The organism is Pseudoalteromonas luteoviolacea DSM 6061, from assembly GCF_001625655.1.
Lineage (GTDB): Bacteria > Pseudomonadota > Gammaproteobacteria > Enterobacterales > Alteromonadaceae > Pseudoalteromonas > Pseudoalteromonas luteoviolacea.
In genome coordinates this window covers 1-115,343 of sequence record NZ_AUYB01000158.1, presented here as the reverse complement: position 1 = coordinate 115,343, position 115,343 = coordinate 1, and the positions used below count along the sequence as shown (strand labels likewise).

The 115,343-nt window shown below is 41.2% G+C and carries 97 protein-coding genes; 53 read left to right on the top strand and 44 right to left on the bottom strand.

The window, feature by feature from the left end:
• Positions 1 to 157 precede the first annotated feature (157 nt).
• The 5 genes from N475_RS24670 to N475_RS24650 all read right to left on the bottom strand — a co-directional run bounded on the left by N475_RS24670 (position 158) and on the right by N475_RS24650 (position 7,730).
• A complete protein-coding gene (locus N475_RS24670; RefSeq protein ID WP_063357467.1) occupies positions 158 to 664 on the bottom strand; it encodes a hypothetical protein in 507 nt (168 codons plus the stop codon).
• Between the two features lie 555 nt (positions 665 to 1,219).
• The gene (locus tag N475_RS24665) at positions 1,220 to 2,086 is read right to left on the bottom strand and encodes a hypothetical protein (protein ID WP_063366129.1); all 867 of its coding nucleotides are present in this window, start codon (positions 2,084 to 2,086) and stop codon (positions 1,220 to 1,222) included.
• Positions 2,083 to 4,428 carry a fimbria/pilus outer membrane usher protein gene (locus N475_RS24660; protein WP_248846355.1) on the bottom strand — a complete coding sequence of 782 codons (2,346 nt, stop codon included), beginning with the start codon at positions 4,426 to 4,428 and terminating at the stop codon, positions 2,083 to 2,085. Before N475_RS24660 ends, N475_RS24665 begins: the two co-directional genes overlap by 4 nt.
• 122 nt (positions 4,429 to 4,550) lie before the next feature.
• A complete protein-coding gene (locus N475_RS24655; RefSeq protein WP_063357470.1) occupies positions 4,551 to 5,246 on the bottom strand; it encodes a fimbria/pilus periplasmic chaperone in 696 nt (231 codons plus the stop codon).
• Between the two features lie 735 nt (positions 5,247 to 5,981).
• Entirely contained in the window at positions 5,982 to 7,730 is a 1,749-nt protein-coding gene (locus tag N475_RS24650; RefSeq protein ID WP_063366127.1) for an amidohydrolase, read from the bottom strand.
• Positions 7,731 to 7,801: 71 nt separating this feature from the next.
• Between N475_RS24650 and N475_RS24645 the strand changes: the two genes are divergently transcribed.
• Both N475_RS24645 and N475_RS24640 read left to right on the top strand, forming a co-directional pair.
• Positions 7,802 to 8,485, top strand: a complete 684-nt coding sequence (locus tag N475_RS24645; protein ID WP_063357472.1) for a response regulator transcription factor — start codon at positions 7,802 to 7,804, stop codon at positions 8,483 to 8,485.
• Positions 8,475 to 9,632: a sensor histidine kinase gene (locus N475_RS24640; protein WP_063366126.1), complete on the top strand. Its 1,158-nt coding sequence runs from the start codon at positions 8,475 to 8,477 to the stop codon at positions 9,630 to 9,632. Before N475_RS24645 ends, N475_RS24640 begins: the two co-directional genes overlap by 11 nt.
• On the opposite strand, the gene N475_RS24635 is transcribed toward N475_RS24640, so the two are convergent.
• The gene (locus N475_RS24635) at positions 9,622 to 10,098 is read right to left on the bottom strand and encodes an OsmC family protein (protein WP_063366125.1); all 477 of its coding nucleotides are present in this window, start codon (positions 10,096 to 10,098) and stop codon (positions 9,622 to 9,624) included. The two genes, N475_RS24640 and N475_RS24635, sit on opposite strands and share 11 nt — an antisense overlap.
• 136 nt (positions 10,099 to 10,234) lie before the next feature.
• Here N475_RS24635 and N475_RS24630 point away from each other — a divergent pair, with 136 nt between their 5' ends.
• Complete coding sequence (locus N475_RS24630) at positions 10,235 to 11,152, top strand: LysR substrate-binding domain-containing protein (protein ID WP_162269637.1); 918 nt, start codon at positions 10,235 to 10,237, stop codon at positions 11,150 to 11,152.
• Here N475_RS24630 and N475_RS25280 read toward each other — a convergent pair.
• Positions 11,101 to 11,727 carry a hypothetical protein gene (locus N475_RS25280; protein WP_155730911.1) on the bottom strand — a complete coding sequence of 209 codons (627 nt, stop codon included), beginning with the start codon at positions 11,725 to 11,727 and terminating at the stop codon, positions 11,101 to 11,103. The genes N475_RS24630 and N475_RS25280 overlap by 52 nt on opposite strands.
• Positions 11,728 to 12,106: 379 nt before the next feature.
• Here N475_RS25280 and N475_RS24625 point away from each other — a divergent pair, with 379 nt between their 5' ends.
• Complete coding sequence (locus N475_RS24625; protein ID WP_155730912.1) at positions 12,107 to 13,030, top strand: hypothetical protein; 924 nt, start codon at positions 12,107 to 12,109, stop codon at positions 13,028 to 13,030.
• A gap of 97 nt (positions 13,031 to 13,127) precedes the next feature.
• Here the strand turns inward: N475_RS24625 and N475_RS24620 are convergent, their stop codons facing one another.
• Positions 13,128 to 13,424, bottom strand: a complete 297-nt coding sequence (locus tag N475_RS24620; RefSeq protein ID WP_063357477.1) for an Rdx family protein — start codon at positions 13,422 to 13,424, stop codon at positions 13,128 to 13,130.
• A gap of 40 nt (positions 13,425 to 13,464) precedes the next feature.
• Complete coding sequence (nhaR, locus tag N475_RS24615; RefSeq protein WP_063366124.1) at positions 13,465 to 14,358, bottom strand: transcriptional activator NhaR; 894 nt, start codon at positions 14,356 to 14,358, stop codon at positions 13,465 to 13,467.
• 144 nt (positions 14,359 to 14,502) lie between these two features.
• On the opposite strand from nhaR, the gene N475_RS24610 reads away from it, so the two are divergent.
• The 6 genes from N475_RS24610 to arfB all read left to right on the top strand — a co-directional run bounded on the left by N475_RS24610 (position 14,503) and on the right by arfB (position 20,381).
• On the top strand, positions 14,503 to 14,793 hold the full coding sequence (locus N475_RS24610; protein WP_063357479.1) for a hypothetical protein: 291 nt from the start codon (positions 14,503 to 14,505) through the stop codon (positions 14,791 to 14,793).
• Positions 14,794 to 15,205: 412 nt separating this feature from the next.
• Positions 15,206 to 16,474, top strand: coding sequence for an efflux RND transporter periplasmic adaptor subunit (locus tag N475_RS24605; protein WP_063366123.1), 1,269 nt, complete (start codon positions 15,206 to 15,208; stop codon positions 16,472 to 16,474).
• A gap of 10 nt (positions 16,475 to 16,484) precedes the next feature.
• Positions 16,485 to 17,174 (top strand): ABC transporter ATP-binding protein, encoded by a 690-nt coding sequence (locus N475_RS24600; RefSeq protein ID WP_063357481.1) that lies wholly within the window; start codon positions 16,485 to 16,487, stop codon positions 17,172 to 17,174.
• Positions 17,175 to 17,185: 11 nt separating this feature from the next.
• Complete coding sequence (locus tag N475_RS24595) at positions 17,186 to 18,514, top strand: ABC transporter permease (protein WP_063366122.1); 1,329 nt, start codon at positions 17,186 to 17,188, stop codon at positions 18,512 to 18,514.
• Positions 18,515 to 18,522: 8 nt separating this feature from the next.
• Entirely contained in the window at positions 18,523 to 19,728 is a 1,206-nt protein-coding gene (locus tag N475_RS24590) for an ABC transporter permease (protein ID WP_063357483.1), read from the top strand.
• Between the two features lie 239 nt (positions 19,729 to 19,967).
• Positions 19,968 to 20,381, top strand: coding sequence for an alternative ribosome rescue aminoacyl-tRNA hydrolase ArfB (arfB, locus tag N475_RS24585; protein WP_063357484.1), 414 nt, complete (start codon positions 19,968 to 19,970; stop codon positions 20,379 to 20,381).
• On the opposite strand, the gene N475_RS24580 is transcribed toward arfB, so the two are convergent.
• From N475_RS24580 to N475_RS24565, 4 genes are read right to left on the bottom strand one after another with little or no spacing between them, the layout of a single operon-like run.
• Positions 20,378 to 21,622, bottom strand: coding sequence for an ATP-binding protein (locus N475_RS24580; protein WP_063357485.1), 1,245 nt, complete (start codon positions 21,620 to 21,622; stop codon positions 20,378 to 20,380). The genes arfB and N475_RS24580 overlap by 4 nt on opposite strands.
• A gap of 7 nt (positions 21,623 to 21,629) precedes the next feature.
• Positions 21,630 to 22,319: a response regulator gene (locus N475_RS24575; protein WP_063366121.1), complete on the bottom strand. Its 690-nt coding sequence runs from the start codon at positions 22,317 to 22,319 to the stop codon at positions 21,630 to 21,632.
• Positions 22,319 to 22,723, bottom strand: a complete 405-nt coding sequence (locus tag N475_RS24570; RefSeq protein ID WP_081215950.1) for a DUF3019 domain-containing protein — start codon at positions 22,721 to 22,723, stop codon at positions 22,319 to 22,321. The genes N475_RS24575 and N475_RS24570 overlap by 1 nt, the downstream gene beginning before the upstream one ends.
• Positions 22,713 to 23,669: a MipA/OmpV family protein gene (locus N475_RS24565; RefSeq protein ID WP_063357487.1), complete on the bottom strand. Its 957-nt coding sequence runs from the start codon at positions 23,667 to 23,669 to the stop codon at positions 22,713 to 22,715. The genes N475_RS24570 and N475_RS24565 overlap by 11 nt, the downstream gene beginning before the upstream one ends.
• 155 nt (positions 23,670 to 23,824) lie before the next feature.
• Between N475_RS24565 and N475_RS24560 the strand changes: the two genes are divergently transcribed.
• Complete coding sequence (locus tag N475_RS24560; protein ID WP_063366120.1) at positions 23,825 to 25,960, top strand: beta-propeller domain-containing protein; 2,136 nt, start codon at positions 23,825 to 23,827, stop codon at positions 25,958 to 25,960.
• A gap of 87 nt (positions 25,961 to 26,047) precedes the next feature.
• On the opposite strand, the gene N475_RS24555 is transcribed toward N475_RS24560, so the two are convergent.
• From N475_RS24555 to N475_RS24530, 6 genes are all read right to left on the bottom strand, one after another.
• Positions 26,048 to 26,566: a GNAT family N-acetyltransferase gene (locus N475_RS24555; RefSeq protein WP_063357489.1), complete on the bottom strand. Its 519-nt coding sequence runs from the start codon at positions 26,564 to 26,566 to the stop codon at positions 26,048 to 26,050.
• 38 nt (positions 26,567 to 26,604) lie between these two features.
• Positions 26,605 to 27,339, bottom strand: coding sequence for a 5-oxoprolinase subunit PxpA (locus N475_RS24550; RefSeq protein WP_063357490.1), 735 nt, complete (start codon positions 27,337 to 27,339; stop codon positions 26,605 to 26,607).
• A 16-nt stretch (positions 27,340 to 27,355) separates the two neighbouring features.
• Positions 27,356 to 28,153, bottom strand: a complete 798-nt coding sequence (locus N475_RS24545; RefSeq protein WP_063357491.1) for a D-glutamate cyclase family protein — start codon at positions 28,151 to 28,153, stop codon at positions 27,356 to 27,358.
• A 50-nt stretch (positions 28,154 to 28,203) separates the two neighbouring features.
• Positions 28,204 to 29,997: a glycoside hydrolase family 3 protein gene (locus tag N475_RS24540; protein WP_193343410.1), complete on the bottom strand. Its 1,794-nt coding sequence runs from the start codon at positions 29,995 to 29,997 to the stop codon at positions 28,204 to 28,206.
• 219 nt (positions 29,998 to 30,216) lie between these two features.
• Positions 30,217 to 30,951 carry an oxygen-binding di-iron domain-containing protein gene (locus N475_RS24535; RefSeq protein ID WP_063357492.1) on the bottom strand — a complete coding sequence of 245 codons (735 nt, stop codon included), beginning with the start codon at positions 30,949 to 30,951 and terminating at the stop codon, positions 30,217 to 30,219.
• Positions 30,948 to 31,565 carry a hypothetical protein gene (locus tag N475_RS24530; RefSeq protein WP_063357493.1) on the bottom strand — a complete coding sequence of 206 codons (618 nt, stop codon included), beginning with the start codon at positions 31,563 to 31,565 and terminating at the stop codon, positions 30,948 to 30,950. The genes N475_RS24535 and N475_RS24530 overlap by 4 nt, the downstream gene beginning before the upstream one ends.
• Positions 31,566 to 31,738: 173 nt before the next feature.
• Between N475_RS24530 and N475_RS24525 the strand changes: the two genes are divergently transcribed.
• On the top strand, positions 31,739 to 34,006 hold the full coding sequence (locus N475_RS24525; protein WP_063366119.1) for a sensor domain-containing protein: 2,268 nt from the start codon (positions 31,739 to 31,741) through the stop codon (positions 34,004 to 34,006).
• Positions 34,007 to 34,018: 12 nt separating this feature from the next.
• On the opposite strand, the gene N475_RS24520 is transcribed toward N475_RS24525, so the two are convergent.
• Positions 34,019 to 34,669: a hypothetical protein gene (locus N475_RS24520; RefSeq protein ID WP_227008515.1), complete on the bottom strand. Its 651-nt coding sequence runs from the start codon at positions 34,667 to 34,669 to the stop codon at positions 34,019 to 34,021.
• 501 nt (positions 34,670 to 35,170) lie between these two features.
• Between N475_RS24520 and N475_RS24515 the strand changes: the two genes are divergently transcribed.
• From N475_RS24515 to N475_RS24480, 8 genes are all read left to right on the top strand, one after another.
• Complete coding sequence (locus tag N475_RS24515; protein WP_023398377.1) at positions 35,171 to 35,380, top strand: cold-shock protein; 210 nt, start codon at positions 35,171 to 35,173, stop codon at positions 35,378 to 35,380.
• Between the two features lie 319 nt (positions 35,381 to 35,699).
• Positions 35,700 to 36,362 (top strand): GntR family transcriptional regulator, encoded by a 663-nt coding sequence (locus N475_RS24510; RefSeq protein WP_063366117.1) that lies wholly within the window; start codon positions 35,700 to 35,702, stop codon positions 36,360 to 36,362.
• A gap of 27 nt (positions 36,363 to 36,389) precedes the next feature.
• On the top strand, positions 36,390 to 37,268 hold the full coding sequence (gene prpB / locus N475_RS24505) for a methylisocitrate lyase (RefSeq protein WP_063366116.1): 879 nt from the start codon (positions 36,390 to 36,392) through the stop codon (positions 37,266 to 37,268).
• 83 nt (positions 37,269 to 37,351) lie between these two features.
• The gene (gene prpC, locus N475_RS24500; protein WP_063366115.1) at positions 37,352 to 38,473 is read left to right on the top strand and encodes a bifunctional 2-methylcitrate synthase/citrate synthase; all 1,122 of its coding nucleotides are present in this window, start codon (positions 37,352 to 37,354) and stop codon (positions 38,471 to 38,473) included.
• Positions 38,474 to 38,574: 101 nt separating this feature from the next.
• The gene (acnD, locus tag N475_RS24495) at positions 38,575 to 41,163 is read left to right on the top strand and encodes a Fe/S-dependent 2-methylisocitrate dehydratase AcnD (RefSeq protein ID WP_063366114.1); all 2,589 of its coding nucleotides are present in this window, start codon (positions 38,575 to 38,577) and stop codon (positions 41,161 to 41,163) included.
• Positions 41,164 to 41,218: 55 nt separating this feature from the next.
• A complete protein-coding gene (gene prpF / locus N475_RS24490) occupies positions 41,219 to 42,397 on the top strand; it encodes a 2-methylaconitate cis-trans isomerase PrpF (RefSeq protein WP_063366113.1) in 1,179 nt (392 codons plus the stop codon).
• 108 nt (positions 42,398 to 42,505) lie between these two features.
• Positions 42,506 to 43,111, top strand: coding sequence for a LysE family translocator (locus N475_RS24485; protein WP_063366112.1), 606 nt, complete (start codon positions 42,506 to 42,508; stop codon positions 43,109 to 43,111).
• Positions 43,112 to 43,130: 19 nt separating this feature from the next.
• Positions 43,131 to 44,444 carry an SAM-dependent methyltransferase gene (locus N475_RS24480; RefSeq protein ID WP_063366111.1) on the top strand — a complete coding sequence of 438 codons (1,314 nt, stop codon included), beginning with the start codon at positions 43,131 to 43,133 and terminating at the stop codon, positions 44,442 to 44,444.
• Between the two features lie 16 nt (positions 44,445 to 44,460).
• On the opposite strand, the gene N475_RS24475 is transcribed toward N475_RS24480, so the two are convergent.
• Positions 44,461 to 45,231 carry a putative porin gene (locus N475_RS24475; protein WP_081232502.1) on the bottom strand — a complete coding sequence of 257 codons (771 nt, stop codon included), beginning with the start codon at positions 45,229 to 45,231 and terminating at the stop codon, positions 44,461 to 44,463.
• Between the two features lie 162 nt (positions 45,232 to 45,393).
• Between N475_RS24475 and N475_RS24470 the strand changes: the two genes are divergently transcribed.
• The 3 genes from N475_RS24470 to N475_RS24460 all read left to right on the top strand — a co-directional run bounded on the left by N475_RS24470 (position 45,394) and on the right by N475_RS24460 (position 47,051).
• On the top strand, positions 45,394 to 45,774 hold the full coding sequence (locus N475_RS24470) for a SpoIIAA family protein (protein WP_063358635.1): 381 nt from the start codon (positions 45,394 to 45,396) through the stop codon (positions 45,772 to 45,774).
• Positions 45,775 to 45,889: 115 nt separating this feature from the next.
• Entirely contained in the window at positions 45,890 to 46,588 is a 699-nt protein-coding gene (locus tag N475_RS24465; protein ID WP_063358647.1) for an SDR family oxidoreductase, read from the top strand.
• Positions 46,589 to 46,799: 211 nt separating this feature from the next.
• Positions 46,800 to 47,051: an HP1242/YdcH family protein gene (locus N475_RS24460; RefSeq protein WP_063358634.1), complete on the top strand. Its 252-nt coding sequence runs from the start codon at positions 46,800 to 46,802 to the stop codon at positions 47,049 to 47,051.
• Between the two features lie 92 nt (positions 47,052 to 47,143).
• On the opposite strand, the gene N475_RS24455 is transcribed toward N475_RS24460, so the two are convergent.
• The 3 genes from N475_RS24455 to N475_RS24445 form a co-directional block, all read right to left on the bottom strand.
• Positions 47,144 to 47,548: a hypothetical protein gene (locus tag N475_RS24455; RefSeq protein ID WP_142046628.1), complete on the bottom strand. Its 405-nt coding sequence runs from the start codon at positions 47,546 to 47,548 to the stop codon at positions 47,144 to 47,146.
• 94 nt (positions 47,549 to 47,642) lie between these two features.
• Positions 47,643 to 48,980 carry an NAD(P)/FAD-dependent oxidoreductase gene (locus N475_RS24450; RefSeq protein ID WP_063366110.1) on the bottom strand — a complete coding sequence of 446 codons (1,338 nt, stop codon included), beginning with the start codon at positions 48,978 to 48,980 and terminating at the stop codon, positions 47,643 to 47,645.
• Positions 48,977 to 49,537 carry a GNAT family N-acetyltransferase gene (locus N475_RS24445; protein WP_063358632.1) on the bottom strand — a complete coding sequence of 187 codons (561 nt, stop codon included), beginning with the start codon at positions 49,535 to 49,537 and terminating at the stop codon, positions 48,977 to 48,979. The genes N475_RS24450 and N475_RS24445 overlap by 4 nt, the downstream gene beginning before the upstream one ends.
• 251 nt (positions 49,538 to 49,788) lie before the next feature.
• Between N475_RS24445 and N475_RS24440 the strand changes: the two genes are divergently transcribed.
• The gene (locus tag N475_RS24440; protein WP_081216036.1) at positions 49,789 to 51,258 is read left to right on the top strand and encodes a chitinase; all 1,470 of its coding nucleotides are present in this window, start codon (positions 49,789 to 49,791) and stop codon (positions 51,256 to 51,258) included.
• A 57-nt stretch (positions 51,259 to 51,315) separates the two neighbouring features.
• Here N475_RS24440 and N475_RS24435 read toward each other — a convergent pair whose 3' ends face one another.
• Positions 51,316 to 52,671, bottom strand: coding sequence for a hypothetical protein (locus tag N475_RS24435; RefSeq protein ID WP_063366109.1), 1,356 nt, complete (start codon positions 52,669 to 52,671; stop codon positions 51,316 to 51,318).
• Between the two features lie 159 nt (positions 52,672 to 52,830).
• Positions 52,831 to 54,213, bottom strand: a complete 1,383-nt coding sequence (locus tag N475_RS24430; RefSeq protein WP_162269636.1) for an FG-GAP repeat domain-containing protein — start codon at positions 54,211 to 54,213, stop codon at positions 52,831 to 52,833.
• A 306-nt stretch (positions 54,214 to 54,519) separates the two neighbouring features.
• On the opposite strand from N475_RS24430, the gene N475_RS24425 reads away from it, so the two are divergent.
• Together N475_RS24425 and N475_RS24420 are read left to right on the top strand one after the other, a co-directional pair.
• The gene (locus N475_RS24425; RefSeq protein ID WP_193343411.1) at positions 54,520 to 55,746 is read left to right on the top strand and encodes an RsmB/NOP family class I SAM-dependent RNA methyltransferase; all 1,227 of its coding nucleotides are present in this window, start codon (positions 54,520 to 54,522) and stop codon (positions 55,744 to 55,746) included.
• 112 nt (positions 55,747 to 55,858) lie between these two features.
• Positions 55,859 to 56,110, top strand: a complete 252-nt coding sequence (locus N475_RS24420) for a DUF2999 family protein (RefSeq protein ID WP_063358630.1) — start codon at positions 55,859 to 55,861, stop codon at positions 56,108 to 56,110.
• A gap of 121 nt (positions 56,111 to 56,231) precedes the next feature.
• On the opposite strand, the gene N475_RS24415 is transcribed toward N475_RS24420, so the two are convergent.
• The 3 genes from N475_RS24415 to udk form a co-directional block, all read right to left on the bottom strand.
• Positions 56,232 to 59,264 (bottom strand): TonB-dependent receptor plug domain-containing protein, encoded by a 3,033-nt coding sequence (locus N475_RS24415; RefSeq protein ID WP_063366108.1) that lies wholly within the window; start codon positions 59,262 to 59,264, stop codon positions 56,232 to 56,234.
• A 374-nt stretch (positions 59,265 to 59,638) separates the two neighbouring features.
• On the bottom strand, positions 59,639 to 60,862 hold the full coding sequence (locus tag N475_RS24410; protein WP_063358628.1) for a NupC/NupG family nucleoside CNT transporter: 1,224 nt from the start codon (positions 60,860 to 60,862) through the stop codon (positions 59,639 to 59,641).
• 17 nt (positions 60,863 to 60,879) lie between these two features.
• Positions 60,880 to 61,509 (bottom strand): uridine kinase, encoded by a 630-nt coding sequence (gene udk / locus N475_RS24405; RefSeq protein WP_039610702.1) that lies wholly within the window; start codon positions 61,507 to 61,509, stop codon positions 60,880 to 60,882.
• Positions 61,510 to 61,820: 311 nt separating this feature from the next.
• On the opposite strand from udk, the gene N475_RS24400 reads away from it, so the two are divergent.
• The 7 genes from N475_RS24400 (at position 61,821) to N475_RS24370 (ending at position 68,478) form a co-directional block, all read left to right on the top strand.
• Complete coding sequence (locus N475_RS24400; RefSeq protein WP_063366107.1) at positions 61,821 to 63,035, top strand: phosphopentomutase; 1,215 nt, start codon at positions 61,821 to 61,823, stop codon at positions 63,033 to 63,035.
• Positions 63,036 to 63,052: 17 nt separating this feature from the next.
• Positions 63,053 to 63,754, top strand: a complete 702-nt coding sequence (deoD, locus tag N475_RS24395; RefSeq protein WP_063358626.1) for a purine-nucleoside phosphorylase — start codon at positions 63,053 to 63,055, stop codon at positions 63,752 to 63,754.
• Positions 63,755 to 64,039: 285 nt separating this feature from the next.
• Positions 64,040 to 65,065 carry a hypothetical protein gene (locus N475_RS24390; protein WP_063358625.1) on the top strand — a complete coding sequence of 342 codons (1,026 nt, stop codon included), beginning with the start codon at positions 64,040 to 64,042 and terminating at the stop codon, positions 65,063 to 65,065.
• Between the two features lie 120 nt (positions 65,066 to 65,185).
• On the top strand, positions 65,186 to 66,208 hold the full coding sequence (locus N475_RS24385; protein WP_063366106.1) for a tetratricopeptide repeat protein: 1,023 nt from the start codon (positions 65,186 to 65,188) through the stop codon (positions 66,206 to 66,208).
• Positions 66,209 to 66,262: 54 nt separating this feature from the next.
• Positions 66,263 to 67,003, top strand: a complete 741-nt coding sequence (locus N475_RS24380) for a ferredoxin--NADP reductase (protein WP_063366105.1) — start codon at positions 66,263 to 66,265, stop codon at positions 67,001 to 67,003.
• An 85-nt stretch (positions 67,004 to 67,088) separates the two neighbouring features.
• Entirely contained in the window at positions 67,089 to 67,547 is a 459-nt protein-coding gene (locus tag N475_RS24375) for a nuclear transport factor 2 family protein (RefSeq protein ID WP_063358622.1), read from the top strand.
• 193 nt (positions 67,548 to 67,740) lie between these two features.
• Positions 67,741 to 68,478: a substrate-binding periplasmic protein gene (locus N475_RS24370; RefSeq protein WP_227008516.1), complete on the top strand. Its 738-nt coding sequence runs from the start codon at positions 67,741 to 67,743 to the stop codon at positions 68,476 to 68,478.
• An 81-nt stretch (positions 68,479 to 68,559) separates the two neighbouring features.
• On the opposite strand, the gene N475_RS24365 is transcribed toward N475_RS24370, so the two are convergent.
• The gene (locus N475_RS24365) at positions 68,560 to 68,751 is read right to left on the bottom strand and encodes a hypothetical protein (protein ID WP_063358620.1); all 192 of its coding nucleotides are present in this window, start codon (positions 68,749 to 68,751) and stop codon (positions 68,560 to 68,562) included.
• A 386-nt stretch (positions 68,752 to 69,137) separates the two neighbouring features.
• On the opposite strand from N475_RS24365, the gene N475_RS24360 reads away from it, so the two are divergent.
• From N475_RS24360 to N475_RS24350, 3 genes are all read left to right on the top strand, one after another.
• Entirely contained in the window at positions 69,138 to 71,693 is a 2,556-nt protein-coding gene (locus N475_RS24360; RefSeq protein WP_063358619.1) for a reprolysin-like metallopeptidase, read from the top strand.
• Positions 71,690 to 72,073 (top strand): hypothetical protein, encoded by a 384-nt coding sequence (locus N475_RS24355; RefSeq protein ID WP_063358618.1) that lies wholly within the window; start codon positions 71,690 to 71,692, stop codon positions 72,071 to 72,073. Before N475_RS24360 ends, N475_RS24355 begins: the two co-directional genes overlap by 4 nt.
• A 625-nt stretch (positions 72,074 to 72,698) precedes the next feature.
• Complete coding sequence (locus N475_RS24350; RefSeq protein ID WP_063358617.1) at positions 72,699 to 73,133, top strand: hypothetical protein; 435 nt, start codon at positions 72,699 to 72,701, stop codon at positions 73,131 to 73,133.
• Positions 73,134 to 73,338: 205 nt separating this feature from the next.
• On the opposite strand, the gene N475_RS24345 is transcribed toward N475_RS24350, so the two are convergent.
• From N475_RS24345 to N475_RS24325, 5 genes are all read right to left on the bottom strand, one after another.
• Positions 73,339 to 73,764, bottom strand: a complete 426-nt coding sequence (locus tag N475_RS24345) for a hypothetical protein (RefSeq protein ID WP_063358616.1) — start codon at positions 73,762 to 73,764, stop codon at positions 73,339 to 73,341.
• Between the two features lie 8 nt (positions 73,765 to 73,772).
• Entirely contained in the window at positions 73,773 to 74,570 is a 798-nt protein-coding gene (locus N475_RS24340) for an HvfC/BufC N-terminal domain-containing protein (RefSeq protein ID WP_063358615.1), read from the bottom strand.
• Positions 74,557 to 75,402: an MNIO family bufferin maturase gene (gene bufB / locus N475_RS24335; RefSeq protein WP_063358614.1), complete on the bottom strand. Its 846-nt coding sequence runs from the start codon at positions 75,400 to 75,402 to the stop codon at positions 74,557 to 74,559. The genes N475_RS24340 and bufB overlap by 14 nt, the downstream gene beginning before the upstream one ends.
• Positions 75,403 to 75,463: 61 nt before the next feature.
• On the bottom strand, positions 75,464 to 75,928 hold the full coding sequence (gene bufA2 / locus N475_RS24330) for a BufA2 family periplasmic bufferin-type metallophore (protein WP_063358613.1): 465 nt from the start codon (positions 75,926 to 75,928) through the stop codon (positions 75,464 to 75,466).
• A gap of 386 nt (positions 75,929 to 76,314) precedes the next feature.
• Complete coding sequence (locus tag N475_RS24325; protein WP_063358612.1) at positions 76,315 to 76,791, bottom strand: GNAT family N-acetyltransferase; 477 nt, start codon at positions 76,789 to 76,791, stop codon at positions 76,315 to 76,317.
• A 344-nt stretch (positions 76,792 to 77,135) separates the two neighbouring features.
• Here N475_RS24325 and N475_RS24320 point away from each other — a divergent pair, with 344 nt between their 5' ends.
• The 4 genes from N475_RS24320 to N475_RS24310 all read left to right on the top strand — a co-directional run bounded on the left by N475_RS24320 (position 77,136) and on the right by N475_RS24310 (position 83,952).
• Positions 77,136 to 79,151: a DUF3857 domain-containing protein gene (locus N475_RS24320; protein WP_063358611.1), complete on the top strand. Its 2,016-nt coding sequence runs from the start codon at positions 77,136 to 77,138 to the stop codon at positions 79,149 to 79,151.
• Position 79,152: 1 nt separating this feature from the next.
• Positions 79,153 to 80,274 (top strand): hypothetical protein, encoded by a 1,122-nt coding sequence (locus N475_RS24315; RefSeq protein ID WP_063358610.1) that lies wholly within the window; start codon positions 79,153 to 79,155, stop codon positions 80,272 to 80,274.
• 204 nt (positions 80,275 to 80,478) lie between these two features.
• A complete protein-coding gene (locus N475_RS25645) occupies positions 80,479 to 80,649 on the top strand; it encodes a hypothetical protein (protein WP_155730964.1) in 171 nt (56 codons plus the stop codon).
• A 495-nt stretch (positions 80,650 to 81,144) separates the two neighbouring features.
• Positions 81,145 to 83,952: a TonB-dependent receptor plug domain-containing protein gene (locus N475_RS24310; protein ID WP_063366103.1), complete on the top strand. Its 2,808-nt coding sequence runs from the start codon at positions 81,145 to 81,147 to the stop codon at positions 83,950 to 83,952.
• Positions 83,953 to 84,030: 78 nt separating this feature from the next.
• Here the strand turns inward: N475_RS24310 and N475_RS24305 are convergent, their stop codons facing one another.
• Both N475_RS24305 and N475_RS24300 read right to left on the bottom strand, forming a co-directional pair.
• Positions 84,031 to 84,873, bottom strand: coding sequence for an SGNH/GDSL hydrolase family protein (locus N475_RS24305; protein ID WP_063358608.1), 843 nt, complete (start codon positions 84,871 to 84,873; stop codon positions 84,031 to 84,033).
• 148 nt (positions 84,874 to 85,021) lie between these two features.
• Positions 85,022 to 86,770: a hypothetical protein gene (locus N475_RS24300; protein ID WP_063366102.1), complete on the bottom strand. Its 1,749-nt coding sequence runs from the start codon at positions 86,768 to 86,770 to the stop codon at positions 85,022 to 85,024.
• Positions 86,771 to 87,657: 887 nt separating this feature from the next.
• Here N475_RS24300 and N475_RS24295 point away from each other — a divergent pair.
• Together N475_RS24295 and N475_RS24290 are read left to right on the top strand one after the other, a co-directional pair.
• The gene (locus N475_RS24295; protein WP_063358606.1) at positions 87,658 to 88,554 is read left to right on the top strand and encodes a hypothetical protein; all 897 of its coding nucleotides are present in this window, start codon (positions 87,658 to 87,660) and stop codon (positions 88,552 to 88,554) included.
• 159 nt (positions 88,555 to 88,713) lie between these two features.
• On the top strand, positions 88,714 to 90,192 hold the full coding sequence (locus tag N475_RS24290) for a flavin monoamine oxidase family protein (RefSeq protein ID WP_063366101.1): 1,479 nt from the start codon (positions 88,714 to 88,716) through the stop codon (positions 90,190 to 90,192).
• 61 nt (positions 90,193 to 90,253) lie between these two features.
• Here the strand turns inward: N475_RS24290 and N475_RS24285 are convergent, their stop codons facing one another.
• Entirely contained in the window at positions 90,254 to 90,817 is a 564-nt protein-coding gene (locus N475_RS24285; protein WP_063366100.1) for a hypothetical protein, read from the bottom strand.
• A gap of 3 nt (positions 90,818 to 90,820) precedes the next feature.
• Positions 90,821 to 91,672 carry a hypothetical protein gene (locus N475_RS24280; RefSeq protein WP_063358603.1) on the bottom strand — a complete coding sequence of 284 codons (852 nt, stop codon included), beginning with the start codon at positions 91,670 to 91,672 and terminating at the stop codon, positions 90,821 to 90,823.
• Positions 91,673 to 92,207: 535 nt separating this feature from the next.
• On the opposite strand from N475_RS24280, the gene N475_RS24275 reads away from it, so the two are divergent.
• From N475_RS24275 to N475_RS24255, 4 genes are all read left to right on the top strand, one after another.
• Positions 92,208 to 94,397: an immune inhibitor A domain-containing protein gene (locus N475_RS24275; protein WP_063358602.1), complete on the top strand. Its 2,190-nt coding sequence runs from the start codon at positions 92,208 to 92,210 to the stop codon at positions 94,395 to 94,397.
• 186 nt (positions 94,398 to 94,583) lie between these two features.
• Complete coding sequence (locus N475_RS24270; protein WP_063366099.1) at positions 94,584 to 96,029, top strand: zinc-dependent metalloprotease family protein; 1,446 nt, start codon at positions 94,584 to 94,586, stop codon at positions 96,027 to 96,029.
• A 214-nt stretch (positions 96,030 to 96,243) separates the two neighbouring features.
• Entirely contained in the window at positions 96,244 to 98,799 is a 2,556-nt protein-coding gene (locus N475_RS24265; RefSeq protein ID WP_162269635.1) for a TonB-dependent receptor domain-containing protein, read from the top strand.
• Between the two features lie 285 nt (positions 98,800 to 99,084).
• Positions 99,085 to 99,651, top strand: a complete 567-nt coding sequence (locus N475_RS24255; protein ID WP_081232500.1) for a transporter substrate-binding domain-containing protein — start codon at positions 99,085 to 99,087, stop codon at positions 99,649 to 99,651.
• 50 nt (positions 99,652 to 99,701) lie between these two features.
• Here the strand turns inward: N475_RS24255 and N475_RS24250 are convergent, their stop codons facing one another.
• Complete coding sequence (locus tag N475_RS24250; protein ID WP_063366096.1) at positions 99,702 to 101,864, bottom strand: M3 family metallopeptidase; 2,163 nt, start codon at positions 101,862 to 101,864, stop codon at positions 99,702 to 99,704.
• A 402-nt stretch (positions 101,865 to 102,266) separates the two neighbouring features.
• Here N475_RS24250 and N475_RS24245 point away from each other — a divergent pair, with 402 nt between their 5' ends.
• From N475_RS24245 to N475_RS24230, 4 genes are all read left to right on the top strand, one after another.
• Positions 102,267 to 104,660, top strand: coding sequence for a TonB-dependent receptor (locus tag N475_RS24245; RefSeq protein ID WP_063366095.1), 2,394 nt, complete (start codon positions 102,267 to 102,269; stop codon positions 104,658 to 104,660).
• 308 nt (positions 104,661 to 104,968) lie between these two features.
• Positions 104,969 to 105,814: a hypothetical protein gene (locus N475_RS24240; RefSeq protein ID WP_063358596.1), complete on the top strand. Its 846-nt coding sequence runs from the start codon at positions 104,969 to 104,971 to the stop codon at positions 105,812 to 105,814.
• A gap of 31 nt (positions 105,815 to 105,845) precedes the next feature.
• Positions 105,846 to 106,325, top strand: coding sequence for a hypothetical protein (locus N475_RS24235; protein WP_063358595.1), 480 nt, complete (start codon positions 105,846 to 105,848; stop codon positions 106,323 to 106,325).
• Positions 106,326 to 106,567: 242 nt separating this feature from the next.
• Positions 106,568 to 107,047, top strand: coding sequence for a hypothetical protein (locus N475_RS24230; protein ID WP_063366094.1), 480 nt, complete (start codon positions 106,568 to 106,570; stop codon positions 107,045 to 107,047).
• Positions 107,048 to 107,107: 60 nt separating this feature from the next.
• On the opposite strand, the gene N475_RS24225 is transcribed toward N475_RS24230, so the two are convergent.
• The 4 genes from N475_RS24225 to N475_RS24210 form a co-directional block, all read right to left on the bottom strand.
• Positions 107,108 to 107,800, bottom strand: coding sequence for a hypothetical protein (locus N475_RS24225; protein ID WP_063358593.1), 693 nt, complete (start codon positions 107,798 to 107,800; stop codon positions 107,108 to 107,110).
• Between the two features lie 184 nt (positions 107,801 to 107,984).
• Positions 107,985 to 111,083, bottom strand: a complete 3,099-nt coding sequence (locus N475_RS24220) for an efflux RND transporter permease subunit (RefSeq protein ID WP_063366093.1) — start codon at positions 111,081 to 111,083, stop codon at positions 107,985 to 107,987.
• Between the two features lie 21 nt (positions 111,084 to 111,104).
• Entirely contained in the window at positions 111,105 to 112,190 is a 1,086-nt protein-coding gene (locus N475_RS24215; RefSeq protein ID WP_155732627.1) for an efflux RND transporter periplasmic adaptor subunit, read from the bottom strand.
• Positions 112,191 to 112,208: 18 nt separating this feature from the next.
• Positions 112,209 to 112,934 (bottom strand): TetR/AcrR family transcriptional regulator, encoded by a 726-nt coding sequence (locus N475_RS24210; RefSeq protein WP_063358590.1) that lies wholly within the window; start codon positions 112,932 to 112,934, stop codon positions 112,209 to 112,211.
• A gap of 225 nt (positions 112,935 to 113,159) precedes the next feature.
• Here N475_RS24210 and N475_RS24205 point away from each other — a divergent pair, with 225 nt between their 5' ends.
• The 3 genes from N475_RS24205 to N475_RS24195 all read left to right on the top strand — a co-directional run bounded on the left by N475_RS24205 (position 113,160) and on the right by N475_RS24195 (position 115,111).
• On the top strand, positions 113,160 to 113,387 hold the full coding sequence (locus tag N475_RS24205; RefSeq protein WP_063358589.1) for a hypothetical protein: 228 nt from the start codon (positions 113,160 to 113,162) through the stop codon (positions 113,385 to 113,387).
• A gap of 171 nt (positions 113,388 to 113,558) precedes the next feature.
• Positions 113,559 to 114,248: a hypothetical protein gene (locus N475_RS24200; protein ID WP_063366092.1), complete on the top strand. Its 690-nt coding sequence runs from the start codon at positions 113,559 to 113,561 to the stop codon at positions 114,246 to 114,248.
• Positions 114,249 to 114,316: 68 nt separating this feature from the next.
• The gene (locus N475_RS24195) at positions 114,317 to 115,111 is read left to right on the top strand and encodes a siderophore-interacting protein (RefSeq protein ID WP_063366091.1); all 795 of its coding nucleotides are present in this window, start codon (positions 114,317 to 114,319) and stop codon (positions 115,109 to 115,111) included.
• The last annotated feature ends 232 nt before the right edge of the window (positions 115,112 to 115,343 follow it).

Below are 115,343 nucleotides of genomic sequence, written 5' to 3'. Positions count from 1 at the left end.
AATAATTGAGATTTTGCTCAGAGCAAGAAGATGTGATTGGCTTCGATAGTAGGTATGAATTTGCGGGCAAAAAAGCGCTAGCCACGAAAGTAGCTAGCGCTTTTAATAGTTTAGGCAGTATAGATTAAGCCATAAACTGTGCTGCCTAAATTCTAAATTAGTTAGGGCTTACTGTTACAGTGATTGTATCTGAGTAAGTACCTGCGTCATTCAGACCATTTGACTGTGGCGTAATTTTAAGTGAGGTTGCTTGTGTTTCACCTGCGCTGCCAGTACCTGCTGCAGTCGCTTTAGTGTGCTTGTATGCACCAGTTTGTAAATCGATGCCCGCTGTATCACCAATGTTTAATGTGTAAGCAATTTTGCTGCCTTTAGCGTTGTTAGCTACTAAGAAACCACCATTTGCAGAAGTATATTCAGTAGTTGCGTTTTCGCCAGTGTTACACCATACGTCAAGTGTACCGATTTCTTGTGTTTGTTGTGAAGAGTCTAATTTCAGACCCGTAACGCTGTTGTTGTTACCGCTGCTTGTTTTACACATTGGTTGAATAGTGCCTTCAAAAGTAAACTTAGCTTCAGTACCTGACGTGTCTAAAACTGCCGCAGCAGCGCCCATTGAAGTGATTGCAGTTGCAGCTAGTAGTGATTTTAGTAATGTATTCATGGCTTTTTCCCCTTAAACAAAACACAGAGTTAGTTTTAATTTGATTTTTAATGGTTAGGTGTTGTCACCTTGTTGATAATTTAAATGCAATGGCTGTGCCAAGTGTGAGTAAATATTTCGGTCTTTTTGTTTTTTGTGATAGGTAACTGCATTAATCAATAAATAACAATGACTTATGTTTTTAAAAAACGATGGTTAATTTGTGGTTTTTTGCGAATGCGTTAAATGCCGCATCATTTTTTAGAATCAAAATGCGTACTACGAATTTTTGACGCAGTAGATTACAGGTTTTTGGAGAGCAGCCCTTTTACGTGACGATATTTTGACAGAAGTGGAAAGAGTGCATGTGTTGGTTTTATGACGCAAAAGAATGTTTTGCTTTAAATACTCGAAAGTGCGTTTGTAGAACAATGACTTTATCTAGATTATTTGGCGCGCTGAAAAGGTGAAAAAAGCAAATGCGCATGTATTAGAATATGATTTGTTATGCCAAGTAGCCTTGGGTAGCAGTTGCAGTGTGAATGAGAGTTGCAACTGCTTGGTGCTAAAAATTCACTATCTAGGGTAAACAGTCAACGATAAGTTATCCTGATAGGTGCCTGCAGGCATTAACTCTACGTTGCCAAGTTTGAACTCAAATCCATACCACTTGTTTTTTACGCCAGGATAGAAATTATAGCTGCGGTAAAGCCGTTCAGATGAGGATATTTGTGTATTATCAAACTTGATAGAGTAGTCTATTAATGCTTGAGTGTTGGTTTCATGACGCAACCCGTTGTATTCGGAGTCAACGACAATATCGTACGAGCTGTTACTCAATACTTTGATACCCCAATTGAAGCGCATATTACTTTTCAGTTCGCCTAAGTCGATATAATAGTTGCCATTGCTCCCCGAGACTTTACCTTTACTCGAGTTTGATAGGGAAATGGCAACCTGAGGCTCAGAATAGTAGGTTAAGTCTAAGTACTGTTCATCTATGATTTCATTGTTTTTGACTACAGATACAATAACATGACCCGTGTAGGCTCCTGCTGGGAATAAGCTGTAATGCCTCAATCTAACCCACATCTGTGTTGAGCGATCTTTCAGGTCAGAGCGCCAGATGCCATTTCTCACCTTAATTTTTTTAAACTGAGAATCATACAGTTTTGCATACTTGTCTTGTGTAGGGCCCGAAAATACCATTGAGTAGTAGTAAACATCCTCAACCCAAATCTCATCTGCGCAGTCTAGTAAGCTGTCAGAGACCTGTATCTTTATTGGTATGTATACCGTCACTCTGTTGTTGTGTTCTTCTATTATGTCTGACGGATTTGAAGTTGCAATCATGCTACCATCGCAATCATTCCACCTTGCAAATGCACTAGGCGCAGACAACAGTATGCTCAGAGTCAGCAAGGTAAAGATTATAGATTTCATTCGTTATCGCCTCCTTTAGATTGGCTTTTTTCAAGCTCAAGCGCCCCGACTCTTATAAAGCGTTGCTCTACGTCTGTTACACTAAACTGCCCAGTCATGCCGTTAATTTCAACTACGTAGTCACCTATGCTTATCCCTTCAACAACAAATCGACCTGTGCGGTTTGTAAATATAGCGATATTCAATGGCGCTGTGTCTTTGTTGTTTTTCTCTCTTTGTTTAATGACTCGCCCACGTTTCATTGCAATAGGCATGCCCTTATCATCTAACAGCTTCCCTATTATTGTGTAAGAGAGTTCTGAGCCGATTTGAATGTGGTGTCCAGTGGTTGCACCCCCGACTAACTCATACATTCCAGGCCCCCAGTCATAACCAAGAGGTGCGTCTGGTACATCTATATTGAGTTGCGAATTGGTATACCCAGTACCCAGTTCAACCAGTGCACCGATATGCTCACTAGGTTTAGTCTGTGCCCGCCCTTGGCGGTCGACATTTACCAGTACATCTGCATTCTTTAGAGTGTCATGTTTGGTAATAACTGCAAATGGGGCAGTCGTTGTGGCTCCCATGCCAAAGTGACCGTCTGCAACTCCCAGCGTGGTAGATAGGTTAACACTTGAGCTACTATCCGCATGTTGTTGATCGCGAGAATAATTAGTTGTACTGAAATCTGCCCTGACAAATGCACTCGTATAGCTTGCTTCAAATTGCTCTTGTCTAAAATCACTCCCTTGTTCTGCACGTACTTCATATCCATAGTCGTTGACAAAGTTATTGTTTGTTTTTGCATAACTTGCGCTGGCGACTTTGTCTCTACTGCTGTATTGCGTACGAGCCCGGTTATTGGTGCCTCGATCGTAGTGATTCCAAGTGAAATTTAAGAAAAATTGGTTTTCAGAAACGACTCTACTATCGGTGCTGTCTGTATGCGAAAAGCCCGTCCGAACGCGTATGTCTTCGTATCGTAAGTTAAGTTCAATGGCGGCGTTGTCAGTAATAATATTATCGCTCCCTCTATCTCGTGAAGCGCTTAGGTTAAAGTCTAAGTGATCATTAATAAAATAACTGTAATCAGCGAATGCCCTTTTACTACTCGAGATAGTGCTAAACGCTTGCCAAGGTGTGTTAGTGAAGTCCTGTCGTACTTCGTAACCTAATCGCAAATTGGGTGAACCAAAGTTACCATGTCCAAAAACACTGTGCTCTGATTCAATAGAATAAATATCACCGTCTTGGACTTTGTGTGCTTTGCTCATGGAGTAGCGAAAAGAAACATTGCCGACAAAGCTATTTATGGTCGCAAGTGCACCTATTACGTGGCCTTTTGGGTGTGAAGCTCCATTGAGTCCTAATGTTAGTCTATTCGTTACACCGTACTCATAATTGCCAGAAACAAAAAGCTCATCGTCATATTCATAACGGCCTTGCTCTACAGAAGATAAGCGACCAATGGTAAAGGCGTAATCACTCAACCCTTTTGCAAGTAACCTAGCATTATAATGCGTTGTAAAGTAAAACTCTTGAGTTTCACCGTTTGCGTAGGTTGCAATGACTTGAATATTATTGACGCCCGAAGTGAGTGGGAGGTCACTGAGGTCATAACGGCCAGCTTTTAGTCTGATTCTGGAGATTAAAAAATCATTGATGTAAATTTCAAGGTTAGCTGCCCGAGGTAACACAAACTGTTGGCTGTTACTTGGCGTTATTCTGCGTTGAGGCTGCAACCGAGAATAGGCTTTTTCAAAGCTAAAACCCCCAAGCTGAGCACCTGATAGGTGTCCTGTACTATTGAGTTGAGTGTCTCCAAGGGTAAAGCGGATCGGTGCCTCTGGAATATCATAAAAGAGCGAGAATTCTCCACGATTTATTTCACTGCCTTGATTGTTGCCATCTTCCCAAAACAATGAACCGCGCATATTGATGCCGTCACCACCACCAAAATTCGCGTTCATTAACCACTCGAGTTGAGATCTGTAATCATGATTGTTGTTGCTGCGTTCGTGGTTTAAATTAAGGTTGTTTAACATCGCCCAGCTCGTCTCGCCAGAAGGCTTGTCGAAGTGTTTTTGCTTGCCATATGTTAAACTGTCAGTGGCCATAGCCTCTTCTGCTAGTTTCATTTCTATAGTGAGATCTTGGGGTTGCATTACGAGCGTAATACCTTGCTCGGCAAACTCTTCCAAAGTGATTTGAGCGTTCCCTTTATGAGTCAACCAAGTATTTACTCTTTCACTGAGTACATTTTGCAAACTCTTTTTGAATTCTGTGGCTGAAATAGAGGCAATTTCGATCCCATTAGTAGCGGCAGAAACTTGCCCTACTTCGGCAGTATTTAGCCGCACGGGAAAGTCCATATTGAAAGTTGCCGCTAATGATGAACAAGCCCAAAATAAAAGAAGTGAAAAAATGACACACTTATGCTGAGCAGGCCAGATAAAAAAGCCCGTTTTAACCATCGCTTATCTTACTTTTTATTAAATAGATTGATGAGCGCAGCACTGCTTGTCGGCTGTTCACTTAACAGCGGCGCAATGTCTAACTCTACTTTGTGCCCCGGCATAATAAAGCGACCCGGTGTGATAGATTGGAACTGTGCCCAATTTACGGTAGTTTTACCCTCATGGAAATGGTAATCAAAATGAGAAAGGTCAAGCACGCGCTGGCCTTCATTACTGATCGTTAATTTACAGTCCTCCAACTTTAAACAGCTCAATGTACTCTTTTGTTGCGCACTAATGCCTTCTGGGCTCACAAAAACCAAAGTAGCAAAGTTAAATACCATTTTAACTCCCGATTTTTCGTCTTCATTGGGCAATGGCAACTGTTTAAATACGATGCGGTATGAGTCAGTTTCTTTTAATTCAGCAGATCCCAAGTATTTTGCGCGGAAAACTTGATAGCTCTTTGCGGGTACCTCGACCTGAGGGGGAAGCACGATAAAATCATCTTCTGCAGGTACTAAAACTTCTTTTTGATTTTCATCAAAGGTGCGCTTGAAAACTTCAATTTCAATTGGCAATGCACTTTCACTTGGGTTTTGTAGGCGATATGTGACGAGTGACTTTTTACCATGCGACGCGAGGTCAACAATCATAGGTTGAACTTGATAGGCTAGGGCCGGTGTCGACAAGCACAAAAGTAGTAGCAAAAGTTTACGCATCAGACTTCCAATTGAGATACAAGATTAGCATTTTGCTATACGATACCCTGACTTTCGGTTAATACAAGCGTAAATTGCAATTGAGTGCAGATACCCTGTCTTTTAGAGCCACCTTGTGGTCCTGAAAAAATCTACCCATATAGCCTCGAGGTGGCATATATAAGTGTTATTTGAAGGGGGTTACTAGAATTTATGGTGCTCTAACTCCTTTTGTTTTATTGCACTTTCCTACGTGCTTGTTGGAGTTATTAATTTTTCTGATTAGTGCTCATTTTAAAACAAATAAGCTTATAAAATAACTTAGATGCTAAAAGTATGAAAAAATATTTAATTGAGATGATTTTTCTAAATCTTTAGCTATGCTTGTGTGGCTGTAACGCGATGAGTTTAAAGTCTTAAGCACATCGTGTTCGGAGGTGTGTTTAGGTAAGTGTTTATGAGAGTAGAATCTTCATATTATCTTTACGCACCTATATTATTTGAAATGAAACCGAGTATTGTGGCTGCAAAGCTGTTAACTAACTTGCAGTCCATAAAGCAATACTTTTAAAGGTATGAGCGGTTTTATCGTCTTGTATTTTGGTTCTCTGTGGTTGAATGCCCTTAAAGGTGTTGTAATGAGCTCGGCGTGTTAGACAAGAATGGGCATGGAACATAACACGTTCCGAGGTTTTGTCTTGGTTTCTTAGACACAAAGGCATTGAATGTTTAGCCCTTGTGTCATGCCATGTGAGGCTATCGTTTGTAAACTATTTCGCCATCAAGCAAAGTCATCACTACATTCGTTTCAGCAATTTCTTTGACTGTGCTATCAAACAAGTTTCTATCAAGTACAACTAAGTCAGCAAGTTTACCCACTTCAATACTACCAACGAGGTGTTCTTGCCCCATAGCATAGGCACTATTTAATGTATAAGCCTCAAGCGCTTGTGATAACGTAATGGCTTGTGGTGTCCTAGAGATAGCATTACTGATTCCGATAAATGGATTAAATGGACTTACATTCCAATCACTTGACAGTGTTAAGGTTGCTTGGTTTTCCACTAAACTTTTAATGGGTACTAGATCCTGTGAACGTTCTGCGCCTAGTAGGGGAATGTTTTCAGGCCAGTGGCTTGGATCTGTAAAGTCTCCAGCAACCTGTGCATCAGCGATTACCCCTAGTTTGTTGAATCGAGCATAATCGGCTGGGTCTACAACCTCCAAGTGTGTCAACCGGTGACGAGATTTACCCGCTGAGGCATTTTCAATTGCATTGAGCGCTTCATGAATACCTCTGTCGCCAATAGCATGAATATTAAAATTAAACCCGCTGGGTTCGAGCGCTTTAATATACTGTTCCAGTCGTGCTTGAGTGAAATAATTGAGGCCTTTGTTCCCTTCTAGATCTAACCAATTCTGATGATATGGGTCGTGCATTGCCGCGGTGGTATTCACTAAAATCCCATCTACGTAAAACTTAACTTGGTTTACTTTTAATAAGCTGTCAGGCGAGGCTTGATAAAAAGACTTAAGCTTTGATATTTGGCTGGCATCGTTCATTTGGGGGTAGGCCCATAAGCCCAAATGCACCCGCAAAGTGAGTTTGTCCTCGTCAGCAACGCGTTGCCATGTTTCTAAGTGCCCGCGCTGCCAGTATGTGCGAGCGTCACTAATTGAGGTAATACCCGCTTGATTGAGGGCTGGCATGGTATATTCTATCAGGCCTAGGTAATCATTTTGCTGTGCATTACTGAGCGAACGCATTGCAAGTTCCATTACCTGATTTCCTGCATTGTCATATAAAATACCATCAAGGCGCATCTGTTCGTCTCGACCAATTACTCCACCAATTGGGTCTATGCTCTGTGTGTGGAGCCCGGCAAGTTCCAACGCTTTACTATTTACCCACATTGAGTGTGATGTCTGTTCCATAATAATAACAGGGCGATTAGGTACTGCATCATCAAGTACTTCTAATGGGCTGTCGGACATTTCTAGCAAGGTGCCAATATTATGGCCGTACCCAATCAACCACTGAGCGGTTGGGTTTTGTAAAGCCGCTTCTTGCACTAACGCTATATAAGTATCGACAGAGGCTTCTTGTGGAATGGTGAACTGAGTTGCATCAGAACCTGACTCCAATGGATGCATGTGTACATCATGAAAGCCTGGCATCATCATTTTTCCGCCCAAGTCGATTACTTGAGTCGTACTTCCAATATATTGTTGTACATTTTCATTACTGCCAACAAAAACGATTTTGTTGTTATTAATCGCCACAGCTTGTGCCCATGGCTTGGTATCGTTGACTGTATAAATATTACCATTGGTAAATACTTGAGTAGCGCCATTGTTTGTGGGTTGCCCTGTAGGGCTAGTGGTGTGAGTACTGTTGTTACTACTCGAACTATTACTGGCAGTGTTACTTGAATCCGAGTTACATCCTGATAGACATAGGCCCGCTAACAATAAAGGAAAAATCGGCATAATTATTACTCGCATAGTTGACTCCTGTTAGATGGCGCTACACTATCAATGATATGGTAACCATAAGGTAACAGTGTAGAGGTTATATGCTGGTTTTGCTTGTTGAAGACGATACTGTGCTTGCAGCCCAGTTGATTGACTTTTTGCAACGTGAAAATATTGAAGTGGACTATGCAACTTCTGTCAGAAGTGCGCAAGAGATTGCTGCACAAACAACAAGATATAGTCGATATGATGCAGCAATTTTAGATATGGACCTACCTGATGGTAGTGGCTTGAGTCTAATAAAAGCGCAAATACAAGGAGAGGGGGTACCCGTATTGTTTTGCACAGCAGCCACTTCATTGGAAGATAAACTGGCCGCCTTTTCTGCTGGTGCATTAGACTACATCACTAAACCCTTCGATCTACCTGAACTGGCAGTAAGACTAAAAATCTTGGCTAAAAAGCAACATGCCAAAGCGAGCAATGTATTTGAGTTAGACACGTTAGTTGTCAATTTCGACAGTAAAATAGCCAAACGTGGTGAACGGATCTTAGTGTTATCCCCTCAACAATGGCTGTTATTAGGTTTATTGGCAAAAAATGCACCAAACCCAGTTAGCAAGGAGCAAATTTTGTCACACATTTGGCCAGAGCAAGACGTTAATAACAATATGTATAAATCATTACTCACCCGTTTAAGAAAAAATCTCAGCAAAGATGATGAATTGATGTTGCTACAGACCATGAAAGGCCAAGGAGTGGTACTGAGGTCATATGGCGAATAAGCAACAAAACATCACCCGCTATTTGAGTTTACGTTTAGGTTTACTGTTTGTATTGTTTGTCTTGGTTTGGACTGTGGTAGCTAGGTGGGTTTATCAACATGCTTGGGATGACACGACTGAGTTTTATCTACATCAAGATTTAGAGATGGCTTTAAGTGGGCAATTAATGTTGCCTTATGCAATTGACGGCAAATACATTGGCAAACTCTCTCATATGCCTTCATTTTATCGTAATACGGTCGAAAACAACGATATACCTTACGCTCATACAGCATTATTCGATATTCAATTAGGCGATTTATACGTTCTAAAAGAGCATAGCGCTGATGGGGATACTCTGTATGTTGTGCACTATTTTGCCAAAGCAGAGTCACCAAGCTTGATTCCTATTTTTTTGATTTTAGCTGCAACGATGTTATTGCCATTGGGGTTTGTTATATGGCGAATATGTGCGAGTGTTTCGAAAGAAGCAGACAATCTTATTAATGGTGTAACCAATAATGAAGCAAAACCAGCACGGTTTGCTGAATTCCAACAGTTGGCAACTATATTAAAAACAGCGCAGTATGCTCAGCAACATGCCCTTGAGCAAGAGCGTTTATTTGCGGCATTTTTAAGTCATGAAATACGCACGCCACTGACAAAAATCAGCCATAGTATGAGTCGTATTGAGCAGGTCGATGACTTACCCTTTGAAGCCTTGGATGTGCTCGATACGCTAGAGGAAAGCCAAAAAGAGTTGTCAAAGATTGCCGAAGCAATTTTATTGTTGAGTCGCCCCAATGTAGAGCAATTACAGCCGCATGATTTGAGTGATATTTTAGAAGACTGGCGAGGGAGTTGGTTGAAGTATGAATTAGAGATAAGTATTAATGGACGCGATGAGCACATTGTACAAGCTATTCACCCAACCCTTTTTACTCTGCTACTAACACAAATAGCAAAAAATGCCTTACAACATGGCTGCGGTCCGATAGACGTAACTGTTACGTGTTCAAGCTTACGATTTGAGAACGATATCAGAGATGATAACTCAACCAAAGGTCATGGACTTGGAAGTAAAATAATCAAGCAAGTTTGTGATTGCTTTGGCTGGGAGGTAAAGCAATCCTCCCAGCGTCGATATGTCATTGAAATCAACTTTTAAGCTGTTGGGGCTCAATAATAATTTGTGAATGTACAGAATTCGCTAAAAAACAGGCTTCATGGGCCTGATGATGAAGTGATTCAAGTGTGCTTAGCTCAATCGTAATTTGGTTTTGCCATGTAACACTAGGTTTGAGGGCAATTTGCGTCATGGCCAGCTTACCTTGCTGATTATTAGCCATTATCCCCTGAGCTGTATCGGTGTATGAGTCCACAATTAAGCCTGCCTTTGCTGCAAAGTGCAGAAAAAACAACATATGACAACTCGATAATGAAGCGACAAAAGCTTCTTCAGGGTCGACATTATCTGCATTTGAATAGGGAAGTGGCACAATAGTCGGGGATGATGACGCCGCAACCGTTACTCCACCATCAAATGACCAGGTGTGCGCTCGGCTGTATTTTTGGTCGACAAACTTTTCATTTGGTGTGCGTTGCCATGCAATTTCAGCAGTGTATTTGGCCATGAAGATGCTCCTTATTTTGAGTGACAGGTAATTAAATTTAATAGTATGAGGTGCTTAAGTTGATATTGAGTATGCATTTGACACTGCCATTTTAGAAGCGATAATAAATCAAACTGACATGAGCTATTTTCACAGCATGAGTAAACCTAACTTCTCAATGACAGCGCTACAAACATTTTCTGTTGTAACTAAAGAGCTAAATTTTTCAAAGGCTGCAGAAATATTAAACATATCTCCCAGCGCGGTTAGCCATCAAATGAAATTACTTGAAGCTCAACTTGGTGTGAGCTTATTTCATCGTAAATCTAAAGGTGTGATGTTAACTAACACAGGTGAGCAATTGGCTGAAAAGGTAAACAAAGGATTTGAGTTAATAAACTTTGGGATCGATACAGCTAAACAAACAGACGCAATCCAACGTGTTGTATTGGCAGTTGTACCCTCTTTATTAGATCATTGGTTGGTGCCACGGTTGAATGACTTTTATGCGCACTTTGAAAATATTGATCTACATTTGGTCGCGGCAGATCAGCTTGTTGACTTTAATCAGCGACACATTCATGGTCATTTGCATTTCGGCCATGGGCAGCAAGCCGAATTGGAAAGTGTATTTATGGCACATGAATATGTATTGCCAGTATGCTCGCCGAGTTATCACGCTACAATTGATACTAGTGAACATTTGCTGGCCTATGTTGGTGGTACAGAAGATGCCCCTAGTAATATGAGTTGGGATGCTTGGTTTAAACATCAATCTGTCGTGCCATATAAACTAACTCGGTATCGACATTTCAGTCATGTCGGCCACGCATTAAATGCTGCTAAGCATAGTCAAGGAATTGCTCTGGGTTGGCACCATATAGCCAGTGCACTGCTCGCTGATGGGTCTTTGCGGCGGCTTCCATTTGAAGCAATTCAACTTCCTTTCTCATACTACCTCATGATGCCAAAAGATATTGCCAAGCGCCCAGTTATGCAGCAGATAACGAGTTGGCTTGCTTCTCAATTTGCCTGTTCACAAGGGGAGATTGATGACAAAAATTGCGAGCTTTGAATTTGGTGATATACCCACGGAAGCTGAATAATCAAAATACTAGAGCTGATGTAAATAAACCAATTAATCGTTCGGATCAGTGGAAAGTACCCTTGGCCGCTATTCCCAAAAAGCCAAAATTGACCGATCAACGCATCTGCCAATGTTGCCAAGAATAACCCAATAACAGGTAGAATACAGAGCTTAAGAGATTGGAATGAAATTGCTTTAAATAAAATGAGTATGGCAAAGCTGCTGCACTGTGCGACGAGCAATGCATAAAAACCAGCGAGTAAAGTGACATATAGGCCAGTATCCGGTAATCGCATCTGATAATAAGATAACAGGGTGCATAGACTGACCAGTGAGGTTACGAGGATGGCTTGTTTTTTTGTTATACCAAGATGCTGAAGAAAGGGGACAGTCGCATATAGTATTAATCCGTAGCCTATTGAAAATGAATAAATGGAATCGACCAAATAGTCGTGTTTTATTTGTGGATCATGGCTGTGAAATTGTTGCCCAAGATTAAAATTAATAACATCTCCGATTGCGCAAAATACAACGCCAAACGCCATTAATTTTGCTGTGCGCACACAGCTTACCCTGCTGGGTTTATACATATGGAAGTAGTACCAAGTTGCTCCAGCTATCACAACAATACTTAAAGTCGTGAGTCCCTCCAATATATTTTGGTGTCCACGAGACTCAGGTGTATATGGCCATAAACCTGAGAAAATAAACAATGTTTGAATAGCGCAAACGAACCAGATCAATAGGCTTATACGTTGGAAAATATTCCTATTTAGGATCATGATTTGCAATTTACCCCTAAACTATGGCTAAATTTGTAGTACAACTTTTAACAGTTTTTTAGTGCGAAATAAACTAGATTACTGCATTGAGTTATTGATCAAGGAAGCGTGTTTAATTACAGAGCCTGAAAGATAGGTATATAGGTACAAGATGTCTCAAATGAAAAGTAATATAGCGCTGGGTGTTGCCGCCGTAGCACTCGCATTAACTGTTTATAATCAAGTTATTACGCCCTCTACTCCCTCGCATGACTCATTAAAGGCTGAGCACGTAACGGAATTGCGTGAGGAACTGCACACAAACAATGCTCCTAGCTCGCGCAATAGTGAATCTCAAAGCGCATTAGATGCATTGGACAGAAGCGCGCTTGTTGAGCGAATAGCGTACTTGGAAGAGCGAGTGCTTGAAATTGAAAATCGCGCCTTCTCAAACTCTCCTTCTACTGAAAGTATGGAAGAAACAATTCTCGCTGTGTTGGAAGAGAAAGAGCGCAAAGACAAAGCACAAAATCGAGAAGATAATCCTGTTTATGGTTTTTATGAGGATTTACCAAAAGACTACGATCTTAAACTGAAAACAGATCCTGAGTTTGCGATGAAAGTGAGCCAAGATCTAAAAACCAAAGTTTTGGACGAAAGTTTATCTCCAACAGAGCGCTTGTCGGCGATGGGCCAGTTGCAAATGAACATGTATATTTTAAATCGAACACAAGGTGAAATGTTTGACTATGAAACAGTAGACGCTGTGCTTGATATCAGTCGAAATAGCCAAGATGAGAAATTAAAAGTACAAGCATTAGAAGTCGTGGCACACTCTCCAATTGTGGACTCTCGCATAGCTAAATCATTGCAAGATATCATTGAAAAAGAGCCAAATAAGTACATGAAAACTATGGCGGCAGAAGGGTTGATTGGCCAGTACTATCAATCAGGTGAAACCTCCCCAGAGTTAAAGCAGCAATTGGCGAGTGATATATTAGATTTATACAATAATTCTAGTAGCTCCGAGGCACAACTTGTAATGCAGCGATTGATTCGAGATGACGAGTTACTCGAGCAAATTAGAAGGGATGCAGGGCAATAAATTACGAGTGATTACTGTGCAAGTAAACATTTTCACTTGCACAGTGACTTTTAATTTAGTTATAGCGGTTTTTTAAGTGCGACCTTGTGGTTGTAACTTACTTAACGTTATCATTTGAGTGTTTATCGATATGCCCTAAATCCCGCTCCGGGCATAACCTGTCTCTAACTCGACGCTTGAGTTCTTTGGCTTCTGGAAAGCCTCCGTCTTTAACTCTGCACCAGATCAGCTCATCGTTATAGTAGATCTGGAACACACCTTTTGAAGCTGGTGCCAGTGAGACTTCACCCAAATCCTGACCAAAAGTTGAAAGTAGCTCTTGAGCGAGCCAAGCACTTCGCAATAGCCACTGGCACAATACGCAATAGTGAATCGTAATTTTTGGATTATTCATTGTTCTCTAATCTTAGCAATATTTGCACTATTAAAATGTATTACTCGCCTTCCTTTTGCGCATTTTGTACAAACTCGGAATAAATTGAATCTTTAATTAATCTGTCGGGAGTAAATGCGTAATAATGCTGAAAAACATTTTCAATACTGCCAATAAATGTCACATCATAATGTCGTTCAATTTCTTCTTTGATTGAAAGCGGAGCCGGGAAGATCCCAAACCCTTGTTGACCTAAGGACTTCATCAATGCGCTATCATCTACATGTCCTGCGACTGACATATTAATATCTAGGTCTTCTAACCAATATTGAATTGCGTTGGTTACTGGGCTTGATTTAGCTGGCAGAATAATCGGCATATCTTTGAGTGTGCTCGGAAAGTCCTTATTGAGCTTAGCGTAGTAGTTGGAATTACCGTACAAGCCGAGCTGGCTTTTTCCTATTTCATGACAAAAAGCTTTAAAGGGCGTTGAGCTATCTAATGGCTTGTCTGCCAATACCAAATCTATCTTATGGGTTGCCATTTGGGCCAATAATTCAGATTGTTGTCCGTCAATACAGTGTAAATTTGTGATACGTTCATGTTTAATTAAAGGAGATAGCCATTTCGACACCAGTGATTTTGGCAGTGCATCAGAGATACCAACCTTTAAAGTGCGGTTAATATTATCCAGATCCCCTCTCGTGGTTTCAAGCCATTCTTCTGCAACATTAAACATATCATTGGCATATTGTTGTGTGAGCTGGCCATACTCGGTCAGTCTCAAGCCTCTACCCTCACGGACAAACAATGATTTGCCCAGTCGCTGCTCTAGACTTGTTATTTGAGCACTGATTGTTTGGGGGGTAAGGTGCAGCACTTTGCTTGCAGCAGCAATACTGCCTAATTTACTGACCTGCCAGAAATAATATAGATGGTTATAGTTGATATTCATGATACTTCGTTAATTTCGATGTCTAACTAAGAATTAATCAGCTTTTATCTTTGATTCCACCTTAGTAGATTTAGTTCATCGACGCAATCAGTAATTTCGTTATGACGTGATTTTTGAGCGTTTAATTGAATGAGGTCAAGAGATATGAAACTAAACTTACGTATGACAGGCAAAGCTTTGGGCTCAAGTGCCAAAAATAAAGCTGCAAAGTTAATTACAGCGACATTTGCAAAGTACGTGGCCAATATTCGTAAGGTAAAAGTACACATAGATGATGTGCCTTCGAAGCTTCATGGCACATTGACTCAATGCCGGATAGAAGTCTTATTACCTGGCCTACCAAGCATTATGGTAAAAGCACGAGGTAAAAATATGGCGCAGGCAATTAAACGAGCAGTTACTAATAGCGAAACGGTATTGGCGCAAAAGTTGTGATGTTACTGGTAAACCTCTTGGGTGTGCAGTTTGCACTCAAGAGGTTTTCAGTTTAATCAATGATTTTATTCTACTAAGTATTACTCCCAAGCACTTGCTGCAGCACGGAAGCTGCGCTTTTTTATTCTAAATAACACATCATTGTTATGAACACCTCTGATTATGTTAACAATAAACATGCTTTTCTGATCGTACAACGTATTAATTGCACCAATAATTATTTTAGTTGATATCAATAAAACCAAATAAAAACCAAAGGGATAGTACTAAAAAAGTACAAATTAATCGCATTTTTTCATTTCTGTATGTGAATCTTATTCTTTAATAAAATATTTATTATTGGTGACAGGTAGGGGCTAATTGTGTATTTTATACGGTGAAAAGCTGTAATAGGATTCTCAAGGAAGTAATAATGACATACATATCTGATACCAGTGCTCAAGACACGCAAATAGAGAAGAAAAGGAACTATAAACTCTATTTGGCTGTTGCTGTAGGTATCATGGTTTTTTTAGTTGTAATCATGCCTCAACTTTCAGTCTGGTTTAGTGGCCAAGGTGCAATCCGCCTCGAAAATATCCGAGTTGCGCAAGTACAAAAAGGTCATTTTGTTCGTGATATCTCAGTACAAGGGCGTGTTGTTGCTGCTAAAAGGCCCACATTATACAGCCCTGCTGAAGGGACTGTAACGTATCTAGTGACACCAGGCGATACAGTAAAAGTGGGTGAACAATTGGCCGTAATCGACAGTCCTGAATTAACCAGTTTACTCGCACAAGAAAAAGCCGAATTGACTCGCTTAAAAACACAGTTAGAGCGAGAAAAAATACAAGGTAAAAAGCAGAATTTAGAACAGGAAAATTACATTGGCAAAGCGCAAGTTGCGCTCAATGCTGCAAAGCGTGAAATGCGCCGAAATGCAGAGGGCCACAAAAGCCAAGTAGTAAGTGATATTGATTTTCAAAAAGCAAAAGATGATTTAGAAAACGCACAAAGAGAACATCGCTTAGCGATAAAAGAAGTTGCCTTATTGAAAGAGAGTCAAAAGTTTGAAATTCAGACTCGAGCACTAGAATTGCAGGCACAGCAAGTAATTGTTGATGAAATTCAAAGGCAAGTTGTGGCTTTATCGGTGACTTCACCAGTGGCTGGTATTGTGGGCAACTTAGCCGCAGAACAGAAAAATACAGTAACTAAAAATCAACCATTACTAAGTGTGGTTGACCTGTCTCAATATGAAGTTGAAGTAAATATTCCAGAAAACTATGCCGACGATTTGGCTTTGGGTATGAGTGCCGATCTTATGCTCAACGGTAATACCTATGAAGGCGAATTGACGGCTATCTCTCCTGAAATTGTAAATGGTCAAGTTGAAGGGAAAATAAGGTTTAAAAGTAAAAATATTAAAGGGTTAAGGCAAAATCAACGCCTTACTAGTCGAGTTGTTTTAGAAGAAAAAAGTGATGTTTATTTCCTGCCAAGAGGGCAGTTTGCTGAGTCTGGTGGTGGTCGCTATGTATATGTAGTGCAAGATGGCACAGCCATTAAAAAATCAATTAAGTTGGGGTCGAGAAGCTTAGGTCAAGTAGAGGTGGTATCTGGTCTTGCGATGGGAGACAGAGTGGTGATCTCTGATCTAAGCGTATTTAAAGAAGCAGGCAGTGTAAGAATCGTGCAATAAAGGAGTGCGTATGTTAAGAATGAATAAGCTAGCGAAAACTTACTTCACAGATACCGTTAAAACTCAGGCTCTGCGTCCTTTTGACTTAGAAGTGAAGCAAGGTGAATTTATCGCTGTTGTTGGTCCTTCAGGCTCTGGAAAGACAACCTTTCTTAACATCACAGGACTACTTGAAGATGCTTCTGGGGGGGAATATTGGTTAGATGGAGTGGACGTTTGCACACTGTCAGACAAGCAAAAGTCACGATTGAGAAATGAAAAAATTGGTTTTATTTTTCAAAGCTTTAATCTTATTCCTGAATTAAATATTTTTGACAACGTAGAAATGCCTCTGCGTTATCGCCGCCTGTCACATGCAGAACGAAAAAAACGCGTTGAGTATGCACTTGCACAAGTAGGTTTACATAGTAGGCAAACACATTACCCTTCTCAATTATCGGGTGGACAACAGCAAAGAGTGGCGATAGCTAGAGCCCTTGCTGGTTCTCCTGCATTTCTTCTAGCTGATGAACCAACAGGTAACCTCGATTCAAAAATGGCAGATGGGGTCATGTCATTGCTCAAAGAGATCAATGCTGCTGGCACGACCATCATCATGGTGACACATGATTTAGAGCAAGCGACACAAGCTAGCCGAATTGTTGAAGTTAAAGATGGGGTTATCAGTGAAGTAGATAGACACGCCCAGGCAATTGCGTAAAAGGGGGGCCTATGTTTATTTACTATGTGAAACTCGCCTGTTTAAGTTTGTGGCAGACTCGCTCGTTGAGCTTTTTGGCTATTTTAATCATCGGTGTGGGTATCTCTGCAACGATGACGACATACACGATAAATTACATGATGACTAAAGACCCGTTGCCCGAAAAAAGTGATCGTGTGTTTCTCGTGAGGTTAAATAACTGGAGTCCAGAAGCAGCCTACCGTAATCGAGCAGAAGAGCAACCTCCAACATATATCTCTGTCCAGGACACTTTGAATCTCATCGCTCAAAATAAAGCTAAAAGGCATGTGCCAATTGCGGGCTTCAAAGAGATGCTTAGGTTACCGGATCAAAATGCAATTGATGCTGAGGTTTCTATGGTTCGCGCAACGAGCAGAGACTTTTTTAGCACTTTTGATACGCCATTTTTGTATGGATCTAGTTGGCCAAAAAGTAGTGATGTGAGTGGTGAGCAGGTAGTTGTGATATCCAAAGCCATGAATGAAGTATTATTTTCAGGTGAAAACTCCGTTGGTCGCTCTTTAATACTGGGTGAAAACCAATTCACCGTGGTAGGTGTATTAAATGAGTGGTTTTTACTACCTCGCTTTTATGGCGATTCTATGCGGGCGTTTCAGGCCCCAAGAGATATTTTTGTTCCTTTTCAGACACAGGTTAATCTTGAGTTGTGGACATCAAATTTACAATCTTTCGAGTGTTGGAAAGAGCCTGAAAATGCCACTGTCTCGGCATTATGGGCTTCTGAGTGCGTTTGGGTGTTTTTCTGGGTTGAACTCAATAGTGTAGATGAAAAGGCTGAGTATCTCGACTTTTTAGACTCCTATGTGAAAGAGCAGCAGGCGCTAGGCCGCTTCCAACGGCCTATTGTGAATCAATTACAAACTGGCTCTGAATATTTACAAGAGCGCCGAGCATATTCCAGTGACAGTGAGATTGCTGTGTGGCTGGCGGTTTGCTTTTTAGCTTTATGCTTGTTAAATGCAATGAGCATTATTATGACGAAGTTTCAGGGCAAAACCGCAGAAGTCGCATTGCGCAGGGCTGTTGGTGCGAGTAGCTTGGACTTAGTCCAGCAGTATGCTTTGGAGACCAGTATTATAGGTGTCATAGGGGGAGTTCTAGGGCTCATAATGACACATCTATGTTTGTATATTTCTAGTCAGCTTTACACTCATTTGAGTAAGGACATTATGAGTATGAATGTCGAGTTGATGCTAGCGACAGTGATTTTATCAACTGTTTCGAGTGTGTTATTTGGGTTGTTTCCAATATTTCGAGCGATTGGAGTGGAACCTGCTAAGCAGCTGAAAAGCTTGTAGGGGCAAGGATGAGAGATTTACTGCCGATTTTAAAGTCATTAAAAAGTAATTATGCCGCGGCGTTGCTGTTTGTTTTACAAGTTGCGATCACATTTACGATTTTAGTAAATGCCATTTTTTTAGCGATTGAGAAACAAGCTGTGGTCGCTCGCGAGTCGGGGTTAGACGAGCACAATGTGTTTTACATTGCCACTAACTTGCCTGTGCCAGACGCAGAGAAAAAGGCCCAATTAGAGCAGGATCTAATTAATATTAATGAGATCTTAGGGGTGAAAAGTGCAGCTGTTTCATCTGGAATACCTCTAACAGGGTGGGGGCGGCTTGTTGAAGTTGCAGTCAACCCAGATACTAAATACGATACTTTTTCAGGTTATTATGGCGGCGATGTAAAGCTGTTAAGCAGCTTTGGTGTTGAGATAGTCGCAGGCAGAGCGTTCAAAATAGATGAAGAGTCGACTGCCAGGGTGGACGGCTTTAAATACGCTTCTGAAGCTATTGTGACTAAAGCGCTGGCAGTCTCTTTGTTTGACAGCCAATGGCAAAGCATTGTAGGTAAGACAATCTATATCAACAATAAGCCACAACGTGTTGTAGGCGTCGTAGAGACTTTACAAGCGGCTTGGCCATCTTGGGTGGTTGTTGAGCATGGAGTCATTTCGCCAGTGAAAGAAACCGATGATATCGTGAATTTTGTCGTGCGCACTGATCCAAACGAACAGCAGCGAGTGCAGGAGCAAACATTAGCGTATTTGATGTCAGTGTATGGACGAAAAATCGATAAAGTTGAAACATTCAACGATGTAAAAAGGCGTGCATATAGTGCTGAAAATGCAGCGAGCAAGACTCTTTTTGGGGTGATATTCGGATTGCTTCTAGTGACAACTTTGGGTATCTATGGCCAATCTCGCTACGGCATAATTAAGCGTTTTAAATTAATTGGAATAAGGCGCGCCATGGGGGCTAGCAAAGGCGAAATCATGCGTTACTTCATGCTTGAGAACATGATCTTAACTTGCATGGGAATTTTGCTAGGGATTATTTCGGCAATAGTACTAAGTATTGCATTCAGTAATGCATTTGAATTAGGCACTGTGCCGTCGCGCTATATGTTGTTTGGCAGCGTAGGTATGCTCTTACTTGGACAAATTGCTGTCGTTTATCCTGCATTTCGAGCTGCGCAATTGTCACCTGCCGTTGCCACACGCGTTATATAGCAAAGCTCATTGTTTTTGTTGGTTACTATTATATAGATAGGTGCAGATACACTAGATATTTAACGCTTAACTCAATGAACCATTCATCTGGTCTAAGCAGCACCGATACTGGCGGTTTTATATTGGCTCTGGGCAATCGAATCGTAAAGTTGATATAATTATATTGATTGATGGACTAATCCAGTCTGCCTGTGTGTCAATGAATTAATCGCTTAAGCGTATTTGGTGGTATCTAAAACATGTTAAGACTCTCGAATAATGTAGAATTAGCCTCTTGGGAGATTGAATTAACAGCCATCAGAGCTCAAGGGGCTGGTGGGCAAAACGTTAACAAGGTATCTTCTGCAATCCATTTAAGATTTGATATCAACAGATCTAGTTTGCCTGTATTTTACAAAGAGCGTTTGCTAGCGCTTTCAGATAGCCGTATCAGCAAAGATGGGGTCATTATCATTAAAGCGCAAAATTTTAGGACGCAGGAACAAAATAAAGAAGATGCGCTAGCTAGACTTAAACAACTGATATTGGATGCAATAAAAGTTGAAAAAACGCGCAGGCAAACTAAGCCGACCAAAGGCGCTCAAAAACGTCGTTTAGACAGTAAAAATAAACGCGCTCAGACGAAGGTATTGCGCCGTTCAGTTAAGTTTTAGTTTTGCTTGAGAGGGATGGTGATATTAAATGTGGCACCGCCTAAGCTCGAATCGCTAACCCAACAATGCCCATCATGCCAGCCTAGAATTTTAGCGACAATGGCAAGTCCTAAGCCAAATCCTCCAGTTTCTTTACTTCTACTCGTTTCTAGTCGAATGAAGGGGCTGAACACATTTTCTCGTTTGTCTTGCGGAATGCCTGGGCCGTCATCGCTCACTGTCAAATGAAGGTTTCCTTGGTTATCAGAGGCGAGATGAACATCTATCAATTCAGCTCCATACTTGTCTGCATTTTGCAATAAGTTTTGCAGAACGCGAGAAAGGTAATGACTACTTCCAAATACGTAAAGATCGTTTTGAATTTCAAGTTGTAGCTTTTTATGGGTGGTGCTTTGTACTTTTTCAATGGACTCTATAACCAGCTGACTGAAATCGAAAATACTCTTTTGCATTTCTCTTTCAGAAAACTCCAGTCTTGCGTAGCTTAACATCTCATCTATTAGCAGTTCCATTTCTAGTACATCATTGCTCATTGCCTGAACTTGCTTAGGGTCTTTAGCTGCAAGCATTGCCAAAGCAAATTTTAAACGTGCTAGTGGTGTTCTAAGTTCATGAGAGACCGCATTTACTAGATGTTTTTGGTTTTGCATTAAGCTCGCAGTTTGCAAGGCCAATTTTTGGATCTGTTGTGTCAATGTGGATATTGCAGAAAAGCGAGAAGGCTTTGATTCAATATCTAGCTGGCCGGTCGCAAGTTTGGTGGTGATATGCTTAAGCTGAGTTAAGTCTCGCCATAAAGGTCGTAACCATAGGACCAAAAGCAATGCAAGAATAGAAAATGAGACTAACCTAAATCCATACTGGGCGAAAAAAGAGCTTTGTTGTGGCGCGTAAGGGCCCAATTGCACTAAATGCTGCCCATCAGCTAAGAGCATACTTAATTGATAATGATCGTTGGCGTCAAAAGAAACGACAACTTCCCCTTTTTGTAAGCTCTCAATCTGCTCAGGGAACCATGCAATATCATTGATGTTCACAACGTTAAGTTGCTCACTATGAGTCTGGCCCTCAATTCCAATATCATCGAGTACCGACTTAAGATTTAAAGCAACTTGTTTTGCATAATTGAGCTCATCAGGCGTTTGGTCGCCCCAGTTTTTCCAGATATATTCGCTACTTTGGTTAATAAATATTATGCTGGCAAAAACAAATAAATATAGGCTAACAAGAAGTCTCAGCATTGAGTGTTTAGTCCCATGCAGATTTTGAGCAGAGGTAGCCTTTACCCCAAACAGTCACTAACCTAAATGGTTGCTCTGGGTTATCTCCAAGCTTTTTACGCAGACGCGATATACGGACATCAACGCTTCTATCTAACCCATCGTATTCACGACCAACGACGCATTTATAAATATGCTCACGGCTAAGTGTTTGCCCCGCGTTGTTGGCCAACTCCCACAGTAAGTCAAATTCATAACTGGTTAGCTCAACTTCTTCGCCTGAAAGATAAGCCTTACGAGCCGCTTTATCTACTTCTAATTGGCCTAATTTTATTATGTCAGAGCTATTCTGCTGTGTGCCACCACGTCTTAATAACGCGTTTAACCTCGCTAACAAGACATATGGTTCGACGGGTTTTATGACATAATCATCCGCGCCAATCTCTAACCCCCGAACATGATCAAAATCACTGTCTTTAGCTGTTAAAAACAGAACAGGTCCAGTGTATGAATTTCGGATTTCACGGCAGATAGAAAACCCATCCATATTTGGCAGCATAATGTCTAAAATGACAATGTCGGGTTGAGAAGATACGATTGCTTCGACGGCTTTGGCGCCATCATTCACTAGGGTTACAGAAAAGTTGTTACTTTCGAGGAACTGGCCAGTGAGCTCTGCAAGTCTTTCGTCGTCTTCAACAAGTATTACTTTTGCCATTAGAAAAAACTCCAGTCAGATTTTAATTTTCGTCTATATTTTCGGCTTATTGCAGCATTCACTTTCACTTTTTGAGAGGCTAAGGTTTCCATTTGCGCGTTTTTTAGCGAAAAAACCATGTCTTGCCCCAATGAGACACTTAACTTTGCCTTAGCTTGGCGAGTGTCCTGCCAGCACTGTAATATGTGTTTATCTTGATATAGGCAAACATCTTCAACAGCCACAGCTTGCCATTGCACTGCAATGGTCATCTCACACACTTGCCCAATTGATTTAACCATACAAATCATTGGTTTAATTTTAAGTTCTGCTTTGTTTTTTTGTGGTTCTGCATATACGCTACTCGTTTTTGTTGCGACTAAACAAGCAGAGGCAATGAGTGGATAAGTCCACTTAAAACTCATATAAACCTCCAATAAAGACATTGGAAGTGTACTTTTTATCAATAAGTGGGCTATTCGTTATGCCTGAGCCAAGCCAAGTTTGTTTGGCGCTAAACTTTATTTGCCAGTCTTGGTTCAATCTGTAATTAAATGCGATACTGACGAAAGGGTTTACCGTCGCTTTGCCAGTATACAAATGGTATTCAGACTCCGTATCTAATGGGCTTATACCATAATAGTAGTCAACGAGATTTTTGTCTTTATACTCAGCACCTACTTTGAGTTTAAGCCTAGCTAGGTTATGCATACCGATTGGCACGTTGTAGCTATAATCAATACGCCCATTGTGTCCGCGATAGGTGCCTGTGATATCGTGTAACCAAAGTACTGAAAGCTTGCCATACTCTTCAAAATACCAATGAATCAAAAAGCCACTGTCGAGTGCCCAATCACGTTTAGCTATATCATCAATTGAAATCAATTTTTTGGTTTGCTTGTCATCTGGGTCTGCGTTGTCATTGTCACCATCTTTGTCATCTGGTGAGTCTGAATCAACCCCCGGATCAGGGTGAGGATCAATGACTGGGTTTGACGGCGTTCCTGCTTCTTGAGTAAAGCTGTTGCTAACCAAAATATTACTGGGGTGAAAGCGTTCAAAGTATGCACGTTCAGTATTGAGTTGAGTGACAAAACTCAAATCATATTGAGGTTTTTCGATAAAGGTATAACCGATACTGGTATTGTCGACAAAAAACTTGTCTCCGTAATAACTAATATAAGGCAGTACCACAAGAGGCACGTTATCCCCGCCTCTTACTGGATTAGTAATTACGCCAGCACCTACAGCAACAGCCAGTTCCCATTGCCCGACCTCCACGCACTGCTCATCTTCACTCTGACAACTGGCAAAGCTAGATGGGCTCAATAAAAGCATGTATATAGGCAATAAAAAGAAAAAATATTTCAATCAATCGACTCCTGTAAATTCTAGGCTTAAATTTACCAGTAATTTTGTCAATTACCAGAAGCAGTTACATAAAATAACAAATAGATCGAGCTAAATAACAGAAGATTGGCCTTGATGTATTAAAGTTTAATTACTTTCAGTCAAGGAGAAAAACTATGTTCTACTTAAGAAATTCCTATCCAGTCGCAAGGAGTCGCATTTTTGTTGTTGTATTGCCAGCTCTTGTGGCGTGTGGGGGTAGTGACAATAGTGAAGACAAGCCAGGAGAAGGAGGATCCAATGTACCTAAATCTGTTCCGGAGTTGACTTGGTTGACCGAGTCGTCATCTTCGTTGCGTCAGGCCTCTTCGAGCGAGTTTAATCAACTAGTCAAAAATGGCATGTATTTGAGCCGTTGGTCGTCGGGCACAGATGATGGAACAGATAAAGTGACCAACGCCGCGCCAGAAGCCGATAGTGGCTCTACGAGCTTTTCGAGTACCAATGTACAGGAAGTGGGTGTTGATGAGGGAGATCGTATTGAGTATGACGGAAATTACTTATACGTGGCTGCTCACTCAGACCAAGAAATGGTAATTCAGAGTGACTTTAAACAATATGTCCGAGTGATGAAACGCACAGAGCAAGGGATCGCAGAAGTAGCAAAAATAGAGGCCTCCGAAAATCTCTACAGTCATCAAGAACTATATTTGCAAGGTAATAGGCTGGTTTCACTATTTAAATACCCAGTTTATACGATGGATAGTTCTCCATTACCACAAGATTCGGATGCGATCGCATCAACGACCCCTGTGGCTAATGTATATCCAGATACATTTGAATTGAGTGTGGCTGATGTGACTTCTCCAGAGCAAGCGTCTGTGATAAAGCAATACCGAATTGATGGTAATATCATTGATAGCCGTGTAATTGATGGCAACTTATATTTGGTAAGCAACTTCAGCGCATACTATGAATTTACTCAGACAGAGGCTCTGGCTGCTTATCAGGCTTTGCATCAAGCTGATATTTCTGAGTTATTACCAAAAATTACCGACTTAGGAAGCGGCTCATCTTCTGCACTTTTCGAACCAAATAATTGCTTTATCCCTGCCAATGTTACGTCTTTGGACAGTGCCAACCAAATTACCACAATTACTCGGGTATCTTTGAATGATCCAACACAGATCCAGTCAACCTGTATCAATGCGCCGACCGATGGGATTTACGCAGCGCGAGAGAGTATTTATTTGCATAGTCGTTTTTGGCCTCAAGAAGAGGCGAGCATTGAAGACTTAACACAAACTGCATTGCACAAATTTCAGGTCACAGCCGAAGGCACATCTTACAGCGCGTCTGGGACTGTTCCTGGCTCTCTAGGTTTTGGTGGCGGTAATTTTATTGAGCCTGCAATTATAGGTGGTGTGAGCAATCCTGCGTTCAGGGTGAGTGAGTTTGAGGGACGATTAAGGCTACTGACTACTCGTTTCAGTTCTACGGCTGGACTTGTGCATCAGCTGTTTGTTTTGGAGCAACAGGGTAATACCTTAAATACGATAGCAAAGCTACCCAATGAAAACCGCCCGACGCCAATCGGTAAAGTGGAGGAAAACGGCAGCGTAGAAGAAAATGTTTATGCTGTGCGCTATTTAGGAAACAAAGCTTATATTGTCACATTTAGACGCATAGATCCTTTGTATGTTATTGACTTGGCAAACTCCACTGATCCTGCTATTGCCGGTGCTTTGGAAATTCCAGGTTACTCAGCCTATTTGCACCCCGTATCTGATTCCTTGTTAGTTGGTGTTGGTCAAAATGTTGATGAATGGTTTTGGGCTGCTACTGACTCACCAAGTTCTGAGAATGAACCAGAGGTCGGTGCGAAAGTGAGTTTGTTTGATGTGTCAGATATGAGTAACCCTAAACTCATAAACGAACGCGTTTTTGCTAATGGTTATACCCCAGTCGAATTTGACCATCATGCATTTAGTTTCTTAAAAGTGAGTGATGAGCAGTTCAGAATGACGCTACCAATTGAAACTTGGCTAACTCAGCAAGAGGTTGGTGGCAATATGATTTGGACTAACAAAAACGAGCTTGCGACGTTTGAAATTAACACCGGTAGCTCACCGTCTTTGACCTATAAGGGAAGCAGTGTAGCAACATATGAGGAATCTTCGCAAAGCGTTCCTTATGTACGAGCTTCTGACGATAGAGGCGTGCTCCATGATGATGCGATTTACTACGTTCATGGAAACTTCGTTTGGTCTAGTTTATGGCAAAATCCAGCACAAAACTCAGGCCCGTTTTAACTCGTACATGTCTAACCTTTGAGACAACTCTCTAAGGGTCCAAGCGTCACCTTATTACGCGAGGTGGCGCTTTTTTAATTCATTTAGTTAGGCATTGAGCATAAGTACGATGTCATCGTGCCATATATTGTTTATCTTGTAGTTTTGCTTAATAGTTTGGTAGTGTACAAAACCGAGTTTATATAGCAAACCGAGCGACGCTGTATTTCCATCTGTCACAGTAGCAACAAGGGCCTGATACCCCATAGCTTTGAGCGCAAACTCAATCACTGCTTTGGTTGCCTCCAAGGCGAAGCCCTGTCCTTGATAATTGGGGTGCAATATAAAGCCAAGCTCAGCTTGCTGTTGGTTTTCAGCAAATCCTTTTAGTCCATGCAAGCCGATTGGTTCTTTATTATCAAGACGCTCAATGACAAAGCTTAAATAACTGTCTTTGCCCTTTTCCCAAGTTTCGATACGCGACTCGAATAAGTTTCTTAGCCTTTGTTCATCAGGAATATCCGCGACATAGCGCATTGCTTGATGGTTTTGATTAAGGTTTTGAAAAAAATTCCAGTCTTGTTTATTGAGTAACCTGAGCTTTAATCTTTGGGTTAGCAATTCCATTTGATATCCTTTTGTTTTTGACACATATGTACAAAGTACTAATTGTCTATGCTAATCATGGCTTTAATTTTTTTTATCTGTGCAACTGCCGCTTGATTGTCACCATGAACGCATAGGGTGTCCGCTGGTAGGCACAGCTTATTGCCCCCTGCTGTAATAACGGATGAAGTTTTTGTAAGTTGTTGAACTTGCTCAATCAATTTAATCTCGTTATGTACTGCATTGGGTTGATTTCGAGGCGTGAGCAAACCTTCGTCGGTATACAGTCTATCTGCAAATGCTTCCATCAATAGCGAAACGCCATATTGCGTTGCAAGTGTTTTATGGTGTTCGGCATTGGCGGTTGCCAGAATCATCAATTTTAACTTTGTGGGATATGAGCTAAGTGCTTCTAGTAAAGTAAGTAAAATCTCTTCATTGCGCATCATATCGTTGTATAAAGCACCATGGGGTTTTACATATGAAAGAGAAACACCTTCGACTTTAGCCATGCCTTCAATTGCGGCGATTTGGTAGTGTACACAGTGTATCAGTTCTTGCTTTGACATATTCAATGAGCGTCTACCAAACCCTTGTAAGTCAGGGTAACTGGGATGTGCCCCAACAGTGACTTGATGCTGTTTAGCAAGTTTTAGCGTAGCGGCTAGCACGCTAGGGTCGCCGGCGTGAAAACCACAGGCGATATTAGCCATATCAATATGCGGCATTACTTCGGCGTCAAGGCCCATTTCCCATGCACCAAAGCTTTCTCCTAAATCACAATTTAAAAGCATACTACCCTACTTATTTTTACTGTATTAATAGGTCCATATCTGGTCTATCGGTCACCAGCATATGTTGTGGACTGTTTATAATACACAATTCTGGTGCAGCGCGGGTAATTGCGAGATGGGCTGTGAGACTGGTAGTCCAAAAAACAGGAAGCTTGTCTTGTGAAAAGAAAACAGGTTCGCCAAAGTTTGGTTTACTTAAGTTATTTATACCAATGAGCTTAGGCTCACCAAAATGTACCGGAATACCATGTGGCACACGGCTAATGCTACCAGCTTGAATAGCCTTAATTATTTCTTGAGTATCCATTGGACGCATACAAACCACTTTGTTACCTGCAAAAGGACCCACAGCTAAGCTGTCTATATTACTGATATACATAGGTAAAGTGTGGGCAGGGCTTGATGTGGTGTGAGCAAAACCAAAGCTGTGCAATACGTAATCAAATGCCATGTAACTGGCAAGTGCAAACGTAACAAAGTCATTGCTCCAAAGTTGATGGATATTGTTCACTTCATCAATTAATTGTCCGTCGCGTAGAACGCGATATTTGGGCACATCACTGCGAATATCAATATTACCGCCTAATACATCTAAATGATGGTCGCCAGCATTGACACTGGTCGCCAGCAGTGGACAGCAATCTTGGTTTTGTAAGCAGTACTTTTGAAAGTCAAAAGCGTAAGCTTTGGGTAAAATGACAATATTGCATTGGGTGAATCCAGGCACAAACCCGTTGGTTGGGCCCGAATAATCCCCAGCTCTTATCATTTCTCGAATCGCATTAGGTGCCGTTAAGGACGCCTTTGGATCCATAATTCCCCCACGTGTAATGCATGTTTTATTTCGCGCGGGAAGTGTGAGTACTATTGGTCTATATTGTTCGTTTCGATACTCACGGGCAATGTTCCAAGAGCTTTTTCCCTACCCAGTATTACTTGCGCAAGTGCAGTATAAGCCGGGCCGCGCACATCATTTTCTTGAACTACATCCACATTATAGGCATAGCTTGCCAAAACTGCCTGATTGTATTGCGCATATTTAGATATTTCGTAGGGAGCGCGTAAACTGATAAATAAGCTCTCTTTTTTAAGCGAATTTGCGTATTTCATAAGGTCTAGCAAGGCTTTTGGTTGCTCTTGCCTACTTAGCTCATAGCTTTGTAGATCGGCTAAGTCATCCATTCCACCAATTTCTGCGGCGCTTTGTTGTGGCGAAGCATGGGCGCTAATTATCCAATCCGCCTCAGAGATAAATTGCTTAGCCCGCTTTGGTTTAAATGCTTGTAAGCTAGTTACAGTAATTTTTATGGCAGTGGCTGATGTGCTCAATAATGCTTGTTTTAATGCCATTGCTTTTTGTCGGTCTGGCATAATTAGATGAATATGCTGGTTTTTTTCAAGCTTTAACGGTAAAAGCCCTTCATTCTTAACCTCTGTGATGGCGGCTAGTGCAAGCTGAGCTTCTATGTGACGATGCTGAGGGTTACCCAATGTTGCTCTCGCAATTGCAATGCTTGGGAGTGTCGATTGTTGCGCTATCCGAGCCTTTAATTTATGGATCCTTTGGTAGGACGCATAGAGCGATTGTGTTTGCAATTGGCCATTGTCAAAGGCCTTTTCCAAATCGCTAAAGAACTGTTCAAATTGAGTAATATCTGAAGGAGTGCGCACTGGTATTGGCATCAAAGCGATATCAACCCCCGCATTGAAGGTCTCTATTACGGCATCCAGAGGGGAAAAGAAGTCGCTGATCCCGGCCATATCTAAAGCATCTGTAATCGTTACGCCTTGATAACCAAGTTCATTTCGCAATAAATCATGCATAATTGCTTTAGACATGGTTGCTGGGCGTATCATTTCTTTCCCTTTACTGTTGAGCACTTTGCTGTTATCCAAAGCAGGGTACTGAATATGTGCGGTCATAATCATACCTGGCTGTTGATTTTGAATAATTTGTGCAAATGGCAGCAAATCTTGTTGCTTAATTTGTGCTAATGAGTGTTCAACTTTAGGCAACCCAGTATGGCTATCTACTTGCGTATCTCCATGGCCTGGAAAGTGTTTCAATGCTGAGACAACACCGTGCTTTTCAAAAGCGGCAACTTGCGCTGCGCCAAGCAGAGCAACTCGCTTGGGGTCTTCGCCAAAAGACCGAACATTGATAACGGGGTTTAATGGGTTGGCATTTACATCAACCGTTGGCGCAAAGTTTACATTGATCCCAAGGCTTAATAGTTCCTTGGCTATTATGGTGGCGACTTCGGTAGCATATTTATCACCGTGTTTCTGGTAAGTTGCGCCAATGCTCATATTCCCGGTGAAAGAAGTTGCCTCAGCTCTGTTGATACGCGCAACTCGGCCTCCCTCTTGATCAATGGCGATAAACATAGGGGAACTGCCAATTTGCTGCAAAGACCGTGTGAGCTCGACTATCTGTTTTGTATCTTGTACATTTTCAGCAAAAAGAATTACGCCACCAATTTGATACTTCTCAATAAGCTTAGCAAGTATAGGAGGTAGCTTTGTCATTGGTTTTCGGCACTGCTTTGCATCACCGTCATCGCAAAAATAACGCAAATCCAACATGAGCTTTTGGCCAATCATCTCAGTTAACTTTGGCTGGGTCTCATTGGCACTTAAAATTGGGCTGATTGTCATAATTGAAATTAAACCTAGTCGTTTAAATATTTGGGGAATACGCACGAGTTTTTGTTTTTAGATAGTTTTTTGTTACTTTACCACGCTGCACGCGTGGATGGTTATGATTTACTAAAATAGTGCATGATTTATGAATTGAGCCTTTATAAGGGGGTATTGTGAGGCCTGTTAGTTGAACTAAAGGCCTTCTCGTATTGAATATTTCGGGTGTGAAGCGGCTTATCGCACTGCACTACCAACATCTAATTTTGCAAACCAATCCAAAAACTCTTGAACTTGCTCACCTTTATACAGCTTGCCATGGTTTGGCGCTATGATGTCAACGTCTAACTCTTTGACTCTCGCAATCCAGTTGTCTTTGGCCTTGTTTGATGGCATCCAGCGTCGATGAAATTGCTCAATATGTTTGATATGTTGACCAAAATCTTCAACAAACTGAGAGGAAGAGTCTGTTTTTATAGCTGAACCAACATTGGCAGACATAAGTATTTTAGCTGCTGGGTCGTATAAATGATAATTGCCAGCAGAGTGTAAATAATGTGCAGGCAACAATCTTAGCCTAACACCACCTAACTGAATTTCTCCGCCGTCATCATTGATACCTTCATATTTTAAATTGTCCAAATCAAAATGGTCGATAAATCTATCCCAAAGAGCTGGTGCATAGAGAGTTGCATTGGGTACGGCTTTGTCCCAAAGACCAAGAGTTGAAATGATGTCAGGGTCTTGATGAGATGCAAATACGGCAGTCAGTTTGTCTAACTCCGTGTGTTGTAATATGGCGGCGAGCATCGGTGAAAAAAGCTCAATGCCTCCAGGGTCCATGATCATCGATTCATATTGAGAGTGAATAAAATACTGGTTAACGGAACCATGCGTATTTTGCATATCATTGTTACGCTCTAGGATTAGCCAGCTGTGCGTTTTCGCTTTGTGTAGCTCTGTTAGTTTCACCTTAATAAACCTCGCAATGTATGAATTTCGCTTAGGTTATAAACCACCGCAGTCTTAATGGTTTTCGCAGCGCTCGCGATAAAGTCAGATACCGATTGTAGACTGTCACTAAATTCACCAGCGTTAGTTGCTTCAACTCTACTTGTCACCGCAATGTACTCAGCACTTTGCATTTGCTTTTGAATATCTTCGAAGTGGTTCTCCAGCTCACTCAGAGCTTGAGAGAGGTGGTTCGCCGCAATACGTTGAGACTTAACTGCAACCACATACATACTTTCCACGTGACTTGAACGCACGTGCTCTTTTAACTTATAAATCTGGTCGTGATACTGACTGCACCTTACAAGCTCAAGGGCGACTTTAAATAATTGGTTAGACAAATTGGATATCTTGGTTGTGGATGAAATGGTTTGCTCTGAAAACTCATCAATAAAATTAGTGATAGGCTTAAAACCCAAGGCAGCATCGCCGGCTCTAAGCGCAACGACTCGTGCGTTTTTAGCGGTCAAAGAGAGGTTTTTCGCTTGGTTTAATATTGCCTCTAAGTTGGCAATGATTTGTGCCACTCGAACAAAGTTTTCAACGACCTTAGAATCATCGCTTAAGCTCATCATAGCTGGTTTCCAAAGATTACACCCCTATTACATGTAGGACAAAAAAGCATTTAATTCCAGAAATATAAACAATCTCTTTGTTTTCCTCTCGCTGTCTAATTTATACGACTTTGTCTAATATTAAGCTTAATGAAAAATATATATTCCAGACACTGTTTACTGTGGATGCTTAGATGAATCGAGTCACTCAGAAACTTCTATTCAGTTTTTTCTTTTTATTAGTTGGCTTATCTTTTGGTGTACAAATAAGCCAACTGGTAGAGAACTTTTTGTTTGCCGAAGCCGGTATTTACGGCAATGAAGCGATGATAGAGCTGTTCAACTATTTTTCTTTAGGCATTGTGGGCTTTGTAATGGCGATTGTTGCAGGTGGAGGGGTGATATATCTTGCGCGAAAGAAACAGCAAGAGATCGGTTTTGGAGAGCATGGGGAATTGTATTATGAGGTATTTAGAGAATCACTTAACGCACAGTTTTTAGTGTGTGAAAATGGGTCGTTTTATGCAGTGAGTCAGGGGATGTGCGCGCGCGTTGAGCTGCAAGAGTTAGAGCTAATCTCTGGTGGCATGAGTCAACTGGTTGACGAAAAAAGCTTTGTTCAATTTAAAGAATGGCAAAGTAGCGGAAAGGACTTTGACCAGCTAGAGCTGCGTTTACGCTCGCAAAGTAATGTGTCAAATCAGCTGATTGTAAGTCTGAATCACACCCATTTAAATGGCGTTTTTTTAGGGCAATTAATTGATATTAAAGAGCAAACGCAAAGGCAGAAGCAACATGAACTACTCGCCATCACATTAAGCTCCGTTGGTGACGGGGTGATTTGTACAGATACGGAAGGGAAGATTTCTTTTATGAACCCAGTGGCCGAAGCTGTACTAGCACTGTTGTCGCGAGAAGTGGAGGGAAAGCCTTTCAACGAAGTAATGCCACTCATAAATGAAGAAAGCAAGGAGCCGATGGAAGACCCAATGCAGTCAGCGATGTCTGAAATGCAAACTGTGTCATTATCGCAACTAGCTTGTTTTCGTAATCACCTCGGCCTTGAGTTTGCCGTCGAAGTCTCTTGCTCCCCCATTTTTGTAAAACCTGAAGAAATTGCCGGCGCAGTGTTGGTTTTTCAAGATGTTACTGAATCTCGGCTAATGAGAAAAAAGATGGCTCATCTTGCTCATCATGACGCATTATCTGGGTTACCAAATAGACTATTACTGCAAGATAGATTGATACAAGCATGCAAACGCGCAAAAAGGCATGCTCATCAATTCGCGGTTATTTTTTTAGATTTAAACAAGTTTAAATTGATAAATGATAACTTTGGACATGATTTTGGTGATGAGTTACTTAAACATGTCGCAAATAAATTAACATCAACAATTCGTGCGTGTGACACAGTTTCGCGTATTGGTGGTGATGAATTTGTATTGCTCATTGATGCGATGGAAGACAGACGGCATGTACGTCTTGTGATTGAGAAAATATTTTCGGCAGCCAGCGGAGAGTATGAAATCAAATCGACTAAAGTAAAAGCCTCTTTTAGCGCCGGTATTGCGCTATATCCAAACGATGGTGACAATGCTGAAACATTAATGAAGTGCGCTGATATGGCTATGTATCGGGCAAAAAAAGTAGGCCATTCAAACTACCAATTTTACTGTACAACATTAGATAAAGAGGCCGAATATTGCCACGAGCGAGAAAATGAATTGATTAAAGCTGTGGAGCGTCGAGAATTTATCCCATACTTTCAGCCTGTGGTAAATGCACAAAACCATCAGATAGAAAAGCTTGAAGTACTAGCTCGCTGGAAGAGTGGTGATGAGGTGATTGAAGCGCAGCAGTTTATCGACATTGCAGATGAGGCTGGGATCGGCAATCAGTTGAGTATGCAAGTGTTTGAGCAAGCCATTGAAGTTTTTTCCAAATTCATAGCGCATAATGGTTCACTGCAATTGTGCTTAAACTTGTCTGTAAAGCACCTACTCGATGGTGATTTTGAAGACCAGTTGCTCGGCCTGCTAGAACGGCACCATCTGAATCCCGAGCAATTCGAGTTAGAAATTGCTGAGCGACCTCTTTTGGAGCGAGCTGATGATTTAAGAAGCCGGTTAGAAACTTTGAGCCGACTTGGTTTTAAAATGTCGATAGACGACTTCGGTTTAGGGCAAACAAACCCCGCCTTATTGAAAGAGCTTCACTTTGACTCAATAAAGATTGATCCGAGCTTCGTAAGGGAGATCTACGGTACAGGTCAAGAAGATGACCTAGCTTCAGTGATGATAAACATTGCAAAGAGTTTGGGCGTTAATTGTATCGCTGAGGGAGTAGAAAGTGAGTTACAGGCAAGAACTCTGGCGAGCAACGGCTGTAATCAGTTACAGGGGCACTTTTTTTCAGTGCCCGTTGGGTCTGAAGAAATAGAGCATTTGTTAAAAGTGGATTAAATTCATAATTGGTTATTTCTTGTTGTTGTTAAGTATTTCGGTAATGCGCACTGCGATTTTTTCGGCCAAAGCTGCATGTTTTTTATGTACAACATGATAGGCATGGGATTCAAATAAAACATGGCGATTAAGGTGTTCAAGCGCCTGCGGGATAGGCCAAGACGAAGACATCACATAGATTGCATATTCAAAACGCTGCTCTTGTAATAGGTGTGGCAGTCGACCTAGCTGGTTAAGTTGATAATACCGATTGCGACGCGAAGTAGGAAATTTGTTCAAAATAACACGCATTGACTCATCTGTAGCTAGAATAGTTTTTGGTGAGGTTTGTATTACACGTTGATTGCAGGGGACGCTTTCAACACAAAGTAAGACAAACTGAACTTTTGTGAGAGGCGGGCCAACGGCAATAAGCTCTTTATATGGTGCGAAAATTTCTTTAGCAAGAATGACGTCGCCGTCTGTATGCTGCGATTGAATTTCATTAATAAGTCGGTGAGATGGAATTGCGACAAAGTCCACATTAATATTTTCTGCTTGGTAAGCTTTCTCAATGAGTGGAAGTGCTTTATTTAAAATGCTGGGATGATCGATATAGGAGATTGTCAGCTTAGTGGAGGTCACTTGGTTTTCTGTTGCAAAAGACGCAACGCTAAATGTCAAAATTAATCCGATTATAACAATATTCAACTATGCTATCCCCACGTAATATTCAGCAAATAGATTATACATTTCTAGGCTGATAAAAGTGATTTTTTTAAACTTTTTTGTGCAGAAAAATCAATAAAACTTGAGTTGTGTCAATCGCCGTGTAAGCCGCATTTTTAGTGGTGTTATAGAACTGTATTTAATTGTTCACATTGCTTATGAGAATATGTCATTAAGCATTCATAAATATGTTTAAAAATTAGTTGACTTAGAGGGGTATCCCTATAAGATGAACATAGACAGAATTTCGGTCAGTGTTTATAAATCTCCATTACGATGTTGTATAAGTGTTAGCTTGTAGTAGTACCGTCCTGAAGTTTTATCACCGGCAAAATTTAGGTCTATGCGCCCACAAGGGCATAGGTTTGCCAGTTTTGTAAAAATAGATTCTCTTTAAGCAGTTTAGAGTTTGCTTTTAAGGATTGGCATTTATATTTTTTATCAGGATTTATTATTATGTCTAATACTTTAACAGGTACAGTAAAGTGGTTTAACGAGTCAAAAGGCTTTGGTTTTATCGCTCAGGAAAATGGCCCAGACGTATTCGCACACTTCAGTGCAATCAAAGGTGACGGTTTCCGTACTTTAGCTGAAGGCGAGCGTGTAGAGTTTAAACTAACTACAGGCCAAAAAGGTCCTCAAGCTGAAGAAATCGTTAAGCTGTAACTGTCACAGTTTAAACACCCGAAAAAGCAAGCCTAGCTTGCTTTTTTAATGTCTAAAATTTACTTCCAATCTATCTATTCCACTTCTTTTTTCCAGCGCTGTTATTTTTCAACGTGCACTTTACCCCATGTAAGCTACCTCCTTAGGCTCATTACTTGAAGTTTATGACTGAATAATGTCAGAGAAGTACTTTAATGATAAATATCATGAATACTACATATAATAATATTGTCGACAATTTGTGTTTTATTAGGTTGACGTTAACGTAAAGTGTATCTATATTGTTGGCATTGACAGAATACTCAAACATAGGTTGATGATGAGCTTTTTCCAAGAGCAGGCCGTAACATCTTCAGATAAAACATTTTTTCGACTAAGAGAAGAAATTGTCGAGGGTGAAATAGCTGCAGGATCAAAGCTCAGTGAAGTTGAATTGTCGACAAAGTACGAGGTGAGTAGAGCGGTTGTTAGAGAAGCAATTAACCGTTTAGAAGCTTGTAATATTGTAGAGCGCAAAGCAAACGTTGGTGCCCGAGTGGTTACTTTAACAGCCGAAGGGCTGATTGAACTTTACCAAATAAGAGAGGCACTGGAAGGTATGGCCGCGCGGCTTGCTGCGCAAAATATGCCTGAGGCGGAAATTGAAAAGCTTGCAACTTTGTTAGACGACCAGTTTGAATTGGTTAAACAAGGTCAGTCATATTACCAAGAAGCGGGCGACCTAGATTTCCATTACCGCATTATTGTAGGCAGCCAGAATCAACAACTCATCACTATGTTAAGCAATGGAATTTATCACTTGGCAAGAATGTACCGAGTTCAATTAGGTATGACTGGGCCTCGTGTTACAACCGCATACGACGAGCATAAACATATAGTAAGAGCCATCGCGAATCGAGATGGAGAATTGGCAGAAATTTTAATGAGACGCCATATTCAATATTCAAAAAACAATATTGCCGTCAAATTATCCAAAATGTAGTAAATCATCACAGGAGAGAGCATCACCATGAGTGCAGGAAAAAAATTTCGTGACGCATTAAAGGCAAACCAACCACTGCAAATCGTAGGTACTATTAACGCCTATAGTGCAATGATGGCAAAACAAATTGGTCACCAAGCAATTTACCTTTCAGGCGGTGGCGTGGCGAATGCATCATATGGTTTACCAGATCTTGGTATGACGTCTCTAAATGATGTGATTGCAGATGTGCAGCGTATTACATCCGCATGTGATTTACCGTTGATGGTAGACATTGATACAGGCTGGGGTGGTGCATTCAATATTGCAAAGACCATTCGTGATATGGAGAAAGCAGGCGCTGCAGCTGTACACCTTGAAGATCAAGTGGCACAAAAGCGCTGTGGCCATAGACCAAATAAAGAGATTGTTTCTACAGAAGAAATGGTTGACCGCATTAAGGCTGCAGTGGATGCGCGCACAGATAAAGATTTCTTCATCATGGCGCGTACTGATTCGTTTGCGCAAGAAGGTTTAGAAGCTGCAATTGAACGTGCAAAAGCTTACGTTGCGGCGGGTGCCGACGGTATTTTCGCTGAAGCAGTTCAAACAGAAGAGCACTATCGTGCATTCTCTGAAGCTCTGGATGTACCTATCCTAGCGAACATGACCGAGTTTGGTAAAACAGAGTTGTGGAACAAACAAGAATTGGCTGATTGGGGAGTTGGCATGGTGCTTTATCCTTTAAGTGCCTTCCGTGCCATGAATAAAGCGGCAGAATTAGTTTACAGAACATTATTAAATGACGGCGACCAAAAAGCCGTTGTCGACACAATGCAAACACGTATGGATCTTTACGATTATCTTGGCTACCACGATTACGAACAAAAGCTAGATGCACTTTTTGCAGAAGGCAAAAATAAATAAAGAATATGCTAGGGCAAGCTTAACCTGCTTGCCCATACTAAAATTTATAAATTCAGCAGGTAAAAATTTTTCAGGAGAATATCATGGCTAAAGTACTAAGTGGCGCTGGCTTACGCGGTCAAGTTGCAGGGAAAACTGCACTATCTACAGTAGGAAAATCAGGTTCAGGACTAACCTATCGTGGATATGATGTAAAAGATCTGGCACAAAACTGTCAGTTTGAAGAAGTGGCGTATCTAATTCTTAAAGGTAAATTGCCAACTCAAGCTGAGCTAGATGAATATAAAGTCTTACTTAAGTCTATGCGTGGTCTTCCTCTAGCGCTTAAAGAAGTCCTTGAACGTATTCCTGCTGATGCTCATCCAATGGATGTATTACGTACAGGTTGTTCAATGTTGGGTAACCTAGAAGGCGAAGCAAGCTTTGATGAACAAGGTAAAGTAACAGATCGCATGTTAGCGTGTTTCCCGAGCATCATTTGTTATTGGTATAGATTTAGCCATGATGGCGTACGTGTTGACGTTGAAACTGACGATGATTCAATTGGTGCGCACTTCCTACACTTGCTTCGTGGGGAAAAACCATCAGAGCTTCATGAGCGAGTAATGCATGTTTCATTGATTCTGTATGCAGAACATGAGTTTAACGCTTCAACGTTCACTGCACGCGTATGTGCTTCTACCCTGTCTGATATGCATTCTTGTGTAACCGGTGCAATTGGTTCTCTACGCGGCCCTCTGCATGGTGGTGCAAACGAAGCTGCAATGGAAATGATTGAACGATTCGAGTCTCCTGAGCATGCAGAACAAGAAATGATGGGTATGTTAGAGCGCAAAGAAAAAATCATGGGCTTCGGACATGCTATTTATTCTGAGTCTGATCCGCGTAATGAAATCATCAAATTATGGTCAGAGAAGCTAGCCGATGATGTGGGCGACAAAGTACTTTACCCAGTATCTGTGCGTTGTGAAGAAGTTATGAGGCGTGAGAAAAAGTTGTTCTGTAATGCGGATTTCTTCCATGCTTCTGCTTATAACTTCATGGGTATTCCAACTAAGTTATTTACACCTATTTTCGTAATGTCTCGACTGACTGGTTGGGCGGCACATGTTATGGAACAACGTGCTGATAACCGTATCATTCGCCCTTCTGCTGAGTACACTGGCGAAGAGCTACGCGAAGTACCTGCAATTTCAGAAAGATAAGCAGGCAGGGCCCCAAATTATATCGGGGTCCAATCAAACTTGAGGTGATGAGTCGCCTCAAGCAGATACACACCGTCACCCCACAGTTGGAATAAGCAGTTATGAACACCCAATACCGTAAACGACTACCAAATTCGGCTTTATGTTACTACGATACACGTGAAGCCATTGAAGCTATCAAGCCAGGTGCTTATGAAGGATTACCATATACCTCAAAAGTGCTGGCTGAAAACTTGGTTCGAAAGGCTGAACCTGAAAAACTAAATGATTATTTAACGCAAATTATTGAGCGTCGCCGCGATTTAGACTTCCCTTGGTTTCCTGCACGTGTGGTATGTCACGATATTCTTGGTCAAACTGCATTGGTGGATTTGGCAGGTCTGCGTGACGCTATAGCTGAAAAAGGTGGTGATCCAGCTAAAGTAAACCCTGTTGTGCCAACTCAGCTGATTGTGGACCACAGTTTGGCCGTAGAGCATGCTGGGTTCGAAGAAAATGCTTTCGAAAAAAACCGTGCGATAGAAGATCGTCGCAACGATGATCGTTTTCATTTTATTAATTGGACAAAGACAGCATTTAAAAATGTTGACGTTATCCCTCCAGGAAATGGCATCTTACATCAAATCAACTTAGAAAAAATGTCGCCAGTGATTCAGGCGCGTGATGGTGTTGCATTCCCTGATACATTGGTTGGCACCGACAGCCATACGCCACATGTGGATGCATTAGGTGTGATAGCCATTGGTGTGGGTGGCTTAGAAGCAGAAAGTGTGATGCTTGGTCGGGCTTCTTATATGCGTCTGCCGGACATAGTCGGCGTTGAATTGGTGGGCAAACGCCAGCCGGGTATCACCGCAACAGACATTGTATTGGCGATTACTGAGTTTTTACGAAACGAAAAAGTCGTTTCGAGTTATCTCGAGTTCTATGGCGAAGGTGCTGATGATTTGACATTAGGTGACCGCGCTACAATTTCCAACATGACGCCTGAGTATGGTGCAACAGCGGCGATGTTTTATATCGACCAAAAGACCATCGATTACTTAAAACTGACAGGCCGTGATGATGAGCAAGTTCAACTTGTTGAACAATATGCAAAGTTAACAGGCTTGTGGGCTGATTCAATGACGCAAGCAAAGTATGAGCGAGTGTTGAAATTTGATTTATCGAGCGTGGGGAGAAACCTTGCTGGACCTTCAAATCCGCATCGCAGAGTTGCAACGCAAGATCTTGCAAAGCAAGGCATAGTAGCTGATTACGAAAAAACTGAAGACAAAATGCCTGATGGCGCAGTCATCATTGCTGCAATCACCAGTTGTACAAATACCAGTAACCCTCGAAACGTTGTTGCTGCAGGATTATTGGCTCGAAATGCAAATAAACTAGGCTTGAAGCGCAAACCTTGGGTTAAGACTTCATTCGCACCGGGCTCAAAAGCCGTGCGTTCATACATGACTGAAGCTCAACTATTGCCAGAGCTAGAAGCGCTTGGCTTTGGTATTGTGGCCTTTGCATGTACAACATGTAACGGCATGAGTGGTGCATTAGACCCGAAAATTCAGCAAGAAGTGATCGACAGAGATTTGTATTCGACAGCGGTTTTATCTGGAAACCGTAACTTTGATGGTCGTATTCACCCTTATGCCAAACAGGCATTTCTGGCCTCACCACCATTAGTCGTTGCCTATGCCATTGCTGGCTCTGTTCGCTTTGACATCGAAAAAGATGTGCTTGGTCATGACCAAGCCGGTAACCCAGTCACGCTAAAAGACGTTTGGCCAAGTGACGAAGAGATCGATGCGGTGATCGCACAAAGTGTTAAGCCAGAACAGTTTAGAGAAGTGTATGACCCCATGTTTGACTTAAGTGTGGATTATGGTGAGGACAATGATCCGCTTTATGATTGGCGTGATATGAGCACTTATATCCGACGTCCACCATACTGGGAAGGTGCACTGGCAGGTGAGCGTACCATGAAAGGCATGCGACCTCTTGCAATTCTCGGTGACAATATCACCACTGATCACTTATCTCCTTCAAATGCGATTTTAGCCAGTAGTGCTGCTGGTGAATATTTGGCTAAGATGGGATTGCCTGAAGAGGACTTCAATTCTTATGCGACACACCGTGGAGACCATTTAACTGCGCAGCGGGCAACATTTGCAAACCCGAAATTGCTTAACGAAATGGTTAAAGAGAATGGTGAAGTGAAGCAGGGCTCCCTGGCCCGTGTGGAGCCTGAAGGTAAGGTTACACGCATGTGGGAAGCAATCGAGACCTATATGGATCGAAAGCAGCCTCTAATCATTGTAGCAGGCGCTGATTATGGTCAAGGCTCTTCGCGAGATTGGGCTGCGAAAGGGGTTCGTCTTGCCGGAGTAGAAGTTATCGTCGCAGAAGGGTTTGAACGCATTCACAGAACCAACTTAATCGGCATGGGTGTATTACCGCTTGAATTCCAAACGGGCACTACACGCCTAACTTTAGGTCTTGATGGCACAGAAACCTATGATGTTAAAGGTGAGCGCACGCCAGGTACTACATTGACGTTGGTTGTTAACAGACTAAATGGTGAAGCTGTAGAGGTTCCGGTAACTTGTAGACTTGACACCGCCGAGGAAGTATCAATTTACGAAGCAGGCGGCGTATTGCAACGATTTGCCAAAGACTTTTTAGAAGCGAACGCTTAGTACATTACTTTATTAAAGCCCAAGCATTGCTTGGGCTTTTTAGTTAGGAAACATAATGAGTTTTAAACCACAAATCAAAATTCCCGCCACTTATATGCGCGGAGGTACCTCAAAAGGGGTATTTTTTAAATTGGACGATTTACCTGAAGCCGCTCAACAGCCAGGAGAGTTCAGAGATCAGATTTTGCTAAGGGTTATTGGCAGTCCAGATCCTTACGCAAAACAAACTGATGGTATGGGTGGCGCGACATCAAGCACGAGTAAAACAGTGATTCTGTCCACAAGTACTCAACCTAATCATGATGTTGACTATTTGTTTGGCCAAGTAGCGATTGATAAACCATTTATCGATTGGAGTGGCAATTGTGGCAATCTGACGGCTGCGGTTGGCGCGTTTGCAATCAGTAATGGTTTAGTGGACGCTGAACGAGTTCCTGAGAATGGCATCGCAGTTGTACGTATCTGGCAGGCAAATATAGGCAAAACAATCATCGCTCATATTCCAATTACAAATGGTGAAGTGCAAGAAACGGGTGACTTTGAATTGGATGGGGTGACCTTTCCTGCAGCAGAAGTGGTTGTGGAGTTTTTGGACCCAGCTGATGCTAATGCAGATATGTTCCCAAGTGGTAACTTAGTAGATACGCTTGAAGTGCCGGAGATTGGTAACTTTGATGTAACTATGATCAATGCTGGTATCCCAACATTATTTTTCCGTGCACAAGATTTAGGTTTTGACGGCACAGAGCTACAGGATGCAATCAATGGCAACAGCGATGTGTTGCAGCGACTAGAGACAATTCGTGCCTATGGTGCCTTAAAAATGGGTTTAATCTCATCGCTTGAAGAGGCGAAAGTGCGCCAGCATACGCCTAAGATTGCATTTGTAAGCGAAGCTAAAAAATACGTTGCATCAAGTGGCAAAGTAATTGATGAGCAAGATATCGACCTATGTGTCAGGGCGCTGTCAATGGGGAAATTACACCACGCTATGATGGGCACCGCCGCCGTTGCGATTGCAACCGCTGGTGCCATCCCTGGAACGCTGGTCAACCAAGCCGCTGGGGGCGGAGATAGAACGCAAATTACCTTTGGCCACCCTTCTGGCACTCTGAAAGTGGGTGCTGAAGCACAACAACAAGCAGGGCGTTGGTTTGCTAGAAAAGCCATTATGAGTCGCAGTGCTCGAGTGCTAATGGAAGGCTGTGTGCGCATTCCTGATCCAACTAACTAGTCAAATACGTTTGTGGGGCTTAAGTGCACACTTGGCCCCAATTTCTTTTATCAACAATCCACTGTTAATCCTCACCGCTTTACTTCAAGGACTTTTAGGAGAAATACTATGCAAGAAGCATTATTGTCTTTGGCGCTTACAACTTTTTTATTGTTAGGTTCACCTGGGCCAGCACCATTAGCACTTGCTGCGGTAGGCGCTAGCATCGGTGTCCGTGCTGGTATGTCATTTCTGATTGGTATTTTATCAGGTCTATTGGTCGCCATTATTGCGTCGGCTACCGGGTTGGGGGCACTGCTGTTGAGCTTTCCGCAGTTAACCAAGATATTGCAACTAGGTGCACTGGCCTATTTGTTTTATGTGGCCTATAAGATTGCGAGCAATAACAGTGGGCTTGCAGAACTAAACAATCAGACTCTGGGCTTTAAAGATGGCTTTATACTAAACTTATTGAACCCTAAAGCATATGCCGCGTGTATTGCTATTTTTGCGAATACAAATATTCCCATAGAATCCCCGTTTCAAGCCGGGTTGGTGGCTGCCATGACTCTGTTTGTCGTTGCGGTCATTGTAGATTCGCTGTGGTTGTACTTGGGAGGCTTACTTCATCGAGTCGTGAAAACGAATAAGCAACTTAAGTATTTAAGAGTATTTTTTGCGAGTTTACTGGTTTTACTTTTGCTCTTTGTGACTCTATCCTCAGGTTTAATATAAGAAAAACATCAGGGATCTCATGAGCAAATCTAAAGGGCAATTTATAGCCGCGGTGAACGGCTTACTCAATGCAGAAAAGGGCGCTGTTTCAAAGTCTGAAATTAAAGAGATGGTTGCGTATCTTGGTGAGGTAACACAAATATTTACCAGCACTGATATGAATGAATCAGACAAAGCACAGACTGCATGTGGTGTGGCAATTTCTCCTGTGCAAGCCGCCAAGTGCTTTGAAGAAACGCTGCGCACCCAAATATTTGTGCAAGGCGTGGCAATGGCCATTGAAGACTGTCTCAAAACTAACGAGGTCCCCGTGCGGATATTGTATGCTGGCACAGGCCCCTATGCGACTTTGCTGTTACCGTTTTTGGCAAGTCGAGAAAAGCTACCACTTGAAATCACACTACTTGATATTCATGAAGAAAATATCAATGCGGTTAAATCGTTGATTAAGCACTTTGACCTTGAACGCTACCAAATTAAATTAGTCTTAGGCGATGCGACTCATTGGCACCCAGATGGTGATGACACTGGATTCGATATAATCATCTCAGAAACCATGACGGCGCTGCTAAAAAGAGAGCCACAGGTGTTTATCTTTAAGCACTTAGTTCAGTATCTAACTCCTGGTGGCGTTTTGATCCCGGAGGAAGTCAGCCTAAAAACATGGTTAACGAAAAGAGATGAAAAAGCACAAGATGATGTCCTTATCGGGGAGTTCTTTTGTCTAGACCAAGCACGTTCTCGCGCTTTGAATAAGGGGGATGATAGTTGTTTTTCATCTGAACTGATCATCCCTGATGGTGATTGGGCCGATCATGTCGTTAAACTGACGACTGATATCCGAGTATATCGTCATTTGTGTTTGCATGAAGGAGACTGCAGTTTAAATATCGCATTTGCATTTAGTCCTTACGATGCTGTTTTGACCCCGAACAAGCCAATTACCTTCAAATATGTGCAACCGCAATCTCCAGACTTTGAAGTGGTTTTCCCTAAAGCAGAGTGGCGTCAGTCAGATTTTAGTTTACCACTACCAGAAGAGACCGGAGAGCTTGGAATTGTGCAAATTAAACGTGCTTTCCAACGTGCATATTTAATTAAACGGGGAGAGAAAGTAAGTGCGCCAGAGCATGAGTGGCAAGCTGAGCTGAGCATTTATGATATGTTGTCAGTGAGTTCCAGTGAAGTCATTGGCAAGATGTATGAAGTAGAGCGCTTTTCCGATTTTGAGGTTTGGTTTTCGGAGCGCGTGGGCCCTGTTAAACAAGAACAAGTAACAGCTTTAAATCAAGAATGCCTTCGTAGGCTACAAAATCCTGAACTATGCAAGTAAAAGGCATTTAATGCCATTAAAATTGTGCCTGCATGGACATTTCAAGTGATTGTTCGTCATCGCTCTGCTCTTGGTATCGAGCTTTGACGAAAAAGCTATGATTCACAAAATACTTCCCTTCAATCATGAGGTGAGATGCTTGGCTGCCTACCCCTAAAGCAAAATGCTGGTTAAAGTAGTAATTTGCGATAAAGTCATTTTGATTTTTACTACTGTTATTGTGATGGGATAAGTCTAAAGTAAAAAATCTTTGCTCCCCTAAGCCTCTAAAATAGCGAACTTCAACACGCCAATCATCTAAGGAATCATCCGTATTGGCAGTGAGACCAACATAGGCATTTGGGTCTAAATCAATATTAAGTTGCCCTTGAAACCACGTAATGTCTTCCCCATTTTTTAAACGTTGGTGACTTATGCTTGCTTTAATTCGGTCATAAAAAAGGTGCCCTACACCCACGGAGTAATCTTCATCTGCCTGGCTGAGATCTGCGATACCAAGTGGAATAAACCAATTTCCAATGAATATCTCCCCCTCTGCCCCAGTGTATACGTCAGTGTCATTGGTGTAGGTGAGCAATACATTACTGTCAGTGTCTAGATAGCCAAAATCGTCCCAGACTCCAAAATAGGCTTGAGGTGCAAAGTAATAGTGACTACTGATTTGCCAACTATGATCGTCTGCATCCTCAAATTTGGTATACGTAGCTTGATTGAACCAGGTTTTTTCTGTGTTGGCGATGCAGAGAGATGAACACAGAGTTATTGTTAATATTATTAGTATTTTCAAAGGCTTTTCCTAACTTTTGGGCATAAGGGGGACGATACCACTGATGAATACTTATGTTTAAGCATAGACTATTTGAATTAATGTGCGCGAATAGCCATTTTGAGCTATGTTAAATTGAGCATTTTGTTTACTAAAAATTTACTTGGGTGATTGGTTATTGCAATGAATGAATACCATGGCATTTCGGTTGCAACAGAGGTTAACGAGTCGGGACTTTTGATCAGCTTTAAGGCTGTTGGTAGTCTTACTCACAAAGACTATTTAGTTATATTGCCTGTGGTTGATCAAGCTTTAGCTAGAAATCATCGCAATACCGTATCTGCCTTGATTGATATATCAGAACTTACCGGGTGGGAGATGGGAGAGGCGCTCCATGACATCCGCATTGCATTTCAATATAGTGAACAATTTACCAAAACCGCGGTCATTGGGAGTAGTCGCTTACAACACATTTCTTCGATATTAGGGGGGTGGATACTAGGTGGGCGAACTCGTTTCTTCTCCGATGGTAATACCGCAAAAAACTGGCTGGACTCTCCTTAACTGAAAAAGCGCAACAGCTAAGTTCATGGCGTTTTTCTCTTTAATAAACTTGAATCAAAGTGCGCTGTTTATCACAATAGACCCATTAAAATATCACTATAAATCAGAGGATAACATGGCTTGCGTTTTGATTACGGGTGCAAATAGAGGAATTGGTCTTGCATTAGTGCAGCTGTATTTAGAAAGCGGTTGGAAGGTTCTAGCAACGGTCAGAAATGCGTCAAATACAGACAAACTAAATGAAGTGATGGATCAAGACACGCAAAATAATTTAATCATCTACGAAATGGACATTGTTAACTATCAGCAAGTATCTGAAGTTGCAAGCTCTTTGGTGGGCGTTCCAATAGATATAGTGATAAATAATGCGGGCTTATATGGTCCGAAAGGATATGGGTTTGGTCATTGTGATGTGGAAGCTTGGAAAATGGTCATGGAGGTGAATGCGATTGCGCCTGCTAAGTTAGCTGAAATGTTTTACGCAAACTTAAAACTCGGTGACAAAAAGATTTTTGCTGCCCTTTCATCACGGGTTGGGAGTCATACAGAAAACACCAAAGGGGGTGGATATATCTACCGCAGTTCAAAAGCCGCATTAAATTCAGTTGTAAAAAGTTTATCGAATGATCTTTTGCCTCAAGGTATTAAGACTGTTGCGCTTCACCCTGGTTGGGTGAAAACAAAAATGGGCGGTCCAAACGCACTGATAACGCCTGAGGAGTCTGCATTGGGGCTGAAACGTGTGTTAGATAATTTAACTAAGCAAGAGAGTGGCAGCTTTATCAGCTACGATGGTAGTAAAATTCCATGGTAATTATGATCTATTAGCAAGGATTTTCAGGAATTTTTATATTATAGCAGTCAGTGTAGAGAGGAGAGGGTAAATCTCTTTACACTTAATGCAGATCAAATATGGCCATCACATATATAAATTGCCATGTAGATATGTGATGTAGATCAATATCAAATTTTACGGTGGGGGAATAATAAAGTTAAACCAATAAATATCTCATAAGGATACTCTCATGAGCATTGAAAAACACGATTTACTACACGAATTCCCAGATCATCATCATACCATTCGTCATCTAAAAATGAACGACAATCACTTTGCTAAATTATTTAATAAGTACAATGAGTTAGATAGAGAGGTTCGGAGAATAGAAGAGGGCGCAGAAAACACCACAGATGAGTACTTAGATACTAAAAAAATGGAAAGAGTACACTTGAAAGATGAACTATTTGGGCTAATTAAAAAAACCGAATCTACAATATAAGTATATTAGAAACTAAATGTCTAATGACTGGAAAATCTGTTATATAAAAAGCCCACGGTTTAATCAGTGGGCTGAGTTTAAGTGCTTATATATTACTGGCACTTAATCGTTGCATACAGCTGGTAACACTGGTTTTTACTGCCAGTGTCTTTGTAAACCCAAGATTTTCCGTACCAGTCGTAGTTAGCGTATGATGACTCATCTTCACCACACTTAATTGTGCTACCGCTTACTTCTTGGTTGTGACCACGTTCTTCACAGAATTGGTTTCCGTTTGTTGGACCAACAAAGAAGCTCTGTAAACGGCCATTAACCCAAACTCGTGGGCTGTAATATGTAACAACACCAGATGCAACAATTCCCTGATTTGCTGCGATAGTTACTTCAGCTTTTTCAAAAGCAACAGAGCCATTATCTACATTTTCAAGAGTTACAGTTTGTGCAGAAGCAACGCTAGAAAGGCCAGCCAATAGACCCAAAACAATCATTTTTTTCATTTCTTTTCCTTAGTTAGTAGTTGTTTCGAGTCCATTAAACGCCCGTAATGTTGAAATTGGATGTACCTTTTGTGTATTTTTTATTCAGTTTGTTTTAGTAAAGTCTGTCTTTCAATATAGCAAGGTTATAAAAACCATATTGCCCAAGTCGGCTCAGAGTTGCGAAAGGAAACCTAGGAGCGGGTGTTTGATAAATAGGTAAGTTGGGTACAGATAGCCCCGATACCATTTGGGCCAAACGATAAGCGGCTTGGGCGCTAAACGCGACTCCTGAACCGCAGTATCCAATTGCGTAAGCAATATTATCTTCGCAATAAATATGAGGGTGATCATCAAGTGCGGCGGCAATATAACCGTGCCAATTGTATTCGCATACACAGCTTTTTAAGCTTGGAAAGCTATGCTTGAGTGCCGTTTCTAAGTGTCTTCGATATTTAATTTTATCTTGATCTTTACCAAATATTGCACCACGCCCTCCAAAAAGCAGACGATTATCTGGTAGCAAGCGGTAATAGTATTTTAAAGTACGAGTATCCATCATCACTTGATGAGTTTTGAGTCCCGTTGTTTCTAACTCACTACGGGTTAGGGGACGGGTGACGAGAATGCTGCTCAATATTGGTAAATATCGGCTGTCTAAGGTGGAGTAGGTATGTTTGCTGTTGTAGGCGTTGCCTGCAATGATTACTTTTTTTGCCGTTAAGCGCGCTTCATTGACCTTAATACTATAGATTTGCCCTTTTTTAGTGAGTTGCTGCGCCAAGCTTTTTTCATATAAATGAACGCCCGCCTTTTGTATCAAAAATTTGTACGAGAGTAACAGTTTTAAAGGGTTCACGCCAAAGCCATGAGATGTTCTTACTGCGCCAAAACTATTGGGGGTTCTTATATAATTGGCCTGTAATTCGTCATTGTTAATAAAAGAAAGGCTATTGTCCTTAAGTACATTTTGGCTATACGCAAGTCCGGATTTTAATGTGTCGGATGCGCTTTGGGAGTGGGCTATTTTAAGGTAACCGCTGGCCTGTTTATCGCATTTTATCTGGTGTCGTTCAATGAGATCTGAAACACGGGTAACCGCGCTTTGATACTCTTGGTATACTCGTTGTGCGGTTTCTTCTCCCCATGTTTTGCTCATTTGTAATACACCTAAACGACCAGAAGAAGGTAGCGCAAACCCTGCATTCCTGGCGCTGGCACCAAATCCAACTTGATTAGCTTCCACAACACACACTTTTTGATTGAATTCTGTAGCCAGATAAAAAGCGCTAAGCAGGCCAGTAAAGCCCCCTCCAATGACAATGACGTCGTACTCTTGATCATTTTGAGGAGGAGTCGCAGGTTGACCTAACGAAGTGGTGCTTGTCCAGTAACTAGAAGCAAATGCCTCACCTTGGCAATGTGCTTGGTAAAGTGGGTCATAAGTACTCATGATAGTGTTAGCACCATTTCAGCTGCTTGGCAGTGACAGTCATTGCCGCAGATTGGGCATTCATAACCTTCATTGATGCAGTTTTCTAGCCATCTATCATCATGAAGCTTAATTAATGTTCCACCGGCTTTGGTAAAGTACTTAACGGCACCATTGCCAGGACTTTGTTTCCATAAATGTGCAATACCTGCTTTCGCACCCTGCTGTTTTAATATCTGTACAGACGCACTGAGTAACTTGGGTCCAATTCCTTGTCCTTGAGCATTTGGATGTATCGCAATACATTTGAAATATGCCATATGTTCGCTATCTACTGGCCAACTATTTGGTGTACACCATTTGTCAATCGGCCATTGGCCAGCACTATATGTCAGCCTGAAACCTATTACTTGACCTTGTTCATTTACAGCGACGAAAGACGCGTTGAGTCCATTTTTTAGGCCCATTTTATAAATTTTTTTCAGTTTATCTTCATCGAGATAATTTTCGCCGTGTACCAAGTTTCCTAACTGAATGACTTGGGAAAAATGTTGTGCTTCTAGTTGCTCAATCTTCATGACGGTAGCTTGTTCTTTTTATTAATAATATTTACTTATTTTGCAGCACAAATCTCAGGAATCAAGTTTCCATTTGTTTAAAAATTAGGTAAATCACATTGACAGCGATGTCAATGTGTAATATTTGTTAAATTGATGAATTTTGATGTTCATCAATTTCAAAGCCGATGTGATTCTCCTTGTCGGTGATGGAATAAGACAAAAAACTGACTTTCAAATTCAATAATTTCAACAACATGTAAAGGTAAATTATGAATATTTTAAATGCTAAGGTAGGCAGATTCGCTAAACTGGCACTGTTATGTGCGCCAGTTTTATGTGCTAGCACATTCGCTCAAGCCATGAATGTACAGCCAGATCCAAATAATCCAAATGGATATGTAGTGTCTCGCGTTGATTTAAAAGCAGCAGAAGACGCGCTCACATCTGATCCCATGTATGCGATTTGGTCAAAAGCCCTAGAAACTCGCAGCAACACTGTTGTGGAGGCAATTGTGCCTGGTGCGGCATCAAACCCTGAGAATGTTAAGCGAGTAGAACGCGTATTTGGGCAAGCGCAATGGGACTTCCTTACTCAAATGGCAGCACCTGAATATACGTATACACGTTTTCTTCGTGCCATTGGTAAATTCCCAGCATTTTGTGGCACCTATACTGACGGACGCAATTCGGATGCCATTTGTAAAAAATCAATTGTTACTGCCTTTGCACATTTTGCGCAAGAAACAGGTGGCCATATTTCAAAGGACAATACTTCAGATAACCCAAATGGTTTAGAAGAGTGGCAGCAAGCACTTGTGCACGTACGCGAGATGGGGTGGTCTGAAGGTCAAGGTGGATATCGAACAGGGTGTGGCCAGAATGACTGGCAAAATCGTCGCTGGCCTTGTGGGGCTGGTCAAGGTTATTTTGGTCGCGGTGCTAAGCAGCTCTCTTACCACTTCAACTATGGCATGTTTTCTGAGGTCATGTTTGACGGCGATGCAACCGTACTGTTGAATGATCCGGGACGTGTTGCTGACTCATGGCTTAACTTGGCATCTGCAATTTGGTTCTTTTTAACGCCACAAGCTCCAAAGCCAGCAATGCTTCATGTCATTGATAGAACTTGGGTACCTTCGCAGGTAGAGCTCAATGCGGGAATTGGCTATGGATTTGGTACAACTATTAACGTAATTAATGGTGGTATTGAGTGTGGTGAACACAACCGTAATAAAGGTCAGCCTGTAAACCGTATTCGTTACTGGGAAGGGCTTTCTCATTATTACAATATCCCTATTGAATCAGATGAAGAGAACACGTGCTGGCAGCAAACACCGTTTGGTAGCTTAAACTTGGACGGGGCAAGTGGTGTTTTATATACAAACTGGGAGGCTAATTGGGCACATTATTCGGACAGACCAGGCGGCCACTCGTTTGAATGTAAGCTTGTTGGTTATCAAACCGCATACTCCGCGTTAGTACCGGGTGATTACGAAAAATGTGTGACGAACTTTTATGAGTCTCATACTGGATGGCCTAGTGTAACTGCTGTCGATACTCTACCGCCTGTAGACGACAAGCCACCGGTAGGAGGTGTGAAAGCTTGGGAAGCTGGAAAAGTGTACCTTAAAGGTGACAAAGCGAGCCATGAAGGTCGTATTTATGAAGCTAAATGGTGGACAAAGGGTAATACGCCAAGTCCGACCAACCCTAATGGTCCTTGGAAACTACTTCCATAGTTTTTAATAAGAAAAGGGAAGCTGTGTGGCTTCCCTTTATCTTGTTCAATAACGCCTTTATAAAGGTTTAGCTATGATTGAAAAAATAGCGGCGCCATCATAAAGCTTAGATTCGACGCGTTTTTCAAAGCTCTCTTGGCCTTCTATCATAACCTCTCTTAAATCATTGAAACTAAGGTCAGAGTTGAGCGCCAGTAGTGAAACATTCATAGAGATCTCCAAAGGCGTGACTTTATCTTCTGGAATAATGTCTCCAAAACTCAGGTCGGGTATAGCGTCATTGCCATCTGTAATGAAATGCCACCTTGATGTCCCCTGATGCGCATCTTCCCAATTCAGAGTAAATGTCACTGCATCAATACGTTCATCGGCACTGCTAAAATTAATAACAGCAACATCGCTAGCACTTTCATCGGCGAGAGACTCAGCTAAAATTTGGTATCCGCGAACGAGTTCTGCATTATTGGTGATATGTTTTGCGCCTGTTACTTGGCCTTCATCATTTACCTTATTGATGGCATAAGAGTTGGTTGACACCGAAACACCAAATGCCGTTGACTCTTGAAGCCTTGTAGTCGATAAATAATTTACAGTATTTAGGTCTTTGAATATTAAAAGCCCGTTGTTGTCTTTGTATGATGTGTGGTTGTAGCGGGCTTCGTTGACATGTTCGTTGTACACATTAGTGTTGCCAACATAAGAGGAGAGCGTAATGAGTTCTTTCGGTTCAAAAGTGTGCTCACCAAAATTTAACTCCGTGCCTTGTGCAGTGAACTGTGTGTCTGATAAAGCCACTGTAGCGGGTGCAGAAGTATCAAATAGCCCACCAGATGACACTCCCTCAAAACGAGTAAACAACAGTTGTTGTTGCTCATCAGTACACAGCGAAACTTTATCTGGCGCTTCTCTAAGTAAAATCGGATCTATGCTTGCACCATGCAAGTATGAATCTGGTGATTCTGCCCGTAGCGTTTCTAAGTCATAGTCAATGGTGCTGCAACCACATTGATCGTAATTTGCAAATACAACAGCATCAACGTCAAAACCATTTTGAATGTTTAAAACAGATTGGATTTGCAGATACTTTTTCCCTGTGTCGGTTTCCGAACGATATACAAAAGAGACATGTTGCGCATTTGTGGGAATATTTGACTCAAATTGACCATCAGCTTGGGTTTTTTCACTAGAAATGAATGTACCATTGGCCTGATGGAATACCACATCAGCTATAACGGGTAAATTTCCGCACTTATTCTGCTCCAAGGCTTTTATTGAAATGGGTGAAAACACAATTGGAGTTGGGTCTGGTCTCTCTATGGAGTTAGGGGTGTCATTACTGCCGCCGCCTCCACAGCCACTGAGTTGCATTGCTGCTAAAGTTGCTAGAAATAACCCATTGTACTTTAGTTTCATTTTATAGTTCCTTTATCTATTTATATATCCTAAAAAGGGAACTATACAGGGGGTTGTAATAACTTGGAATTCATATTAAAGAATTATGAAAAATAACATATAGGTAAGCTCTATCAGGGCTAAATTTAATCGCACAAACTTAGCCCCATAATCGTCGGTTTAGTTCAACAAGGTTTCCAGTCTTGCTTGACCATTTTCATCCGCATACTTAAAAATAAAGTCTTCTTTACCGTTACCGTCTATGTCTACTAAAACAATATCATTGGCGTTTTCAGGTAGCTTGCGACTGATTTTTTTTCGCTCTTTGTTTAGTAAGTTACTGCTTGCACCATAGTAAATGTTGAGCGTTTTATCACCAGATTTAAAAACGATGTCTTGCTTTTTGTCACCGTTTAAATCACCCGTATAAAACGGAATTCCTCGCATTGAGCGCTTCATGTCAATCTCTAACTCTACTTCTTTTTCAGTACTAGGTTGTTTAGCAAATAAGGTATGGGGGTGTTGCTTGAAAAAGTGCATTTCAACATCCACATCTGTTTTACCTCCTCCTAAGGCCATCGCTGCTATAGTTGTGAGTCCAATATCCACACTGAGCGTTTGTAAATCGAGTAATCCATCACCATCAAAGTCATGTTCAATGCGCATGCCTCCAGCACCGATTGTATGCGGAAGTTTAATGGCGCCAGAGTTGAACCCTTTTGGCTGCCCTAAATATAAGTCGTAGTTAATTTGGGCTTCTAGGCCAGATATGCCCTCAGTGATTGGTTGAGTTCTGGTGATGAGGTCTAAATGTCCATCTTTGTTGATATCTAGCAGCTCATGGGTAGTGCGAATGGCATTATCTGGTGTTTTACCAAATGATGTTGGCAAATAAACATGCTCTACTTTTTTATTAAACCCTGTTTTGTTTGCGTATAAAACAGAGACATTTTCACGCGTGCGAAACACTAAATCTAAATTACCGTCTTTATCAAAGTCATGTACTGTTGGTAGAGATTTGAAGTTGGTACTTACCTCCATGCCATCTTGATAACTGTGCGCTCTAAGTGGTAAAGAATACTTAAAACGATATTTATTGAACTGACCATCTTTTTGCTGCACATACAATTCACTGTGTGTGAAGCCGGGTAAATAGATATCACTAAGACCGTCATCATTCACATCGAGTACAAAATCTATTTTTTTGAAGTCGTCTACTTGCAGCCGAGTGAGTAGGCTATCTGACTCGACGATACGTGTTATGCTTTTTTCCGTTGCTAAGTAGACCCCTTTTTCGTCTAAGATAAATGCTTGCACATCACGATGACTGGCTACTTGGCCGAAATGGAACCCTCTTGAATGCTCGGTAGCTTGAATGACCGTAGATTGACCATTGCTTAAATCGATTCGTTCTAGTTGTTTAGTATCTTTATTCAGAGCGAAGACTATAGGCGAGTCGGTAAGTTGCAACGGGCTTTTCGTTTTTAGTTTTAATGACAGAGGAGAGGCGTGTAGTTGCCCAGCAATTATCAGACTGGCTGAAAGTAGCAATTTTGATTTCATCTGTGTGTTCCTCAAAATCCTGTTGATTTGATATTGGTATATGATTCGAGTTGCGAAGCCTCTTAGCCCATTTTTTACAAAGCCAGTGAATATTGTCCACTTCAAAGCATGCATTTAAATAATGAGCTGGGTCAATTCAACTTATCTATTTATTGTTTCACCTATGCTATGGGAGGAAGAGATTATGCTCAATGTGCAGGATGTAAGTTTTTGTGACTTATTCGTCCTAAAAGTGCGCCATTAAGTGGAGTCATATATTGAAAAGCGCTACAATTCGCGCCCTGAAAGTGTAAAGAGAGAACCGCTGTGACAGTGACCCGTCAATTGTTAGATTGCTTGCATAACGCATTCTTACAGGCCGCAACTTTAGAGCATTATGCTGATAAAGTAATTCAACAACATTTGGCTGCAAACAGCAGTTGGACATTGGAGCAAAGAGCATATTTTGTTACAACTCTCTACAATATGATCCGTTTCAGCCGCAAATTGATGTGGATGACCGGTCGTAAAGAGCACGTCGATACGATTCAACATTGTACCCGTGAGGATGTGTGGGATTTGTGGGGGGCTTATACATTTATACAAGAGGGTCAGGTACCTGACTACCCTGAGTTAGAATCGCTAGATGCCACACATTTAAAGTCTGCGCTAAAGGATGCCCCTACAGATATTCAACTGAGTATGCCATTGTGGTTACATGACCGTGCAGAGCAAGAGCTAGGCAATAATTGGCCTACTGTAGCGCGCGCACTCAATCAAAGTGCGGGGAATTTTATCCGTGCAAATGGGTTAAAAGCCAACAGGGAAGCTGTTTCTAAAGCACTCTCAAAAGAAAGTATTGCGACTTTGCCTGTTGAGGCAGTTTCTGATGCACTTGAAGTAAAACAAATGGGGTATTTATTTCGTACTGACGCATTTCAAAGAGGATTATTTGAAATGCAAGATGCAGGCTCCCAACTAATCGCACCTTTATTAGAGCTTTTGCCAGGTATGAAAGTTGTAGATGCTTGTGCGGGTGCTGGTGGCAAGAGCCTACATATTGCGGCCTTGCTAAAAAACAAAGGGCGTGTGCTATCCCTAGATATCCACCAACATAAATTAGATACCTTGAAAAAGCGTGCTAAAAGAGCTGGTGCGCATGTCATTGAAACCCGTTTGATACAAAACAGTAAAACCATTAAACGACAAAAAGAAAAGTTTGATAGAGTGTTGTTGGATGTACCTTGCTCTGGGACTGGTGTATTGCGTCGTAACCCTGATGCAAAGTGGCATTTAGATGAGCAAAGTGTTAGTGATTTAATCACGTTACAACAAGATATTTTGCAACGCTATAGTCAAATGTGCCGAGTCGGTGGTAAGTTGGTATACGCGACGTGTTCTATTTTCCCATCGGAAAATGAGCTGCAAATCAAGCAATTTTTGGCTGACAACCCAAACTGGTCATTAGAGCAAGAATTGAGCCTATTACCCGGTATCAGCTCTGAATATGACGGTTTTTACGGTGCGCGATTGGTAAAAAACAGCGCTGAATAATACATAGGGCTTGAAGTTAAACTGCCAAGGCCCAATAACTAGAACATCGCATTTAGGTTATAGAGCAAAGCGCAAAGTGCTGGCTCTCGAATATCAATTGAAAGGTTTAAACATGAATCCAATAATTGCATTGCTAAAAGAGCATAATATTTCTGATGAACAAATAAAGGAAGTTTTTCAAGCTCTTACGGAGAACCCGCTGATGGCCATGGCAACGGTTCAACAGCTTGCTATTCCACCAGAAAAGTTGCAACAGTTGATGGGGTTGGTGATGCAAAACCCAAACTTAATCAAAGAAGCCGTCAATGAACTTGGTTTGGACTATGCCAAAGTTGAGGAAGCAAAAGCACAGTTAAATAAATAACTGTAGCGGACAGCTAGGCAAACTCTAATATTGCTAATATAAAGTGGATTTATACACGAAATATAAAAAGCCAGCTTAATGCTGGCTTTTATTTAGAGATTGCGATCAAGCATATTTAGGACTAAAAAGTATACTGAGCGCCTAAAAATGCAAATCGACCTAAACCACCACCGTAAGCACTGTTAAAATTACCTCGACCGCCAATAATAAATGGACCACGTTCGTCGAAAAGGTTTCTCACGCCGCCATATAAACGCAGTGAGCTGTCGTCATTAAATGACATTGTATAAGACAAACTTAAGCCGTGAGTAGTGACTGAAGGTAGGTCGTTCCCCCATAGAGCTTCTGGTTCAGCGATGCATGTGTCTTCTTGAGAGGCACAACGAGTTTGGTTTTTCTCCATCGCGCTTAGCCAACTTTCATAGTCTTCTTTATCACGCTTGATAGAGCCTTTGTACCTTGTACTCCAGCGGACGCGCCAATTGTTTTTGCGCCATGTTAGTGACGCTGCGCCTTTATCTTCGAAGATATCTCTATCTAAGAAGCCTTCTTCAAAATCTTCAAATTGACCATCAGGCCCTGTTGATTTGACGGAGTACTCTATTACATGACTCCAATCTAATTTAAAGGTTAAGTCACCATACTCGCCGATATTGTAGCCATACTGCATGGCGATATCGTACCCTTTAGTACGGATCTCATCGGTATTTATCAATCGTTGCTGAACTTCTACTATTTGCCCCTCTTCATCACGGCGAATGTCGTTACAAAACTCGTTATTGCTACCATAGGCGATGGCTGAGTTATAACAGAATGTGATGATGTCATCATTGGAAAGGGCAGTAATCGCATCTTCTATTTGAATATCATAATAATCAATTGCAACTCTGAGACCCGGAATCGATTCTGGTGCCAAAGATATGCCAACCGTATAAGTATCCGCTGTTTCTTCGTGTAATTCGTTATTACCTGCATTTGGTGAATAACTGCTGTTTTCATCCTCAAATACACCTTCTGATGCAATCGTAGCTTGAATACCAGGCTCTTGTCGGCAGTTATCATGACCTGGGTTTGTTGAAGTGGCAGTCACTCCGTCGCAAAAATCACTGAAAGAGTTGTAATCTCCACGAGGAGGCGACATTAACTCGGTGATTGTAGGAGCGCGCATAGCTCTTGCCCAGTTTGCTCTGATTGAATAGCCCTCAACTGGCTCGTAGATAAATCCAGCTTTATAGCTTTGGATCATGCCCGTTGTAGACCAGCTATAGTCAGCTATTCGGGCAGAAAACTCAGCGCTTAAATGTTTGGCTAGGGGAGCATCATTTAAAAGTGGCACTGATACTTCAGCGAATGCTTCGTACACGCTTACGTCACCAGAAAAGTTAGGAACGTAGTTAAATGTGATACCACCTTCAGGCACGTTGGTTGCAACACTTTGTTGGTCTTTTCTATATTCGAAGCCAAATGCAGAGGCAATCGGTCCAGCAGGTAGAGTATAAAGATCACCAGTCAGCACTGCAGCAAAGGTGGTTTGCTTTATATCAGTGTTAATTTCAGCATTAACGCGAAGGTAATCAGCGGCTTCTGGCGTAATTGATCCTTCGCCAAACAGGTTGAGAGGCACACAGCCCGCTGCGCGGGCAGCTTCGTCTTTACAGCGTATTGTTCCGTCATCAAGTCGCTCTGCATCAAGTGCATATTTTGCGTGTGCTACAATAATTTCATTGGCACGAGTCTGCTGCTGTTTAAACTTGCCGTAACCAAGCGAAACATCCCATTCCCAGTCGTCCCATACATAGCCTCTGAGACCAGCCCAAGTACGAATTGTGGTACGATCATTATCATTTATAATGTTGCCGACTTCTTGAAATAATCTATCCCATTTCACGCCTCGTTCACTGGCCTGTTCGCGAATAGCTTCTGGCATATAGGGGTTGTCATAAGGGATGCGGCCCATACAATCAGAGCCAAATACATCGCTTTGAGGATCATATGTCACAATAGGGTCACATTCGTCCTCACTCTCTGGAGATTTCACATTTCGAGAGTCGTTTTGGCTTAAATGCAACTGAAAATAAGCTTGTGTACCAGAATCAAATTCAAACTCTGTTTTTATCGCCGCGTTAACACGCTTATCAGGCACTTTAAGCATGGTAAACTGATTAAAGTGGATACCATGTTTTTCCTCTTGCCAGTCATCTCTTAAAGTGGTTCCGTCGTACCAGAATCCTGCATTAGGCCTAAAACTACTGGATTCATCAAATACGCCGCCTGGAATTGAATCGCTCAAAGAGCGCCAGTCCGACTGCTCAATGTCTCGCATACACTGAAAAGCTGTCTTGTTTTGTTCGTCATAAATGGCTGTGAGCATGGTGTTACACATGCGTTTATCATCATAATCCCAGTAATCTTGCTGCTGGGCTCGATCACGATCCCAATACTCCATACCAAATTGTTCGTCATATGAAGCACTTAAAAAGACATAGCCCTTACCATCTGCATAGCTGGTACCAAAATCAGCGTCAAAGGTTAGCTCTCTACCACCGCCCTCTGTACTTTCACCTGTTCGAACGTCAAAAGATGCGCCTTCTTTATCTTGCTGCGTGATGATGTTAACAACGCCTGAGATTGCATCAGAACCATAAGCAGCAGATGCGCCACCTGTGATAATTTCCACTCTTTCTACCATGCCCTTGGGGATTGTAGAAAGGCTGACATAGTTGCCCGAATAACTGTTAGAAACTACACGGCGTCCATCTACTAAAGTGAGTGTACGATTGGTGCCCAATTCACGTAGGTCGATAGTCGAAAGACCGGTATTTTGTACACTGCTTTGTGAGTTGGTGTTGCTTTGGCCTTCACCAATTTGTGGCATTTCATCAACGAGAATTTCTGATAAAGAACCCAGACCAGCATCACTTAAAGCATCTCTTGAAAGTGTTGCAATGGGTGTTGCCACAGAAAAGCTATCTCGCTTGATGCGAGAGCCAGTGACGACTATACGCTCTGTTTTTTCGTTCTCCTCGGCTGAGGTTACTGATGTCTTTGAGTCTTCTATTTGAGTGCGGCTTATATCTTCGTTGGCAAATCCGGGGCTGCTTATAGTTGCGGCTATGGATATTGCAAGCAAACTGCGCTTCTTGCTTGGTAACACTTAACTTTCCTTAATTAGTCTTATTGGTTTTGGAAACAATCAAATGATGGGGCCGAGACGGCAGACTTTATTGTTTGTCTCTATTTTTTCCCTTTTGATTAATGCAATGATATTGCTTTGTGTACCCGATGTAAATTAAATTGGATTTGTTGCCAAGGTATTTCTTAGTGGTAAGTCCAGTTGGTTAGGGTAAGTGCCAGTATTTATAAAGACTTGGTTCAAAAGGAGAAGCTGATTAATTGATTGGATATTAGAAACGATAAAAGGGCCATATAGGCCCTTTGGTGAAGTATCGTTCAAGTTAGTATGGCTACCCTAACCCCTTAAGGTAACCAACCAATTGTTTTGCAAAAGCGGCATATCTCGTTAAGTTTCTAAGCTAGCGAGAGGAAAAAACCTGCTATTGCTGCGCTCATTAGGTTAGCCATTGACCCTGCTAAAACCGCCCTGAGCCCTAAGCGTGCGATATCCTTTCGACGACTAGGAGCCATACCGCCTAGTCCACCTAGTAAAATTGCAATCGACGATAGGTTAGCAAATCCACATAACGCAAATGTGACAATTGCTTGAGTATGAGGACTTAACCCATCTCGATAATTCATAAAGTCCAAGTAAGCAACGAATTCGTTGACTACTAATTTCTGGCCAATAAAGCTACCAGCCGTTGTAGCTTCTGCCCAAGGTACACCAATCATCCAAGCGACAGGTGCAAAGACATAGCCTAAAATCTCTTGCAGTGTTAGTTCTGGATGATTAAACCAGCTACCAATACCGCCTAATAAGCCGTTCATAAGTGCGATTAGAGCGACAAACGCAAGTAACATTGCACCAACATTAAGCGCTAAGTGCATACCGCTTGATGCACCTGCTGCTGCTGCATCAATTACGTTAACAGGTTTATCTTCACCGCTATCTACTTCGGCTAAATTTTCTTTTGTTTTCTCAGTTTCTGGCACAATCATCTTTGCCATTAAGAAACCACCAGGTGCAGCCATGAAGCTCGCAGCGATTAAGTATTTAAGGTCAACACCAATTGCTACATAACCCGCCATTACTGAACCAGCAACTGTTGCTAGACCACCAACCATCACTGCAAATAACTCAGACTGCGTCATCTTCGGAATGAATGGCTTCACAATCAAAGGTGCTTCCGTTTGGCCTACGAATATATTCGCAGTCGCAGAAAGTGACTCTGGACGTGATGTTTTAAGCAGCTTTTGTAATCCACCACCTAAAATTTTAATGATCCATTCCATAATACCTAGGTGGTAAAGAACACCAACTAGCGCTGAGAAAAATACAATGACAGGTAAAACCTGAATCGCAAATATGAATCCTATGGATTCTTGAGCGGCCAGAGGGCCAAATAAAAAGCTAATTCCGTCATTGGCATAACCAATAACTGACGACACTGCTGATGACATCGCAGCCAGTGCGTTTTTACCTGCTTCTATAAATAGTACAAAGCCGCCAATGACGACCTGCATTAGGAATGCAATTCCTACCGTTCTTTTGTTAATTGCGCTGCGGTTCGTTGAAGCCGCGAAAGCAATACCTAGTAGCATCATCATGCCGACTAGGCTCATAATTGTTGTCATGCCAAAATGTTCCCGTTTTATTCTTGCAGCAAATATTTTATTTTACTTTTAATAATATCAATCGCAACGCGATTCATACCGCCACGGGTCACGACTAGGTCGGCATTGTGCTTCGATGGTTCGATAAATTGGTAAAACATCGGTCTTACCGTTGCCTGATATTGTTCCACAACAGAAGATATACTTCTGCCTCTATGCTCGATATCACGCTGCATACGGCGTAATAAACAAATATCAAGCGGGGTATCAATAAATACCTTTATATCAAATTCTTCAATTAATGCTGGGTCGCTTAACAGTAATATCCCTTCGACAATTAATATTTTTGCCGGGTTTACCGTGCGTGTCTCACTACTGCGTGTATGTTGAGCATAATCGTAAGTAGGAACCTGTACTGATTTTCCTTGACGCAATTGTTCAAGATGCTCTTTCATCAACGCATGCTCAAACGCATCCGGATGGTCATAATTAGTTTGAGTTCTATGCTCAAACGGCAAATGCGATTGATCTTTATAGTAAGCGTCTTCTTCTATAACGGCAATTGCACCTGATTCAAGTTCATTTACTAATTCGTTATATATTGTTTGACTAAAAAGAGACTTACCGGACGCAGAAGCGCCAGCTATGGCTATAATTGTTCGTGTCACTAAAGTTCACACCCAGCTATTGTTAACGTTGGAAGATCACAATAGCAAAAAAGACACGATTAATCTCTTTTGCCTCGCTTAAGGATCAAATTTAAATGTTTTAGGGCTCTCAAAACAGGACTTATGTCCTCTGGTATAACCAGATTTTTATTTTAGGTAAAATAGGTACGGCGGATATTATATTACTGTTTTGTGACAGCGGACTAATGTCCTGTACGATATATTTAGGTAGCAATAAAGTAACGTCCTCTGGGAGCATGAATGCTTTATAAAAACAAAATACGACCCAGACAAAAGATGAGAGGTGATATATGGCAAGAGCAATTATATTAATGGCAGATAGCCTTGGTGTTGGTGCAGCACCAGATGCGGATAAGTTTGGTGATGTAGGCGCCAATACACTTGCTCATCTTTTAAAAGCATATAAAGAGGAAAAAGGTGAAGCCTTAGCACTCCCTAATTTAAGTAAGTTGGGTCTAATCGATGCTTGTGAAGCAGCGGGCGGTGAGCCTTGTTTGATTTCACAACGTCAACAGTCTACTGGTGCTTGGGGATATGCTAAAGAGCTTTCGAGTGGAAAAGATACACCTTCAGGCCATTGGGAAATGGCGGGAGTACCGGTTTTGTTTGACTGGGGTTATTTTCCAAATACGCAACCTTGTTTCCCAAAAGAATTTATTGATGAACTGTGTAAACGAGCGGATATTCCTGGCATTTTAGGAAATTGTTATGGCTCTGGCACAGTAATTCTAGAGCAACTAGGTGAAGAGCATGTCAAAACAGGTATGCCTATTTGTTACACCTCAGTTGATAGCGTCTTTCAAATAGCCGCTCATGAGCAGTCATTTGGCCTAGAAAAACTTTATCAAGTATGTGAAATCGCACGGGCACTGCTTGATGAAATGAACATTGGTAGAGTGATTGCGCGGCCGTTTATAGGCACTTCGAGTGCCGACTTTATTCGTACGGGTAATCGCAGAGATTATTCGGTATTACCACCTGCTCCAACTGTGTTAGATAAGTTGGCAAATAACGGTGGTGAAGTGATCAGCATTGGTAAAATTGCAGATATATATGCGCATCAAGGCATCACACAGAAACACAAAGCGCCAGGATTGATGAACTTACTCAACAAAACGACAGAAGTAATGGATTCAGCGCCTGATAATAGCTTAATTTTTACAAACTTAGTCGATTTTGACGAAAAGTTTGGTCATCGTCGTAACGCAGTAGGCTATGCACAAGCATTAGCTGAATTTGACGCATTCTTGCCGACTGTTTTAGGCAAGTTACAGGATGACGACATTTTAATTATTACAGCGGACCATGGCTGCGACCCTACCGCGCCTGGGACCGATCATACTAGAGAATATGTGCCAGTGTTGGCATACCGTAATGGAATGAACAATACTCCATTAGGTGAAAGAAATAGCTTCGCAGATATTGGTCAGACACTTGCCCAGTGGTTTAACCTAGAAGCGTTAGAATATGGTGACGGCTTTGCCGACAAGTTGGTTACAGCTTAAGTTAAAGGAAACATGTTATGAGTACTCCGCATATTAATGCAAACCCAGGTGATTTTGCTGAAACGGTATTGATGCCGGGTGATCCACTACGTGCAAAGTATATTGCTGAGAACTTCTTAGAAGATGCTCGACAAGTTACAGACGTTCGTAACATGTTTGGATTCACAGGTACATACAAAGGCAAACCAGTGAGTATCATGGGCTCAGGCATGGGTATTCCGTCTATGTCTATATACGCACGTGAGCTTATTGTTAGCTTTGGTGTAAAAAACCTGATTCGTATTGGTACTTGTGGTGGTATCAGCCAAGATACAAAAATTCGCGATGTAATTTTTGCGCAAGGCGCAAGCACTGATTCGAACGTAAACAGAGCCCGTGTGCGTGGCTATGACTATGCTGCGATTGCCGATTTTGGCTTGCTTGAAAATGGTGTAAATGCAGCGCGCAAGCTTGGTATAGATGCAAAGGTTGGTAACGTATTCACAACTGATACTTTTTATCAGGCTGACGGCGAGTTCTACAACGAGTTAGATAAACTAGGTGTATTGGCTGTCGATATGGAAACAGCTGGTATGTACGGTGTTGCTGCAGAATACGGTGCAAAAGCGATGGCTTTATTCACTGTGAGTGATCACGTCATTACAGGTGAAGCAACGCCACCCGAAGAGCGTCAAAGCACATTTAACGAAATGGTGAAAATCGCGCTAGAGTCGATTTAACTTTTAAACAGCACCTAAGGGTGTTGTTAGAACAGTTCCTTGGTAACGTAATCGCAGAGTTTTGGAGACACGCCTAAAACAAAGCGAATCACACCTAAAAAGCCGCACTTAGTGCGGCTTTTTTTTGCCTTTTCACCCTTGTATTATTTTTACTGCCAATAAAGCTGTTTCGTAACGTTTGGTTCCTAAATGCCGGGGAATAGACTAATGTTACGTTATGTAGTACCAGTTAACCGAAAAACAGAGCTCTGTGGTGAAACGGTTTGAATTGATGTGGCGGAATACATGAAGTTGAAAAGTAGCGTATTTTGGTTTTGTTCACTGTTATTTATCAGCTTGAGCCTACAAAGTCTTGGCAAAGCATCATTGAAAGATAAATCCGAGCCAGAAAAAGTTAAGTACCTTTCTTTAAATTACCCCCATCAGGCCATTCAATTTTACAAGCGTAATGCCGCCAGACTACTTACTCAAAGTAACGAAGAAACGGTTTCAATATATAGTAGTGTACTGGTCGCGGCGAGTAATTTGCACGACATCGCATTAGTGACTGAGGTAGTCCAATTACTTTCTGATCGCAGACTCTCTGCGCTAAGAGAGTCTTATGGTTTTACCATCACCAATGCGATTGGTATTTCTTATGGTATGAATGAGCAATATTACGATGCCATAGCAACCTATAAATGTACTCTAAAGCATGCTAATAACCAATTAGACAAAATGATAGCCAAGATTAATCTTGCCATCGCATATCGAATGAATGATCAGCCAGCTCAAGGTTTTCAGATACTTCAAAGCATTGAACAAGCCATATTGACAGGAAGAAGAAAAGCGGGCTTGTTGGTTGTTAGCGGGAATTTGTCGATAGCACTTGGCCAAATTGACTCAGCAATAACTGATTATACTGAAGCCAGAAGGTACTACTTAAAAGGTGATAACTACAGAAATGCTGCGAGAGTTTCTGTCAATTTACTCAGCGCTATACTGCTTGACAGGCGTACCGCGATGTATGATGAATATAGAGCTGCGCTTAACACGCATGAAGAAGCATATTTAACTGAGAACGAGTTGATGTTTCTGAAATGGCTGGATCTGATGTATACCAGCATAAAAAATAATGTCATTTCTGATGAGGCAGTAAAATACACGTTGAGTAATGCAACTTACCTAGTCAAAGGTGGGTATGCAGATTCAGTTAATAAATTGCTTAAGTCCTTAAATTCAGAGCACCTGATGGTAGTCGCAGAAAAACCACTTACTGACCGAGCCGTCCTAAGGGAAGGACTAGCGGAGCCATGGTGCCACAACGTTTGATGTAGCTGACCTGACTAGGCGGTAGTGGTGCTATCTAAATTATTGTTAGGATTGGCATAGTAGATCCTGTAACTTGTTGAGGGTAACATAGTTACATTAGTTGACTAGGCGTAGTAAAGCATGAAGGGCACTATTCTAAAGTTTGGTACGAATGTGACAATTATTACTGCTATTTTCGTAAGCGGTTTTGTCGTTGGTGCCGAAAATAAAACGGTATCTGAAGAAATTGAATACCTCACTCGTAACGATCCTTTGGCTGCAATATCTCGTTATGAAGAAGTTGCTCAAACGCTTTTAAAGCAAAACAATCCAGATACAATTCTGATATATAAAAATGTGCTAATAGCGGCAAGCAATACTCAAAATATACCACTCGTAGAAGAAATGAGTAAGCAATTATCATCGCTACGTCTAGCCGCTTACATTAACCCTTATTTATTCTCTTCAGTTAATGCGATAGGTGTCTCATACCGAAAGAACGGCCAGTTTGAAGACGCAGTAACAACTTACAAATGTGCGTTGAAATACGCTTTTAATGATATCGATAAGATGATTGTCAAAGTCAATTTGTCGATAGCCTATCGAATGATGGAACAGCCCGCTGTGAGTTTTCAATTGCTGCAAAGTATTGATGAAGCTATTCTAGATGGCAATAGAAAAGCTGGTTTATTGGTAGTAAAGGGGAACACTGCAGTAGTGTTAAATAAGTCGAGTGAAGCCGTCGACTATTATGCGCAAGCACGTAAGTATTATTTAAAAGTTGAGCATAATCTTAGTGCTGCGAGGGTGACGGTGAATTTATTAGGTGCAGCATTAATTTCAAGAAAGTTAGATGTTTTTACCAAGTATCGTATTACACTAAATCAGTTTCCGGAAAACCAATTACCACTAGGTGAGAAACAATATCTCCAGTGGTTAGATTTAATGTACAAAAGTGTCGCTAAAAACAACATCTCATTAGATACAGAGCGTTACATAAAAGAACAAGTGCCAGTATTAATTGAATTTGGCTACAAAGAACATATTGTAAAACTATTACAGAGTTTAGACGCTCAGAGCTTAGTGCCAGAAGGCGGGAAGCGTTTCTTACCTACAACTAAACTTAAACCAGGGTTAGCATCACAGTGGTGCCAAAACTTTTGACAAGCTTTGAATCTATGCCATTGTTTTAGTATATGCATTTTTTGTGGTTCAGCTATGTCAAATTGGGTTGTTGGAAAAGTTATTGAAGTTAATTGGTGGACGCCGAGTTTATTCAGCATCAAAGTGGCCGCAGATATAGAACCTTTTAAAGCCGGACAATTCACTAAACTAGGGTTAGAAATTGGAAGCAAAAAGGTTGCTCGCGCATACTCGTTTGTGAACTCACCTTCAGACCCCCTGCTAGAGTTTTTCTTGATTGAAGTAGAGGATGGTGCTCTATCTAGTAAACTGGCACAACTAGTAACAGGCGACGATATTTGGATTAACACCAAGCCAAGTGGTTATTTCATTTTGGATGAAGTGCCAAAAGCGGATACGCTGTGGATGCTTTCTACGGGGACAGCGATTGGTCCGTTTCTCTCTATTTTAGCTGATGGAAAGCTATGGCGTAGCTATCGGCGGGTGATATTAGTTCATGGCGTCAGGCATAATACAGATTTGTGTTATCAAGACCCAATAAAAGCAACTGAAAAGCTTTTCCCGCAATTTACCTATGTACAGCTGGTAAGTCGTGAGACTCCTGAAAATGGGCTACAAGGACGCATAACAGATATCATTAGCAATGGTCAGCTACTTCAGTATTGCAATATCAACCAGTTTACTGAAGCGCATCACTTTATGCTTTGTGGTAATCCAGATATGGTTAAAGATACTACTGCAATGCTACAAGATATGGGATTCAAAAAGCACCGTAGGGCTGAGTCAGGTCATATTACTGTTGAGCAATATTGGTAATTGAACTCCGGCTTGATCCGTCCCAGTATATAATATTAAAGAAACTTGTTATAATTCCCCTCGTACGTACCAAAAAGGGGGAATTATGAGGTACTTATTGTCAGCTGTTTTGCTACTTGCAGCATGGGTTGCGGGAGCAAACCCTGCTTTTGAAGGCACTGCGAGTCAATACAACCTGCAGAAGACAGACCAAGAAAAAGAGGCAGAGGCTGTTGTAGATGCGCTTATTGCTGCTTATAACAGACAAGATATCAGAAAGTTCATCGCACTCTATGACGAAAATGTAGAGTTTTATATTTACCCTCAAACTCTGATGTTTAAAGGTAAAAAGCAGCTAATCAAGCGCTATGGGCTAATGTTTGAAAAAATGCACTGCCTTAATGCGACTTCAATCAAGCGAATCACCAATGGCAATATCGTTATAGATCATGAAACATCGGAAATTTGCTCTGAGAAAGCGGATGTTGTGGATAAGCGCTCTGAGTTTGTAACAAGTTACCAAATTGAAGATGGTAAAATTACAAAGGTCGTATTTTTTCGCTAGTTAAACGTGAACTAATTGATTGGGATTTTAGAACCTCCTTTTTAAAGGTTACAAGGATTGTAAGTTGTATTACTTTACATTTTTGTACTTTTACTTTTAACGATTCGTGCTCAGCGTCTATCCTAATAACTATAGATTATAAAGTCTTTAGTTTGAGTTGCAGCGTGAAGTGTCGATGTTTGGAGGTTTAAACGTGTTAAGTTTACTTACACGGTTAGCTGTTTTGAGTTGCTGCATTGCATTTGATGCGGCATCTACGCCTTTACCCAAGCTTCAAGTTGTGACTGAAGAGTGGGTACCATATAACTATGCAGATGAAGATGGCGTCATAGTCGGACGAGCCACCAAAAAAGTAAGAGAAGTATTAGATGCCGCAGGGGTTGAGTATGACATCAACTTATACCCCTGGGCACGCTCAATGAAACTCGCCAAAACTCAGCCAAACACGATGATTTACTCGATCTACAGAAATGCAGATAGAGAAAAGTTATTTGAATGGGCGTGTCCACTTATGAGGCCTGTTCGGCAATATTTGTTTAAATTAAAAAGTCGAGAAGACATACAAGTTAACTCCATCGAAGAAGCAAAGAAATACGTTATATCCGTAGTAAGGGGCAGCGTTGTGCATGAGTACCTTGTAAACCTAGGTTTTGAAGCTGGCGTAAATTTGGATATAACGGCTGATCCAAGTGCCTCACAGAAAAAGCTAGTGGCAGGGCGTATTGACTTTTTACTAACCACTGAATACACGATGTATGAACGGTTGAGGCTCATGGGAGTTGATTACGGAAATGTTGAGCCTGCACTTGAAGTGCGCAACTCTTCTGATCGACGCGCGTGTATGGCATTTAATTTAAATACAGACAAAGAACTGATCAATAAAATAAAGAGGGCGCTGGCAGAGCATAACAAGCTGTTTATCGGCCCCTAATTTATAACGCTGAAAGCGTTAAAATTAGAGGCGTAAACAAGGATTTACCCAAGCAGGGTTAAAATCGAGAACAGGCTGTTGTCACCAAGGTTTAGCGTTACTTCTATTTCGTTTAGGTTTGTCGACGAGGTATTTATCAAATAAGCGTTTGCCATTTTCATATTCTACCGGTGAAGCTTTCGCACCTGGGTTAGATATATAAGCAAACGTAGCTAATAGCACTGCGTATAAAAACTCACCTTTGATTAAGTAAATTAGCGATAATGTTATCATCGCTATACAGCTTATCCATCTTATTAAAAATATCATTGCTTTTCCCTTTGCAAATCTGATGGCTGGAACTTTAGAACCTTTGGTCAGTAGATTCAAGAGGTCTGATGAGTATTTATACACAATTACAACTTGTTACAGGTTTGGCGCACACTGTTTGTAAGAAATATCTCACGAAAATGGGTACTAGTGAGCAGCAGTGATCCTTTTTAATGTGATCAATAAATACAGTTGTGCAGAAATGTTTGTGCTAACTTTGCGACGAATTGTGAAGACGAAACTGATTACGATAAAAGTGTTCAGAGGCCTAAAAAAAGGGGCTAATTTCAGGCAATTGCTCCCAATGTGACTATGCTGTAATAATTGAATACAGATAATGGGTGACTGTTATGGTAAAGTCTGCGGCCATTTGGGGTGTGTTATTTACTATTGCATTTTTCTCTCATAGCAATGAAAAACTATGGTTGACCGAGAAGCACAAACCTTTTCAATCCAGCCAAACAGGTGTTTTTCAATCTCAATTAAATAGCGAATATTTAGAACGCCTACTTTCATACAAAGCTATTCAATTGGACGTGCCGAGCCCTGATGGCTCTCTACTGCGATTTAAATTGATCCCTTATTCTGTGATGCCAAAGGCATTACAGAGCAAGTACCCAAATATCAAAACGTATATTGGCGAACAAGTGGGCAATCCGAGTGTAAAGGGTACTTTTGATTATTCATCAAATGGTTTTTATGGTGTGTACAGTCTAAATGGTAAGACAGTATATATTGACCCTGTAAATCAACAGACAGCAAATATGCACTACCAAGTCTATTACAAAAGTGCGTTGAATAGAGAAGTTACTGAGCGAGTACATGTATTTCATAACCCCATAAAATACCAAGAGTTAAAAGAGCACAGACAGGCAACATCGAGTTTAACCCCCAGTTTTGCGACGCCATTGGCCGAAGACGTCAAATATCGCTTAGCGATTACAACTACAGGAGAATATAGTCAGTTTCACGGAGGAACAAAATCAAGCGTTATGGCCGCTCTGGTGACACTCGTCAACAGAATAAACCAAGTGTACTTACGAGACCTTTCTACATCTTTTGAACTTGTAGCGAACAATGATGATCTTATTTTCTTAGATCCAAGCTCAGACCCTTTTGTGAATGACGATACTGATATAGATGACTTAACTACTGTGATTGATGGCGCAATTGGTGCGCAAGCTTATGATATAGGGCACTTGGTGGGAACAGGTGGCGGTGGTCTAGCTGGGTTTGGTGTCGCGTGCAGCAGCGCTAAAGCGGAAGGTGTAACCGGAAATCCTCAACCAATAAATGATGCTTTTTATATCGATTATGTGGCGCACGAAATTGGTCATCAACTTGGCGCTGACCACACATATAACGGGTTATCCGGTGCATGTGGCGGCAATCGAGTAGATTCAGCAGCCTTTGAACCTGGCAGTGGCTCGACAATTATGGCTTATACAGGCATTTGTGAATCGCAAAACTTGCAAACGAACTCAGATCCTTACTTTCATGTTCACTCGCTGGAGCAAATGGCAGCTTTTACACGGCAAGCTGGAGGCAGCACATGTGGTACCCGCACAGCAAAATCCAATCAAGCACCCGTTGTTAATGCGGGAGCAGATTACACGATACCTGCACGAACCCCCTTTACCTTAAGTGGAAGTGCCACAGACAATGAAGGAGACACCCTGAGTTTCAGTTGGCAGCAAAGTGATTTGGGAAGTGCAACAAGTAGCGCACAGGAAGACTCAACAGACAGCGGCAGTGGCCCTCTTTTTAGGGTGTTTAACCCGATTGAAAGCGGAGAAAGAACCTTCCCTAAACTGTCTGATGTGTTATCTGGACAGTCAAGCTATGGGGAAGCATTGCCAACTACCACACGGTCTCTTAACTTTAAACTGCTAGTTCGAGACAGTACGGGTAATATTGCGGATGATTCTATGGTGGTCAATGTAATTAGTAATCAACAGGGCTTCAGGGTAACAGATCCGATTGACGGAACACAATGGGCGCTTGGGAGTCAGCAAGTTACTTGGGATACAGCTGGTAGTGAAAATGCTCCAATTTCGTGTCAGGAAGTTGATATCTTATTGTCTTTGGACGGTGGTGTATCGTTTCCAACGAACTTAGCTGATAACGTGGCTAATGATGGTGAGCAAACCGTCACACTCGCTCAACTATCGAGCTCATCGCAAGGGAAATTAAAAATAATGTGTACAGACAATATTTTCTTTGCTGTGAATAGTGGGGCACTGTCTATTGATGGCTCTAGTGAACCAATCCCACCAGAAATAACCGGACAGCAAATTTTGGAAATACCAGAAGACACGAGCTTAACATTGTCCGTGGATTTCTTTAGTTATGCAGGTGGGTTTAATGCTGAAACCCTTACGCTCCAGTCTGGCCAAAACTATAGCTTTACGGGTCTTGTGATTACGCCTGATGCAAATTTCAATGGTGCTATTACGTTACCCATTACTGCTACTAGGGGGACATTAACCAGTGGGGTGTTTAATGCTCAAATAACCGTGGCTGCAGTCAATGATGCGCCACAAGCTGTAAATGATACATTTTCAGTGACAGAAAATAGCCAAAGCAACACGCTTGATGTATTAGCAAATGATACAGATGTGGATGGTGATACGCTTTCCATAGGAACTGTAACTTATAATGGCAGTGGCAATGTGTTTGTCTCTAATAATCGGCTTGCTTACACACCTGTAGCGAGTTTCACAGGGACAGAGCAATTGACTTATGTTGTCAAAGATTCGTCAGGGGGAGAATCAACGGGACAAGTCACGATTACGGTGTCTACGCCACCATCCGATTCCGGGGGTTCTTCAGGAAGTTTGTATTTTATAGTTAGCTTTTTGATATTGTTGAGCTTGGTTCGCATTGGGTTAAGGAGAAACGAATGAAATGGATTCAAATTTTAGCGTGTTTAGGGTTGATGATTGGGTGCGCACATGAACAACCTCAGGGATCTAAGCAATCGAATATGAATAAGCGTAGTGACGACTTGAACGTGGATGTTGCGATTGAAAAGGCACTTGAAAACAAAGATTATCGCCTACTTTTAACTCAAGGTAGGCGCCCCGTGTCTCCAGGTCTAGAGCATATCCCGATAGAAGAGTTAAAGGACCGCTGTGGGACTAAGTTTTTGACTGGAATGGGAGATGTCATTAAAAGTACGGCGGAGAAAAAAGCCCGTGTTGCTAAGTATAATTTTGCCAAAGCGTACAATTTAAAAATGTATGCGATATGCCAGAAGGCGACTGATAAATATAACAAGGTTTAATTCTAGAATAAAGGCCACCACTTTAATTTATGTAGCTCATACCTGAACAGTCAGTTGAGATATGATATGGCTAGGCATTATGAACGGAAAACCGTCGTTCGATCGCATTGAGTATACTTTTCTTATTGTATGATTTAATATGTTTTTCAATATATTAGAGTGAAATTTAGTTTGGAAGAATTTCTATCTTACAAGTTAGGGAATTTAGGCAAGATCTCGCTAATATGCTGTATAGGAAAATCGAGTACCAATCCATATCAAAGTTGAACAATCAAGCGAAAAGCTCGCTCATTTAGCACAAGGTAAGTGGGAGCTGGCTATTCAGATAAAAGAGCTTGAAAGTTGGCTGGTAGAGAACCCTCTGAATTTAACCCCTTCAAGTTATATTGCTGACGTTGGTTTTTCTATCAAAGAAGATGCTTGTGGTGGCGCAATATGATCTCCTAAAGCCATGAGTATCAAGGGAAAACTCGGCTTTAAATTATACTTATCTGAGTGCGGTGAGTAACATATTCCTAGCAAAGCAGTTGTCAGGAGACGTCCAAGGCTTGGTTGACACTCATTTTTCGTTAATTATAGCCAAGCTTAATACGCTCCATATCATGGTTACCTAAGTTACAATGGAGTGTGCGCAATCGAATATTCATATAAAAACTGGAAGAATAACTCAGACTTAAATCTAGTTTGCGAAAAGTTGCTCGACAATGCCAACGTAGACATTATCTTCACCAACTTCCCGTTTTCTGTCTCTCTGATTTTCTTCGTGATTGGCTCTGATATTAAAGTGACATTTATTTGCTCGGAGATTGAATCATTTCATTTGGATAAAGGCTGGGATGATAGCCCTTTATACGTAGTTTTAGAAACAAATGTTAAAGCGCCAAAAAAGAATAGGCATTTAAATCAGCCTGACCATGAGTTTTCCTGTATGGAACATGATGGATACTTATGGGAGATTAATGTGATGCCGGACGTCAACCTGAATATAAAGTGTCTTTCATTTGAGTGGCGTATTGATAGAGTTACAGAGAAAGAGGTGGCTTTGTTTAACGCCGGTTAATCACGAAGCAAGGACATTCATACAGGCCTGTTTTGAACTGCTAGCGTTGCCAGTATTCGAACCGCTGAGCCCTGCACAGGAGAGTATCACGGTCAGATTCAATTAAGTTAAGCAAACTCACTCTGACAGTTTAAGTTAAAACTCATTTTCTTTGATTAAAAGCGCAAACACGCCTTGGGTATATACTGGAAACGGGTAAGCAAGATTATTGCAGTGTGGTGAGTAGTGTTTTAATTTCATCTTTTACTTTGTCGATGTCACGCACCACAAGTTCTACTGACTGACTGCTTGTAGTGATACTTTCCCAATTGTTTGACCAAGTTTGATGCAAAGAGGACGCATTATCTTGAACTTGCGCACTGGTTAAATAGCTAAAATCTTTGATTAGGCCAACTTTTATCCAGCCTTTTCGAGGGCTCGCCGAAATTACATCACCATCGTAATGCGCGACATATACCAATTGCTCCAATGCAGCTAACTCTTTAAGCATTTCAAAACAAGCAAGCCTGATATTATTGTTGTTTTCAGTGACTTCTAAGCGCCAAGTATTATAGCTAAATCCTATCAAGGCAAATACCATGCTAAATATGACACTGAACTGATAGAGTTGCAACTTTTGTCTCATGCGCATAACAATACCTAAGCTTGCTGTACTCTAATGTCGCTTTTAAACCAGCCTAATTCAATGCCTTTTTGGAGCAACTCCATAACCTGCATTGTACCTTGCTCTTCAGATTCTGCGTATTGGGCAGCTGCTTCACATACAAACCCAAATGGCAGTCCATTTTGCATACTGGTTAGGCAATGGTAGTGACATGTTGAAAGAGCGTAAAACCCAGTTCGCTTGTCTGGCTCCCTGGCAATTATCCAGTGATGAGGAGATTGAATGTCAGGTGATGGAGGCGATTGATCGCTTTTAAGCGCTTGCCAGCTTTCGACAGCTGAGAACTGACAAGTGAGTAAATATACGCTTTCATGGAGCTGAAACTGAATGTTTGGCCAGTTTGCTTGCTCAATGCTTTGGAGCTGTGCGAATTGCAGTGTCTTGCTGTCTCCCGCATCAAATGCTTTGAGTAATAGCCGTTCGAAAAGCGCTATTTCTTTTAATATACCGTGTTCGCTAAACGGTTGATGTTCAGATAAAAATTGGGGAAGCCTGTCACCAAATTCTCTGAGCGAGGGGGCTGATGATGGGAAGCGCGCTAGATAGCCTTTGACCATTTCGTCAAAAAGCTCGTCACCTAAGTAAAGGCCCAGCATTTCATGATCTTGCTCCAATACTTTGGTTAATCGAATCCGATAAGCATTTTGGTAAATTTCTGCTCGCTGTGTCGGCGCCAATGCTCCTTCTTGAGCTGCAATGTGGTTTTCAAAATCCATTGAGCCGTGATTGAGCATATTAACAAAGTCTTGTTGTAGTTGTTCAAGTGAAGTCATGGATACTCCAACTTTTCGGAACGAGCGATCTTGCGTGGTCTAACTCAGCCATTAATTCTTTAAAAGGTGGAAAGTTGTCGTCCCGTTCAATCATGGTATTGATTGGGCCTCGCTTTTTTGCAAAGTCCTTAAATAGCTGCCAAACATGATCACAAATGGGCTGATCGTGTGTGTCAATGATATGGCTGCCAAAGTCGCTGTGCCCAGCTAAATGAATTTGTGCAATTGCTTTCTCAGGAATGGCATTGAGAAATGTTTCTGGTGCAAAATCGTGATTGCGGGCACTGACATAAATGTTATTAATATCGAGCAAAAACTGGCATTGAGTCCGATTATGCAGCTCGGATAAAAACTCCCACTCGCTCATTTGTGAAGCTTGATAAGTTAAGTAACTCGATACATTTTCTAATATTAAAGGTCTTTGCAAATAATCCTGAACAATGTTCAAACGCTCAGTTAAATGACTTAATGCTTCTTCCGTATACGGCATTGGCAACAGGTCATGGCTGTTAAAGTCGCCAAGTGATGAAAAGCATAGATGATCAGAAATCCATAATGGATCAACTCTGTTGATGGTTTTTTTAAGACTATCTAAGTAGGAAAAGTTAATCTCTGATGTACTGCCAATCGACATGGAAACGCCGTGCATCACAATGGGGTACTGCTCTTTTATTTGCGCTAAGTAATGCCAAGGTTTGCCGCCATCAACAAAGTAATTTTCAGAAATAATCTCGAACCAATCAACCTTAGGTTGAGTCGCCAAAATTTCTTCGAAGTAGCATGTGCGTAGACCTAAACCAAAACCGACAAAGGGGTGGGATGTATTACTCAATCTATACTCGCTGTTGTGAAGTTTAGGTGGCTCGCTTTACCAGAGAGCCACCTAAAGTTTATTAACTACCTACTTTACCGCCGATATCTTTACACGCTTTTGCTGGCATGTTTACAAAACCAGTTCCTTTACAAGAAGCTTGCGCTGCACAAGCATTACTTGCTGTTTTACAGTCATTGTGGCCACCGCAAATATTAACGTCATGGCAGTGTACTAAATCAGCTTTTGCAATACTGCCGACCCAGTCGTCTTTTTGCTTTCCACCAACGTCTGCACAGGCTTTTGAAGGCATGCCTACAAACCCAGTACCCTTACATGAAGCTTGACCTGCACAAGCATTGCTTGCGGTTTTACAATCGTTGTGGCCGCCACAAACATTGACATCATAGCAGTGTACTAAATCTGTCTTTGCTGCGCCTGCATTTGCCGCGCTTGCGCCACTTGTAGCACCTGACTCGCTCGTTGAATTACAGCCCACAAGTCCCGCAACCATCATTGCCATAGCGGCGCCTGTTAATGCTTTCATTGTATTTTCCTCGTATTTTTGGTTATGCCAAAGTTTTGAATGGCGCTGAAAGGCACTGCGTTTTTGCTGTACTTAATTCAGACCATTGCCATTTTATTGGCTTTTTTTGCAAATGCGCGCGATACAAAAAAAGCAATTTTATTGCGCTCCGGACGACTTGCTGAAAAAGACCTTGTGAGCTGCAGAATAATTTCAGTGTAGACGAAAATTTTATTTTTAGGAGTTATGAGAGTAAGTTAAATAGATTGAAGGCTTTAGTTTTTTTGTGGGAAAACTTACATGATGAGTAAGTGGGTTACGTTGTTATTTTTAAATAAACTACGTTGCTTGAAAAGTGCTAAACTGACTGCCCCGCTACGCAGAACGAGGCTGGATCGAGCATCGCTTTATACCTGTTTTTCGGTATTAACTTTCATTTCTAACAGAGACGGTTCAAACCCGAGCTTTTCATAGGCTTTTATAGCCGCTTCGTTATCCTTGTATACATCTAAGTAAAAATCATAGATCCCCTTAGATTCAGCCCAGTTCATCAAAGTTTTGATTATGCGCTGATTCAAACCATGTCCTCGATATTCAGGGCTGACAAACATAAATCCAAGGTACCCATGCTTGTTATGTGTGAGAGATTTTTTTGAAGTTCGTATCTGAACATAGCCCGTGGCTATAATTTCCTCATTATGCAACGCCACAATAACGTGTGAGAGGTCATTTTCAAGCAGGTCTTCCAAATCGTAATAACAGGCTTTAGACCTGATTTGCGGATTAAATGGTCTTTCTGCTTCCACAACTGCCTGCTCTAAAATTAAAAGCGCTTTTTTGTCGAGAGAATTAGCTGGTCTTAATTGTATTTCGTTCTTGTTCATCGCGTATCTTCTACTATGCTCTATTTTGTCTCATTTTATTGCTGTTTCTATCTTAGTTAAAGTGTATCGAAAGCAACATGCATTCAATGGTTGTTACTGGGAATAAAGTTCTCTGAGTAAGCCCATGATACCTGAATGGAATTTGAGTTTTTTGTTGTACTAGAACTAACTCACTGAGTAATGATAATCCAGCCCCTATTTATTTACGCCTTTTAGTAAGACTATCTTCAGCTTAAACCCTAGAGGTTTTAGGTAATATCCAGTTAAAAAAGCTTGGTATTAAAATAGATGTTTAGGTACAGTATCTCGCTGTTTTATATTGGATAAACCTAAAGAACTCGCTCATGGTAAGAAAACTTCCCTTTTACTTCATTTTGCTGCTGTTTATTTCAGCAGGGGTAAAGTCAACCCCTTCTGATGTAAAACCTCAGGTCGGCTTTACATCTCAACCAAGTTGGGTAAAACCAATTAATTTATCGGATTTACCAGCACAAATTGAAAAGCCAATGCACTATCGATTGTTCGATCGGCAAATTAATATCGAAGACAACTTTGGTTATTTTGTACGTAGCCGTTACAAATACACCGACAGTGCAGGTGTGCAGGATAACGCATCTATTCGTATTAGGTTTAACCCCGCGTTTGAAGAGTTAACTTTTCATAAGGTTGAGGTATTTCGTGACAACAAGCTAGTACAAAGCGTTGGCAAAGACCAAATAAAGATTATTAACGCAGAAGATGAGCAGCAGAGTAATTTATATTCAGGAGAATATGAGGCGCTTATTTTACTCAAAGATATTCGAGTAGGTGACGAGCTTGAATACAGCTACACACATTACGGCCAAAACCCAGTCTTTAATGGTAACTTTGGACATTTTGCCAGCTTTGGTTGGGGAGTTGATATTGATAAAGTGTCCTTTAGCTTAACGGCGGACTCTTCGCGAAAGCTACGAGTAAAAACAACTAAAGACAGCCTACAGCCGATTGTAACAAGCAATGAGCAAAGTACTCATTACTCAATTGAAGTACTTAACAGTAAAAAAATAATCGCAGATAGTGACATGCCATCATGGTATACCCCTTACCCTTATGTGCAATTCTCTCAATATCAAGATTGGGCGCAGTTAAAAGCATGGGCCAATGGATTATTTGAAAACACGCAGGTAAAAGATAAAGGCTTACAGTCTTTTATTACCGAATTACAAAAGATGGATAAGCGAGATGCTTTGAATGAAGCAATTAGGTTTACACAAGAAGACATTCGATATTTAGGGTTAGAATTGGGTGTGAATTCTCACCTTCCTCGTAGCCCTGATGAAGTATTTAGACATCGTTATGGCGATTGTAAAGATAAAGCGCTGTTGCTGAGTGTATTGCTAGATGCTGTAGATATTAAAGCATCTCCTATCTTAGTTTCTTCAGTGGAACGTGCAGAAATATCGAGTTATTTGCCTACGCATCAAGCGTTTAACCATGTGATCAACAGAATAGAATACAATGGCAGTTATTATTTCGTAGATGCGACTATGTCCTATCAAGGTAAAGACATTGATCAGCTTTATCAACCGGACTTTGGAAAAGCGCTGTTGATCGATGCGTCCGATACCACTGTGATTGATGCCGAACCTGCCAAACGCAACAGCAAAATTGTAATTGAAGAGGATATTTTCTCTGCGAATTATTTCTCGCCTGTTATGTGGCGAATTAAAACCACCATGCACGGGGCCGATGCAGAAAGCTTTCGCTATCGAATGGCGACAAGAGGCCTTGATGATATATCCAACGATTACGCTAACTATTACGCAAATAGCTATCCAAGCTTAGAAGTTGCACGAACCATGCAAGTTGCGGATGACCCAGTTTCTAATATTGTAGTGGTTGAAGAGCAATACTCTGTGCCTAATTATTGGAAATTGAACGAAAAAAATGACGCCGAATTTAGCTTTTATGCTGATTACGCGCATGACTACACTAAGTTACCTAAGTCAGTTCGCAGGACGTCACCGCTTCATTTGAGTTTTCCTATCGAAATTAAACACTCAGTTTCATTTCACTTACCTGAAGACATCGACTTTAGTCATCTAGAGTTTGATGAAAAAGTAGAAAGTGAATACATACAATTTCGCTCACAACTTCGGTATGACAAGAGGCGTCTGATCTTGACGAATCAATACCAAACTCTAGCGCCTTTTGTGCCTAAATCTGATGTGGCAAAGCACCTATCAAATTTAAAAACTGTGAATGAACACAAAGGTTTCTGGGGTAAAGTCACGAATGTATATGAGCAATCGACAGATATAAAATTTGACGCAATGCTAAATGAAATTAAGCGCAAAGCACAGCAAGCAAAGGGCGAGTAAAATGATAACAAAAAACTATTTAGCCATTGCTTGTGTGTTGTTGAGTTTATTGCTTTTAGGGTGTGAGAGTACCAATACCCAAATACAGCCTCAAACTGACTCCGTTGCTGTTACTCAAAACAAAGAGATGTCTCCTTATCAACTCAATAGCTGGTTTCTAAAAGAAATAGAGGAACACGGTATTAAAGGCGTTGTCGCTTTTGTCAACGAAGAGACTTTCCTTAATTACTTTGATTTGCTTAGCACCCAAGAGGAAAAAGCAGATATTAATTTATTAATAAAAGCAGTGTTAAAAAATTTGAATGGGTTACTTCAATCTGGTGGGTTTTCCTATTTAGGTACCGAAGAGCAGAGCAATCGCATTTGGCGTAGTTACTACAGAGTGAACAGCGAAGATGGCCGCTTTTTGTACTTTCATTTGGTGTGGCATCAGGGGCGATACTTAGTTGATGTTAAATCTGAAAGTCTGGCTCACAGTACGTTGGAGTTTATGGCGATAAGTCATTTGGTAACTGAACTAGAAGAAAGCCAGCAAATAATTTTCGTGCAAGTTATGAAGAGCTTGGCCGGTGGAGATATTGAACAAGCGGTAAGCCAGCTCAAAAACCTTTCAGACACGGCAAAAAGTAACGAGTTTGTTCAGCATACCCTGATGAGAACCATTTCTGTGATGCCGTTAGAGCAGACACGACCTTTTGTTGATAAGTTAGTCAAAATGATAGGAGAAGAAAAGCTTACTGGGCTTGCTTGGTTAGAGTATCACATGCAAAACAAGGCTTACCCTAAGGCACTTGATTTGCTCGATAGTACGCCAGAGTATGTTAGGCAAGATACTTTTCAAATGTTCCAAAAAGGGGGGATTTACGCCGAGCTCAAAGACTATGCATCTCTATGGCAGATCATTCATGACACTCTTTATTTTAATGGCGAGGGCTACGCAAACTATATTCTTGCAGCGCAACTTGTGATCTTAATGGAAGAATATCAATACGCAGTGGAGCTTTTTAATATACTTGAGTCGAAATTTGATGCTGTAATCTCCGAACAGGATTTGTCAGAGTGGAAGGGCGGCCAGTCGTTTATTGATTCTGCTGCCTATAAAAAATGGCGTGAGAGAGCATAAATTGCCTTTGCTTTAAGCTCCTTGAAGGGCTCTGGCCCTGAAAAAGGCCAGTGTGTATTGCGAGTCGTTTTTATTCGTAGGTTGACAGACCTTTTTAGGTCTTTTAATTTGAAATAGTAGGGCTGGTTTAATTTTGCCGTAAAGTTGAAATTAAGCTCAGCCTAGCTACTAATTAAACTACTTTTAAACTTAAGGAATGAAGAAATGAAACTAGTGATAAATAAAAGAAAAATGAAAAATCTGACGCTTGAAAATAAGCCTTTATCGGCAGAAAATACACCAAAGATCGGTGGGGCTGCAGGTTTTAACTCTTTTGATATTTGCCCAACTTACGATGCTCGATGTACCAGTAATTATCTCTCTAAAGCATGCTAACTATCTGATAAAGTAATTTTTATCTGGTTATAACTGGCATGTTAAAATGCGTGTTGAATGCCAGTTATAGCGCTATTTTTAGTTGCTTCATATTTAGGGTTTTCCTCTAATAATTGGCATGACCGTTTGGTTATTTACCTCTCCTCCTGTTTACTATTTATGACATACTTCGCTTGTACTTTTATTTATTACATATAAATAAATTCATCAGGCAGAAAAAAACAAGGCTAATTTTACGTTTTGTTAAGCGATAAAAATAATTATTTTCTGGTCCATTATTTAACTTAACAGCGCTAATTCCCTGCTTTATGCAATTATCGTATATATATATTCTAAAGGATACTTTATTGGAACGTTCCTATTGGTGCTTAAATAACAATAAGCACTGCTGAGTTAGTCATGCTGTGCAACCGTCAAGTAGTTAAATTCCCAATAAACAGAATATGAGAGGGAAATTTAATTATTGGTTTGGAACGTTCCGGTGAGAGAAGAAAAATGAAGAAAACATCATTCTTATACAACTTGATATCCATAGCTATATTTAGTTCGTTTGCGCCCTACGAAGCACATGCAAACGAAACAGCAGAAAATGAAGTTGAAAAAATAGTCGTAACGGGGTCGCGTATTGCACGGACCAATCTAGTTTCTGCCGGTGCCGTTACCGTAATTGACAAAGAAGCCATAAAGGCAAGCCCTTACAAAAACATAGGCGATATTTTACAAACAATGACGGTTTCTCAGCCAACTGAAAACTCGTTGAGTGCAAATGGCAGTGGCGCAGTGAGGTTTAACTTACGCGGTATAGGGACCAATAGAACACTAGTTTTACTTAATAGTAAGCGCTTACCATATGGCGGTAAAGGAGCTGATTCATCAGTAGACTTAGGGGCGATTCCAACTAGCATTGTAGAGCGTGTTGAGGTTTTGATGGATGGAGCATCTGCGATTTATGGTTCAGATGCAATTGCTGGTGTGGTGAACATCATTACCAAGAAAGACTTTGATGGTCTAGAAGTAAGTGCTAGTTATGGAAATAACACAGGGTTTGACGGAGCTAAAAAGCACATCGAAATGGTCTCTGGCTTTGCCGCTGACAAAGGTAGCGTGACGTTCTCTGCGAGTTATTCTGAGGACGATGTTATTTACTCTAAGGACATTCCGTTTTCTGAAGCGCCAGTTGCTTTGCAAAATGATGGCTCATTATTACCAGATGGCAGCTATTGGCTTCCGTGGACCGCAGTGACAGATCCAGATGGCAGGCGCTTAACTCAAGGGCCAGATTATGGTGAGTTTCATGAATACACCAGTGCTGACTCTTATAACTACTTTGAACAATCATTTCTACAGCAGCCTACAGAAGTTTATAGCATGTCAGCATTTGCAAATTACGATGTTGGGCAGGCATTTAGTTCAGAAAATGTAGTACTCGATTTTGAAGTTCTTTATACCCATAGAAACAATGACTCAAACTCGGCCGCTCAGCCCTTGATCCCATGGATTGGCGGCTATGATGATATTCCAATTTCAAAAGACAATTATTACAACCAGCAATTGGGCCCGAAAGATGCCAATGGCAATAGCTATGACATATACAAATGGTCAAAGCGTATGAATGAATTTGGCCCACGCCAGAGCCGTTTTGACGCAAACCAGTTCCATATTGCACTGGGGTTAAGTGGAGACTTTGACGATGTTTGGTCTTGGCAGGCAGGTTATACGTTTGGTCGCTATGAAAGCCAAGAAACACGTGAAGGTGTGTTCAACTGGGCCCGTGTTCGCGAAGCTGTTGGCCCTACACACTTTGATGAAAGCGGCACTTTGAGGTGTGGTAGTGGCCCCGAAGTTGTTAAATTTATCTCCTCGACCTGTGTACCTTTGAATATCTTTTTACAGCCTGGGCAAACACAACCAGAAGGGGCTATGGAATATGTCTCGGGTGACTGGGCCAATGTCAGCTATGGCTACTCTTCGATCAAAACGGCCACTTTTGATGTAACAGGCACTTTGATGACGCTACCTGCTGGGGATATTGGCATTGCATCAGGTGTCAGTTATATGGAGCTTGAAGGTCTTAAGCAAACAGACAGTAATGCAGTGCATGCGATGACCACAGATGGTAACGGTAGGCCAACGGGTGGGGGCTACAATGTATCTGAAGCGTATATTGAACTAAATATTCCACTAATCAAGGACGCACCATTTGCTGACTCGTTAGAATTAAACCTTGCCAGTCGCTACTCAAACTACAGCACTGGGGCAGGTAACACGACGAACTCAAAGGCATCTATCTTCTGGACAGTAAACGATGACTTTAGCGTTCGTTCCACAATCAGCCAAGCATTTAGGGCTGCGAACATTCAAGAGTTGTTTAAAGGGCAATTGCCATCATTCGAAAATGGCACGGATCCTTGTAAAACAGGCGCAGATGGTCCTATTAGGCCGCTTACTCAAGAAAATGATGCAGGCTGTTTAAAAACAGGGGCACCAGCTTCTGGTTTTAGGGATGGTTTGGATATGATCAGAACAAATACTGGTGGTAACCCAGATCTTGAACCAGAAACAGCGGTTATCAAGACATTTGGGTTAGTTTTTACACCACAGGCGTTTGATGGGCTTTCGTTGACGGTAGATTATTATGACATTGAGTTAGAAAACACGATTTCAACATTTAGAGCCCAAAGGAAAATTGAACTATGTAACGAAACCGGAGATTTCTGTGATGATATTCACCGCTATCAATCTGGCCCGCTTAAAGGCGTATTGCTAGGAGTGGATACATACAATGAGAACCTCAATGCATCACACTACAGAGGCATTGATAGTGAGGTGTTCTACAAATTCAAAACTTCACAGTATGGTGATTTCAGAGTTGGCGTAAATTGGCACCGAGCGCTTAAGCATGAAATTAGCATTTTTGATGGGGGCGTGACCGACTATGTTGGAACGGACTCTTCGAATGGTGGGTTCCAGCCAAAGAACAAAATGAATTTTAGTGTTAACTGGCAATATGACAATATCTCGGCGAATTGGTTTACTTACTATTTAGGTGAGGCCGAAACGGATGGTCGCCCAGAGCAAGGTGAGCCAACTACGCATACCATTGATGGTTGGTCATATTCGAATATCAATGTGAACTATATTGCATCGGATAATTGGGAATATGCCCTAGGTATCAACAACGTATTTAACACTGAGCCGAGAAGAGTAATGCGCAGATCTGCAGGCAACACCAATTCAATTGGTGCATACAGTGCAGCGTTCTTAGGAACAACCTTCTATATTCGTGCTAAATACACATTTTAATTAAATTTAAAAACTCCCTGTACAAAGCGTTCTAGGCATATTGTCTAGAGCGCTTGATTATTTTAAGGCGTAGCTAATTTACAGAGCCTGATTAGATTGTTCTCGTCGATGTTTTTTGATTGCTTTGGCAATGCGTTTCGCAGCCCTCTGCATTGTTTTTCTGTCCGGATGTAATCCATCATCCATAGGCGTAAAACCTCGCCAAATATCCAAAAATAATGCTTCAGGTACTTCTTGTTGTAAGCGGTTTAAACGGATTTCGGCAAAAAGTTCGTAGTTTTCTTTACTGACTATCCATGGCCAGTTAAAGCGTTGTCTGAGCGTCTCCCAATCAATATTCTCGTATTTTGGTGGACTCGAAAAAATAGGGATCACTCCCGCAGCAAGTGCTCTTTTTGCAACACTGATAAAAGTGTCCGTATACTGATTCATTTGCTCGATGCTGCACTCTGATGTTTCTGCCATAGGAATGCCAAAAGCATCTGGGTGATTACAATCATTTCCTCTTATTATTACGATGTATTCTGCGGCGTAGTCTCCTTGAGCAGTTTTAACTCGACTGAGCGCTTTTGTCAGTTGCTTTTCATAGCCCTCCCAGCCAGGCCCTACGCATGTTGGCCCCGGAAAACAGGTCAGCCTGTCAAAGGTCGTTGCGCCTGCTTGACCTTCGTTGATCAAATGTCCAGAGAGTCTACGTTCTCGGATTAGTGCGTTGCCAAGAGAAAGGTATCGACCTGAATTAATGGCGATGCCTCCTAATGGAGATTGTAGGTTGTCGAAATAGGGCATTGAAGCATTTGCAAATGAAGCGCCTATTAATAAAAGGGGGGCTTCTTGAGATTTGTCTTGCGCAAAACTAGGCGTTGAAGCCCACAAAGTACTCAGTATTAGTAGTAATTTGGTTTTTTTCTTAAACAGCATAACATTCCTTATTTTAACTAAATAAATTGCACACTCATGATAAGCACAATTTTTAATCAATTTAAATTGATTGCCATTAAAACATGTAAGTTAATGTTATCTGGGGAAGGGAAAGGTGAGCGCGGTATACCATGCTCACCAAAAATGTTTAGCTGCCTTTCTTAATGTTTATCTTCACGTCGGTGGTCAACCCTTGGTTATTGGCATCAAAAACCATATGCATTTGATACCCATCGCCAAACAGGTTGTGTAATTCCTCTGGCACTTCTTCACCGGCTAGCTTAGAGCCTTTCTCTATGAGGGGCACCAGTTGCTTAGTATCTAAGCCAAAAGTTATCATGCCATTGGCTTCAACCGCTTGAGATGCTAGGGCATTTGCATGCTTTTCAGCCTCTTCTCCAGTGTACAAAGCGATATGTTGGCCCTTCAAAGCAAAGTATAGTGGTTTATCTAGTTGATAATCTGGTGGCAAGAAGTCATTAACTTCGACTGGGGTTCCATCTTCAGGCAAGTTAATGCTTGAAAATTCAGGAGAAAAGCTTTTCGCCATGTTAAACAGTGCTGTTGCATCGTTTGCGGAAATGGTGGCAAGTCCATCAAGCTTAGATAATTCTACTGCTCCAGGCTGATCTGCTTTTTCTGCGATATCAATATCAAAAATACTGAAGCTAACGCCTTGCATAGAACCAAGCATGCCGGTTGCCATTGCTAGCATTGCGGGGTTTGTTTCTTTACTTTGTGCCTGTGCCATTAATAGCGGCTGACAAGAGAATTCTGCGCTAGAGAATGCTGCCCAAATCGTATTTACAGTAGGTGAAAGTTGAGCTGCATTTAACCCTAAGCCGAAAGTGACGAGCCCTTTGTCAGCATTTTGCGTGTGCGCTGGTACGAAGCCTCTTAAATTTGAAATAGCCGTTAGAATTTTTTGATCAGTTGAAGCCACAATGGTCGACACTTCAAAGTTAGCCTGATTAGCACTTATATCAAAGCTTTTAGTTCCCGAAATCACAGCAGGCCATTTGTTGGCCATATCGGAAAAGTCTTTTTGACATGCTTCATTGCGAACCATATCAAGTGCATTAGGGCTCCCAGAGAGGGCTAATATGTTGTCGAGCATTTTAGTCGTTGAACTTTGTGGGTCTTTAGCTGTTAGCGCATCCACCAACAATTTGTTATCTAGGTACCCAAGTGAAGCGCCATCTAGTTGATAGTCTTTAATATAGCGTTCGACTTTACCAGTTGAACTCAAGCTGTTGACAGGTTTTGTGATGGCCAATGCAACTTGTAAATCTTCTGGGCTATTAAATGGCGTATCTGCCGTGAGTGTTACCCATTTACCTTGTACTGATAAAACAAGATCAAAGACCTTTTGACCTTCGTGATCAATGGTAAATTTAGTAACTGGTATGCCATCAACATCGCTTTGTTGATAAGCAATACCAGCTTTATCTGCAGCTTCTGTCAGCGTCTTTTGAAATGCATTTACATTACCCAACTCAGCTCTCATCACAGGCAATAAACCTACTGAGTATGCCAACATTTTTAGTTCATTGTCTGCTCCCCAAATATTGGCGAAGCTAGTTGAGGATTCGAGACTTTTTGCATATTGCTCCACTAAATTAAGGAAAAACAATGCACTTTTATCCAGTTCAGCTTCTTGTGCCTTCATTTCTTCCATAAATACATTTACCTGATAAGTGTTCTTAAAGGCTTCAGGTAATACATCGAGATAACTTAGGTATGGCAAGCTCTCTAGCTGTGACCAAAAAAAGATGCTATCGGCAGGCACGTAGTCTAATTGAGGTAGAGACGTGTAACCCTTTTCTTGTTGTGAAACCACATAGGCACCAGAGGCAATTGCAGCACCAGTCACTGTGGCAAGAAGAAGCTTTTTCATTTTTGACTCCATTTTGTCGTCTATTGTCCAAATTATGCTAATGATACCAAGTTAAAGGGCAATAAAATACACAAAGCAGTATCTATAGTGCAAACAGGGGAGCACTTCCTATTTACACTCATATTATTAGCGTTTTTAAATGTAGCTACTTTCATAAGAGCAAGCATCTAATCATAAAAAATAGTTAGATTTATTAATGCACATTTTGGTGGATGCAAATACCAAGAAAACCTTGCGTATTGTTCAATATAGACTTGGCGACAGAACAGCTCTAACTGCGATTGTTATTTTTCTTGATTAAGAAGCCATATCATGACTGAGTTATACACCTTCGTGCTTTTTCAAATTTTTATATCGAGCCAATCGCTTAATTTTTTGTGTTTACACTGAGTTTGAGCATTGCTAATTCTCATATTGCGCTTGTGACCTGACAGTACCTATATTGATAACTTGTTGTAATTTTTATTGCTTGAAAGCACAGAGTACTAATTTCTGGGTGGTAAACGCGGCGTATCACAAATATAAAGTCGAGAATTTTCTGGTCTGCTAGATTGTGCTCCCCCTAAACATACAAAGTAGGTGCCATAAAAGCTCTTAATACTGTTGCACATGTAGCTTGTCATAAAGTGCATAAACGCAGGGGAGCAGAGTTATTTCCTAGATCTATGGCCACTTTTAAGGTTGCAATAACCTGCAAAAAGTATAAGCCGCAGTTGAAATTTAAAGGAAAGAAGGCTTAGCATAATTTAGCTAGGAGAGCTTCTAAGTAAAATGACTCTTATGTTTTTCCGATTTCAGGTTATAAATTGGTAATTTCTAGATTTATATAAATATAATATTTATATGAGCAGTATATTATGCACTTTAATTAATTTAGAGGTAATGAAATGAATGAGTGCCAAGAAAGGCAAGTACAGTTAATGAATGCCATGTATAACGAAGTGAAAGAAATGCGCGAGGCCGACTGGTTAGCTGAGCCAGCGTATGGGTGTGAAGGGACACTTGCTCAAGAAAAAACAAAAGTTGAAAAATATGAAGCTTTTAGGAATGAATTATTAGAAATAAATCCGGATTATCTGAAATCGGAGTTAAGTATTGTTAATCAATATGGAGAGACGTTATCTTTTGTTCAAGCTCAAGATATTATAAATATCAAAATAGAGGCATTTAAATCTGGTAATGAAAAGCGTCATTTAGAAAAGCTAAAAGCGCTAGCGCTACAACGTGAGAATCACACAAGGCTTATGCAGCAACAAGAAAAAGCGAACGCACATCAAAACCAACTAAACCTAGTATCAGAACTCAAACAGCAATTGGCACCTTGGCGCTCAGTCGGTACTGAACAAGATGTAGATGAGTCTTCAATGCAAAAGCACGAGCGACTTCAAGCACTCGCTGAAGAACATCAGTTTAAGACTTACATTGATAGCTTTAAGGAAGTTTATCAAGCGCTTATTGCTGGAACTGAGTTAGCTGAACTCGAAAAGTACGCCTTGATCCCAGAGCAGGATCATCAACTCTATTCTTTACTATGCTTAGTTGGGAAATATGCCATATTCCAAGGGGTTGAACGAAATAGCGCCCCAAATTCAAACTTTTCTCGATTAATTGCTGTTGAAATTGATAGCACAATTTACTACGAGCGCTTTAGCACCTTAAAAAAAGCGGTTTACGCTATAAAAGGAACCCGTAGGTTTGCTGTTAAAATTGCAACTGATCAAAATTTTCAAATACAAGACGCAGAGCAAGAGATATTAATTTATAAATATATTTCTAATTACTAATTTTATTTCTTCTCTTTTTAACTTTAATTTATAGTTAATATATGGATTAAGATTTTTGTCCTTGTTAATGATTTAGACCCGTGTTAGCTTGCGCTCGGTTTTAATTAGCCTTTTAAGGCTTTTTATATTCAATAATACTGAATTATTAATGAGGTGTATATGAAGGTTTCAAAGAGAAAGGACTCTTTGCGTGTAGTAGTTAATTGTGTTGTGTTTTCGTCTTTGCTCTCTGCATGTGGTAGCAATGATACGCAGACTGACGTTGAGGTGCACGAGAAGGAGCAGCCTCAGTCTATTGTAAATCAAGCTATTGTAGTTGGTGCCGGTCTTTCAGGGTTAACGGCAGCTTACGAATTAGAAAGCATTGGCTATTCTGTCACCATATTGGAAGCTAAAGATCGCATCGGTGGCCGAATTGGTACGGTACAGATGGGGAGTCAACATGGTGAACTTGGTGGTGAGTTTATTGATGGGCCGACTGTACATCAGGAGATCCATCGCTACGCTAGCTTATTTGACGTAGCGTTGGCAGACACAGGCTACTGGGGAGAAATAGAAAGCGGTGCTTATTACATCGAAGGCAAACTAGTTAGTTATACGGACTTCGACAAAAGCTTTGATGCTGAAATTGTGAATGATTACAACCGCTTTAATGATGCATTGAGCTTGTTGTCAGATGTAGTACCGGATGCTGGTGACCCTGCCATGCTGGAAATTGCAAAGAAGTATGATCTAACTGATGTGCAAAGCTGGATTGATGATATGCAGCTTCATCCCGTTGCTCAGCTAATTGCAGAGCAGTTTGTACGTGGTGAATTTGATGAGCCGAGCGATTTATCGTTATTGCACTTGGCTCAATATGCCCGTGTATATGAACTTGTGTCAGAAGATGAGGTAGAAAGCCACCGCTTTTTAAATGGCGGAAAAGCAATGGCGCAAGCATTTGCAGATAATATTGAAGGGGATATTCATCTTAGTCAGGCTGTCACCAAAATCTCTGAGTCGAACAACCAAGTCACTGTTGAAACGACATCTGGCGACAGCTATCAGGCCAATGTGGTTGTGGTGACAGTGCCGTTACCTGTTCTCAATAAAATAGAGTTTTCACCTCGCCTTCCTCAGGCATTAAGTGATGCAGCAAAAAGTATCAATTATGGGTCGCACTCTAAAGTGCTATTGCAATACAACAAACGCTTTTGGCTTGATCAAAGCTTGGGCGGAGAGACCGTTGTTACAGGTTTACCGACAGGATGGACTTGGGAGACAACAGAGCGTCAGGGGGGAAGCGGAGGCATCTTAATTGCTTATACCTCTGGCGATTTCAGTTTGATACAAAAAGATTGGACTGATCAGCAAATTATCGATGCTCGATTAGATGAAATGGAGTTGATGTATCCTGGTTCTAAATCTTTTTTAGTCGATGCAAAAGTACAAAACTGGGTTTCTGAGCCTTGGACTCAGGGTGGATTTGTCGCGTATGGACCTGGTCAAATTACTAAATATTGGAAATTGTTCCAGCAACCCGTCGGAAGAGTTTATTTTGCCGGAGAGCATACTGATACATTGTATCTGGGGTATATGGAAGGTGCTGTAAGAAGTGGGATCCGAGTTGCAGAGCAAATCGCGCAGCTTAAATAAGTATTAATATATAAAACTGATAAATAAAGGGCGTTATTATCGCCCTTTATTAAACGATTATTTATGCTGATTGAGCGTTACCACAAATCTCTGGCAATTTCTTTAGTATTCTCGTGATCATATGCTGCGCAGCATGCTCTGCTGAGCCAACAAACTCACCGTCACCATTTGCCCAGTTAGTATCTGAGTTAAAGCCTCGGACATAATACTTACCTGCAGGCTTGCCATTTATTGAATAGTCTACTGTTGAAACTGCCATACCATTGATATTCAATTGTTCATTATAGGTATAAAGCATGTTTAATTTAGGTGTTACCTCAATAACAATATCTTTTTTTGCTTTAGGAAGCAGAGGCGTAACAACATCTTGGTGTATGGTGTTAAACCATTGCTGAATACCAGTGGCATTTACCTTCCAGCTAATTGCGTCTTTATTTTGACGAATATCAGCAACTGGGTTAACCACATATGCACAGTTTGAACTAGCTAGTTCAGCCGCGATTTGCTTGTGTTCTTTGCTAACTTTTTTCGGTAGTTTGCTAACTTTCATCTCAACATCGACAACAGCTAGCGCATTTGTTGAAAGTAGCGCAAGAGGTAGTAATAGAGTTGTTAGTTTTTTCATTGTTTACGCCTTACATTCTTTCGGTAGTTCTTTAATTAGCAAGTTGTCGGCTAAATTAACCAGTGATCCATTATTGTCTCTGATTTGTACTCGGTTGCCTTCTCTTTCAGTGATTTTACCTACACTTCTGAACTCACCTAATGCATTGAATCGTGTATATCTAGTGCCTGTAATACAAGCTTCTTCTTGTGCAACTTTAATATCGTGCTGTAGCATTTCTCTGATTTCAGTCAGAGCCGTGTTTACAGTCGTTCTATATAAATCAGCATTGTTATCATTCCATAATCGGATTGAGTCCATTCCGCCATTACCCACAGACTCAGAAATATAAGTAAATGAGTTACGATAATCAGGTTTAGAAACTGAAACCTTGCCTTTCTTTGCTACGAATAAAGTGGCATTTGTTTCAAATAAAACAACTTTAAAGTTGTCAAAGAATTGGTAATGTGTAAACAAATACAGTGCGGCTTCACCCTCTTTCAGAGTAGAAATTTGCGCTTTAACTTTCTTGTCGTTAAGGAATTTGGTTTCAGCACTTTCTTTCGTATCTTTTGCATTAAGCTCTGAAATAAGTACAGGGTTAAACTCTTCAACGATCAACTTTCGAAAGTTTAAATCAAGTGTGCTGTTTAATAGTGGGGCGGCTACACCAAATGCACCTATTGCTCGGTCTTCGTTAATTGAAGAGTCGATAGCAGACGTAACTAAAGCGCCTACCAAACCACCAGCAACACCTGCGCCTACGCTATTAGATAGGTTTACGGCTGGTCTAACTTCGTCTTGCAGTACCAAATTGTAGGTGCGAGTTTGTTGCGCTGCATCTTTGGTTTCTTGTGTCATAGGAATGTTCTTCATTCCCGAGCATCCTTGTAAAATCAGGCCAATAGAGCTGATCAATAGTAATTTCTTCATTTTTATTTGTTTTGCTTTAGTGGATAAAAGATGGGCATGATATAGGTGTTTTTGATTCGGGTAAAGTTACAATTGTAAATTTAGCCTTCGCTTTTTGTTTAACATGATGTTTCGTTGTGTAAGTATTTGCTTTATAGAGATATATAGACTTTGTAAGCTTCAAGAAGTAGCTGCTGAAACCTAAATTATGCAGTGATTGTTGGGTGGATACTACTTACAGAAAATATGACTAAGCGCAACTGCCGGGGTACATAGCGGAAGTGCATATTTTTTTATTTTTCACTATTAAGGCTTTTAAAATTCTAATTTTTATATAAAAACAATTCGCTGTTAATTTATTTTGCTTGTAAATTAATAAAATTCCTTCTTCTAGTTATTTTTCTCGAAGTTTAACGTTTGTTAGTTAAAGGGTGGCCGGTTTTTATACTTGGGCACCTCTTTGGCTGACAATCAAGAAAAAGTAAATAGGAAAAGAGTAATGAAAAAATACATGCTAAATACTTTAGCTGTGGCTATTATTGGTGCGTTAAGTAGTTCTGCATATGCCCACTCTGTGAATATAAGTACGAATAAAAGTGTAAAGATAGATACAACACAAATAAAAAAAATACAGAGTGATGCAAATTTACACCGCAACCTTTCTGCTGATTTCTCTACACCACTGGTTTTAAATACACAAAACGGAACATCTCAAGTGCGCGAATGGCATGGCCCTGTAACCACTCGTAAGGTATTGACCATACTGATGGAATTTGCTGATGTACCACATAATACGCTGAAGCCAGTTAATGCGCCGAATAGGCACTACTATGACGATTATAACCCAGAACATTATCGTCAAATGAGCTTTGCTAAAAATGGTTATGTAGGCCCCAATGGTGAGAACCTACCAAGTATGAGAGAGTATTTTTTAGACCAAAGTGGCGGCTCATTTGATGTAGATGGAGAGGTTTTTGGATGGTATAAAGCTAAGTTTGCTCACCCGCACTACAAAGCCAATACACACGATTTAATCAAAGAAGCAGTATACAATGTGCTCGCAGATGAAAACTTTAATCTGAGTGATTACGATGCAGATAAAGATGGTCAAATTGATCATCTAAGCATCATTCACTCAACACTAGGAGAAGAATCTGAGCCTCGTAATTTAAGAGAAGATCCAAACAGCCCATATAACAATTATATTTGGTCACATAGACATGTTGTAAACCAAGATGTTGTTAATGAAACCGTTGGAAAAACAGCGAGAATTGGCAGTTATGTTATTCAACCGATTGATGCAACAATTGGTTTGCTATCTCATGAGCTCGGGCATGATTTAGGCTTGCCAGATGAGTATGATACGGCTTATTCAAAAGATAAGTTTGGCGGTGCAGGAGAGACAGTTTCGTCATATTCTTCAATGGCATCAGGAAGCTGGGGTGGTGTCATCGCGGGAACAAAACCAACCGGCTACAGTCCGTACGCCAAGTTGTTCTTGCAAAATAAGTTTGGTGGTAACTGGATTGTCTCTGATGAGATAAATATCTCTGAATTAGACAGCAACGGCACCACTGTTAAGTTTTCCCAAGCAGGGATTAAAGGTCACCATAACGACCTTGTTAAGGTTAATTTACCCGAGCAAACAAAGGTTATTTATGAGCCAATTCATAGCCAAGCGTTTGATCTAACCAGTTATGGTAATATTTCATTTTCTCAATCTGTGCAAGGGGCAAAAGCGGCAACATTGAGCTTTGATTTAAACTCTACCTTGTCACTAAATGATGCATACGGTTTTAGGTTGCTTGTAAACGTGCCAAGTGCGGGCATTGTGACCGCTCTTTCACCAAGCAATGCCACAGACTTACATATGAGCTCGGATGCTTCCAAAATACGCTCTACAAATTCACAGTGGACCAAAGTACATTATGATGTTTCTTTCTTAGCGCAGTATGAAGACGCTATCTTTAAGCTAGAAAACTACGCTATCGGTGGTGATTCAACTTACGTTGCGGTAGATAATATCACCGTATCAGATGGTGATACTGTAATTAGAAAAATCAATTCAAATACGCCAGAGCAAGTGGCATTTGAATTCGCTGCAAAGCTGTCGAATGGCACAATTCAGTACACGCCGTATTATTTACTTGAGTGGCGTCAGCACGTCGGCTTTGATGCCAGCTTAAAAGATGCAGGAATGGAAGAAGGCTTGTTGGTGTGGTATGTCGACCCTTCATATGTCATTGAGTTTTTTGAGGTTCCAAGCGCTGACAATCATGTTGGTGCGCACCCAGGTGAGGGTTGGATCGGTATCGTCGATGCGGATAGAAACCCAATAATTGAGTACGTAACGGAATACAGCAATACGGGTCAGTGGATTGCTGATAGAAGCATCACACCTCTAGAAAGCCGCAAACAAATAAAAGATGCTGCTTTTAACAATTTGCCTCAGCTGGGTGACGAAGGAAAAACTATTCGAACTAATCTAGCAAATGGTGGTTACCTTGAGAGTAAGTGGATGGACCCTTATACAAGTGCAAATCCAAAGTTTGTAGATTGGGACGATTATACAAACTATATTCGCCCTGCAACGGGAAAAAAACTACCAAAGTTGGGACTTATATTTGAAGTTGTAGAACAGTCAGGAGACGGCTCAACGGCAAGTGTTAAACTATCTAAAATGTGGTAATTAATACTAAATTTTAATTTAATTAAGCCCGGCAAATGCCGGGCTTACTGTTTTTATTCATGGCTAATAAAATACGATATATTTTTAATATGGTGTTATTTTTCTTTAATTTTTAAGTCTGTTTTTTAAGTAGCCTTGTTTTCTTGTGCTGCTTTTAAAAGTCTCTATGAATGAAAGGATATTATTATGAAGAGAAAAATACTTCCGTTACTTGTTTCTAGCGTAATGATTGCGCCCAATGTTTATGCGGATACGTCTGTTCAAAAGCTAGTGAATCTACTTTCAGGTCACCAAAACGTTGAACATATTGTAAGCCCAACTCCAGCAAGTTCGTTACATGCTCAATCGGTTAGTTATTCTGGTGTTTTACCAAAAAATGGAAATTATACTTTAGAGTTTAACTCAAGTGATATTGATCCAGTCAATGGCACTTTGTATTTGCGTGATACTGAGGGAGATACTCAAGGTGTGATCAGTATTGCTCGTAATGGTTTTGTTCAAGGGGAAGTGAGCGTTGCCGCTGGTGAATTCCGCTTAATCAGTAGCGGTGCTAAATTAGTAACGATGGAATCAAAGCCATCAGAAAAGCTCATTGAAGATTTAGAACATCAGTTTATGCCTAAGCATAAGACAGCAGAGGGCTATACAACACTACCTGTTGAACTAGCGCGTCAGGGTATTACTAGCCAAGCAGAATCGAACGTTGTTCGAGTTTCGCTGTATTACACCAATGATGTTGCCAGTGTATATCAAGAAGCCGGGATCAATCCTAGGCAGGCCTTTGATTTTGCCATTGCTCAAGCAAATCAGGCTTATGAAAACAGCGATATTGATATCAAGATTGAAATTGCCAATATTGAACATGTTGATTACAACGAAGTTGACAGCATCGATGTACTAACAGATTTTTGGCTTAAAAAAGGTGAAAACATGAGCACCTTAGATTTTATCTTTGGTGATGTGGACTATGTTTGGGAGTTTGACCATTTCGATGAAGAGCTAAAGCAAAGCGAAAAGTACGGCTCTGATATGGACATGTTGATAAGTTATAAGCTTGAGTATTATTGTGGCGTTGCACGTACGATAGGTGCCAAAGAGAGAAAGTATTCTACGGCTATTACCAACATGCAATGCTTTAATCGATATACCCTTGCCCATGAAATGGGGCACCTTTTTGGTGCTGAACACAATTGGGAAAATACCGCGGAGATCCCATTTATCGCACAATACGCCCACGGTTATTATGATGCAGAAGATTGGTCATTCAGAACTATTATGAGCTATCGGTGTAATAACAGTAGCATTAATGGACCCAAAGATTGCCCGCGGATCAATTACTTCTCTACGCCAAGAAAAGAATTTAACGGTAAATACATTGGTACTGCAACAGAGCATGACAATGCCCGACAACACAATGAATGGGCACCTTTAGTAGCGAATTTTTCTAAAGGAGCTGACTGTGCGCAGTTTGATTCTTGGACGACCGATAGAGCCTACACGAAGGGTTCAGAAGTGGCGTACCAAGGCAATTTATACCAAGCTAACTGGTGGAGCTACAACGACAAGCCAAGCGAGACAAGCAGTAAAAGCAATTGGCAACAAGTTTGGCAACTGCTGACTAACTGTAAATAACCATATTTAAGGAGGCATTATTTGCCTCCTTTTTTCATTGTAGCGTGGTCAATAATTGATGTTTACGGACCAAAAAGAAGGGAGGAGGCTTAATAATCTTCTATGCTTATACAATGTTAGCGAGTGAGTATGAAAACATACATCACTTATCATATGAGAATATCAAATGTGGGTGTGTAAGGTTTTAAAGTGGGTTGGTTTGAGTGGTGTAATAATGATACTCGGCGGACCCTTTTGTCACGTTCGGGCTGCAAATGAAATTGAAACTATCACCGTAACGGGCTCACGTATAAAACGCTCTGTGCAGTCAGACTCCGCATCTCCTATTACGAGTGTAAACGCCAATATGTTATCTGACATAGGCGCTAATGACATGAGGGATCTTATTGAAATATTGCCTTTCAACACCGGGGCACAAAATAACTCCGACAATTTATCGCAAAATTACACCGTGGGTACTTCTAATGTAAATTTACGAGGATTAGGGGTGTCTTCAACTTTGGTATTGCTCAACGGCAGGCGGCAAGTAACTTCGTCGGTCGTCACTGATCAAGGAGCAAGTTTTGTCGACACTGCTTCACTGATTCCATCTCTGGCAGTTAGGCGAGTTGAAATTTTGCGCGATGGGGCGTCAGCGATTTATGGCTCGGATGCGGTTGCGGGCGTAGTGAACTTTATAAGCCGTGATGATTTGATTGGTTCAGAACTTCAATATGAGTATCGCAAGAGAGTAAGTGAGGGCAGTCAAGACGAAACAAAAATAGATTTTGCCTACGGTGCTGATTTAGGTGAGTCAGGGTATGTTTTGTTTGCCAGCAGCTTTTTAGATCGTACTAGCTTATTGTTAGAAGAAGTAGACTGGGCGCAACCTGCTTTTAGCAGCTTTGGTAATCCCGGCAGTTTTGTCATTCCCTCGTTGGCATCACCGCAAAATCCGCAGGGGTTAACCGTGGCAGATGAACATTGCGCGCAAAATGGGGGAGTTGTTTCTCAAGGCAGTAATAATAATACGTTTTGTTTATTCGACTTTGCACCACAAATTACGGTGGTACCTGATGAACAGAGGTTACAGTTATTTGTTAAAGCTGAATGGACCTGGACGGAGACAGCGAAACTGTGGTTTGAAGCAGGTTATGCTGATAACCATATTTCACGAGAGGTTTCACCTAGTTTTCCAGTGCTCAATGCGCCAACTGTACTGGCATCACATCCAGACAATACATTTTCAGAAGATATTTTTTTTAGAGGCAGGCCTTATGGTTGGGGTAAGCCCACCGAACAAAATTTTTATGAACATCAGACGAAGAGGTTTGCACTAGGCATAGAGGGAGAGGCAAACCAAGATACCTACTGGCAAATTACTTATGTAAATGCCGTCAATGACGCTTTGCTCAACCCCAGGGACGTAATTGCGGATAACTTTCAGTTAGCGTTGCTTGGTTTTGGAGGTATTAATTGCGACAGTGCGCAAGGTCCAGGCGTTGACTCGTGCATTTATTTCAATCCATTTGATCCACTTGACCCAAACAATGAACGATTGCGAGGGTTTATTATTGGAGACTATATTGGCAACCTTGAGTCTAAGCTGCAGGTAATAGAGGGACATATCTCATTTGCAGAAATATTCGAGTTAGGTGATGACTATGTCGATTTGGCAATCGGCGCTCAATATAGAAAGGAGTCCATTGTTCAGCAGTATGACGCTTTGACCCAACAGGATCGTTTTGCATTTCTTATCGGCAACCAAAATGTAGCAGGGTCTCGTGAAGTCAGTGCTATTTTCGCTGAAGCGAGAGTACCTATCTCGTCTATTTTTGAGTTGGGGCTAGCTGCTAGATATGAAGACTATGGCAGTTTGGGTGGTGATACCACGAACCCCAAGATTTCAATGCTGTGGCGGGTTACAAAAAGTCTCTCCATGAGAAGCTCTTATAGTACTTCTTTTAGAGCGCCATCGGTTCATCAACTCAAAGGTGTACAAACGAATTTTGCAAACATCACTGACCCAACAGATGGCTCTACTACATTTGGCGGAAACCGAACGGTTGGTGATGATAGCTTAGTGCCAGAAACATCTACTGCCCTTAATTTTGGCACATCTTTCTCCAGTGAAACGATGAGTCTTGATGTTGATTATTGGCGCTTCACATTTGATGATGTGTTAACCAGAGAAAGTCATCAGGCTGTTGTAAATGCCATGCCAAATGATCCAAGTCGAGTGGTTCGTACTTCAGCAGGCACGATTTCGGTAGTCAATACAAAGTTTATTAATGCCCAAGCGATAGAGACATCGGGTGTCGACTTGGTTGGAATGTACAATGTGAAGACTCGATATGGCCGGTTCATCCCCGAGGTTAGCGCAGCTTATTTGCTGTCTTATGATTTAACCGATGATGTAGGGAATACATCAGATGGTCTTGGTAAACTCAATCGCAATACTGTTGGCAATCCAGCACCAAGATTAAAAGGCAGTGTTGGAGTACGTTGGATAAATGAAGCTCATCAAATCAATGCATTTTTAAGACATGTAGCCAGCTATGAAAATGACGTAAGTGGGCAAAAAATTGATTCGTTCACTACGTTCGATACGCACTATTCATTGCATATGGGTGAGTTATTGAAACCCGATACGCAGTCTACTCTTACGATAGGGATACTGAATATTACCGATGAATCTCCCCCTTATGTTGATATTGCGGGTAGTTATGACCCCAGAACAGGTGATCCCAGAGGCAGAAGAGCGTATATAAAATTTAAGGTCGGGTTTTGACTGCACCAAAGGTAGGTTTAAAAATCAATTAATATGATCAGCTATGGGACGAATGACAATAAGAGGACTTTCAATCCGCTCCTTGTACTAATGCTGGGTGTTTTTTGCATCATCGTAAGTGAGTTCGCGGATGCAAAAACATTGCGCATTGTTACGCTTGAATATCCCCCATATCAATATCTTGAAAACAACACGCCAAAAGGGGTTGGAGTAGAAATTGTAACTGAGGTGTTTAAGCGCTTAAATCAGCCAATCACCATCCAGTTTTTGCCTTGAGGACGAGCGATTAGAGAGCTTCAAAGTGGGCATGCAGATGGTATTTTTACTATTTATTTCTCAAAAACGAGAGAGCGGATCATGCTCTATTCTGAAGAGGTTTTGATTATGCAATCGGTTTCTATATTTACCAAAAAAGACACCGATATTAAGTTGAACGGCAATATTCGAGAGCTCAGTGAGATGCGTGTAGGACTCGTTCGCAATGTAAGTTATGGGCGTCAAATTGACGCAGCAATCAAATCTGGTGTGATTGATCAAATTGTTGAAACGAACTCAGGCACTCAGAGCTTTAAGTTATTATTGGCGGACAGAGTCGATGTGGTAATTAGTAATAAGCTGGGGGGAATGGATATTTTAAGGCGACTAGGTATCCAAAGCACGGTCGTTCCAACTCCTTTGTATGAACTACCAATTCCTAGCTACTTTGCCTTTGCCAAAAATACCAAAGGGAAAAAGCTAAAAATCAAGTTTGATAAAGCGCTTCAAGCAATGAAAGCTGATGGTACCTATGATGCGATTATTAATCAATCTCAAGGTTGCCGAGCAGTGACGTGTTACCAAGTTGGGGATTGAATATTCAGTCTAAGAAAAAGCTGACCTCATGAAGAGGCCAGTCTATTAATTTACAGCTTAGTAGTTTGCAAACCGCGACGTGTTAGCAAAGCATCTGTCGTTGGCGCTTTGCCTCTAAATGCTTTATATGACTCCATAAGCGGTCTCGAGTTACCAACCTCAAGAATGTTTTTACGATAGTGGTCACCTATTTTTCTGTTTAATCCACCCTGAGATTGTACGAAAGCATAAGCATCGGCAGCTAGGATCTCACTCCACATATAGGCATAGTAGCTTGCTGAATATCCACCTCCCATCGAGTGAGAGAAGTATGCGGATTTATAGCGAGGCTGAATGTAAGGCACATATAATCCATGTTTTTTCAGTATATCTTGCTCAAATTGCTCAGCATTTTCTACTTTATTGTTTGGTTTTAGCGAGTGCCATTCCATATCAACGATGGCTGCAGCAACATATTCTAATGTATCAAAACCTTGGTTAAAGCTGCGTGAGCGAACAATTTTATCTAACAAGTCTTTTGGAATTGATTCATTTGTTTTGTAGTGTTTCGCGTAGTTCGAGATCACCGTTGGGTGAATTGCCCAGTCTTCTTCAAATGTAGAGGGGAATTCAACAAAGTCAGTGGATACGGACGTGCCTGCCAACGAAGGATAATTTACATCAGAAAACATGCCATGAATTCCATGGCCTAACTCATGGAACATCGTTTTTACTTCACCGTAGCTCAGTAATGTTGGCTGGCCTTCAGGTGCTTTTACGATGTTCATTACGTTCACAACGACAGGCTTTTGTTCGAGAAGGTGTGTTTGATCGACAAATGAGCTCATCCAAGCTCCGCCGCGTTTGCCTGGGCGTGCAAAGTAATCGGCATAGAATATTGCGAGACTAGTACCGTCATGATCAAACAGTTCATATGCTTTCACATCTGGATGATAGACAGGCAAGTCAGGACGATGTTTAAACTCAACGCCATACAACTCTTTCATTGTGAAGAATAAACCATCTTCCAATACACGGTTAAATTCAAAATATGACTTGACCGTGTTTTCGTCCAAAGCGAATTTGTCTTGGCGCACTAGCTCTGCATAAAACGCCCAGTCCCAAGGTTGAAGTTCAAACTTTTCGCCTTTTTCAGCCATTTTCGCTTTAATTGCTTTGGTTTCAAGTTTTACGTTTGCCATCAATGCATCAGTCATACCTGAGAACATGGAAAATACAGCTTCTGGCGTTTGTGCCATTTGCGCAGACAACCCGTAAGCAGCCCAGCTATCAAAGCCCAGTAAGTTAGCTCGCTGAGCACGGATCTCTGCAAGGCGCTTGATAATAGGCATATTGTTGGTTTCGCCAGACTGTGCACGCTCAGCAGATGCACGCCAAATTCGCTCTCGTAATTCTCTATTTTGGATATTTGCTAAAATAGGCTGACGTGTAGTGTTGGTAATGCTAATTAAATATTTGCCGCCTTTGCCAGCTTGCTTTGCAGCTGCCGCCATCGATTCGATTTGCACATCTGTTAAGCCTTTTAGCTCATTCTTGCTGTCTACTACGACAGCGATATTGCTGGTTTCTTGCAGCAAGTTCTGGCCAAACTGAGTGGTTAGTTGAGAATGTTCTTTATTTAATGCACGGATTTTAGTTTGCTGTGATTCTGTTAACTTTGCGCCTGCACGGATAAAGCGTTTGTAGTACACCTCAACAAGCCTTATAGACTCTGAATCAAGGTTGAGACTATTGCGGTTATTGTGAATTTGTTCAACGCGCTCAAATAATGATTTATTTAAATAAATATTGTCGCTATGTTGAGTGAATAGAGGTGCAAGCTCTTGCTGTAACGCTCTGCGTTCCGGGTTTGAGTCTGTGAGGCTGATGTTCCAAAAATAATTTCCCACACGCGATAGCGTTTCACCGCTTTTTTCCAATGCAACAATGGTATTTTCAAAAGTTACATCTCTTTGTGCAATAATTTTATCAATTTCGGCTAGGTTCTCGCGAATACCATTTTCAAAAGCCGGTTTGATATCGCCATCGTGAATTAAATTAAATTCAGGCGCTTGATACTGCAGTATGCTTTTACGAAGCAAGGGATTATCCAGAGTATTTTTAGCAGTGATCTGCTGCCCCTCTTGACCATTAAGTGGTGCAGAGTTTTGACTGTTACAGCCAGCCACTAATAGAACTGAACTGACGGCCAGTGCAATTGTTGTTTTAATCATAGTTTATTTCCGAGATTCTGTATTGCTGAAATGACAACTCACAAATAACAGCTTTTTTGACTAGCCATTGCCATCTAATGGATTTGCTGGGAAAACCAAACTCACACATTTTGCTTGTTTGTCTTTAAAGGAAAGCAATTACTTGTGATTTGTTGTGATGTTATATTGTAACAAAGTAAAAGCAATTGAATTTCTACGAAAATTTGAAACATTTTATTAAGTGTATGAATTGAAATGAATTAAATATTTATTATTTGACTTTAACTAGAATTGTAATTCATATTTTTTGGTTTTTTGTCAAAAGTTGATTCGCCGCATGGTGCAAAAAACGCGACAAAAAAGCTTGCAAAAACCTCTGTGTTGATATGTTGTATTGTAACAAAACTAACGTATGGGATTATTATGTTTAGACTTTCGCCATTGATGCTTGGCTTGATCGCACCGTTGTCTGTACAAGCTTACGCGCAACAAATTGACGGGCAAATTCAAGATCAAAATGGCGCAGCCATTGCCAATGCAACTATCTCGGTTATGGGAAGCCAACAAGCGGTTAAATCTGACCAAGGTGGTTATTTTACTTTGCAAACCAACAAAAGCGGTGACGTTGAACTACATATCACTGCTTCTGGATTTGCACACCAAAACAAGGTTGTAAAAGCGCAGGCGAATGGTGCTTCCACCATTACAGTAAACTTAAATGCGTCGGTGATGGAAGTGATTGACGTAAAAGCGTCACCATTTCATGCATCGTTAATGGAGTCCTCAATGCCAGTCAGTGTGCTGTCTGGTGATGCGCTAAGGGAACAGCAAGCTGCGACGCTAGGAGACACCTTGTCTAAGCAAGTTGGTGTGCACACTAGCTTTCATGCCAAGGTGGCGAGTACCCCAGTTATTCGAGGTTTAAGTGGCCCACGCGTGCTCATTACACAAAATAGCCTTGATGTGAGTGACGCGTCTCGTGTTGGCCCTGATCACTCAGTGGCATCTGAATCAATTACGGCAACTCAGGTCGAAGTCTTAAGAGGACCGGCAACCTTATTCTATGGCAGTGGCGCAATTGGTGGTGTGGTCAATGTTGTTGATGAGCGAGTGCCGACTAGCAGTGATACCTATGGTGAGTTTTTGGTCGAACGAGCGACGGGAGATGACCAAAAGCTAGCTGCGATTAATCTAAATACAGGTACCGGCAATTTTGCGTTGCATGTTGACGGTTTTTTGAGAGAGTCGAGCGACTATGAAATCCCTGTACCAGCAGAACTTGGCAAAGAGTCTAGTCACTCTGGAGATTATACGGTTGAAAACAGCGCTGAAGACTCTCATGGTGCTACCTTAGGTGCTTCATACTTGTTTGATCAAGGGTACATCGGTGTGTCATATGGAAAAATGGCGAGAGAGTATGGTATTCCCGGACATAGTCATGGTGATGAAGCGCCTGATGTATATGCAGACTTAGATCAAGATCGTTGGCAAGTAATTGGCAAATATAGCTTTGACAATGCGCTTTTAAGTGAAGCAAACTTTCGTGCAGCCTATACCGACTATAAACACAGCGAAGTAGAACACGGTGAAGTCGGGACTATTTTTGCGAATGAAAGTCAGGAAGTACGATTAGATTTAATGCATCAACCGCTAGCAGATTGGCGCGGTGGCCTGAGTGTGCATTACAAGCGAAGTGATTTTTCAGCGCAGGGTGCTGAGGCATTTACGCCACCGTCAGAGAGTACTACATTTGCGCTGGCATTAATGGAAGAGCGTCATTTTGGCGAAGTGTTAGTTCAGTTAGGTGCACGTGTAGAGCGCGTAACATTAGATGCGCCAAATGTATTCTTATCAGGTAGTGATTTGCAAGCAGATGAGCATGGTGACCACGACCACGACCACGGTCTGGTTGTTATAGACAGAAAGTTCGATGTTGATCATGAGTTTACCCCAGTGAGCTTTTCGGCGGGGGCTGTTTGGGACTATCAGCCAGGTTACAATATCGGTGTATCTGTCTCGCGCGCTGAGCGTGCGCCGGCTGCGTCAGAACTGTTTTCATTTGGTCCTCATATAGGCACCGGGACCTATGAAGTAGGTGCGCTATTTAGGCAAAAAGCCGATAGCTTGGCATTTGAGCTGAACCCTGATGATATTGATTTAGAGCGCTCTCATAACTTAGATATTACTTGGCGAAAGCTAGAAGGTGATTTCGGGTTTGTTTTAAATGCGTTTTACAACAAAATCGACAATTACTACTATCAAATCAATACTGGGTTGATGGCTGATGATGGTCACGACCACGACCACGACCACGACCACGACCACGACCACGAGGATCATGGAGAAACTGAGCATGATGATCACGGCCTACCTGTTTATGTATTTAAAACAGGCGATGTGACAACACATGGGTTTGAAGCTGAGCTTGCTTGGCAGGCGACTGACTCACTCAATGCGACGTTTTTTGCAGATTTGGTCCGTGCTCGTTTAAGCAATGGTGAAAATTTACCTATGGTTTCACCAGTGAGGTTTGGTACTAAGTTAAGTTACAACCTCGATAAGTTCACTTTAAACCTAGACGTTGTTCGCTATCAAGAGCAAACGCACATTGCAGCACATGAAACTGTCACGCCGGGGTATACATTAGTTGACGCAAGTCTGAATTACGATTTTTCAGCACTCGGCCAAGACTGGGTATTGTATTTAAAGGGTCATAACCTGACGGACACAGAAGCCCGTGTACACACCTCATTCCTCAAAGACAAAGCGCCTATGCCAGGTCGAAGCTTTGCATTTGGCTTTAGAGGTTACTTCTAGTTTTACTTCTCTCGGGGAGCGCAAGCTCCCTTTTTCTCGCCTTTAACACACTTTCTTCATACTTTAATATAGTGGAAATATTAAGTTGCATTTAATGAGTTAATATTAACTATTATTTTGTTTGTTTTTTTCATTAATACATTTTAAAGTATAAAAAAAGACCTGGTTATGATTCTTAACCTTGAATATGGATTTTTAAATCCGTATTTATGTTTATGATTTGTTTGTTATGTTTAATTTTTTGGGGTTAAGTTTCTACTTGGTTTGTTTTTTGTTTTGCTGGTTTCTTTTTTGAATTGAGGTAAATAATGAAATTTATTGTCGCAGCTTTTATTGCAGGAAGCGCATTTGGTTACGTAGTGGCAATCAACAGCACTGGTAATTCAGAAGAGGCGCTAGAACAAGGATATTCTGAGGGGCATTTAACTGCGAAAATAGCAGAGTTAGAAGTGCAAAATGAAACATTACAAATTCAATTAAACAAAGCTTCATTACTGCACACTAAATCGGGTTTAATCGACCATAGCGTAAGTACAGCAAAAGAAGTAAGAGAACACTTAGATATTAAACAAGAGCAATATGCAGCTGACCTTGAGCCGGATCAGCAGCCTGCGAGCATCGAGGAAGAGCTCAAAGCAATCGATCTGCACCAAATTGTACCTGCCATAATGCGTTTAGAAGCCCAGCTCGACTTAGATACAGCCACGAAAAATACATTGCAATCATTATTGCGAGACAAAGCGGAGCGTGATTATAGCGCTTGGCACGAAAGTCAGGTTGGTTCAGAAAATCGTAGTGAAGCACGCTTACAGGATTTACTTGAACACAGTAATCAGCAATTTAAGCATGCAGTAGAAAATATTCTCTCTGAAGAACAGTTATTGGCTTATTCGGAAATGGAGCGACAGCACTCTGAAGTATTAGTACAACAAAAATTGATGCACTTGGAAAATGCCTTAAAAAGTTTAAACCTAGAAGAATATCAACAAGAAGAAATTTCTCGGTTGGCAAAAGGATTATATCAGTCGGATAAGATTAACCTCGGTGTTATAGGGAGTCCGTACGGTATAGGTAACATTTCGATGAATACAGATAAATTAGAAGAAATAAAATCTGTATTAACCGAAGCTCAACTTCAGAGTTTAATGCTCTGAATTATAATAACAATTCGTAATAAGGAATATCATGAAAACATTACTAGCAATTACTGCTGCTATTACTGCTTTATCAACCATGACTGCCGAGGCAAGACCCAATTGTCCGGGTGGTCAAGGTTACTGGGAAGAAGTCGTAAGAAACGTACGTGTATGTGATACACAAACCGAAACCTACACAGTTACTTTAAAAAACTGTAATTACTCAGGTCACCTATACCTTGGTTTCTTGTGGAACAAGCCTGACTTTCCACTACCCCATACAAGGTACGAAACCGACTCTCGCCGTGGTGTAACATCTTGCCCTGCTTCAATCTATTCATCTGAATCTGAAATTTACTGGTATACAAATAGCAGTGGCTTCCGCACGACTGATTGGGCTACTTATTCTGGTCATTTGTTTAAAAGCTCTGAGCAAACTTACACAGAAGATCGCACGCGTACAGTCGAAACAAACTGCCGCACTGAGCAGCGCGTTACTCGTGTTTTCCGCTGTGGGTTTGAGCCATAAAACCTAGCTGAATGCTTGCTTTCAGGCTTTGGCTTTTATCGCCAAAGCCTGATTTTATGGGTTTGATTATTGGGCGACTCGATGGGCAATTTAGGCAGCTTCGATAGAAAAGGCTTTGAATCTGCTTAATTCAATTTCGATGAATACACATAAGCTCAAAGACATAAAGCCCATATTACTCAAAGCCCAATTTCAGATTTAAATATCCTGAACTATAAAAATAATTCGTAATAAGGAATATCATGAAAACCTTACTAGCAATAACTACTGCTATTGTTGCTTTATCAACTGCGACTGCTGAAGCGAGACCCAATTGCCCAGGTGGTCAAGGTTACTGGGAAGAAATCGTAAGAAACGTACGTGTATGTGATACACATACTGAAAACTACACAGTAACTTTAAAAAACTGTGATTATTCAGGCCACTTAACTCTTGGCTTCTTATTCAATAAACCAGACTTCCCACTTCCTCATATTAAATATCGCACAAGTGCGTCTCGTGGAGTTGAATCTTGTCCGGCGTCTAAATTTGCATCTGAATCAGAAGTTTATTGGTACACAGACCATAATGGCACCCGTTGGATTGGGCATGCTACGTACTCAGGTGTACTTTCAAAAACATCTGAGCAAACTTACACAGAAAATCGCACTCGCACAGTCGAAACAAACTGTCGCACTGAGCAGCGTGTTACGCGTGTATTCCGCTGTGGATTTCAGCCTTAACCTTTAGCTTAAATGCTTTCAATCAGGCATTGGCTGAATGCCGCTGCCTGATTTTTTGCGTTAGCTATTGGCTGCTTGATATGTGATTTCAGCGGTTTCGAGAGAAAAGACCTTACCATTGTCCAGCTCAATTTCGATATAAAAAGTGATGCTGCTGTCTAGCTCTGGGGCGGTATTGAGTATTAAGTTTATAATAAACCCAGCGTGTGCATGCTTATTATGCGTGTTATTCTCTAAATATTCGGTGACCGTAAAATAAGCACGTTTCCCCTCTTCAAATTTATAAAATTGATTGCCTGCACTGGCTTCCGTTACCAAAAATAAATCATTTAAACTGCTACCAGAAGGGTGTTCATCACTGAAATCATAGGCTGATGTAATTGATATGGAGCTAATTTTTTGTTCAACTTTAGGTGGTACAGGAGATAGCGCATATGCTTTGTTGATCAAAGAAAATGGCCCAAAGAGCTTTTGCTTTGCAATGGCTTTTACATACTCTGTCTGGGTATCTAACCCTATTATCACATCGTCAAAAGCCACACTATTACTGCCCGTATACACTGAGCCGCGTGTAACTTTGTCATCGTTAATCCCGGAAGTCCTTGTACGCTGATATACCTGAATATCAAATCCATTTGCGACGATGGTGGTTGTCTCAGTAGGTGGCTCAGGCACGTCAGGGTCATATGAATCGGAGCCGCATGCAATTAACGTAGCTGCAAGTACAATAATTCCTAATATCTTGATATTCAAGTTGAGTTCTCCTTTCACTCGTAATGTCATTACAATGTATTTTACGAGGTGGTGAGTTAGGTACAACTAAATATTTGTTATTTAATGTTACCCGCTATACATTAGAAGTCTTTGAATTTTATATGTAAATAATAGAGTTTAAGTACTGCTGAATAGCTTTCGCCACTCAACAGTACTTGGAGGGTTATATTTGACTTGCGAATTGCGTATCGGTTAGTGCCTGTTCAGACTCCATCTCACCACGGTGATCTTTGGCTAGTTTTTCATAGAGTAATGGCAACACAATTAAAGTGAAAAATGTACCAATTAGCATACCTGCCACTAAAATAATACCAATGCTATTTCTCGCCTCTGCACCTGCGCCAGTAACTAAAACTAGCGGGAAATGACCAAGTACTGTGGCACCTGTTGTCATCAATATAGGGCGTAACCGAGTGGCAGCGGCACCTTTGACTGCATCGAATTTGTTTTTACCTTCGAGTTGTAGATGATTGGCAAACTCCACAATTAAGATACCATTTTTGGCGATTAAACCGATCAAAGTGATTAAGCCTATTTGGCTATAAATATTGACAGTGGTGAGCGACAAAAACGGCAGCATTAATGCGCCTGCCAATGCAAGAGGAGCACAGCCAAGTAGAACAACTAACGGATCTCTAAAGCTATTAAATTGTATCGCTAGCAAGAAATACACGACGATCATGGCAACTAATAGTACTCCTACCATGGTGTTACCTTCTTTACGTAACTGCCTAGATTCACCCGCATAATCGACAGAGTAATGGGTTGGCAAAATTTCAGCAGCAATTTGCTCGATATTGCTCAGGCCTTGTTCTTTGGTAATATGTGGTAGTACACCAGCTAAAATTCGAAATGAGTTTTGCTGATTAAAAGAACCAAGCACCCTTGGGCTAGTAAATGTTTCTAGAGTTGCAAAGGCAGAGATAGGGACAAGGTCACCTTGATCAGTTCTGATTTGCATATTCAAAACTTCTTCTGGGTTGTAGCGCTCTTCGTCTCCCACAATTGGGATAACGCGATACGCCTTGCCATCTTTGTTAAAGTAATTCACAAAGTTATTTGACATCAGAACACTGAGTTGCTCATTTACTTGTGAAAGGCTCAACCCTAAATCTGCGACCAAAGCTCGGTCTATCTTAAGCTCTGCTTGTGGCAGATCTATTTTTAAATCTGTATTTACAAACAGGAAGTTACCGCTTTGATTGGCCTTGGCTATGATCTGATCGGCATACAGTTTCATAGTCTTTGGATCGTCGCTAGATCGCAACACCACTTCAACATCAAATTGGCCAGCAGTTGGAAGCGAAGCCGGTAAAATAGGAAATAAACTCAAACCTGTAACGCTGCCAAGTCGTGCATATAAATCAAATAGCAGGTCATGTACTGAGTTTTCTCGCTCCTCAAATGGCGCTAGCTCTACGCCGCCAAATCCAGCCGCAGCGGTGACAATCTGCCAAGTAAATTGGCCACCTTCAGTGGCATTCATAACGCGCGCAGTGTCATTCATTTTTAATGATGTATAAGCTTGTGAAGATTCAGGTGGTGCTTCAATTACTACCTGAATACTACTTTGATCTTCAATCGGTGCGAGTTCCTTTTGTGACAATAAATAAAACGGAACAGATAGCAGCGAAAACGCAATGGCGACAAAGAGTATTTGAGGGCGTAGCTTGAAAAGTGAGTCAAGTGTTTTAAAGTAAAATGCCTGCAACCTGTCAAAGTAGCTATTGACCGTGCGAGTCAGTTTGCCTTCTTTACCTCCTTCTGGGTTTACATACGCACTCATAATGGGAGAGAGTGTGATCGCAACTAAGCCAGAAATAAGAACCGCTATTGCTAAAGTGAATGCAAACTCACGGAATAAGAACCCTGTAAGCCCAGTTAAGAAGCCAATAGGCGCATATACTGCTGCCAGTGTTAAAGTCATGGCAATAACAGGAACCAAAAGTTGCCTAGAACTAATGAGTGCTGCTTGTAATCTCGGTTTGCCCTCACGCATGTGCCGTGCGACATTTTCTACGACAACAATGGCGTCGTCCACAACGAGCCCAACGGATAACACTATGGCGAGAATAGTAAGTAAGTTCAAAGAGAAACCCATAGCGTAAATTACTGCGATTGCGCCAAGGATAGAAATTGGAATGGTAATGAGCGGTACCATCGCTGTTCTAAAAGATCCCATCATGGCAACAACAACAATGCCCACAAGGAGTACCGTTTCACCTAGGGTAGTAAAGATCTCTTTGATTGAGTCACGCATGTACAAAGTACCGTCATAACCGATAGAGATTTTCATACCATTTGGCAATATTTGATTGATTTCATCCAGCTTGGTGTAAAGCGCATCACCAATATTAATCTCGTTTGCGCCAGGTAGCGCCCACACGGCTAAAAAGACCGTGTCGTGATAATCAAGCCTCGCAGTAACCATGCCTTCAGCTTCGCCAATTTCAACGTTGGCAATAGCGCCGAGTTTTAGTTGGGTACCATCTACTTCTTTGACAACCAAATTTTCAAAATCAGCGACGCTTTTAAGGCTGGTATTTGCCATTACATCGATGCGCTGGCGGTCATTTTCACTATATCCAATCGTGGCAATGGTGTTGTTAGATTGCAAAGCGCTAAATACATCGCTAGCGCTTAAATTGTAAATGGCCAGTTTATCGCTATCGAGCCAAACTCGCATTGCAGGGTTTCTGCCTCCTTCAAGCGTAACTTTTTGCACTCCAGGGATATCTGACATTGAAGGAATCACATTTCTCACTAGGTAGTCACTGACTTCATTTCGTGGTAACTCAGTGGATTCAACATCGAGATAAAATACTGCATAGGGGCTATCAGCACGGACAATCTCAATGGCTGGGTCTTCAGCGCCTGTTGGTAGCTCAAATTTAATCTGGTTTAGCCGAGTCGTAAGCTCTGCTAATGCGTCTGTCGTATTATGGTTTAGATCAAGCCAAGCTGTGACTTTGCTGAGTCCTGATGTGGTGACTGAATCTACATAGTCTACGCCAGGCACTGTTGACGCAACGCGTTCAATAGGCTCGGTTACATAACCTTTTACGACATCTGCAGCCGCGCCGGTGTAAACTGTGTTAATAACCAATGATGCACTTTCGATTTTCGGATACTGCTGGACCGAGATCTGTTTAGCTGCGTTAAGGCCGGCTAAAATAATCAACAACGAGAGTACAATTGCGAGCACTGGCCGATTAACGAAAATATCCATCATTGATGGTTTGTTTTCATGTAAAGCACTCATTACTGGGCTCCATTCTGATCTTCACTCGCTGCGCTTTGCTCTATAGTATACCAGTAGGTTTTCTTTGAGTTTAAACGCCCCCTCACTTGCAATAAATTCGCCGCCATTTAGGCCCGATAAAACAATTTGGCGATCTTGAACTTTGTCACCTAACGTCACCTTGACAGGTTTGGCACGCCAATTTTGCTGCTCGTCTTTCTCTAAAACATACACAAACTCGCCAAAGTGACTACGTGTAATGGCATTGGTTGGCACCATCACTGCTTGTAAGTGCGCGGTAGGAACTAACACCGTTGCCATTTGGTTGTGGCTGTATTTATTGTTTGGATTGGTAAGTAAAGCTCGGTAGCTCTGCTGACGAGAGTTAATATCTAAACTCGGATTTTTCGCAATGACGGTAGCAGTGAGTGTGCTACTTTGCTCTGCCTCGATAAAAGAAACATTAACTGCGCTACCAATTGTTGGTTGCGTTAGTGTTTGTGGAACTTGAAAATCTACCCAGATTGCATCGTCCAAGCCAACTAGAGATGTAATCGCGGTGTTTACATCGATAAACTGACCTGTTTGATATTGGTCTAAACCAGTTTGTCCTGCAAAAGGCGCACGAATCGTTTTCTTAGCAATTAAAGCTTCTAAGTTTTGTACGTCGGCTTCTCCGACAGAAACGTCAGCTTCAGCTTTGTCCACTTCATCAGGACTAATACGCTTTTGCGCAAGCAGTTTTACAACACGTGCATAAGTTGATTTAGCAAGTTTTACGCGTGCTTTTGCCGCTCGTAAATTGGCCTCGTCAATACTTGTGTCTAACTTAAGCAATACTTGCTCAGCTTGCACGATGTCACCTGGGTTAAAGCCGACAAAAGTAACTAAGCCCGAGTACTCATTGCTAACTGTGATTGTTTTTCTTGCGTGTAATTGCCCGACGACTTTCACATAGTTAGTGTGCTGAGCTGGTTCTGCATAGGTACTTTTGACCGAAGCTGATGGCTCAGGGAAAGACTCACCAAATGCAATGGCTGCTTGCACTTGTTTGAATTTTATAAACCCTAGACCAGCGATAACGACTAGGACGATAAAAATGGCACTTAACCACCGTTTAATGTTCATAAGGCCTCCAAAGTATGTTTAGCGCAAGTTAAGCGCAGTAAGTTGTTGCTCAATGTTGATAAGCGATTCATTTGTCAGTGGTTTTTGCCACGGATAACTATTTAATAAACGCACTGAGCTGCGGATGATGGGATGTCCAAGTTCCAGAGGTTGTTGAAGAGAATCTGTGCCCTCTATGATCTGCTTGGTTTGCTGGACGCGTTGAACTTGCTCATAGCCCACTGTCATGGCCCAGCCGCTAATAATAATTTCTTCAATGACTTCTCCAAGATTTGGTACATCTTTGAGCTCACCAGAAGTAATGCCATCAGTGAGTGCTAGCTTGAATGAACTTTCACAGCGACTACTGGCTTCAATGATTTTACCAGTCCAATAATTCGAACCTTTTCGTATTACGGCCTCATTAGTGGCATAGGTTTGTAATTCATAATCAAATTCAAAACATTGCAGTTTTTGTGGAGCAATAAGGCTGATAGCTAAAATTTTCTCAGGTGTACTAATCGGAAGGGCTAATACTTGGTCAAAGATTTTAGACACGTGGACAAATGATTGATAAGCCAGAGCAAGTACTATGTCTTCTTTGCTTTGAACAAACTTGTAAACTGAACCCATCGAAAGACCTGCCACACGGGCGATTTTGGCCATCGTAAAATCTGTAACTGATGACTCATTAATACATTGCTCTGCGGCTTGTAAGATCATTTTTTGCTGAGTTTGCTGATCGTATTTTGGTGCTGGTGCCATGTTTTATTCCATATTCGTAACTTCATGAACTCCATTCGAACATCATTCGAATGTGGTTATTGTAGTCTGATATAAGGAGGTGTCAACTAAAAGTATGGCTTTGACCGGATGGTTTTTGCACATTTCATCCGTAGATAAGAACATTTTTTGATCAAAAATGCTTGTTTGAGGTTTGATTTTTCTTTAATTTTTACTGTGAGCTTACACTTAATAAGGAAAATCATAATGAAGTTAAATAAAAAACATCTAAAAAAATTAACTAATGAAAATGCAGTGGCAAAACAGCAAACACCAATCATTGCTGGTGGTGTTGGTAAAGTTTCGTATGGCGGGTGTACTGCGTCACAGGGAGATTGTGCACCAAATACATACAATGACGGGACGTGTATGAGTCAAAGCCCTGACTTAACGGGCTGCGCTTGCCCAACTACTTCGCCGAATATTTGTAACTAATCGGTCAGTAAATAGGCGTTGAGGATTTAACCTTGACGCCACTTTGAAATAATCTAAAAAAATTATCACCCCGATTTATCATCTTGCTCGTTTATTATATATTGCAATGTTAATAATGATCTCTAAAACATTTACTTGCTTATTCAAAAAAATAGCTATTCAAGGGTTAATATGTTCAAAAATCACTTTTTAATTGGGACTTTAGTTTTATTTTTAGCGGCGTGTCAAACCACTCAACAGCAAAGCCGCCCTGACAATGCAAGTAATTATGAAAAAGACTTAGTTGCACCGCAGCTTGCTGGTGAGTTGATGCTCAAGGACCGAAAAGTATTTGATCAGCCAGAATATGGTATGTCTCTTAAGTACATAGATGAAAATTTCCCTGAAGATTATGTCACTGTTTATATTTACCCAATAGCGAGAGTAAGTTGGGATGATACCCAAGAAGTGGTGTCTGAAGAACTCCAACATGTCATGGCTGAAATTGAATCGTCAAGTAAAATGGGTAAATACAAAAATGTAAAGCCCGAGGCTACTAAAAATGTTGCTTTTGAGTCAAAAGGCAAAGAATTTGTAGGGAAAAAGGCGCAGTTTACAATACAAATGCAAAACAAGGCTGAGTATCACTCAGAGGCTTATGTATTCATCTCAGAGGATAAGTATATAAAGTTTAGGCTGAGCTTTCCTAAACATACTGCCAGAGAAAATACTGGCCTAGATATAGTTAAAGCAATACTGCCAGAAATTACAGTACCCAAAGAATCAGAGTACATGTTTGCCATACGCGAGTCACATAGAAAGAAAATGATTGAGCAATGGATGAAATTGATTATGAAAAGTGCAAAATCTGAAGGTAGCTAGTGCCAGCTATTAAATATTTCTATCTGTGAAACGTATTACTCATAGGTAAAAATAAAAAGGTTTAATGTATGGCAGTTGGTAAATATCGAAAGACACAGGTAATAAGAACAGAGCTCCTTACGCCAAACTTCAAAAGAGTTGTACTTGGTGGCGCAGACTTAGAGCGTTTTCCTTCAGGCTATGAAAGTGGTTATGTAAAGTTACTTTTCACTAAACAAGGCAAAGCACTACGAGAAGAAGAAGCATTTGAGCAGCTCGCGAAAAAGAATATCATGCTGCGTACATACACGGTTAGAGCATTTGATAAATCGTCAGCTGAACTGACCATAGACTTTGCACTTCATACCTCTAAAGGAGGGCTTTCTCCAGCCTCTGATTGGGCAAGCAAAGCAGCCCTTGGCGATGAAATTATCATTGGCGGCCCGGGTGAGACAAAACTCGCTGATCCGAATGCCGCTTGGTATATATTTGCAGGAGACATGACGGCACTGCCAGCGATAAGCTGTAATTTAGAACAGTTGGCACCCACTGCGCAGGGATACGCCATTATTGAAGTCACAAGTGAAGAAGATATTCATCCACTGAAAAAACCTGACAATATGGAAATAATATGGCGGGTTAACACTACGTCTGGCAAAAGCAGCTCATTGCTTGCCGCGATAAAGTCGATTGATTGGTTACCTGAAAAACCATATGTTTGGTGTGCATGTGAATTTGAAACGATGCGTGATATTCGTCGCTTTTTAAAAAGAGAAAAACAGCTAGAAAAACATGACATGTACATTAGCAGTTACTGGAAATATGGACAAACCGAAGATCAACATAAAATCGAAAAAAGAGTGGATGCTGAATTAGAGGGTTAGTTGGACCATATTGTGGCAGTTTTTATATATAAATTCGCCACAACTCTTTGTGTATTATTTATAGCTTACAAGCAACATTCTTCCGTGCTACTCATTGGATAGTGAGTATCAATTGCGAACATACATAATTTATTAAATTCTGAACTTGGTCGATATAATCTTTTATTAATTAAAGATTTTAGAGATGGTTAAGTGTTGTTATTTCTTTATAAAATTATATGAAAATAATCAT

What these genes read in the sequence shown, in the direction of transcription:
- N475_RS24670 (WP_063357467.1), bottom strand. Translation starts at nt 664, where the DNA reads ATGAATACATTACTAAAATCACTACTAGCTGCAACTGCAATCACTTCA.
- N475_RS24665 (WP_063366129.1), bottom strand. Translation starts at nt 2,086, where the DNA reads ATGAAATCTATAATCTTTACCTTGCTGACTCTGAGCATACTGTTGTCT.
- N475_RS24655 (WP_063357470.1), bottom strand. Translation starts at nt 5,246, where the DNA reads ATGCGTAAACTTTTGCTACTACTTTTGTGCTTGTCGACACCGGCCCTA.
- N475_RS24650 (WP_063366127.1), bottom strand. Translation starts at nt 7,730, where the DNA reads ATGCGAGTAATAATTATGCCGATTTTTCCTTTATTGTTAGCGGGCCTA.
- N475_RS24645 (WP_063357472.1), top strand. Translation starts at nt 7,802, where the DNA reads ATGCTGGTTTTGCTTGTTGAAGACGATACTGTGCTTGCAGCCCAGTTG.
- N475_RS24640 (WP_063366126.1), top strand. Translation starts at nt 8,475, where the DNA reads ATGGCGAATAAGCAACAAAACATCACCCGCTATTTGAGTTTACGTTTA.
- N475_RS24635 (WP_063366125.1), bottom strand. Translation starts at nt 10,098, where the DNA reads ATGGCCAAATACACTGCTGAAATTGCATGGCAACGCACACCAAATGAA.
- N475_RS24630 (WP_162269637.1), top strand. Translation starts at nt 10,235, where the DNA reads ATGAGTAAACCTAACTTCTCAATGACAGCGCTACAAACATTTTCTGTT.
- N475_RS24625 (WP_155730912.1), top strand. Translation starts at nt 12,107, where the DNA reads ATGAAAAGTAATATAGCGCTGGGTGTTGCCGCCGTAGCACTCGCATTA.
- N475_RS24620 (WP_063357477.1), bottom strand. Translation starts at nt 13,424, where the DNA reads ATGAATAATCCAAAAATTACGATTCACTATTGCGTATTGTGCCAGTGG.
- nhaR (WP_063366124.1), bottom strand. Translation starts at nt 14,358, where the DNA reads ATGAATATCAACTATAACCATCTATATTATTTCTGGCAGGTCAGTAAA.
- N475_RS24610 (WP_063357479.1), top strand. Translation starts at nt 14,503, where the DNA reads ATGAAACTAAACTTACGTATGACAGGCAAAGCTTTGGGCTCAAGTGCC.
- N475_RS24605 (WP_063366123.1), top strand. Translation starts at nt 15,206, where the DNA reads ATGACATACATATCTGATACCAGTGCTCAAGACACGCAAATAGAGAAG.
- N475_RS24600 (WP_063357481.1), top strand. Translation starts at nt 16,485, where the DNA reads ATGTTAAGAATGAATAAGCTAGCGAAAACTTACTTCACAGATACCGTT.
- N475_RS24595 (WP_063366122.1), top strand. Translation starts at nt 17,186, where the DNA reads ATGTTTATTTACTATGTGAAACTCGCCTGTTTAAGTTTGTGGCAGACT.
- N475_RS24590 (WP_063357483.1), top strand. Translation starts at nt 18,523, where the DNA reads ATGAGAGATTTACTGCCGATTTTAAAGTCATTAAAAAGTAATTATGCC.
- arfB (WP_063357484.1), top strand. Translation starts at nt 19,968, where the DNA reads ATGTTAAGACTCTCGAATAATGTAGAATTAGCCTCTTGGGAGATTGAA.
- N475_RS24580 (WP_063357485.1), bottom strand. Translation starts at nt 21,622, where the DNA reads ATGCTGAGACTTCTTGTTAGCCTATATTTATTTGTTTTTGCCAGCATA.
- N475_RS24575 (WP_063366121.1), bottom strand. Translation starts at nt 22,319, where the DNA reads ATGGCAAAAGTAATACTTGTTGAAGACGACGAAAGACTTGCAGAGCTC.
- N475_RS24570 (WP_081215950.1), bottom strand. Translation starts at nt 22,723, where the DNA reads ATGAGTTTTAAGTGGACTTATCCACTCATTGCCTCTGCTTGTTTAGTC.
- N475_RS24560 (WP_063366120.1), top strand. Translation starts at nt 23,825, where the DNA reads ATGTTCTACTTAAGAAATTCCTATCCAGTCGCAAGGAGTCGCATTTTT.
- N475_RS24555 (WP_063357489.1), bottom strand. Translation starts at nt 26,566, where the DNA reads ATGGAATTGCTAACCCAAAGATTAAAGCTCAGGTTACTCAATAAACAA.
- N475_RS24550 (WP_063357490.1), bottom strand. Translation starts at nt 27,339, where the DNA reads ATGCTTTTAAATTGTGATTTAGGAGAAAGCTTTGGTGCATGGGAAATG.
- N475_RS24545 (WP_063357491.1), bottom strand. Translation starts at nt 28,153, where the DNA reads ATGGATCCAAAGGCGTCCTTAACGGCACCTAATGCGATTCGAGAAATG.
- N475_RS24540 (WP_193343410.1), bottom strand. Translation starts at nt 29,997, where the DNA reads ATGACAATCAGCCCAATTTTAAGTGCCAATGAGACCCAGCCAAAGTTA.
- N475_RS24530 (WP_063357493.1), bottom strand. Translation starts at nt 31,565, where the DNA reads ATGATGAGCTTAAGCGATGATTCTAAGGTCGTTGAAAACTTTGTTCGA.
- N475_RS24525 (WP_063366119.1), top strand. Translation starts at nt 31,739, where the DNA reads ATGAATCGAGTCACTCAGAAACTTCTATTCAGTTTTTTCTTTTTATTA.
- N475_RS24515 (WP_023398377.1), top strand. Translation starts at nt 35,171, where the DNA reads ATGTCTAATACTTTAACAGGTACAGTAAAGTGGTTTAACGAGTCAAAA.
- N475_RS24510 (WP_063366117.1), top strand. Translation starts at nt 35,700, where the DNA reads ATGAGCTTTTTCCAAGAGCAGGCCGTAACATCTTCAGATAAAACATTT.
- prpB (WP_063366116.1), top strand. Translation starts at nt 36,390, where the DNA reads ATGAGTGCAGGAAAAAAATTTCGTGACGCATTAAAGGCAAACCAACCA.
- prpC (WP_063366115.1), top strand. Translation starts at nt 37,352, where the DNA reads ATGGCTAAAGTACTAAGTGGCGCTGGCTTACGCGGTCAAGTTGCAGGG.
- acnD (WP_063366114.1), top strand. Translation starts at nt 38,575, where the DNA reads ATGAACACCCAATACCGTAAACGACTACCAAATTCGGCTTTATGTTAC.
- prpF (WP_063366113.1), top strand. Translation starts at nt 41,219, where the DNA reads ATGAGTTTTAAACCACAAATCAAAATTCCCGCCACTTATATGCGCGGA.
- N475_RS24485 (WP_063366112.1), top strand. Translation starts at nt 42,506, where the DNA reads ATGCAAGAAGCATTATTGTCTTTGGCGCTTACAACTTTTTTATTGTTA.
- N475_RS24480 (WP_063366111.1), top strand. Translation starts at nt 43,131, where the DNA reads ATGAGCAAATCTAAAGGGCAATTTATAGCCGCGGTGAACGGCTTACTC.
- N475_RS24470 (WP_063358635.1), top strand. Translation starts at nt 45,394, where the DNA reads ATGAATGAATACCATGGCATTTCGGTTGCAACAGAGGTTAACGAGTCG.
- N475_RS24465 (WP_063358647.1), top strand. Translation starts at nt 45,890, where the DNA reads ATGGCTTGCGTTTTGATTACGGGTGCAAATAGAGGAATTGGTCTTGCA.
- N475_RS24460 (WP_063358634.1), top strand. Translation starts at nt 46,800, where the DNA reads ATGAGCATTGAAAAACACGATTTACTACACGAATTCCCAGATCATCAT.
- N475_RS24455 (WP_142046628.1), bottom strand. Translation starts at nt 47,548, where the DNA reads ATGAAAAAAATGATTGTTTTGGGTCTATTGGCTGGCCTTTCTAGCGTT.
- N475_RS24450 (WP_063366110.1), bottom strand. Translation starts at nt 48,980, where the DNA reads ATGAGTACTTATGACCCACTTTACCAAGCACATTGCCAAGGTGAGGCA.
- N475_RS24445 (WP_063358632.1), bottom strand. Translation starts at nt 49,537, where the DNA reads ATGAAGATTGAGCAACTAGAAGCACAACATTTTTCCCAAGTCATTCAG.
- N475_RS24440 (WP_081216036.1), top strand. Translation starts at nt 49,789, where the DNA reads ATGAATATTTTAAATGCTAAGGTAGGCAGATTCGCTAAACTGGCACTG.
- N475_RS24435 (WP_063366109.1), bottom strand. Translation starts at nt 52,671, where the DNA reads ATGAAACTAAAGTACAATGGGTTATTTCTAGCAACTTTAGCAGCAATG.
- N475_RS24430 (WP_162269636.1), bottom strand. Translation starts at nt 54,213, where the DNA reads ATGAAATCAAAATTGCTACTTTCAGCCAGTCTGATAATTGCTGGGCAA.
- N475_RS24420 (WP_063358630.1), top strand. Translation starts at nt 55,859, where the DNA reads ATGAATCCAATAATTGCATTGCTAAAAGAGCATAATATTTCTGATGAA.
- N475_RS24410 (WP_063358628.1), bottom strand. Translation starts at nt 60,862, where the DNA reads ATGACAACAATTATGAGCCTAGTCGGCATGATGATGCTACTAGGTATT.
- N475_RS24400 (WP_063366107.1), top strand. Translation starts at nt 61,821, where the DNA reads ATGGCAAGAGCAATTATATTAATGGCAGATAGCCTTGGTGTTGGTGCA.
- deoD (WP_063358626.1), top strand. Translation starts at nt 63,053, where the DNA reads ATGAGTACTCCGCATATTAATGCAAACCCAGGTGATTTTGCTGAAACG.
- N475_RS24390 (WP_063358625.1), top strand. Translation starts at nt 64,040, where the DNA reads ATGAAGTTGAAAAGTAGCGTATTTTGGTTTTGTTCACTGTTATTTATC.
- N475_RS24385 (WP_063366106.1), top strand. Translation starts at nt 65,186, where the DNA reads ATGAAGGGCACTATTCTAAAGTTTGGTACGAATGTGACAATTATTACT.
- N475_RS24380 (WP_063366105.1), top strand. Translation starts at nt 66,263, where the DNA reads ATGTCAAATTGGGTTGTTGGAAAAGTTATTGAAGTTAATTGGTGGACG.
- N475_RS24375 (WP_063358622.1), top strand. Translation starts at nt 67,089, where the DNA reads ATGAGGTACTTATTGTCAGCTGTTTTGCTACTTGCAGCATGGGTTGCG.
- N475_RS24365 (WP_063358620.1), bottom strand. Translation starts at nt 68,751, where the DNA reads ATGATAACATTATCGCTAATTTACTTAATCAAAGGTGAGTTTTTATAC.
- N475_RS24360 (WP_063358619.1), top strand. Translation starts at nt 69,138, where the DNA reads ATGGTAAAGTCTGCGGCCATTTGGGGTGTGTTATTTACTATTGCATTT.
- N475_RS24355 (WP_063358618.1), top strand. Translation starts at nt 71,690, where the DNA reads ATGAAATGGATTCAAATTTTAGCGTGTTTAGGGTTGATGATTGGGTGC.
- N475_RS24345 (WP_063358616.1), bottom strand. Translation starts at nt 73,764, where the DNA reads ATGCGCATGAGACAAAAGTTGCAACTCTATCAGTTCAGTGTCATATTT.
- N475_RS24340 (WP_063358615.1), bottom strand. Translation starts at nt 74,570, where the DNA reads ATGACTTCACTTGAACAACTACAACAAGACTTTGTTAATATGCTCAAT.
- bufA2 (WP_063358613.1), bottom strand. Translation starts at nt 75,928, where the DNA reads ATGAAAGCATTAACAGGCGCCGCTATGGCAATGATGGTTGCGGGACTT.
- N475_RS24325 (WP_063358612.1), bottom strand. Translation starts at nt 76,791, where the DNA reads ATGAACAAGAACGAAATACAATTAAGACCAGCTAATTCTCTCGACAAA.
- N475_RS24320 (WP_063358611.1), top strand. Translation starts at nt 77,136, where the DNA reads ATGGTAAGAAAACTTCCCTTTTACTTCATTTTGCTGCTGTTTATTTCA.
- N475_RS24315 (WP_063358610.1), top strand. Translation starts at nt 79,153, where the DNA reads ATGATAACAAAAAACTATTTAGCCATTGCTTGTGTGTTGTTGAGTTTA.
- N475_RS25645 (WP_155730964.1), top strand. Translation starts at nt 80,479, where the DNA reads ATGAAACTAGTGATAAATAAAAGAAAAATGAAAAATCTGACGCTTGAA.
- N475_RS24310 (WP_063366103.1), top strand. Translation starts at nt 81,145, where the DNA reads ATGAAGAAAACATCATTCTTATACAACTTGATATCCATAGCTATATTT.
- N475_RS24305 (WP_063358608.1), bottom strand. Translation starts at nt 84,873, where the DNA reads ATGCTGTTTAAGAAAAAAACCAAATTACTACTAATACTGAGTACTTTG.
- N475_RS24300 (WP_063366102.1), bottom strand. Translation starts at nt 86,770, where the DNA reads ATGAAAAAGCTTCTTCTTGCCACAGTGACTGGTGCTGCAATTGCCTCT.
- N475_RS24295 (WP_063358606.1), top strand. Translation starts at nt 87,658, where the DNA reads ATGAATGAGTGCCAAGAAAGGCAAGTACAGTTAATGAATGCCATGTAT.
- N475_RS24290 (WP_063366101.1), top strand. Translation starts at nt 88,714, where the DNA reads ATGAAGGTTTCAAAGAGAAAGGACTCTTTGCGTGTAGTAGTTAATTGT.
- N475_RS24285 (WP_063366100.1), bottom strand. Translation starts at nt 90,817, where the DNA reads ATGAAAAAACTAACAACTCTATTACTACCTCTTGCGCTACTTTCAACA.
- N475_RS24280 (WP_063358603.1), bottom strand. Translation starts at nt 91,672, where the DNA reads ATGAAGAACATTCCTATGACACAAGAAACCAAAGATGCAGCGCAACAA.
- N475_RS24275 (WP_063358602.1), top strand. Translation starts at nt 92,208, where the DNA reads ATGAAAAAATACATGCTAAATACTTTAGCTGTGGCTATTATTGGTGCG.
- N475_RS24270 (WP_063366099.1), top strand. Translation starts at nt 94,584, where the DNA reads ATGAAGAGAAAAATACTTCCGTTACTTGTTTCTAGCGTAATGATTGCG.
- N475_RS24265 (WP_162269635.1), top strand. Translation starts at nt 96,244, where the DNA reads ATGATACTCGGCGGACCCTTTTGTCACGTTCGGGCTGCAAATGAAATT.
- N475_RS24250 (WP_063366096.1), bottom strand. Translation starts at nt 101,864, where the DNA reads ATGATTAAAACAACAATTGCACTGGCCGTCAGTTCAGTTCTATTAGTG.
- N475_RS24245 (WP_063366095.1), top strand. Translation starts at nt 102,267, where the DNA reads ATGTTTAGACTTTCGCCATTGATGCTTGGCTTGATCGCACCGTTGTCT.
- N475_RS24240 (WP_063358596.1), top strand. Translation starts at nt 104,969, where the DNA reads ATGAAATTTATTGTCGCAGCTTTTATTGCAGGAAGCGCATTTGGTTAC.
- N475_RS24235 (WP_063358595.1), top strand. Translation starts at nt 105,846, where the DNA reads ATGAAAACATTACTAGCAATTACTGCTGCTATTACTGCTTTATCAACC.
- N475_RS24230 (WP_063366094.1), top strand. Translation starts at nt 106,568, where the DNA reads ATGAAAACCTTACTAGCAATAACTACTGCTATTGTTGCTTTATCAACT.
- N475_RS24220 (WP_063366093.1), bottom strand. Translation starts at nt 111,083, where the DNA reads ATGAGTGCTTTACATGAAAACAAACCATCAATGATGGATATTTTCGTT.
- N475_RS24215 (WP_155732627.1), bottom strand. Translation starts at nt 112,190, where the DNA reads ATGAACATTAAACGGTGGTTAAGTGCCATTTTTATCGTCCTAGTCGTT.
- N475_RS24210 (WP_063358590.1), bottom strand. Translation starts at nt 112,934, where the DNA reads ATGGCACCAGCACCAAAATACGATCAGCAAACTCAGCAAAAAATGATC.
- N475_RS24205 (WP_063358589.1), top strand. Translation starts at nt 113,160, where the DNA reads ATGAAGTTAAATAAAAAACATCTAAAAAAATTAACTAATGAAAATGCA.
- N475_RS24200 (WP_063366092.1), top strand. Translation starts at nt 113,559, where the DNA reads ATGTTCAAAAATCACTTTTTAATTGGGACTTTAGTTTTATTTTTAGCG.
- N475_RS24195 (WP_063366091.1), top strand. Translation starts at nt 114,317, where the DNA reads ATGGCAGTTGGTAAATATCGAAAGACACAGGTAATAAGAACAGAGCTC.